A 115,092-nucleotide genomic window follows, 5' to 3' on the forward strand; every position below is an offset into this window, starting at 1 on the left:
CTCTCGCTTTTTCAAGGTTGATGCTGCCGTCGGGCTCGTTTTCGATGGGTTGCGGTTGAACGCTGCCAAGCACGGCAGCGCCACCGCCTTCATAACGATAGTTGTGCGCAGACTGACCGCAAAGGTATTCATCGCCCCGGCCACAATGGCTCATGATCGCGATCAGATTGGCCTGGGTGCCGGTGGCGGTAAACAGCGCTGATTCGAAGCCCAACCGGTCGGCAGCGAAGGTCTGCAAGCTGTTAACGGTGGGGTCGTCACCGTAAACGTCGTCGCCCACCTCGGCGCTCGCCATGGCTTCGCGCATTTCAGCGGTAGGGCGGGTAACGGTATCGCTACGGAAATCGATCATGAGGGCGTCTTTGTTACGGTTTGGGTGACGATGGGAAAGCGCGGATTGTTTCGCCATCCGGGGTGCTCAGCAGCAATTCGCCGTGATCGCCAAAGCGCGCCTGGTTCACATTCATGAGCAGCTTCAAAAAAGATTCTTCCTGATTCATCAGCGCCGGCGGGCAGGCCATTCGGGTAGATGCCATGTTATCGCCAACAGTTAATGTGGATCCATTGAGTTGGTATTCGCCGCTGTAACGATTGCAGGATGAACTACCGCCCACCCGATTGTCTTCCATGAATACAATGCTGACACGGGAGCTGTCGATAATGCCGTTGCCGCCAATGTCCTCAACAATCCACTCGCCGCCATTTATAAGGTTTTCAGTAGTCACATTGTTATCTGTGGCCTCTGGTGTATTTGCGCAGGCGCTTAGAAAAATCGCGGTGCTGACTGCACTAGCGGCTAGAAGTTTATTTAATTTCATTAGATTGCCCTGTCTCTGGATGAGCTTGATGGCTTCATAATATCGCGTTGGCCAAGCTTATGGTGGTTTCTTGCCAAACCGTCATAAGCCGTCTTGTTTCAGACCCCTCGTGTGAATACGTTCAGGCGCTCAGTATATCGCTAGACGCTTTGTTTTTTTGACACCCCATAACCACTGCGCTAGTTTCAAGATTCTATAGAACAGGCAGCATTTTCATGGGCGATTCACCTAAATCACAACTGGATGCTGAAAGAGAAAAGAACCGGTTGCTGTCTGACATCGTTAACGCAATACCGGAGCCTATCCTGGCAAAAGACTGGGATGGCAACTTTGTTTTCGTCAATGATTTCGTCGCCAAACTCTATGGCACCACCCCAGAAGAAATGATCGGTAAAGAAGACTCCTTTTTTACAGGTAATAAGGAGCAGGGCAGGTTTTTCAAAGAGAATGTCCAGAGCGTAATGCGACGCTTCAAGCCTGAAACAGTTTACGAAGACTCTACCGATAACAATACGGGCAAAATTCGCCACTTCCAGTCTTTAAAAATCCCTTTCAAAAACAGTCTCGGCGAGTTGAATATTGCTGTTATCGCCCGCGACATCACCGAAATAACCGAATTAAAGAACCTGGCAGAGTTTAACGCCAAGCGTCTGGAGCATGTCCTGGCCGTTTCCCGGGAAGGCATGTGGGACTGGAACACACGAACCAATAATGTGTTGTTCAATAAAGGTTGGGAGGAAATCACAGGCGTTTACCGGTCCGCAGCGTCGTTTTCGGATTTTATGGACCGCGTTATGGAGGAAGACCAGCAACGTGTTGCCGATGCGCTTCAGGCGTTGTTGGAAAACAATACCCCCTATGACATTGAGTTCCGGTTTAAGCGGCCTGATGGAAAAGTGATATGGCTTTGGGATCGGGGCGACATTGTACAATGCGATGAAGACGGTAAACCGGAGCTGCTGGCAGGCATTATCCAGGACGTTACTCAGCAGAAAATTGATCAATCCAAAATTGAGTCACTGGCTTTTTACGACCCCCTGACCAAGCTTCCGAATCGCGCCCTATTGAGCGACAGGCTAGGTCTCGCGCTTGATCGCTGCAAACGCTCCGGAAAATGCGGCGCAGTGTTTTTTGTGGATCTGGATAACTTCAAGAGTCTCAATGACACCTATGGTCACCAAGCCGGTGACGATTTGCTGGTGGTCTTGGGGGCTCGGCTTAATTCTCTGGTGCGTGGCGACGATACCGTTGCCAGATTTGGCGGCGATGAGTTTGTTGTTGTTCTCAGTGATCTGGATGCTGATCCGCAAAAAGCGGCGGTTAAAGCAAAGTTGATTGCTCAGGATGTCCGCACAGCCATAGGTAAAAAAGTCAGTATAAAACTGAACAATAATCGCCCTCCCATTGAATACGCTGTGACGGCAAGCATCGGGATCACCATTTTTGAGCCTGGCTTGAAAATGGCCACTGAGTTGCTCCAGCTTGCTGACTTGGCGTTGTACCAGGCAAAGAGCAAGGGGCGTGATGATTTTGCCGTATTTGATCCGGTCATTCAGGATGAAATTGATAGAACGGCACGCCTGGAAAAGGAGTTGCGGCACTCGTTGGTTCAAGGTGATTTTGTTTTGCACTACCAGCCTCAGTACGATCCAGGCCAGAATCTGGTATCAGCGGAGGCGCTGATTCGTTGGGACCATCCTGAGCGTGGTCTGCTCCGTCCGAGCGAGTTTATCGCTGTAGTGGAAGGCTCGAACCTGATTTCTCCGATGGGTGAATGGGTGTTGGCTGAAGCCTGCAAACAGCTGAAGGAGTGGGAATCCGATTCGCGATATCAACATTTGCGAGTGTCCATTAACACCAGCGCCAAGCAGATTTGGTCTGGGGACTTCGTAGCGAATGTGAAAAGGATTGTTTCAGAGTTTGGTGTTGATCGCTCCAAGCTTACGCTGGAAATTACCGAGACGGTTTTGCTGGGTGACACCAACGAAATTATAGAAAAGCTCAATGAGTTGGTCGCGTTCGGGTTGTCGTTTTCTTTGGACGATTTTGGAACGGGCTATTCATCGCTGAGTTATTTAAAACATCTCCCGATCAATGAAATCAAGGTTGACCACTCTTTTACGGGTGACTTGCTTAACAATGAAATGGATTTGGTTATGGTGAAATCCATCATTGATTTAGGCAAGAATTTTGGCATTAGTGTTGTGGCTGAAGGGGTGGAAAAAGAGTCCCATCTGGATGTTCTCCAAGGGCTCGGGTGTGATCTCTATCAAGGGTACTATTTCAGTCATCCTGTCCCAGTTTCAGAGTTTATAGCCCTTGTTGATGGTGAAGTGCCAAGCCCTGACGCCAGTTCCGCAAACTAGTCGCTGAAGTCAGCGCCGCTGCTGGTTATAATGGCGTACTTTTGACCAACGCAGAGAACCCTATGCCCATCGAAAAGAACCAAGTGGTCCTGTTCCACTACAACGTTAATGATGAACAAGGCAATGCTGTTGAAAGCTCGCGCGGCGGCGAGCCAAATGCCTACCTGCATGGCCACGGTGGTGTTATCCGAGGTTTGGAAGAAGCTATGGAGGGGCGCGAGGCTGGCGATACCTTCAGCGTTACCCTCGCTCCGGAAAAAGCTTACGGGCCGCGTAAAGCTGATGCCATTCAACGCGTACCCGTCAAGCATTTGATGGGAGCCAAACGCTGGAAGAAGGGCATGGTCGCCCAGGTGCAAACAGAGCACGGCCGCCGTCATGTGGTTGTCGCCAAGGTCGGACTCAAATTTGCCGATGTGGACACGAACCATCCGATGGCGGGCAAAACCCTCACTTTTGATATCGAAATCATTGAAGTTCGCGCTGCTGATCCGGAAGAGTTAGCACATGGCCATGCACATGGGCCCGGCGGTCATCATTGACGGTTCGGGCAGCCGTGCATCCAGTCCTCGTGTTTTTGCTCTTTGCGGTGTTTGCGAGCCCCGGCTACGCACAGATCTATAAGTGGGTGGACGAAGACGGGAAGGTTCACTTCAGTGATCGAAAAGACCACCGCATTGAGCAGGAAGAGATCAGGGTTAAGCCTGGCGCGTCGAAATGGGCGCGCTATGAGATCGACATTAAAACTGTAGATGTTGAACTGACAGGTGAGGAACATCAGCAGATTGCTGATGGCGTGAATAATGTTTACGAGTTTTTTGATCGTGTTATGTCCTTTGATATGTACAGGACGGTGCCAGTCAATATTCTGATTTTCAGGGGTAAGGCTGAATATCAGAACTATCTGATTGGAAATAATAGAGGCAGCTCTATTGCTTCGTACGGACTGTATATACCCTCCGAACACCAGATTGTTGTCTATATTCGGGAACACCGGAGCCTTACCTTTAAAACGATCAAGCACGAGGTAAGCCACGCGGTTGTCGATTCGATCATTCCCTATGCGCCCGCCTGGTTAAACGAAGGGCTCGCTGAGCAGATGGAAATGTTGGAACGAGATGAATCGGGTTTGTATTTTGAGCGACACCCGGATAACCAGTGGGTTGTCGCTCGAGCCCGTGAGCAGGGCCGTTTGGCGGAGATCGATCAGTTTTTGAAATTACCAAGTGACAAATGGCGGCATTCAGATTCGTCTGGAAGTGGCAGTCTGAGGGCTCAGTCGGGCCAGTTTGTCTGTTTCTTGCTCTCGACACCAACCAGACGCAACTTTGTGGTGCGGCTGATGCACAACTTCAACAGGGGGGATCGCACACTCTCGTATTACCTTGTGGATGATAACTACCTTGGTGGTGTAACCATGCTGGGTTCGGACTGGAACCGCTGGTTGTTCGATCAAGGTGACGGAGTTATCCGACTTTAATGAATGCACCTTTCAAACTGCGGCCTTACCAGCAGGAAGCCGTTGATGCCACCTTGAGGCACTTTCGAAAATTCGATGAATCCGCCGTTATTGTGCTGCCAACCGGTGCGGGTAAGAGCCTGGTTATCGCTGAATTGGCCCGCCTTGCCCGACGCAAAATTCTGGTTCTGACCCACGTAAAAGAACTGGTGGAGCAGAATCACGCCAAATACCAGAGTTACGGGTTAACGGGCGGTATCTTCTCAGCCGGGCTCAAGCGCAAGGAAAACCTGCATCAGGTCACCTTCGCCAGTGTGCAGTCTGTGTCTGCCAATCTGGAGCAGTTCAAGGATGAGTACTCACTGATCATCATCGATGAGTGCCATCGGGTTAGCGATGATGACAGCAGTCAGTACCAAACAATTATCGACCTGCTACGGCAGCAGAACACCTCCCTTAAAGTACTCGGCCTGACCGCCACACCCTATCGTTTGGCCATGGGCTGGATCTATCGCTATCACTACCGGGGCTTTGTTCGCAGTGAGCAGGATAAGCCCTTTGTGCACTGCATCTACGAACTGCCGCTGAGCTATATGATTAACCGGGGGTATCTCACTAAACCCGAGTTGGTTGATGCAGCGGTAACACAATACGATTTCTCCACCTTGTCTCAGAACCGCTTTGGCGAGTACACCGAAAAAGACGTTAACCAACTGTTGAGCAAACACCAGCGTGTAACCCGGGCCATTATCGAGCAGGTGGTGGAGCTGGCGGTTGAGCGCAAGGCGGTGATGATCTTTGCGGCAACCGTGGATCATGCGAAGGAGATCACCGGCTATCTGCCAGTTCACCAAACGGCCTTGATTACCGGCGCTACTGACCAGAATGAGCGGGATTCCCTGATTCAGGGCTTCAAGCAGCAGCAATTAAAGTATCTGGTGAATGTATCTGTTCTCACCACCGGCTTTGATGCCCCCCACGTGGACTTTATCGCCATTCTCCGCCCTACCCAGTCGGTGAGTTTGTATCAGCAGATCGTGGGTCGTGGTCTTCGTCTGGATGAAGGCAAACAGGATTGCATGGTGATCGATTACGCCGGCAATAATGTGAATCTCCATCACCCGGAAGTGGGGGAGAAGAAACCGAACCCAGATAGCGAGCCGGTGCAGGTATTTTGCCCGGGCTGCGGGTTTGCTAATGTCTTCTGGGGTAAAACAGATAATGAAGGCCATGTGATTGAGCACTATGGCCGCCGTTGTCAGGGGCTGCTGGAGCCAGCAGAGGAGGGTGAGCCTGGAGTGCCGAGCGAGCGCCCCGAGCAGTGCGACTACCGTTTCCGTTTCAAGGAATGCCCACACTGCAACGCCGAAAATGATATCGCTGCCCGTAACTGCCACCAGTGTAAAAAGGCCATTATTGACCCGGACGATCAGCTAAAAGATGCTCTGAAACTGAAAGATGCCATGGTGATCCGTTGCGCCGGCATCACCCTGAGTGGAACGGGCAGCAAACTGAAAATCACCTATCACAGCGAAGACGGTGAAGAACTCAGCGAGTCGTTTGATTTCAGCAAACCGGCGCAACGTAACGTCTTCAACAAACTATTTGGCCGGCGTTTAGCGAATAGCCAAGCTCCGCGCGCGTTTGGCGGGATTGATGAGGTGCTTGAGATGCAGGATTTGATGCCTGCGCCGGATTTTGTGATTGCCCGCAAACAAAAGCACTACTGGCAGGTGCAGGAGCGGATCTTTGATTATCAGGGTAATTATCGTAAGGCCTATGAAACGTAAAGCCTGCGGGTTTGCATACCTGTCGCAGTTCCAGGCTCTATGATGTTAAGTTGAATAACTCATCTTCTGGAATTTAGCTATGAACGGATTGCGTACCTTCCTGCTGGCATTGCTCTTCTGCTCGGGTGCTGCTTTCGCTGAAAATACGCTGAAAGTGCGAGTGACGGATTTCCCACCCAATTACCACCTGGATTCCCAAGGTCGTTGGACAGGGTACAGTGTGGAGATTGCATCGAGAATCATCGAGCGAGCCGGCTACCGCCCGGTTTTTTTAGATCAGCCCTGGGAACGTGGTTTGAGATCGATGCAAATTGGTACGTTGCACTACATGACGAATATGTCCAAAACTCCGGAGCGCTCTGAATATATAGAATGGATTGGTCCGGTGTATCTGGATGAGATGGTTCTTGTTGTCAGCAAGGATAATAAAAACCTGCCTATTACGTCACTGGATGACCTGGTCAAGGAAAGCCGGGCGCGGGGCATGAAGTATGGGTATCAATCGGGTGTCTTCTATTCACACGAGTTCGAGACTCGGATGAAAAACGATCCAGAGTTTGCTGATAGCTTTGAGGCGGTCAGTAAGGGGGAGCTCAATTATCTTAAAGTAGCCAATGGGCGGATACTGGGCTTTTTCGAATCAAGAATCGCAACGGCATACCAGATTCGGCACCTCCCGGCATACCGGCGTCTCGCCATACACCCTTTTGCCCTCAGCGGCTCGGAACTTTATCACGGCATCAGCCGGGCGGGTGTTGATGACAGTACGCTGGCGCAGCTTAGAGAGGCGCACAGACAACTCGAAAGTGAGGGTGAAATTCAGAAAATCATTGAACAATACTATTAGATACGCCCGCAGGGGTTGGAAAGGTGATAAGTGATGATTAGTACCAAGATATATAAATCCGTTTACAGCCTAGCGGAAAAGCTTATGGAGGCTGACCAAAACGATGATGCTGCGACTTTTGATTCGCTCTATGCAGAGCTGAAATCTGTATGCATCGATAACGAAAATACCGACAAAGACCACCCGGAACAATGGGAAACGCTTGCCGATTTCACAGAAAATCTGGAAGAGGCCTTGGCAGGCTACGACAAGGCTATGGAAAAAGCCGTGGCAATCAATGCAAAAGATCATATGTCGTCGATCGCATTTTCCATGGCCACCTTGCAAATTGAACTGGGCCAAACGGATGCCGCCATCAAAAACCTTCAGGCGGCAAAAGTTAACGCGAATAAAATTGATGATAAGGAACTTAAAGCAGACATAGATGAGCTGCTTGAAACGCTCCAGGTTGACGAATAGCTAAAGTAGGCCGGATTTGATCATGTCGAAGGTATCCAGAATCCGCGCCACAAACTGATCTTTCGGGCGAAAGCTGCTTTGGGTGCTGAGGGTGACGTCCCGCTGCAGGTGATCCAGTAACTTATGCAGGCGCCGACGATGCAAGCCGACCGCCGCTTGTACTGGATCGAAGATGACACCGGATAGGGCCGCAAACGCCGCCAGTGCGGCCATAACAGCGATCATAACGCTGGCCGTTGTCGCCAGCGTAGGCTCCGGCGGAAACCAGCTGTAATACCACCCACCGATTGTCTCGCCCAAAATGAAGTCTCTGGCGGCCAGGGTTTTTGCCAGCATGGAAGCGAGCACCACCCCGAGCCCAATGCCACCTGGCGTAAACTTCTGGAATGCGAACGCGCCCAGCACCGTGCAGGAAATGCTGTTGGTGATATCGGCAGACGCTGTTCGGGTTATCCGGTACTGGCTGAGAGCGTCCGCGACCAGCGGTTCAGCCAGTTTGCCAAACCGCTGATGATCGACTGGTTCAGAAGCATGGCGCTCATAGACTGTCTCCAGCGCCTCAACCAAATGGCTCTCCAGCAAGGGAGCGTCCTGACCATCATTCAGTAGATCTACCAGAATAAGATGCGAAATGTGCTGCTGTACCTGGGTGGTAAAACCTGCGGGAACACGGTTTGCCAACCCGTGCAGCCACATCAGGCCTGTGCGGTTGGGGGTCAGGATTTTTATCAGGCATGCCAGGGCGTAGACTGGCGCCCACAGTAGATTTATCGGGGCCCGCAACATGTCCCATCCCAGCGCCATCCGGTTGGTTTCCAGGGCACCGGGGTAGTGGAAGTGGCGGTCAATAAACGCCGGCACCCGTGCCCGGCAGCCGTCGAAGTAACGCTCGATGCCTGAGCGAATGGCCTGTTCTATCTCAGCTTCGGAGATGGTTGGCTCGGTCGATGTGGCGGTGGGCATAGTGATAGGCGTATCTACAGGCAAGTGAGTGTGTGGCGCATTGAATCGAAAATCGCACATTCCCGAATGATAAAGGAAAAGGTACGCTGAGGTTCCATAAAGCGGGCATCCCTTCCAATCTTCAAGGCGGCATTGTTTATGTTAGGCACATTTAGCTTGGTGACCCCAACCGAGATTCTGTTCGGGCGTGGTTTCATCGCTCAGTTGAACGACAGGGCAGCAAAACTGGGTTCGCGAGCATTGATTGTGCACGGCAAAAACCCGGGCAGGCTCTCGGCAGTGTTCGAGTCATTCACGTCTATCGATATCGTACAGACTCTGACCATTGAAAAAGAGCCTGACTTGAACACGCTTACTGCCGCCGTTGAACAGGGTAAATCACTCGGGGTCGATCTGGTACTTGGCATTGGTGGTGGCTCGGTTATGGATTCAGCAAAGGTGCTTGCAGCCATGCTGCCAAGCCACACGGAGCTGTTAAGCCATCTTGAGGTGGTAGGGAGCGGGCTGCCGTTATCTGCCAAGCGCCTGCCGTTGATACTGGTGCCAACCACCTCGGGCACCGGCGCAGAGGTAACTCGAAATGCGGTTATCGACGTGGTTGAGGCCCAGCGTAAGGTGAGCTTGAGGGATAACCAGTTGTTTCCGGATCTGGCGCTGGTCGACCCGGCGCTCACCGATAATTGCCCCAAACAAGTCAGCCTCTACTCAGGTTTGGATGCGGTTACTCAGGTCATCGAGCCCTATCTCTCGTCGCGATCAAACCTGTTCACAGATATGTTGTGTAAAGAAGCTATCCCCAAGGGGCTTCATGCTTTGAAACAGTTGATGGAAGGGGAGTCCAAGGACGCTCGTGATGCTTTGGCGCAGGTAAGCCTCTTTGGTGGGCTCGCTCTTGCGAACTCCGGGTTGGGAGTTGTGCATGGCATTGCCGGCCCGCTAGGCAGTTTGTGCGGTGCGCCCCACGGAGCCATCTGCGGTGCTCTATTGCCTGCAGGTATTGCAGCAAACCGGGATAACGTAGTCGAGGCTGGGCATAAAGCTCGTATCGATGATGTAATTCGTTGGATTGCTGAAGTGTTTGAGGTGCCGGAAAGCCAGGCTCTAAAGCGTTTTCGTGAATGGATTGTTCAGAATGGTTTGCCAGGACTGGCTTCAATTGGTGTAACAGAAGAGCACATAGTTGCAGCGACACAAGCTGCCGTTGGGGCTTCCTCCATGAAGGCCAATCCTGTTGTGCTATCAACGGCAACTATCGAGAATGTGCTGCGCCAGTCGCTTTAAGTAGCGCTAACTAGATTTATTTGTTGATACCTTGAAACCGCTTGTGCAATTCATGAATGGCAGCAGCTTGCTCTGCAAATGGCCCCTCAACCTGTGCGTCGGGCACTACGCTAGTGATGGGTAGAGTTGCCACAGGTGGTAACGGCGCTTGCATGTCTTGCAGCCAGGCGACCAGCTGCTTGGAGGAGCTGGCGTAAACAATACGGCCAAGGCCAACCCAGCCATGTGCAGCGGCACACATTGGGCAGTGTTCGCCTGAGGTATAGACGGTTGATGCTGCGCGCTCACCCGGCGTCATGTTCGCTGCGGCCCAGCGGGCGATTGCAAACTCCGGGTGCTGAGTGCTGTCACCCCCCACTGTCAGATTGTGGCCTTCGTATCTTACTGCGCCGCTCTCATCCACAAGCACTGAACCAAACGGCGGGTTGCCGGTCTCCAGCGCCTTGGTGGCCAATTCAACGCAGCGATCCAGGTGTTTCATAGCATTATCATCAGTCATACTTGCTCCACTACAGTCAGGTGGCCTGTTCCTCTCGCTTGGGTTTTATAGTCTCATCACGGGCTGGGTGTTTACCATTCCATCTGGCACCAGTTATCTGACGTTTTCTTTTTCGGGATATTTTATGGCAAAGCCTACCGAAGCCCGGCAGCGGGCGATACTTGAACGGCTTGATAAGTTCAGCCGTTTTACTGACAGCAGCATTGGCATTCCGTTTACTCGATTCCAGATTGGGGCTGAGGCCATTATTGGTCTGGTGCCGGTGGTGGGAGACGCGGCAGGCTTAGTTTTGTCAGGCTATGTTTTGGTCGAAGCTCAGCGGGCTGGAGCCAGCAAGGATGTGAAGCGATGTATCCTGCGAAATATGGGTATCGATTTCGTTGGTGGGCTTGTCCCGGTGGTGGGGGATGCCTTTGATGCCATTTATAAGGCCAATACTCGCAATACGCGTTTACTGAGAAACTATCTGGAGGAGCAACTCTCTGTGGAGCCGCCCCCGCCGCCCTTTCCATGGAAAACCTTAGTCGGGCTGTCCATCCTGTTTGGAATAATTACCGCTGGCTTGGTGTTCGCTTTTTGAGCCATCTGCGGTGCTGAGTTTTATCGCCGCCTGCAACCTGATTGTGATCTTCTCTAATTGCGAGGCAATTAGCTAGCAGGCGACCAAAGGCCTTGTAGCTGCCCCAGCAATGAAGATCCTACGCCTTGGTCCCCCAGGAAACCCATAATAATTGGAACAAACTGCTGAATCATGGCGCTGTCCATACCCAGAGCTGAGAAGGCCGATTGCACCCCGTCCATGGATGAAATACCAGAGAGCAAACCTTGGCTTATGTCGCCTGCCCCAAGCAAGCTGGATAGCCCCGGCGCTTTGTTTGTGAGAGTGCTTATGGCATCGCTGCCCAGATCGTTTTTCGCCAGTTGCAGTAAGGCACTGGTGCCGCCAACTGCTTGAGTTTCAGTGACGCCGAGCTGACTTTCTAACAGTCCGAGCAGTTGCTGTGCTTCACCACTGACTTCGCTGGTGGAGGACAGAGCCTGAGTGCCAGTGGAAATGGTGTCGTTCAGGCTGAAAGCACCAGCAGTCGGTGCTAGCAGGTAGATGCTGGAAACAAAAAGGAACTTCTTGAGAATATCGTTCATTGTCAGGTCCTGTGCAGTAGGGGCGCCAAGTATCTACCTCTATATTGGGGAGCTTCGGCAAAATAAAAGTGCCGCAGCCAGAGACAGATCAAACTTCACGGCACAGCTGATTTTCCGCTAGATCTGCCGTTTTGCATAATGCAAACTTACAGCCCTTAATCCATGCAGCAGGAGACCGATAATGTCTGAATTATCACTCAAAGAACAACTAAGTACCGCAGTAAAAGACGCAATGCGAAATAAGGATAAAACTCGGCTCGTCACACTGCGTATGGCCCAGGCTGCGATTAAACAGATTGAAATTGATGAGCGCCGCGACCTGAATGACGACGACGTTTTGAAGGTGCTGGATAAGATGCTCAAGCAACGCCGCGACTCCGCCAGTCAGTACGATAACGCTGGCCGTACGGAACTGGGTGATATCGAGCGAGCGGAAATGGTGATCATCGAAGAGTTCATGCCGGTTGCACTGATTGAGGATGAGCTGGATAAGCTGATCCAGGAGGCAATCAGCTCGACCGGCGCCAAAGGCATGCAGGACATGGGCTCAGTGATGGGTGCGCTGCGCCCTCAGGTGGTTGGCCGTGTTGATATGGGCCATCTGGGGAAAAAGGTGAGGACGGCGCTGGCGGCTTAACTTACCCTTAGGCGAAGTCGTATTCACCGCCCTTTTCCAGGGCAGTCTGATAGGCCGGTCTGGCGTGCACGCGTTCGACCCAGGCAGTGATGTGAGGCCGGTTCTTACCTACGATGCCGCGGGCGACCGAAGCTTCCAGAGGGAAACTCATTTGGATATCTGCGGCGCTGAGGTTGTCTCCCAGAAACCAGGCGTTCTCTGCCAAGTGGGCTTCAACAAAATCCAGGTGAGTTTTGATCATGGGGCCGATGAAAACCTCATTGGTTTTATCGGCAATGCCCTTTGCCACTGGCTTGATAAAAAAGGGCATGGGGCTGGTTTTTACCTTCTCAAACACCAGGCGCATAACCAGCGGCGGCATCAATGAGCCTTCGGCGTAGTGCAGCCAGTAAGTGTAATCCAGCCACGCCTGGCCACCACCGTCTGGCAGCATGGTGTCTTTGCCGTAAGTGTGGGCTAGGTACTCGATAATGGCACCGGACTCCGCCACTACCAGATCGCCGTCGGTGATCACCGGTGACTTACCCAACGGGTGTATTTTTTTGAGACTTGCCGGTGCCAGCATGGTTTTGGCATCGCGCTCATAGCGTTGGATCTCGTAGGGCACTCCCAGCTCTTCCAGCATCCAGAGAATGCGTTGTGACCGGGAATTGTTGAGGTGGTGGACTGTAATCATGCAAAAACTCCGTTAGCTTCAAACAATAGGCAGGTTTACAGAGTAGTCTGTATGCGCGTTTTTGGATCACTGCTATTACTGTTTAAATTGCTAGATTCGGTTGCGAAAGGCTAACAAGTGGTTTTTTAGATCTTTAATAATCTCAGGCACCTTCAGAGGGAGCAGTTTTCTGGTTGCTTTGAGAAGGTACATAAAAACATTTGCCCGTTTGTACCAGAGCACCTGTTGAATCTTCTTTTTCATGGGACGGTAGCCTTCCATGTAGAGCTCTTGCACAAGCTTTGCATTGTTTGTGAGGCTGTAACCACTTAAATCCAGCGGCACTACAATATCCGCCTCTTTTAATTGTTTGCGAGTGTTAAAGTCGATCGCAATGTTGATGGCGTTACTGATTACATCGAAGGTGTCCTCCGGCTTTTGGTACTGGCTGACATGGCTCAGATCAATGGCCACGGTAATACCAGCACCCATTTTGGCTAGGGGTGAAATCGGAACATTTTCAACCAGCCCGCCGTCTACCAGAATCCGTCCGTTCACCTCGACCGGAACAAACAGACCAGGCACAGCCATGGAGGCACAAACAGCATCTGCCAGGTTTCCCGTCTTGAATATCAACTGCCTGCCAGTTTCAATATCCGTCGCACAAATAGCGAGGGGGATGTTGGCGTCTTCGATGAGGCAGTCCCCCAGATCTCGCAGAATCATCTCGCGAATAGCTTGCGTGCTGAACAGGCCCCCGCGTTCAAAGGTAAAGTTCAGGATCTTGGATAGATTCAACGCCGAACCAATGGAAAGTATGGATTCCACCGGGCGCCCAAAGGCGTAATAACTGGCAACCAGCGCACCCACACTGGTACCTGAAATACAATGAATCCGGATTCCCTCTTCTTCGAACGCTTTCAGAACGCCAATGTGGGCAATGCCTTTGGCGGCGCCGCCCCCGAGAGCCAGGCCGATGCGGGTGTTAAAGGGATTGAGCTTCATGCAGGGTGGCCTGTTAATGTATCAGGGGGTGGTGTTGGTTAGGGGCGATTCTAACAGATTTCATTGGTTGCCCGGCAGCGCCCAAATTGAACCTATTGAGGCTTTTGGTTGACCCAGACAATTAACAGGATCCGCTATGAACAAGATGAGTATTGATATTGTTTCCGACATCGCTTGTCCTTGGTGTGCCATTGGCTACGCTCGTTTGGAGCGCGCAATGGAACAGCTGGCAGCAGAGTATGAGTTTGAGGTTCAGTGGCATGCTTTTGAGCTGAACCCGGATAGCCGAGGAGACGGTGAGCCAATTTTGCCGGCGCTCGCCCGTAAGTATGGGCGGAGCGAAGATGAGTTGCGCGCCACTCAAAACCAGATGATGGCGGTCGCGACGGATCTTGGACTTAACTTTGAAAAGATTCAGGAGCGCCTGGTTTGCAATACCTTTGATGCCCACCGACTGGTGAAATGGGCCGGCGAACAGGGCCAGCAGACCGCTCTGAAGCAAGCGCTGTTCACTGCCTATTTCGGTAAGGCAGAGAACGTCTCCGACCACGATGTTCTGATCAAGTGCGTGGAGTCTTTGGGGTTGGATTCCGCAAAAGCCAAAGCAGTACTGGAGTCTGACCAGTACGCGGCGGCGGTGCGAGAAGACGAAGCCAAATACCAGCAGGCGGGTGTTACGGGTGTGCCGGCTTACATAGTCAACGGCAAGTACCTTATCTCCGGAGCTCAGGAGCCCGAGACGCTGGTTCAGGCATTTCAGGAAATTGGTGCAGAGTCCGACTGAACAAAATGCCGTTCAGCCGGACTGCTCTTTACGAACGTTAGTTGCGAAACCGGAACAAGGTTGCGTACAGAACTGGCACCACCACGAGTGTAAGGATCGTTGCAAAGCCGAGCCCGAACATGATGGTGACCGCCATGGCGACGAAGAAAGCATCTGTCAACAGAGGCAGCATGCCAAGAATCGTCGTTAATGCAGCCATGGCTACGGGAATCAGTCGACTGGTTCCGGAATCAACAATCGCCTCAATAGGCGCTTTGCCGTCGGCCAGTTCGACGTCAATCTGGTCGACCAGCACGATGGCATTTTTGATCAGCATGCCGGCCAGGCTCATAAAGCCCAGTAGCGCCATAAAGCCAAAGGGCTGGTTGAACAGTAGCAGCCCTGCCGTTACTCCAATAATGGCCAGTGGCACTACAAGCCAGATCACAAACGTTTTGCGAATGGAGTTGAACAGGGCGATTACGATGAACACCATCAGCCCGAAAAACACCGGAATAGACTCGGCAATAGACGTTGAGCCCTTGATAGAGTCTTCATTCTCGCCGCCCCAGGCAAAATAGTAGCCGGTCATGTCTGCCACCGGGATTCGGTCTCGGTATCGCAGAGGGATTGTTTTATTGGTGTGTTCGACGTCTGCATCGTCTGATAATCCGAGATACTCACGTACATCGGCATTCAACGCCTTCTCTACATCGGCTTTGATGTCAGCGAGAAGTTCTGAGGATAACCCCTCGCGCTGATCGAAGTGCAAACGCAGCATTGTGATGCGGTCTTGTCTCCAGATATGCGCGTTCTCAAAACCAACATCGAAATCAGAGACAGCCTGGCCCAGCGGAACCATGCTTTGAGCAGCCGGGCTCCATATAGACGCTTGGTCAAGGTTGTTCAGGCTCATGCGCTCGCCCAACGGCGCCCGCGCAATGATCGGCAGCAATTCATCGCCTTCGCGGTAGGTACCTACGCGCACGCCATCAACAGCAAAGGCCGTTGCCTGGGCAATATCAGCGCGCACCAGGCCGAGCTTCTGGGCCTGAGCGTCTGCAATCTCCGGTTTAATCACCTTTACCAGATCACCCCATTCATCACGCAGCCCCTTTACGTTGGGGTGTGCAGCCAGCACTTGCTTGGCTTTGCCAGCCAACTGACGCAAGGCTTCGGGGTCTGGTCCGGAAATGCGCAGCTGAATCTTGCCACCGGTCGCGGGCCCGAGCACAAACTTTTTGACGTTCACGCCAACGCCAGGGCGGAGCGTTTCAAGCTCTTGCTGGGCTTTTTCAGTCAGTTGGGCGAGAGTTTCATAGTTCTCAACATCTACCAGAATTCGAGCAAAGTTGGGGCTAGGCTGCTCCGGTGAATACGTCAGCAGGAACCGGGGTGAACTGCCACCCACTTGCGTAGTTACCCGAGTGACGCCTTCGTAACCGGCTAAAATATCCTCAAATGCTCTTGAGCCTTCGGATGCGGTACTGATATCGGCATCACCCGGGAACCACAGATCCACGTAAAACTGTGGACGGGTAGAGTCCGGGAAGAAGCTTTGTTTGACCGAGCCAAAGCCCACCACGGCTACTACAAACAGCATCGCAGTGATGCCGATGGTCAGCCAGCGGTGCTGGATGGCTTTGTGAAGCATGCCTTGGTACTTACGATAAAAACCCGATGAGTAGGCTTGCTGGTCATCGCCAGCCACGGTCGTTTTCAAAAACTTATGGCACAGTAAAGGCGTTACGGTTACTGCGGTGAACCAACTCAGCGATAGGGAAATCAGGATGACCGAAAACAGGGAGCGGGTGTACTCGCCGGTGGAGTCGTCAGATGTGCCGATGGCGGCAAAGGCCGTAACGGCAATGGCTGTGGCGCCCAGCAAGGGAATGGCTGTCTGGCTGACAACTTTACTGGCAGCGGAGAGGGCGTCTTCCCCTTGCTGCATGCGCATACGAATACCATCTGTGACCACGATGGCATTGTCCACCAACATACCCAAGGCAATGATAAGCGCGCCCAGTGAAATGCGTTCAAGGTTGATGGCGTAAATGTTCATGAAAATGAACGTGCCCATGATGGTGATCAGCAGGACCGCCCCGATAATCAGTCCACTGCGCAGGCCCATAAACACCAACAAGACCAGTACCACGATGGCCACTGCTTGTAGCAAGCTGACGGTAAAGCCACTGATGGCTTCTGATACAGCATCGGATTGGATCGATATGGGATTGAGGGTCATGCCCAATGGAATTTGGGGCTTCAGCTGTTCCAACCTGGCGTCGAGGCCTTCGCCCATGGTGATAACATTGCTTCCGGAGCGGGCTGAAATGGCCAGGCCGATTGCCTGCTCACCGTTAAAGCGCAGTACGTTTGTGGCTGGCTCCTGTTGCCCACGGTACACGTTGGCAATATCGCCCAGTACGATTTGGCTGCTACTACTGCCCCGGCTTGCAATCATCAGTGATTTGAATTGCTCCGCGGAGTCCAGTTCGCCAGACACCTGAACGGCAAGGCGGGCATCGCCCGCGCGGGCGTACCCGGCGTAAGCGACCGTGTTTTTGTCGCCCAGCACATTGAATATCGCGGTAGGGGGTATGCCCAATGCCGACATTTTTTCCGTGTAGGGCTCCACGTAAACGGTTTCCTGAGGTTCGCCATATAGCGCAATGCTTTTGACGCCATCAACCAGTAACAACTCGCGCTTCAGAAACTTGGCGAACTCGTAGAGCTCGTTCTGGCTGTATCCGTCACCGGTGATGGCCAGATATACGCCATAAACGTCCCCAAAATCATCTATGACCTGAGACGGCCCGGCTCCCGGGGGAAGTTGAGATTGCACGTCACTGATTTTGTGTCGAAGCTCATCCCAGACTTGCGGCAATCGGGACTTGTCGTATTGATCGAGTATTTTTACCGAAACAATGGATTTGTCGCGATAAGAGTGGGATTCCACATAGAACAACTGACCCATCTTTTGGGCAGTCTGTTCTATGAGGTTGCTGACTTCCTCTTCAACCTCGCTGGCAGTTGCCCCGGGATACGGCGTGACGACTTTGGCTTCCTTGATGGTGAATTCCGGGTCCTCAAGGCGGCTGAGATTGTTGAAAGAGTGGTAACCCATCGCCACCATGACAAGGACAACGATCCAGGTGATGGTGCTGTTTTTAATGCTCCATGCAGCAATGTTCATAGTGGATCAGAACTCCACTTTATCGATGGGTTTTACCTGCATGCCTTCCGTAAGCGACGATGCGCCGGCAATGGCAAGGGTGTCGCCTGTTTCCAGTCCGTGGGTGACCAGAATATTGCTGGAGCCCACCAAGTCACCGGTTTCCACAGGGCGCTTGCTGACTTTGCCGTCGTCATTGACGATCCAGACGATTTTCTGTTGTTTGCTGTCGGCAACCACGGCCGACAGCGGCACTGCTATGAGTGTCTCACTGTTGCTGTTGTCTGGTTTTTGTTGTGCGCGAACAATGGCGGTCATTCCAGGCAACAGGTTTTGGCCTGCGGTGTCTTCTATGGAAAGCACATACTGGAAAGTCTGTGTATCAGAGTTGGCCTCAGTGGCGTGTTCTTTAATGGCGAGCGGGAAGGTGCGGTTTGGTATGCCGTCGAACCGGGCGCTCAGGTCGATCGCCGTACCCTGGTTGCTGTAACGCACAATCAGGTTTTCCGGTATATCAACAACGACTTCCAGTGCGAGATTGTTGTGTAGATTCAAGATTGGCTCTTTGGCTTGCACTTCCTGAAAATTGTCGACAAATGTGCGGGCAATAACCCCTTCGAAGGGCGCAATAAGGCTGGTTTCGTTCACCGCTTTTTGGGCTTTTTCAAGTTCAGTTTGGGCAACGTTGTAACTGGATTCGATCTTGTCGTACTCAGCTTGGGAGACGTACTTCTTCTTGATCAGATCTTTGGCGCGATTGAAGTTTGCCTCTACCGCTTGCAACTGTGTGCGCGCGGCGACCAAATTACTGTTGTAATCTGATGGGTCCAGTTTACCAAGCAGCGTGCCTTTTTTGACGATCAGGCCTTCTTGAACTGGGAACTCGACTAACCGACCGGGTACTTGAAAGGCCATAGTAACCCGTTGGCTTGCTCTGACGGTGGCAGGGAACTCACGGGCCAGGGTCGCGTCTTCACTGCCGATGGTCATCACTTTGACGGGCTGAACCACAGGGTGGGAAGCGGTTTCCTTTGACTCACTGCAGCCAAAAAGGGAGATTATTGCGATAGCGTAAAGCGCTATCCGTAGTGTGCAGTTCATAAGCCAGTTGCCCTGTTAAAAGAAAAGAGAGTAGTCCGTTACTGGTATTTTAGATTTAAGTAGCGCCATGGGAAAGTTGATTGCGCAAATATATATCTGATGGTGAACAGAAAAATGTTTATTTGAGAGAGGTGCTTCACACCTGTTTCAATTCGGTTTTAATGTTTTCATGAGGAAGTCTTCAAACGCTGTAGCTGACAATGGGCGAGAGAAGAGGTATCCCTGCCCGTAGTCACAACCGATTTCCAGCAACAGTTGGCGTTGTGCTTCGGTTTCGACACCTTCGGCGATAACCTTCAGGCCGAGCCTATGGGCCATGATAGCAATGGCTTCTGACAGCACCAGGTCGTTTTGATCCGTTTCAATATTATGAATAAACGACTGGTCAATCTTGAGGTAATCAATGTCGAAGCGCTTCAGGTAGGACAGAGCGGAGTAGCCAACACCAAAGTCGTCAATGGCCACTTGGATACCTGCATCCCGGAATCGCAATAGTTTGTCTTTAACGCCGTCACTGGCATTCAGTAACAGCCCTTCGGTAATCTCAATGCTCAGGTAGCTAGGATCCAGTCCAAGGGTTTTGAGGTGGTCCAGCCAGTCTGCAATGTTCAGCGCGCTGCTCTGAAACTGTACAGGAGACATATTTACCGACACCTGCATTCCGGTATTGAGCAGGTCGCTCCAGCGCTTTGTCTGGCGTGCCGCTTCCCGAAATACCCAGTCGCCGATTCCGACGATCAATCCTGTTTCCTCCGCCAGAGGAATAAATTCAGCCGGACTGATCATTCCATGTTCCGGGTGATTCCAGCGAATCAATGCCTCGGCGTTGCAGACTTTGCCCGTTGTCAGATTTACGATGGGCTGGAAGTGAAGCTCAAACTGCCCGTTCTTGACGGCCGAGCGCATGTCGTTTATCAACATCAGGCGTTTTCGGGCTTCATCGTGAAGGGACTGAGTGAAATAACTCAGGCGGTTTCGCCCGGATGTTTTGGATGCATACATAGCTTGGTCGGCGTTGCTGATGAGTTGATCAACATCTGAAGCATCGTTTGGACAGAAGGTAATGCCGATACTGGCCTGAACATAGATGGACTCGCCGTCAATAGAATAAGGCTCTGCCAGCGCACTGATAATTTGCTCAGCCACCTTCTCGCCCTCATGAGTATTTGTGAGCCGGGGCAGGATAACTGTGAATTCGTCGCCGCCCATGCGGGCCACGGTATCTGAGTCGCTGACACAGCCGTTGATCCGGCTTGCCGCTTTTACCAGCAGGCGGTCCCCAATCGAGTGCCCGAGAGAATCGTTAACATACTTGAAGTGATCAAGGTCAATGATCAAGAGCGCCAGCATCGATCCGTGGCTTAAAGATGCGCGAATCTCCTGATCCAGTCGATCCTGGAACATGTGGCGGTTGGGTAAGCCGGTCAGGAAGTCGTAGTTTGCCTGACGCCAAACCAGTTCGTCTGTACGAACCTTATCGGTGATGTCAGAGCCCATAATGACATGACGTTGGATGTCGCCTTTGTCATTGTGAATCACGCTGACGGTAAGCCACGAAGGGAAAGCTTCGCCGTTTTTTCGTCGGTTCCAGACCTCCCCTTGCCAAAATCCCTTCAGGGCAACTGTTTCCCATATGGCCTGATAGAAATCAGCGCCGTGGCGACCGGAGTGAAGAACCGAGGTGTCTCTGCCCCGAATGTCGTTAAGTGTGTAGCCGGTTATTTGGGTAAAGGCAGGGTTAAGCGCAGTGATCTTGTTGCAGGCATCAGTAACCAATAAGGCTTCGGCTGTATTCTTGTAGATAGATGAGGCAAGGTGAAGCTCTTCTTCGGCGCGGGCTCTTTCGATGGCAATGCTTGCAAGGTTGGCAGCCTTCTTGATCAGCATGATTTCTTGTTCATCAGGGGCGCTTGGCGCGCCCCGGTAAATGGCAAAGGTGCCCAGGATTTTGTCCGATGAGGAGTGAATGGGCTCCGACCAACAAGACCCCAGCCCAGCTGAGGCTGCAAGGTCTCTAAAGTTTTCCCAGTAGGGGTGAGATGCGATGTTTTCGACAACAACGCGCTCCCCTGTGTACGCTGCGGTTCCGCAGGAACCAACGCCCATCCCGATTCTAATGCCACTGATAACCTTGGTGAAAAAGTCTGGCAAGCTAGGCGCTGCACCACTTATTAAATGTTTTCCTTCGTCGTCCATGAGAAGAACAGAGCACATGGAACTGGAGAGGATTGATTCGGCCGAGGTGATAATTTGCGATAGGATTTCACTTAAAGATCCGCCTTTGGCGACTTTCTCCAGGGTATCTTGCCGCATCTGTTCGCGGCGTTCTGCCATCTTCCGGGGAGTAATGTCTTCAATTAGCGACACAACGTATGCAAAGCTTTTGTCGGCATTTCGAACGGCACGTAAAGCAAGATGAGTATCGATGGGGTGGCCGGATTTGTGGATAAACCGTCTTTCAACGGAGCGTTCATCCACTGTGCCGTCAATCAGTTGCTGATAGTGGGCTTGGCCAGCCTCGAGATCATCAGGGTGAATCAGATCGGTCCACCTTGTCGCGAGGAGTTCTTTCTCTGTGTAACCGAGCATGTCGCAGAGTGCCTGGTTTACCTCTATCCAGCCTCTATCCGGGCTGGTGGTCGCCATGCCAAACATGGAGCGCTCGAAATAGGCCCGAAAATGCTGCTCACTGACACGGAGAGCTTCAACGGCTTCGCGGCGCTGCTTTTCCCGGTCAAGGTTGTCGAGTGCGAATGTGAGGTCGCGGGCCAGCTCGTTGAATAGGTTGGTGACTTCATCGCCGAAAAACTTCCTTTCACCGTGATACGCGGAAAACACAGCAAAAGGTTTCCCATTCCGCTGGATGGGGAAGCTGCCACTGCTGCCCCAGTGAAGGTCGTTTTCGTGCTCGGCTTGGGGTGCTGAGCCAGCCTTGTTTGCTCGGTCATTGTTAATTACAGCGTCATTGCAGCAATAAGCTGCCGCGGAAGGGTCCAGGTTGCCCGACCTTCCTGGCCGTATCGAGGTGTTTAAATGCTTCGGGTAATCCGTTTCCGCTCCATAGCATACTACCGGAACAATGCACTCTGATTCGGGATCGCAAATACCAATCCAGGCCATGCTCATTCCAGCTAAATCAACGGCCGATCTACACACGAGCGGAAACAACTCTTCCTCGCCACTCATTCGGTTAATGGCCTGGTTCATTGCGCTTAGAGCCCGGTATATTCCTGTTAGCCTGTAAATATGCGAATTTTCCGGAGCGCTTTCGGCCACACCGCTTGTGTCAGGGCGCGTGATTGCTGAATTGGCCTCTTTATCTGATGGTGTCGTCAAAGGGCAGCTCGCTGTGGCCAGGAATTGATTATTGTTCGCTTTCAGAGTGTTCAGCCTTTTCGTGCAAAGTTCAAGAAAATTGCCGGGTAAATACTGATTAGGTGGCTGGCGTTACAGGAGCTTGCTGCAGATTCTGGCTCAGTGGTGCAATAATCAAGGTACCAGGCAAAAAAAGGCGCCTCCTCCATGACGGAAATAAAACAGATCGCTGGCCTCGCATCGGATCGGCTTCTCAATATTGAGCGTCATCTTGAATGCCGTTATATCCAGCCCGGACACTTGCCCGGCGCGCTGACTCTGGTGGCCCGAAGAGGGGAGGTTGCCTATGTAAAAGCGCAAGGGTTTATGAATCGCACCAACGTCGATGCCGCTTATCGCGAATTAGGGCTTGATGGCAGTCGGGACCTGACGATGGAGGCCTTGGTCAATCAGCTGGCGGAACTGCCTCTTGAGTTCTCGCCGGGCACCGCCTGGAACTATTCCGTCAGCACCGATGTGCTGGGGTATCTGGTGCAGTTGCTGGCGGATCAGCCTTTTGATGAGTACCTGCGCGAGAATATCTTCGATCCGTTGGAGATGCCTGGCACAGGTTATGGGCTCGGCTTTTCGGTAAAAACCGACGTTGCCAAATCCCAGACAAACGGGTCTGTAGGCGAATATGGCTGGGGCGGGTTGGCAAGCACCAGTTTTTTTGTCGATCCGGTTGAGGAGCTGGTGATGATCTTCATGACGCAACTGATCCCTTCATCGACCTACCCCATCCGTCAGGAGTTGCGGGCGATTGTTAATGGAGCGTTGGAGTAGTCCTGGCTTTAGAAAACTCAGCGCAATGTTCTCGCAAAAAAACGACATTTAATTGTCGGTGCCGTGTTTGCGCCTTTCGTGTGCAGATACTAAGTTTATGGAGGCAGATATAATAATTTTCTGAACCTGAAGTAGCGGTAACAGTAACTGTCTAATCGTATGATTATTGCTGGTTAATGTATTCAAGGTCGATGATCGTACCTACTGGGGAGATCGTGGAACATGGAACCGACTCAGGGTTTTAGTAGAAGGGAGCTGCTTTCGTGGATTGGTAAGACGGCCGGAGCCGTTGCAATGTACCAGGCCATGACAACGCTTGGTTTTGCAGCCGAATCCAATTTTGACAGCAAGAATTATGAATTGAGCGGCGCGCCAGCGGGGGCGTCCGTACTCGTGCTCGGAGGTGGTCTTGCCGGTATGACTGCGGCTTACGAGCTTCGCAAAGCCGGGTACAAGGTGAAGATTCTTGAGTACAACCAGAAAGCGGGAGGTCGTTGCTGGACGTTACGCGGCGGCGACAAATACACTGAGCTGGGGGGCGCTACCCAGGAATGTAAGTTCGACAAAGGTCTTTATCTTAACCCTGGCCCATGGCGTATTCCCTATCACCACCACGCGGTTTTGCACTACTGCAAGCAGTTTGATGTAAAGCTGGAAGTGTTTACCCAGATCAACCACAACGCCTACTTCCACAGCACCAAAGCGTTTGGTGGTAAGCCCAAGCGCTACCGCGAAGTAAAGGCGGATTTCCAGGGGCACGTTGCAGAATTGCTTGCCAAGTGTGTCAATCAGAAAGGGCTCGATCAGGCCATGACGAAGGAAGACACGGAGCGTCTGCTACTGGTTATGCGTGAATGGGGTGCACTCAACGATGACGACAAATACGTCAAAAGCGTAGAGTCGAGCCTCATGCGGGGCTTCGACATTGACCCCGCCGGTGGCTTAATGCCTGAACAGCAATTCTCCCAGCCAATGGGCCGTTCAGAGCTGCTTAACTCAACGCTTTGGAAGCATCTGAACGAGGGCCACTCATACGATTATCAAGCCACCTTGTTCCAGCCTATCGGCGGTATGGATATGATTGCCAAAGCCTTTGAGAAGGAAGTTGGCAGCCTGATTCGCTACAGCAGCAAAGTGACGAAGATTGATCAGGACGACAACGGGGTGACTGTTAACTATGTTGATAGTCTGAATCCGGGCGAAACCATGACGGAAACCGCCGATTGGTGCGTCTGCACCATTCCGCTCTCGATCCTTGGCCAAATACCCTCCACATTCAGCAGCAAACTGACGAGCGCCATTCGCGCAGTACCCTATGACAGCAGTGTTAAAGTCGGATTGCAGTTCAAGCGTCGATTCTGGGAAGAGGATGATCACATATACGGTGGTGTGACCTTTACCGACATGCCCATCGAGCTAATCAGCTACCCAAGTACCGATTACCATTCTTCCGGCAAAGGGGTGTTGCTGGGCGCTTACTTGTGGGATGAGAACTCCTATGAGTTTACGTCGATGTCTCCGGAAATGCGGGTGAAGAAAGCCCTCGAATACGGGGCGAAAATACACCCGCAATACATGGACGAATACGATAATGGTATTTCCGTCGCGTGGCACCGGGTGCCTTGGGTTAATGGATGTTATGGCTTATGGACACCGGAAACCCGCAAAGCTCATTACAAGAACCTCTGTGAGATTGATGGGCGCATTGTGCTGGCCGGTGAGCATGCATCCTATATACCGGCATGGATGGAAGGCGCGATCCTGTCGTCGTTGGACGCGATCAAACGCTTGCACCAACACGCGCTTCAATCCAAGAAGCAAACAGCCTGATAGGAGTCCACCATGAAAAAGTTAACCATGCTTGCTCTTATGCTTGGCATTTATGCGTTCGCATCGCTTTCGGCTGTCGCCGGCACGCCGACAGTTTCTGAAAGTAGTAGTTTCGAACAGAAAACCGGTGAGGACCTCTACAACAGCATCTGCCAAGGTTGCCACATGGAGGGCGGTAAAGGTGCTTCTGAAGGTGCCGGGTTTTATCCCGCACTGGCCGAAAACGCCAAGGTGGCAGCGCCGGGCTACCCTATTTATGTTTTGGTCAATGGGTTGGGGGGTATGCCGAGTTTTAAACACTATTTGACGGATGAGCAGATTGTGGAAGTGGTGAACTATGTGCGAACTCATTTTGGAAATGACTACCAAAAGAAGGCGACACTGGACGATGTGAAAGCGATGACTAACCGCTAACCAATAGTGTGTGTTACTGAGAGTGCTCAGCTGCGCACGTGAGGAGTGATGAATGCGTAAATCTATTTTTACATTAGCAATTGCCGGCCTATTTGCGGGTGCCGCAAGTGCTTATGCAGACAGCCATTCTGGCGACCACGATGTAATTCGCCATAAATTACCAAACTCGGATTTTCCGATATCACTAGCGGTTGAAATACCTGCCAGTAAGGCGCTGGTGCACCTGAGTGGCCAGGTTCCGGCTGTTATCAATGACAAAGCTGACGCGGGAACCACGGCGGCATATGGTTCGATGGAGGAGCAGGCAACCTCTGTCCTGCAAGCTATTGAGAAAGCCCTAAAGTCACTTGATCTGACCATGGGTGATATCTATCGCATGCAGGTGTTCCTTGTGGCGCAAGATGGGAAGGTGGACTTCTCAGGGTTTATGGACGGCTACACCAAATTCTTTGGCACGGAGGCGCAACCTAATTTGCCGGTTCGCTCAGCGGTTGAAGTAGCGGCATTGGCCAATCCTGGTTGGTTGATTGAAATCGAGGTCTCTGCGGTTCGCCAATAAAGCGTTGATAGATGTGGGCCACATCCCCGCAGTGACCTGAGGGTGTACATATAGGGAGGCTCGGCCATGCTCGGCACAGGCGTTATTGCTCCGGAATTAACGGTAGCCAGTTGGCTGAATACAAATGAGCCATTGCAGTTGGAAAAGCTGCGGGGGCAGGTGGTTGTACTGCATGCATTCCAGATGCTGTGCCCGGGCTGTGTGACCCATGGATTGCCGCAAGCCGCGGCAATCCATGAGATGTATCGAAGTGATGAAGTGCAGGTGATTGGCCTGCATTCCGTGTTTGAGCACCACCATGTGATGACACCCGATGCGCTCAAGGTTTTCATCCATGAGTATCGGCTGCAGTTTCCCATAGCAATTGACTTGCCCTCCGAGACAGGCCCCGTACCCGTGATGATGCAGAAGCTTAATCTTCAGGGTACGCCTTCATTGGTACTGATTGATAAGGACGGCACTATTCGTTTTACACAGTTGGGACGGGTAAGCGATATGCAGGTGGGGTATATGATTGGGCGTTTGTTGGCGTGAGCTAGGCCGCCGTGGAGTGAAATTACTGTGTTGAGTTTGGCTTTGCTCAGGTGCAAGTTAAATTGAAGCCCCGATTGGTCATGGATAATACCGACGCGGTCTTTCACCCCGTCTGCTATATTGATGTAACTGGCCCTCGTTAATTAAGTTACTGAAAATTAGGGGATTAAGATGGATCGTTTGAAAGGTAAGGTTGCGATTGTGACCGGTGCAGCCCAAGGAATGGGGGCGTCCCACGCCCGCGTTTTTATCAGAGAGGGCGCCAAGGTTGTTTTGACCGATTTGAATGAAGAGAAGGGTCAGGCCTTGGCAGCGGAACTGGGCGAAAACGCTCTGTTTGTGAAGCAGAATGTGACCAGCGAATCAGACTGGGCTCGCGTTGTCAGTACAACTGAGGAGCAGTTTGGACCAGTGGACGTGCTGGTAAATAATGCTGGCATAACGATGGCGAAATCACTTTTGGATACATCTCTGGAAGATTACCGCCGCGTACTGGATATTAACCAGGTGTCTGTATTTTTGGGGATGAAAGCTGTTGTTCCCTCAATGAAAAAAGCCGGCGGCGGCTCGATCGTGAACGTGTCGTCCATCAATGGTTTGGTGGGTGGAGCCATTGGCTATACCGATTCCAAGTTTGCCGTACGCGGTATGACAAAAGCAGCGGCTCTGGAGGTTGCGTCGTCCGGTATCAGAGTGAACTCTGTGCACCCGGGTGTGATAGAAACCCCCATGATTATGCAAGGCGACACCAAAGCCGCTGTTGAAGAGTTCGCGAAACATATCCCCTTAAAGCGCTTGGCTAAATCTGAAGAGGTCTCAAGCCTGATACTGTTTCTGGCATCAGATGAATCAAGCTACTCCACAGGCTCTGAATTTGTAGTGGATGGCGGTATAACCGCCCAGTAAAGATCCGAATGGATTGTTCGAACTGGTACGGGCGATCCCGCCCGGCCAAAGTTTTGAACTTGCAGGAGGTTTTTCTATGTACTACGTAGACATGCCAAGCGCCAAGGAAATTGGCGACCTCAACCTGGTTCGCACTGATGCGGCCATCTCGATATACCTGCCGACTACACCGCTTAGTCGCGAAGTTGAAGCGAGCCGAATCAATCTCGGCAATCTGGTCAAAAAAGCTGTGAGTCAACTGGAGGCCAAAGGCCTGGACAAGCGGCGCATTGCGTTGCTGCAGGAACAGTTTGATGATCTGACGGCCGATCTGGATTTCTGGAGTCATCAGGCAAACAGTCTCGCAATTCTGGCTACGCCGGAGACATTACATACCTACCGGATGGCCAACAAACTAAAAGATATCGTTGAGGTATCTGACCGTTTCCATCTCAAGCCGCTGCTGCGTGCGGTAACTTTCCCGCATACGGCACATATTTTGGCTCTTTCAGAGAACGCAGTGAGATTGATAGAAGTGTCCGCAGACTTGCCAGCGCGAGAGGTCTCAGTGGCGGATATGCCGGAGGATCTTACCTCCGTAGTGGGTGACGCGACCATCAAGAACTACACGGGTACTGGCCACAGGCATGGCGCCCAAGAGCATGGCTCTTATCTGGCACGTTATGTGCGCAGGATCAACAGTGTGTTGCGCCCCGTGCTAATGCGCTCGGACCGCCCGCTCATCCTTGCTTCGGCGAAGCCGTTGGAGGCACTATTTCGGTCCTTGAGCGCAATTCCTGCGCTTCCTGACGCTATTGCCGGCAACCCGGAGCACCTAAGCAATGCGGAGTTGGCAAGCGCGGCAAGGCCGGTGCTGGATGCCCACTACGCGGGCCAGATCAAGGATTTTCACCGGCTGTTCGACGAGCGGGCTGGGCAGAATCGATCAACTACAGACATCTCCGATGCAGCCCGGTTGGCAACGTTTGGTGGAATCGACCGTTTGCTCATTGATATCGACAGCGTGGTCGATGGCTTTGTTGATGATGAAACCGGAGAGGTTGATTTTGGCTCTCACGAAGACGCCACCAGTTATGGGATAATTGATGAAATTGCTGGCCGGGCACTTCGCTCAGGTGCCAAAGTGATGGCAGTGCGTAAAGATGATATTCCGGGCCGCCACGACTTGGCGGTAATCTCACGTTATCCGATTTGATGCTTTTATGAATGATGTTTTGACAACCCGAGTTGCAGCGTTGCAGGTGGATACCTGCATAGGTGACACGCAGTACAACCTGGCCCGCTGCAAGGCTCTGGTTGAAGATGCCTGCCAGGCAGGTGCTCAATGGATTGCGTTGCCGGAGTTCTTTAATACCGGGGTGTCCTGGCAGCCCTCTCTTGTTAACGCCATTGAAGATGAAAATGGCCCTTCTGCACAATTGCTACAAAGCCTTTCCTCCCAGCACAAGGTTGTGCTGGGAGGTTCTTTTTTGTGCCGGCTAGCAGACGGCAGCGTGCGTAACCGGTACCAGTGTTATAACCGCGGCGAGCTTGTTGGGCATCACGATAAGGATCTCCCGACCATGTGGGAGAGCGCCTTTTACGAAGGTGGTGATGCCGGAGATACGGGTGAGCTTGGTGTAATTGATGGTGTTCGCGTAGGCACAGCTGTTTGCTGGGAGTTTTTGCGTACAGCAACGTCCAGGCGTTTGCGGGGCAAGGTGGATGTCATCATTGGCGGCTCCCATTGGTGGAGCATTCCTGAAAATTGGCCGGTGCTTTATTCATGGCTGGAACCCGCCAACCGGGAGAATAGCCTGAAGACCGTGCAAGACACCGCGCGGCTAGTAGGCGCTCCAATTATTCATGCGTCACACTGTAACGATTTTAGCTGCCCCATGCCGGGGTTGCCCTTAACTTATCGTGGGCACCTCGAAGGCCAGGCCGCCGTTATTGATGGCCAAGGTAAGCTGATTGCTCATCGAACATACGAGCAAGGCCCGGGAGTTGTGCTAGCTGAAATCTGCATGCAGGAAATTGAGCCAGCAGCGCCAGTGCCTGATCGATTCTGGCTGCGCCGCCGTGGACTGATTCCAGCATTTTCATGGCATTTACACGGGGTGTTGGGGCGCCGTTGGTACAAGCAAAATGTTAAGGGTAGGCAGCCTTCTGTTGCGACAGTGGAAGCTCCCGCTCAATGAATGCAGGCTCCTCTGTTACTCAGGCTATTCCACCCTACGCAGCCTATCAACAAGCATTAGATTCCGGTTTTAAAAGAGATCCTGCCCAAGATCAGGCTGCCAGAAGTTTGCAGCGCTGCTATGAGGAATTGCAGGCAGGCGCTGGCGATATTCGGGGCGTGTATTTGTGGGGGCCTGTTGGTCGGGGCAAAACCTGGTTAATGGACCGCTTTTACCAAGCGCTAACCGTGCCGGCTCGGCGCCAGCATTTTCATCATTTCATACGCTGGGTACATCAACGCCTGTTTCAATTGACCGGGCAAGAGGATCCTCTCAACCTGCTCGCGCAGGAGTTGGCAGCTGAAGTTCGAGTGCTGTGCCTCGATGAACTGTTTGTCAGCGATATTGGCGATGCTGTGTTGCTTGGAGGTTTGTTTCAGCAACTTTTGGCTCAAGGATTGGTTTTGGTGGCGACGTCCAACCAGCCGCCCGATGATTTGTATAAAGACGGCTTTAACCGTGAGCGCCTGTTGCCGGCCATTGCCGCGCTCAAGGGGCATATGCAGGTATTGAGCGTTGATGGTGGCGAGGATCATCGGCTTCATCCAGGGGAGCTTCGGCAGCGTTATTGGGTTAACCAGCCCCAATCTCTGGAGGCTGCATTTGCTGAATTGCTTGGTGAGAACGAGCAACCGATTAGAGAGCCTGTTGCTCTTGGGCATCGAGAGATCAACGTAGTGCTGCGCAGCGAGCATCTGTTGTGGTGTCGTTATCACGAATTGTGCGAACAGAAGCTGGCGTCCCAGGACTTTATCGATCTGTGTGATCGTTTCTCCCATGTTTTTTTAGGTGATGTGCCACAATTAAGCGGCGGGTCTATGCAAGCCGCAATTGCCCGTGGCACCGAGGATGGAGTAACCCAGGTAGAGGCAGGGGATCGTCAGCTGGCTGCACTTACTCATCAAGATGACGGCGTGCGAAGATTTATCGCTTTGGTCGACGAATGTTACGACCGGGGGATTCCTCTGTATCTGGATGCCGCGGTGCCTCTGAAAGAACTCTATAGCACCGGGGCGCTCGCCTTTCCGTTTCGTCGCACTTTGAGCCGTCTGCAAGAAATGCAGTTACAGCGCTTTGGGCAATGAAGAAAATCAGCCAGACTGTGTTAAATTTACCGGCACAGCAGAGTGCATAACGGTCAATCCCTTTTCTGGAATGCAAGCATATATGTCTAGTGGTAGCCCATGAGAAAGAAAAACATCAAAGGGCAGAGTGCAAATCCCGCCACTATCGCGGGCGAGCAATATCTAAAAACTATTGTGGATAGCACACCCAATATGATGGGTTATTGGGGCACAGATTTACGTTGCAGGTATGCCAATAATGCATTCAGTGCATGGTATGGAATACCACCTGAGGATGTAATCGGCATCCGCTTTCAGGATTTGGTCAGCGAGCAGCTGTTTGCGCTGAATGAGCCTCATATTCGGGCAGTATTGGCTGGCGAGACTCAGCGTTTTGAGCGTACCCTGAAAAAGGCCGATGGTAGCCTTGGTCATATCATTGGCCACTATATTCCTGATTTTGATTCCGATGGCGTGGTCAAAGGGTTTGCCATTCAGGCCAGTGAAGTAACGGTGCTCAAGGAAGTTGAAGCGAAGCTAAAACTGGCTGCTTGTGTGTTCGAGAGCATGCCGGACGGTGTTCTGATTACGGATATTCACGGAACTATCTTGTCTGTAAATCCGGGTTTTATTGAAATTACAGGCTATGCAGAAGAAGACGCTGTTGGCCAAACTCCTCGAATTCTGCAATCAAAACAGCATGACCAAGCCTTTTACGCCGCCATGTGGGAGACGATTAAAGCAGATGGACGCTGGCATGGGGAAATATGGAACCGCCGTAAAGATGGCGAGCTATACCTGCAGCGCATGACGATCAGCATGGTGCCCGATGAGTCCGGTGAGCCTGTGCGCTACGTTTCCGTGTTCAGTGACATTACAACTCTTTGGCGCAAGGACGAACATATAAAGCATCTGGCCTTTCACGATGCCTTAACCGACCTGCCGAATCGCACTCTGTTGATGGATCGGATCGACCAAAAACTACTCAGTGCCGAGAGGGACAAGACCCATTTTGCGCTCATGTTCCTGGATCTTGATGGTTTTAAGCTCGTTAACGATCAGCTTGGGCATCACGTAGGCGATGATCTATTGAAAGATGTGGCGGGCAAGCTGCTTACACTGGTTCGAAGATCCGATACCGTGGCCCGTGTTGGTGGCGACGAGTTCATATTTATCCTCAACTGCCCACAGCAAGAAGGCGAAATTTGCGACGTTGCCAACCGTATCGTCAGCTCAATCAATGAGCCAATAATGGTTCATGGAAAGGCATTCCAAATCGGTGTGTCCATAGGAATTTCGATGTACCCTGCGGATGGCGACACCGCTGTTGAACTCATCAGAAATGCGGACACCGCAATGTATGCCGCGAAAAGCATGGGCAGAAACAATATTCGTTTCTTCTCTGCGCACCGCCATATTTAATAAACAGACCTCCAGGTAGTGCCCGAATGGTTTCCTGAAAGCTAAGGATGTTGTAACGCATGAAGAGAAGTATAAAAAGAGTCGTTGATAATCTTTCCTTTAAGTATGAGTTCTTTTACCTCGTCAAAACTAATAAAAAGAAGGCGATATTTTTCTCTCTCGCGTATCTGGCATTTGTTTTTTACGTTATTTACGAAATATATGATCGCGGCGCGTTCTATGGCTTGGCTTCGAACATATTTACGTTCTTTGTCGATATAGGGATAGTTTTCCTGATAACAGTGTTTTTCCTGGTTGTCAGGTCTCTGCATAATGATGAGAAAGGGCGAATAATTGAAAAAGACAACCTTCAAATAGGCACGGTTGTTCCAATAAATATGAACTTCTCCGAGGTTAAGGTTCAGTTCAACAGACATGACTTTTACAACCAGCCAAGAGAGATTGAAACTCTGTTGAAATGGGTCGATTTTAATAAGGATGATTATTTTAGAACGCACTACGGTTCACTCGATGTTCCGAAATTTTCAATTGACGGTTTGTCGCTTGAATCCGGAATTCTGAAGGTGAACTGCTCAAGTACCTCGTTTTTTGATATTACATTCACTCATTATTTCCCGGATTATCCGCTTTCGAGTAGTGATACAACAACAAAAGTGAACGAGAAAACCCTGAGAAGTCTGCTCTCGGCTGATATTGAAAGACACTATGCATCCAGTGAATTTTCGAAAGTCGGGAGCATGGAGTTTTTCGACTTATTGCCTAACCCCATCGGGATAACGGGCATCGTCGAGATTGCCATCGAAGGGGAAGATCCGTTGTATATTCTTCAGGCCCGACTAAGTGCAGACGCAGCGGCCAAAGATAAAATTCAACATTCTTTTGCCGGCACAATAGACCTGTTCCCGAATTTGTACAGAGAGGATGTGACCTTAAAGGACATGGTTGATACAGAGCTTTTTGATGAGGTTGTGGATCAAACCATAGGTAATAGTGTCAGCCTGAAGGAGTTGGAATCGGATGGGGGAGTACTGCGAGAGAACAAGCTGCTCGGCTTGGTGATAAACCCTCTCTACCTCTATCAGCCAGAGTTCTTTGTGAGGGTTAAATATACGGTTCCTGGCACCTACAGGCATTTGCCTTTGGTGTTGCAGTTAAAGCAAGAGGCTAAGGTTTTCAAAACCTGCTTGAGCAAGGGAAAGTCGTTGCCCAAGAGAAAGGGAAATCTTTACGTGTGCACTCGCGATTGCATGGATTCCCTTGTCGATAATGACAAGATATCGACAAGGAACCTGTTTCCTGTTGGCTTGAACTTGCTGAAACATAGCGAGACATCGACGGAACATGCGCCCCCCGGAATAAATCCGCTACCAACGACGTGAGGCACATATGAAATTCCCCACTGTTACCGTCATTCTGGTTTTGGCTGCTCTGGCATTTGTGCTTTGGGATCAAACCCGCGAGCAGCCACAAGCGGTTGATGCAAGCCGGTTTACCAACCTCCAGGCGAACCCCGTAAAACTCAGCACAACGGTGGATTGGCTGAATACCCAGCTGCCGTCGCTGTGTGAGCAGGCAACAGGCAAGGCAAAGGGGGCTGACGCCAATGCTGCCTGCATTAAGCAGGCAAAAACACGGACCTCAACATGCCGGCGCAGCGTTTATGGCGGCTTTCCGAGCGTTGTAGCGTCAGATGCTGTTTTTCGGGATGTGTCCATTACGCTGATTAACTGCCTTGTGCAGGATGCGTCACCTTAGCACCACCGGCACTCGGTGGTACCCACCCACTGGTGCCACTTCCCGTTCTGGTGGCTCGCCGGGTATCAAATCAATTGCCTGTACTGAAGTGATTATGGTTTGCAGCGCGATGCGCAATTCCCAAGTGGCTAGCAGTCTGCCTGGGCACACGTGCTTGCCGGCTCCATAGAGCAGGTTATTCGCTGCGTTGCCTTCAGGATCAAACCGGCTGTTGTCGAAGACAGATTCATCGCGATTGGCGGATGTCCAGTTCAACTTGATTTTTGCTCCGCTCGGAATATCACGGCCACCGATATGAACGGGGCAGGTAGTTACCCGCCGGTTGGATACGAACGGGTTGTCGAGACGAAGGATTTCATCAATGATCGCTTCTACTTCTGTATTTGAAGCGCCTCGTATCCGCTCAGCAAGCTCAGGATGTTGAACCAGATGGGCGATGAGTACGCCAACACAGAGAGCGATGGAACCCAAATCTCCGCCTGTCCAGTTGCGCAGAATGGAAACCAGCTCCGCCTCTGTCAGTGGGCGCCCATTCACCGTCTCGCGGCACAGTCTTGTAGTCAGATCGTCGGGAGCACTTGCGCCAGCAGCACGCCGAGGCTGGATAACTGAACGAATAATCTCATCAAACTGCTCGGCAACATCTGCCATCAGAACATTGTCGCCAGAGCGGGTGGCGGCATGGTTTGCTTTCATCCATGCCAGCAGTTTTGGCTCTAACTCTGCCGGCCATCCCAGCCAGGCGCACTGGGCGCGAACGGCGAACACGGCACCTATGTCGCTTACAGCATCCAGCACTTCACCCCTCGGTAGCTCCGCCACCAACTGGCGAGCGATGCGTATGAAAACCGGAACGAATGGCTCCACTGCTTCCCGGGTGAGATACCGCTCAATCACATTTCGGTAGAGTGTGTGTTCGTTTCCATCAAGCCCGTTCGGAACTTGCAGATAGCGAGAAACCTGGCTGGAGAAACGCTCGTGGTCCAAGGCAGCAGCCAAAACGTCGGCATGCCGGAGCAGCACCCATTCGCCTTTGATGTTTCTAACAACAGGATGCTTGGGGCGCAGTTCATCGGTGTAGGCCCTCAAATCGCGGCCAACTGCGGACAAATCATCCGGCATGTGGTCTGTCATGTTGACTCCTTTGCCATCAAAATAACTTGCCCTTTCAGCATAAACCCAACGGCTTGAATCAAAAATGCGAAAGGACAAGACCTGACAAAAGTTACACGGATTGCTTCAGGCCTAAGTGAGTTGGCGTCCGAAACCATCACTGCTTTTGCAGGAGCGACTTCAGTGCCAGTACCGCGGCTTTGATCTCGCGCTCGTTGGCGCTGGCAAAGCCCATTACTAATCCGGTTCGGGCTTCCTCCCCAATAAAATGAACGCTCAAGGGTGTGCTGCCAAAGCCCTTGGCCCTGAGCCTTTGGCTGATGTCGGCGTCGTCAAAATCGCCCTCCAGAACCAGATGCATGCCGGCACTCTCCGCCACGGGTGTGACCAGCTCGCCCAGCTCTTCGGACACAAGCTTTTGGAAGTACGTCCACTTCTCCTTATAGAGCTGTCTCATGCGGCGCAGGTGGCGGGTGAACTGCCCGCTTGTGATGAATTCCGCTATGGTCGCTTGAACAAGCAGTGGTGTTTCACCGCCGGTAACTCGCTTGGCCCACAGGAACGCCTCCACCATGGATTCGGGCACAACCAGATACCCAACTCGGAGGCCGGGAAGCAGGGTTTTGCTGAAACTGCCTACGTACAAAACGGGGGTGTTATCGAATAACCCCTGAATAGCGGCGAAGGGTTTGTTGTGAAAGTGGAATTCGCTGTCGTAGTCGTCTTCAACGATCCAGGTCTGATTGCGTTGTGCCCATTGAACCAGTGCCATACGCTGCGCAATATCCAGAATTCCGCCCATGGGATATTGGTGGGTAGGGGTGCAGAACAACAGTTTGGCAGTGCCCATATCCGCGAGTGCATCCACATCCAACACCTGACCCTTCAATGGCACGGGCAATATTGGATTGCCAAAACGCCCCAGCGCGTAACGGGCGCCGCGATAACCCGGGTTCTCACAGAACACCCGATCACCCGCTTGAAGCAGCACATCTGCAATCAAAGACAATGCCTGCTGCGCACCGTTGGTAATGATGATTTGATGCTCGTGGCAGCGCACCCCGCGGGACTCCCGTGCATATTCTGCAACGGCTTTTCTCAGGGGTTGGTAGCCTTGAATGCAGTCGTACCCTCTGAGTAGCCTGCGGCTTTCCTGATGATGCAGGATTCGGTTCCAACTGCGGATCGGGAAGGCATCCAGATCTGGCAGACCCGGCTGAAAGGGCAGGTTGGCGTCTTCCCCTAGCCGCATACTGTGTCTTGGCACGACGGGCAATGGTGGCAGTGGCTCAGCATTACTGGGCGCGTGCGAGGGCGCCTGATCAGGCGTGTTCAGGCTGGCGCGGATGTCCTCATTAACGAATACCCCTTTGCCTGGACGGCTTAGCAGAAAGCCTTCCGATTTAAGCTGGTCATAAACCGCGTTCACGGTGTTTCTGCTCACCCCAAGATCGGTTGCCAGTTGCCTGCTGGATGGCAGTTGGCTGCCGGGAAGGTAACGCTGGTTGATAATCCGCTGGGACAGCTGCCGGTACAGTTGTTGTTGAAGCGGAGTTGCGGAGTCCAAACGAATATCTTTAATCACTTTGGCTGGCCCTACTAAAAATCATAATCTGGATCTTTTGATGGTATCAGATGTTTTCTTTAATAGCGGGGTACTTAACGAAAGGAACCTATAATGTCTTTGAAGGAAACCGACCCCTCTGCCATGTCTTCCCTTTCATGTTGCCCGCGCAGCCAGGTGAAGCGGGCCGCCAAACGTGCAAGCTATGAGCGTGCGGAGGCATACGCGCTGATAGACCGTTTAAAGACGGCCCACGTTGGGTTCGTGGAAGATGGGGAGCCCAGAATTATTCCACTGACTGCGTGGCGGCTGGGGGATGATTTGTATTTGCATAGCTTGAGCGGTGGCCGCGTGTGCAAGCGGCTGGAATCCGGTGCGCAGCTGTGTATTTCTTTTGCAGTAACGGAGGAGTGGGTGATGAGTAAATCGGCCTATCACCACAGCGCAAATTACTCATCACTGGTGCTGTTCGGAAAGGCCCAGCGCGTGCTGGATGACGTTGCATTCGATGAGGCGTTCAAGGCTGTTATCAACCAGCTTTCGCCGGGTCGATGGGATCAGGTGCGCGCGCCCAGTGTCAAGGAGCGTAAAGCAACGGCCCTGTTTCGCGTACCCATTGAAGAAGGTGCGTTTAAAAGCCGGACTGGCGGCCCTAACGAGGAGCCGGAGGATATGGCGCTGCCTGTGTGGCATGGTACGCAAGCGGTGTAGGTTTCAGTATTTCTCTAATCCGCTATATAACCTATCTTGCAAGCATGCTAAAAGATGGCCGTCTCGGTGGCGGCCTTGCTCAATAGCAAATAGCCCCTCTATTAATTCATCAGGGTTTCAGCATGTCTGATAAGTTTTTTTTCAAAGGCCGGCAGGACGCACGGCAGCATCACACGGCCTACGGCGGTTTCAAAACTAACGCCAGTCAAAAAAGCGGTAGCAAGAAGTTTCCACTGCAACTGGTTGTAACCAGTGAGGAGCGCAAGCAAGAGGTTGAGGCGCTGGTGGCTGAAGCCCAGTTGCACGCCGACATTACCGTTGATGCCCGTGAGGATGCCGTTGAATCCATAACGGAGCTTACCGCCATCTTGAATAAGGGCGGCACTGTCACCCAGGCCAAAACGCCTTCCCGAAACGACCCCTGCAGTTGTGGCAGTGGGAAAAAATTCAAAAAGTGCTGTGCCTGATACACAGAAATCCTTATTCACCGAAAAAGGAGTGCCCATGCTTATTTGTGGTGTTGAGCTCAGTGGAAGCGACGCCGTTGTGTGTTTGCTGAGTCTGGATGGTGGGCAGTTCACCCTGCCTGAGAGCAATGTTCGCAGGATCACCCTGAAGAAGAACCACACTCGCAGGGATCTGCAGGAATTTCAGGCGTCTTTTGCGAAATTTCTGGCAGAACACGATGTGAAAAAAGTGGCGATCAAAGAGCGCATGCCCAAAGGCAAGTTTGCCGGTGGTGCCATCAGTTTCAAAATGGAAGCGGCTCTTCAGTTGATGTCGGAGGCGGATGTTGAGGTGGAGTTGCTTTCATCTGCAACCATCAAAGCGACACTGTCTGCCAAGCCGATGCCCATTCCTTTTGCAGCAACAGGGTTGAAGGTGTTTCAGGAGGCAGCGTTTGTTGCTGCCTATGTAGGGCATCTGGCGAAGTAGTCATTGGCTTGACTCTTCGCCAGATGTTTTGAGCTCTTACTGTGCGGTTGTAACGTACTTCAGAATCTCGACCACCTGCTCAGGAGTTTGCGCCCACGCCATGGCGGATGCGTCTACTTCCTTCAGCGGGTGGATAATGTCGTCGTTATGCAGGGTTACATAGGGCGTGCCCATAGCCGCGCAGAAGCCGGCATCAAAGGCTGCGTTCCACTGCTTGTACTTGTCACCAAAACGAATCACTGCCAAATCGCACTGCTCCAGCAGCGTTTTGGTGCGAATGCCGTTTACTTTGGATGACTGGTGATCACGCCAGAATGCCACTTCCGGTTTACCCAGCATGTCGCCCGCTGCATCGCTGGCTTCGTGATTGGTAACAGGCGCAGTAAATTCCACCGGCAAGCCAGCGGCTTCTGCCCCGGCCTGAATCTGCTCACGCCAATCAGTGTGAATTTCGCCAGAGAGATACACTGTCCAGATCATGGAGTTCTCCTAAGTAAAACAGGTAGGGTGGTTTGAATATGCGAGACCCTATCATAGCCCAGCACTCTACAGAATCTCAGCCCGGTTAATCCCTATCGTCATCGGTCACTTTTGCCAGCTCGGCTCGGGTCTTCAGGCGCCCCTCGCGGCGAATCTCGGCGTTCTCAAAACGCTGTCTCTGTTTGGCGTTTTCGGGAATAACGGCAGGCACATCTACAGGTTTGTCGTTCTCGTCCAGCGCCACAAAAGTGAAGAAGGCCGAAAGGATATGTCGTGTTTCGCCAGTGTAACTGTTCTCCGCCACAACCTTGGCGCCGATTTCCATAGATGAGCCCCAACTGCGATTCAGAGCTAAACTGAACAGCAAGGTGTCGTTGCCTTTCGCGGGGGCGCGAAAATGGATGGAATCCACTGCAGCGGTCACACAAACACAGGTGGAATGGCGCTCGGCCACCACCAGTGCCAGGCGGTCGCATTTTGCCATGATCATGCCACCGAACACAGTTTCGTGAGAGTTCATGTCATTGGGGAAAACCTTGTACACGTGCTTCTCAATGGCAGAAGCGGATACGGGCTTGGGTGGCTTGTCAGGCATAAGATCCTTTCTCGATAATGGTATTAAGCTAAGGTTTATAGTGAGGCTACTCATAAGGGTACTACACCCTTTACGAAAGCGCGGGGCTGAGCTTGTATTTCCAGTGTTTGCGCCAATCATATATAACCAGAGAGCAATTTTTAATCAGATGCGAGGAGTTCAATGGACTTCAAAGACTATTACGCCGTGCTTGGTGTGAGCGAGTCTGCCTCCCCCGAGGAAATCAAAAAATCCTACCGAAAGCTGGCACGAAAGTATCATCCGGATGTCAGTAAAGAGGACAACGCCGATGAGAAGTTCAAAGACCTTGGCGAAGCCTACGAAGTACTGAAAGACCCGGAAAAACGCGCGGAATACGATCAGCTTCGAAAATACGGTGCGCAGCCTGATGGATCTTTCCAGCCGCCTCCCGGATGGCAGAGTGCCTCAGGGTTTGGTGGTGGTGGATACACCGATGCAGATTCACGGCAATTCAGCGATTTTTTTGAGCAGATGTTTGGCGGTGGGTCTGGCCCTGGTGCTGGCGGTTTCCGGCAGAGCATGCGGATGCGTGGTGAGGACGTTCATGCACGGTTAGCGCTGTTCCTTGAGGAAGTGTTTAATGGAACCGAAAAGCAGGTTTCCTTTGCGGTGCATGAAGCCGACGAGCATGGCCGTGTTATAGCGCGACAGAAAACACTGAAGGTGAAAATCCCCGCTGGAATGCGCGAAGGCCAGCATTTGCGCCTGAAAGGCCAAGGGTCTCCGGGCTCTGGTGGTGCTGCGCCAGGTGACTTGCTGATAGAGATTGAATTGGCGCCGCACCCATTATTCAGTGTGGAGGGGCGGGATGTGGTTGTGACCGTGCCGGTGGCACCATGGGAGGCAGCACTGGGTGCGACCATCACCGTACCGACTGTGGGCTCAAAGGTGAATGTGAAGGTACCCAAGGGAACCTCATCCGGGCGCAAGCTCCGCCTCAAAGGCAAGGGGCTACCGGGCAAACATCCAGGTGATCAGATCGTTGTGCTGCAAATCGCAATACCGGAGCAGCACTCTGCAGAAGCAGAAAAGCTATACGAGCAACTTGCAGAGGCCGAGAAGGCATTCAACCCACGCAGCAAACTCCATCTGTGAAGGGGAGAGTAAAGGATGAGTGATAGAAACAGTATTCTGACCGTTCAAGTAATGGATGAAAATGGCAGCACCTTTACCCTTCACGAAGTGTGCGAACGAGGTGAGTGTCACGCTGAGTTTGTCATCAAACTGGTGAACTACGGCATTATTGCACCGCTAGAACCGGCTGCAGAGGCGCGCCAATGGTTGTTTGATGTGGCAGCACTCGCCCGGCTGCATAAAGCCAGACGCTTGCAGCGGGACTTGAAGATGAACCTGCCGGGCCTTGCGATGTCACTGGAGCTTCTTGATGAGGTTCAGGACATGCGCCGCGAGGTGGCGCGTCTTAGCCATCAGTTGCAGCAACTGACAGACGAGTAATGTGGTGCGTTGCTAACCCCCGGGTTATCGGTTTTCGTCGAGCGCCTTGATCTCGGCGTAAATCTTTTCTGCCTCCTCCGTTAGGGTGCCGTGGCTCCTCAGATCCCCATTACGCTGCGCCTGCAGCGCTTTCTCCAGCTTTGCTTCGTACGCCTTCTGTAGTTTTTTCTTCGGATCGCCCTTTAGAAATCCCAACATCATCTCTCCTCACTTTTTGGTCAGTGGTCATAACGTTACGCAGGTTCTGTCTGAAAGTTCATAAGTTTTTTGAGTCTTTTTCTGGACAAGTTGTTCGGTTGGGATTAAATTCCCAATTATATTCTTGGGAATTTAATCCCAATTCGTCGCGATGTATTACAGAGCAGCATTGGCCGTTGTCGGTCCGGGAGAAAAGCAATGAAGCGGAACACACTCTATTCAGCAATTAAAATGACCATCGCAGGCGCGGTTCTGGGATCTTTGGCAGCGTGCGGTGGCGGTTCTGATTCGGGCACAACGACTGCCGGTTCTAATGGCAGCAGCATGGGCCCGGTTTCCGGATTTGGTAGCGTGTACGTTAACGGCACACATTTTCAGATTAACAATGCGCAGTACCGAGGCGACGACGGCATAGAGCGGGAGACGCAGCTGGAAAAAGGCATGATTCTGAAGGTAACCGGCACTTGGGGGCGCGATGGCGAGGGCGAGGCGCAGTATATTTATTACGACGACACCCTGCGTGGCCCGGTTGACTCAATCACCTGGGATGAATTAACGAAAACCGGCGTTATTGTCGTCGCCAAACAAAATATAGCGATCAACAACCGCACAGTGTTTAAAGGCGCAACGCCAGTGGAGCTAAAAGCCGGCGTGGAGAGCACCACGGATGACTATCATGTTCGCATTAGTGGTTATCGCTTGGCCAATGGCGAGTTTCAGGCAAGTTTTGTGGGTGTGATGGACGCTAGTGCGCCTTGGCCATATGGGCGTTATGAAGTGGAGGTAGAGGGCGCTGTTTCAAACCTTGGCGTAGATACTTTTGAAATAAATGGTCTGGTTGTCAACTACCAGTCAGCAACGTTTGATGGCGGTACTGCGGGAGATCTTGCAGACGGTGTGATCGTTGAAGTTGAAGGCAAGCTGGAGAATGGCAAGCTGACCGCCTTCGAGATTGAATTCGAAGACGATATGTTCGAGGAGGATGAAGACGTCGAAATCTCCGGGGCGATTACCTCGGCTTACGATTCAGAAACCGGGCAGTTCTACCTCAACGGAACACTTATTCAGCTCACCGACGATACTGACTTTGATGATGATATTACCGTTGAGCAGCTTACTGAGGGCGCGGAAATCAAAGTAGAGGGTGAATACCGCAACGGGATCATCGTTGCCGAAGAAATTGAAACCCGTGATGGCGATGCCCAACTGTCAGGCTTTATCGAAAGCAAAGAGCAGGGTGGGGAAGTCTTGATGGTCAGCGGCGTGCGGGTCACATTGACTGATAGCACACTGATTGAAGACGAAGACACCGAAGACGCTCAAGAATCTGTCGTTATGCGCAACCAGGATCTTGAAGGCCTGAACCTTGGCGATTATCTCGAAATTGAAGGTAGGGAAACGGCGGAAAACGGCGGCGGTTTGATTGCTTTTTATATTGAGCGTGATGACGGAGGTGAGTTGGAATTGGAAGGCAAAATCAGCAGCCTCACCGATACAACGGTCACCGTTATGGGGCTGGAACTTCAGACTGATCTTGACCTGGCTGGCTTCCAGGTAGGCGACGACGTTGAAATTGATTTTGAAGAAGTGAACGGTCAGTACCGCATCGTAAAGATTGAAGCCGACGATTAAGCGCGGGTATCACCAATAGTAAACCGGGCCAGACTAGCTGATAAAACAGAAGGTCTGGCCTGCGACTAAAAATGGGAATATAATCCCAATCATGAAAGAAGCCCTCTCCAACTCATTGCACCAGGCCCTGTTCCGCATTCTGCGACCTCTTGCGAGGTTGTTGCTGCGCAACGGCATTCCCTATGGTGAGTTTGCCGAACTGGTCAAGCGAGCTTATGTGGAAGCAGCGCTGGAGGACTTCCCGGGTGAACGGCGCAAGCCTACCGATTCGGGTGCGGCGGTTATGACGGGGTTAACGCGCAAAGAAGTTAAACGTCAGCGGGAGATTCTTGCGGGCCAGCACATAGGGAAATCTGAAGTGCTGCATGCCAACCGGGCATCTCGCGTAGTGTCTGGTTGGGTGCATGATGCCAAGTTTCAGAGCGCTGCAGGAGAGCCCGCTATATTGCCTTTTGATGGGGCATTGAGTTTTAGCGAACTGGCAAAAAAGTACAGTGGAGATATGCCCCCGCGTTCTGTGCTGGATGAGCTGTTAAGGGTTGGGGTGGTGTCTGTAGATAGTGACACCGGCAATTTGACTCTTACGCAAAGAGCTTATGTGCCGGTCGGAGACAGTCAGGAAATGCTCCAGATCTTTGGTGAGGATGTATCAGACCTTATAGCGACGGTGGATCATAACCTGGTCTGCAACGCTGGCAGTCAACGGCCTTTGTTCCAGCGCACGCTGACGTATAACAACATTCCACCGGAAGTGATGGAGGCATGGCGCGCGCACGCGGCAGAGCAATCCCAGAAAATGCTGGAGCAGTTGGACTCCTGGCTGGGTCCAAAAGACCGCGATGTCTCGGGCAACCAGACAGCGGGCTCACCTCAGGACTCCTATAGAACAGGCGTCAGTGTTTTCTTTTTTGAAGAAGTTACTGTTGCAGAAACATCTCCACTCGGCTCTAAAAGTGAGAGGGCTTTATGAATTCCAGCAGCCAGCCTAAGTTTGTGTGTCGCTGGGAGCCTACCGAGCTTGCCAGCACTATATTGTCTTCTCCAAGTCGTGAAGTCGTCAGGCATTGGATCAGTGCGCTTGGATTTCTTGATGAAAATCTGCACCCGGTGCTGCTGTCGATGAATCATCTGAAAGAACCTTCGTTCAGCCAGCTGGTGCAGGCGGTTAATCCCGGGCTTTCCTCTTCTGTGGTTCTAAACGAGCTGCTACGTAAAGGCGTGGTTGAGCAGCTGGATAGCGGGCAAATACTTCTCAGGCGCAGTACCTACATACAGGATGTGCCCAGCTTTGAGGTTTCGCCTGGAATCAGACGCCAAAAGCATAGACCCGGCGAGAACGCGGGGCGGCGGTACAGCGATGATACTTGATAAGGCGTCCGAAATTGTGATGCAACAGGCCTTTCCAAAATGGTGAGCACAATGAAACCGATATCCCGCAAACGTTTATTGACTGCACTGGCGGCTCTCTTGACTCTCGGGCTGTTCTCCGCCTGTGGTAGTGAGTTTAAAGTAGCGGATGGTGGCATTCGCGGCACCGGGTCCAGCGTGGGGCCGGTATCGGGGTTTGGTAGCGTGTTTGTGAATGGCGTTGAGTTTTTTACTGATTCTATTCTCAACGCGAAAGTAGAAAGCAATGATGGGATTGATACGGAAGGCGATCTTAATGAAGGCATGATTCTGCGAATTGAAGGGCAGTGGCGTCTTGATGGCACCGGAGCTGCAGAGTCCATGGAATATGACGACACCTTACGCGGTGATGTATCCAATCTGGTACGGGGGGCGACGGGCGATTCAATTACATTTGAAATATATGGGCAGCAGGTTGTCGCCGACAGACAAACTGTTTTGAAAGGCAGGACGCTTGCAACTCTGGCTAACAACGACTTTGTTCGAATCAGTGCTTGGCGGCAGTCAAACGGCGTATACCGAGCCAGCTATATTGGCTTCAATAACGGCTTCAATCCAGAGCTTCACGGTGCTGACCCCGTAGAGCTGGAAGGCCGGGTTGATGCGGACTCTGTCGAAACTGACCGGTTCACCATGAATGGTGTTGTAATCATGTTTGATGACCGCAGCTTTGCCCAAGGGCTATCCGCTGAAGATTTGAAGCCTGGAGTCTATTTTGAGGTGGAAGGTGATAAGGCGTCAGTTGGAGGCGCGATTGTTGCGACAAGGATTCAGTTCGATGATTTTCGACGCTATCGTCCGGTCGGCGAAGATATAGAGATAGCAGGGCCGATATCATCAACCTATAACGAGGTAGACAGAACCTTCGGGCTGAACGGATTGATGATACAGGTGACAGGTAGCACGGAGCTGGATGATGTAACGCTCGGAGAACTCAAAGAAGGCTTGCTTGTGCAGGTTGAGGGCGACTTTGTTTCTGGCAATCTGGTTCGAGCTACCGAAATTGAAGCTCGGGATGGTAATGCTGAAATCAAAGGAGTGGTTGGTGCGGTAGAGCTAAGCTCGAACAGCTTGACGCTAGGAGGGGTGCGAATTGTCATAACATCCAGAACGATCATTACAGATGATGATGCTGACGAGCCGCTGACGATTAACGACTTGGTGCCTGGCGATCAAAATGTCTATGTAGAAGTGACCGGACTGCAGAAAGATGACAGCAACGGTAGCGTATATATGGAAGCCACTCAGATTGAACGGGAGTCTTCAGGAGATCCCGGGGAGTTTGAGATCAAGGGTGCTTTAACCAGGGAGAACCTGACTCCCACGACGATCAGGATTCTTGGTTTGCGAATAGATGCCAGCGATGACGTGTTTGACGGAACTGACAGAGCAGAGTTGGACGCCTTGTTTGATGAAGGGAGACAAGTGGTGCTTGAGGTTGAATATAGGCGAAAAGCCAGTACTACTGACCAATACGAAGCACTCAGTGTCGAGCTGGATTGAATTCCTTTAGGTCGTAGTATTGGCCTGTTATTCGCCCCGGAAAACCGCCGGGGCGCCCCTCTTGAACCCCACCTGTTTTACCCTCTGCAACAAATCCCTGCATAAAGAAGTCCCCCTTTGTCGTCTGCTTTGCTACAACTGTTATAAAGAAGCATCTAAATGACAAAAATAAAGATACCCCGCTCGCCGGAGTAGCATGTTGAGGGATTGGTGTATGGCCTCTCGTTTCTTGAAAAATTTGTTCACCAGCAGGCTGTTTCGGCCAGTGTTTATTGTTCTGGTGGTGGCTGGACTGGCACAGGTTTTTATCAGTCAGTGGTTGGTCACAAATCAGGTTGAGCGCTTGATAGACACCGCCGGCTCCGCACTTGAAACCAGCAGCGATCAGCTCAGTGAATCCTTTGAAACTACCCGCGACGATGTTCGCCTGCGCTTGCAAGCCATGCGCGAAGAAAGCGTAAGGGAGCTGACTGAAGAACTAACCCTCCAGCAGAGCCAGCAGCAGGAACGCGTGGCGGAGAATGTCCGCAATGCTGTTATGGCAGAGGCGCAAGGGCTGGCAGATGTACTGGCGGCGGTTGCTGCACCACTGATCTGGGACAGGGATATTCCACGGTTGACCGAGCTCGTGGAACTGGCAGACGCCCGGGAGTCTGTGCTCTTCGCTATCTATTTTGACCAGTACGGTAAACGCATGACCCGCTACGTTGATCGTACCGATGAACGGGTGCTCGCTCTGATGGAACAAGGTGACGGGGGCGGTGCGGCCAATCGGGTGTTGGACGCTGCAAGCCGTGATCCGAATGTTGTCATTATAACGGCAGACATCAAACCAAAAGGTTCGGCGATTGGGCAGCTGAAAATCGGGTTGGCATTGGATGGTATTAATCGCGACCTTGCGTCTTTAAAAGCAGAGTTCAGTGCTGCCCTTGCCAGCAGCATTGATGCCTCAAGGAAAACCCTTGAGGCTGAAACCGATCAGGTTAACCAGAGGCTTCAGCAGCAACTGACAGATATTGGAGCCGGCGCGCAATCCCATATCAGCAAGACAGTTGATGCCCTTCGCCGCGAAGCAGCAGGCTTGTCGTCGAGCCTGACACTGGTTGCGGTTAGCTCCATGGTTGTTCTTCTGATTCTGGTGGCAGCGGTGCTTGGAGGGAGCGTGTTGCCGAGGGTTCTGCGCCTGAATTCCGCCATCCGCGGCATTGCCGATGGGGAGGCAGACCTGACTCGCCGGGTGAACCTGAAAGGCAATGATGAGCTGACGGAGATGGCTCGAGGTGTTAACCAGTTTATTGCCCGCATTCAGGAGTTGGTTACCGATGTTAAAAATTCGGCGGAGGTCGCTGTCGGAAAGGCTCGGGCACAGGGTGAGGTCAGCCGGGATGCGGTTGCAGCAGTCAGTACACAGCAGCAGGAAGTTGTGGACGTATCTGAAACCATGGCGGCCATGTCCCACAGCATTGAGGGAGTTGCACAGAATATTCAGGAAGTAGCCGGAGCAGTACGAAGTGTTAGCGCTGAGAGTGATGCAACAGCGGCTATCTCCCGGGATGTCCTTAAGCGCCTCGACGATGTCGTGCTCAATGTACAGCGGGCCGTGGAAGCCGTCAGTGCACTGGATAAGCAAAGCACACAAATTACGTCGGTTTTGTCGGTAATAGGCGCCATTGCGGAGCAGACCAACTTACTGGCACTTAACGCGGCGATAGAAGCAGCCAGAGCGGGTGAGTCGGGCCGTGGGTTTGCTGTTGTTGCCGATGAGGTGAGAACTCTGGCAAGCCGAACTCAAGCATCCACTACCGAAATTGAAGCCATCATTGCGCAACTGCAGCAGGGCAGCAAACAGGCTGTATCGGTGATTGGCAAAGTATCAGAGCAGGTTGTGGAATCGTCTGCGGAGTTTCGCCGTGCCGATGAGCATTTTGACCAGATCAATCAGCTACTCAGTAGCTTGCAGGAACAGGCGCTGAACATCGCATCTGTGGCAGGGCAAGAGGGCCAGCAAGCACAAAGGGTGAGTGTAAGTGTGGAAGGTATTGCGCATACAGCTGAGGTAACTGTGGAAGCCATCCAGCGTTCCGATACGGCCAGTCTTGAAATCAGCGAACTACTGGTGGCCCTTCAGAGCAATGCATCCCAGTTCCGTGTTTAACGGAACCGGGGGCATTTTCAATGATGCATCAGGTGCAAAGCCGCGCACGCGCGCTTTGATATTCTTGCTTCAACCTTGATACCAGAGCCTCTACGCTGACCACATCGGTAATCTGGCTCACACCCTGGCCGGCGGACCAAACGGTCTTCCAGGCTTTGGCTTCATCATCCATTGGTTTCAGTTTTTCACCGTAATTGATTTCACCCGGCTGGTTTAGTTTGGCCATATCGAATCCGGCGGCTTCCAGGCTTTGCCTCATGAAACTGGCCGGCACACCGGAAACCGCCGGGGTATGAATAATATCGCTGGATTCCGACTCGATAATCATGTCGCGGTAGGCATCGTCGGCGTTTGATTCAGTGGTGTTGATAAAGCGCGTACCCATGTAGGCTAAATCTGCGCCCAAGGCTTGAGCCGCCAATATATCTTCACCGTGGGAAAGCCCACCGGCGAGCAAAACCGTGCCATCAAACACCTCCCGGATTTCGTGAACCAGAACAAACGGGTTGGTGGTGCCCGCATGACCACCGGCACCGGCAGATACCGCAATAACACCATCCACTCCAGCCTCGGCAGCTTTACGAGCATGCTTCTGATTGGTTACATCGTGGAACACCACGCCGCCATAGCTATGCACGGCCTCTACCACCTGGCTGGCAGCCCCTAGCGAGGTAATGATGATGGGCACCTGGTGCTTTACACAAAGTTCCAGATCGGCCTGCCAGCGAGGGTTGGAGCGATGTACAATCAGGTTGACTGCATAAGGAGCAATATTGGCATCCGGCTGTGCGTCTTTCAGTTTGCCGAGGCCTTCGTTCATCTGAACCAGCCACTCTTCAAAGCCTTCGCTTGTGCGTTGGTTCAGAGCGGGGAAACTCCCAACAATGCCCTCGCGACAGCACGCAAGTGCCAGTTCAGGGCCGGATATCAGAAACATGGGGGCGGCAATGAGTGGCAGGCTTAAAGAATCCGCACGGAAGGCTGGAAGTGGCATGAGATCTCCTTAATTTATATTGGAACTTATGTAGGATATAGAGGATCTTAGCCTGCCTGAGTGATTGTGGGAATGTTCGCCTGCTAACAATTATCAGGTTACCTCTGCAAAATAAAAGGAGTTAAACATGGGTGAAGCAAAACGTCGTAAAGAAACCGGTGCACCGCCACCCCGGCAAACCCAGTCGAAAAAGCCGCTGGTTATTGTGGTGAGTGTGTTGGCTCTGGCTGCGATTGTTACTGGTGCCTTTTTCCTGACAGCCGCCCCGACGCCAAACTCAGATGAGTTGCCTGTTGCTGCGCCTAACGCGGAAGCCTTCCCGGCGGAGTTGGATCAGTATGGTGTTTCTGTCGGTGCTGACGACGCTCCGGTGGTTGTGCGTGAGTTTGCCGATTATCAGTGCCCGGCCTGCGGCCTGTTTGCCCCAGCCAGCAAGCGTTTGAAGCAGGAATATGTGGAGGCAGGGAAAGTCCGTTTTGTGTATTTCGACCTTCCCTTGCAACAGCACCAGAATGCGTTTCCAGCAGCCCAGGCTGCCCGCTGCGCCGGCGATCAGGGTGCATACTGGGAGATGCATGAGCGCCTCTACGATTCACAAAGCGAATGGAGTGGCTCCAACGACCCAGTGGCCACCTTTACGCGTTATGGTAAGGATCTTGGGCTTGAAGAGCGCCGTTTACGCCGTTGCATGACAACCGAATTGCATCGGGAAATGATCGAAGCGAGCCGTCGCGCAGCGATGCAACTGCAAGTGACCAGTACGCCCACCGTGCTGGTGGATAACATTCGCCTGACTCGCCCGGGTTGGGGCCAGCTTTCTGCGATTGTTGAGCGGGAGCTCGCCAACGCTGAAAAGTAACTGCCTGATGCTGGCTTCGGCCAGCCCTGACTTGAACAAAAGCCTGAGTGGGTTAGAATCTTCGCCCTCTCTGGCTTGAACCTTCCAGATAAACACACTGATGCTCCGGATTTACGATCCGGCCTGCAGGAGACTCCCCATGAGCAACAACGTTGTTGTGTGCGCGCTCTATAAGTTCGCCGTTCTGAATGATTACAAAACCCTTCGCCACCCACTGCTGGATATCATGCAAGCTAACGGTGTGCACGGCACTTTGTTGCTGGCCCGTGAAGGTATTAATGGCACCATCGCCGGAAGCCGGAGCGGGATTGATGCTGTGCAAGCCTGGCTGAACGCAGATGATCGCTTTGACGGTATTGATTACAAAGAGTCCTACGTAGATATTCAGCCCTTCAAACGTACCAAAGTGAAACTCAAAAAAGAGATTGTCACCATGGGCGTTGATGGCATCGACCCGAAGCGCATTGTGGGCACCTACGTGGAGCCGGCTGAATGGAACGCGTTGATTTCAGACCCCGATGTGCTTCTTGTAGACACCCGCAACCAGTATGAAGTGGAAATTGGTACTTTCGAGCACGCCATTAACCCCGCCACGGACACCTTTCGCGAGTTTCCGGAATACGTGAAGCAGAACCTCGACCCGGCGAAGCATAAAAAAGTGGCCATGTTCTGCACCGGTGGCATTCGTTGTGAAAAGTCCACGGCTTACCTGAGAGAGCAGGGTTTTGAAGAGGTTTATCACCTTAAAGGCGGCATTTTAAAGTATCTGGAAGATGTGCCGGAAGAGCAGAGCCTCTGGAAAGGTGAATGTTTTGTATTTGACGACCGGGTGACGGTCAATCATCGTTTGGAGCGCGGCGGTTATGACCAGTGTCATGCCTGCCGTCGGCCGATTACCGAGGCTGATAAAGAGCACCCGAACTATGCACAAGGCGTGAGCTGCCACAGGTGTATTGATTCCCTGAGTGACGAGCAGAAGGCACGCTTCGCGGAGCGAGAGCTTCAGATGCGACTGGCCGAGGCTCGGGGAGAGGCACATGTGGGTGGCGACGCCGCTCGGGTAATTGCCGAACGCAAAGCGCGCAAGAAGTCAGAACGGGAGCGCCAGGCCAAAAAAAGCTTGAAAGGTGAGCGTTCAAACGCCCCCGCTCCTTAATATTTGTTCATGCGCCTGAACTGACTATTCAAGGAGATTTCATGAGTTTTAAGAAAACCGTTGCCGTTATTGCCATCACAGCTGCGCCACTGGCCTACGGCCAGGATGCCAAAAACTGGGAAGGCGAGGCAGAGCTCGGTGTGCTTATGACTTCTGGTAATACCGAAGAAACCAACATCAACGGGCGCCTTGGGTTGGTGCATGAGGTAATAGACTGGCGCAATATTGCTGATTTCAGCTCTAACTACTCTGAATCCCAAAACGAAACCACAGGTGCCGATCAAACCACAGCCGAGAAGTATAAGGCAGCCTTGGAAACCAATTACAAGTTTGATGAAAGCCAGTATTGGTTTTTGCGCGGCACTTATGAGAAAGATCGCTTTTCCGGCTATGATTTCGAATCCACGGCTACTACCGGTTATGGAAACCGGGTTTGGCAGCGGGGTGAGCGTTCGTTCCTCGATCTCTCGGCCGGTGCTGGTTACCGATATAACAAGCTGGAAGTATTGAACGCCGACGGCGAAGACGTCGAGAAAGAGGCCATTGCGAGGCTGGCGGCTCAATTCAACTACGCGCTCTCAGAGAATGCGCTGTTTCACCAAAAGCTGAGCACGGAAATCGGACTCGATGAGAACAACGTGATCAGCCAGTCAGAAACGGCTATCAAGGCCAACCTGGTCGGCAACTTGTCAATGAAAGCAGCCTATCGGTTGAAGCACGTTTCCGATGCGCCTGCGGGTGTAGAGTCCACAGATACCGAAACGGCGATCACCTTGCTTTACGGCTTCTGAGGCAGGCTCAGCCTGATTACACCTTGTTTCTGAGCCCCAGCTCATCCGGGTAGGGGCTCAGGTACTGTTGCAGTTTCAGATAATCTGCCGGTTCCCTGCGTTGTGCCATTCGCAGCAGTGTCATGGGCACAATCAGCGGCACTTCGCCGCGACCGTACGCATTAATTTGTTCTATCAGAACCTTGCGATCTTCACCCTCCATGGCATCTCTCAGATAGCCCATCAGATGCTGCATCACGTTTATATGTGAGCCGCGACTTACCTTACCGGTCATGGCTTCCATAAAACCCTGGATATAGCGGGTGGCAATGGTTTCCAGAGCTTCTGATTTTAGATCGCTTAGCATTGGCCCCAGTTGCCGATAGATCTTTTCCGAGTGTGCCAGGAGCTGGAATTTGTGGCGGGTATGGAACTCGATCAGTGCTTTAGCCGTGAGGTTTTCGCCGGCAACATTTTGCATCCAGTCGTCGTAGGCAAACACACGTTCTACAAAGTTTTCCCGCAGTGCGTCATCGTTCAGCCGGCCTTCTTCCTCAACCGGCATTAGCGGGTAGGCGCGCATAAGAGCTTCAGCAAACATGCCTTGCCCGTCGCGTCGCACTACCTGGCCTTCCGGGTTGTGAACTTTGATGCGCGCCATACCGCAGCTAGGGGATTTGGCCATCAGAATGTAACCGCGCAAACTGGCCAAGTCTGGCATGATCCCGCTGGTGAAGTCCTGCATGGCACCGGTGTGGTCAGCAGTGCCTTTGGTTTCTGTCAGGCGCATGCCTTCCGGGTATTCGCGCAGATGAATGGCGGGGCGGGGGACACCCAGGCCAGCCTCCAGTTCAGGACAAATTGGACGGAATTCAAAATGCCGTGACAGCACCTCAGTGCAATAGCGAGAATGTTTGTGGCCACCATCATGACGGACTTCTTTGCCCAACAGACACGTGCTGATACCTACAGGAATGCCGCTCATGCATTTCTCCGTTTTAGTTGACGCTTCTCGCTGACTGCCAAAGTTGTAGCGTAGATCTCGCGAACATTCGAGGCAAATTGTTCAACGGAAAAGTCTTTCGAAAATGCCAGAGCTTGTTCTGAAAGTGTGTTTCTCAATTCCTCATCCTCCAGCAATTTTTTTACCTGAGCACACCATAGATCTTGTCTCTCGGGCGTTTTGAAGCCATTTATACCGTGTCGCACAACGTCGTCGATACCACTGGAACGCACCGCAACCACAGGCAAACCGGCAGCCATAGCCTCCAGAATGACCATGCCTTGAGTTTCAGATTTGGAGGCAAACAAAAAGGCGTCACCCAAACGATACCACGTTGCCATTTTCTCCGGCGGCACAGCACCAACCAATGTGATCTGATCTTCCAGTCCCAGTTCTTGAATTTTGTTTTGCAGACGCTCTTTTTGGTGGCCTTCGCCGATCATCAGAAAGTGAAAGGGTTTAGTCGACTCCTGATGTAGCCTGCCGATGGCCTCGATCATGAAATCGATGTTTTTCTCGTTCGATAATCGCGACACGCTGACGAAAACCGTTTCATTCTTAAGGTTCAAAGCCTGTCGGAGTTCTGCGATCTCCTCATCCGTTACCGCTTGAAATCGCGTGTACTCAATGCCCGTAGGCTGCACAAAGGTGGGTGTTTTCACGCCAATCATCCGAAGATATTCCTCAGTGGAATAGGTGGGTACGATAACGCCATCGCATTTATTGGCGAAGCGTTTGATAAGAGCGTGGGATATCAAGTTGCGGAAAATAAGCCCTGGCAAGGGTACGAAATGTGCGTAGTGCTCAAGCCGGGTGTGGTAGGTATAAATTGCCGGCACCTTTAGGCGGCGCGCCATGAACAACCCGAGCGAGCCCAGCCAGAAAGGGTGGTGCAGGTGGATTATATCTGGATGAAAGGCGCGCACACGTTTGCGGATACGACCAAGAAATATGTTGGCCAGGCGGAACTCTCGCTTCTCCCCCATGGCAAGCAATGAAGGTACCCGCAGCGCATGTTCTTCTACTACGGGTTGATCTTTGTAACGCGGTGCGACTACTAAAAGCTTGTCGCCAAGCTGCTCCAGCCCCTTTTTTAGTCGCGCAATGGAAATAGGCACGCCGCCGATGAAGGGTAGATAATTATTGGTGAACATGGCCACCCTTAAAGGTTTGTTCAGCCAGGGCGTAGGGTCCAGGTTGTAGTCGGGGTAGTAGTCCTTGCCAATGAAAATCATGGCGTAGAGTTTGATAGTGATGGCGGCAAACACTGCCACTATAAGAATGAAATTAAGGTAGCCAACATAGAACAGTGAATACACGAAGAACCAGAGGCTTTCGAGCTGTTTGAGTATAGGGTGCTGGCCAACTTCCAGTTTTCGGAGCGTATGGCTGACCTCGCCCTCAGGGCTGACGCTGACACGCACGTAGTGGTAAAAACTGGTGTCGTTGTTCAGTATTAAGCCGCCGGCACCCCCCGTGGTGACGAACAGCGTGTTGCCCAGCTGTTTTTCAGAATACAGCGAGAGGTTGGAGGAGAACACGAATTTAATGTTGTGTTTTTCTACCATCTTCAGGAGTGCATCCCGAAACTCCGGCGGCTCAAGATAATCTTCGGGCTGATCAAGCAAGGCATCTTCTACTGGCTTTAATAGCGGGTGGCCAATAAACAGGATTCGTGCCTTTGACGTGTCTTGGCTCAGGAGATCTTCCAGCCAACGCACCTGCCACTCCCAGGGCGTTTTTCCAGTACTGTCGAGAAAGATAAGCCGGCTGTTGCCCGCTTGAATGCTATAGAAGTGCGGGCCAAAGTGGTCATAAAAGCGGAAGCTGCCAAAGTTGTCGAATTCATGGGCGCCGAATGTGAGAAGGTAAGGAATATCCAGGTGGCGGAGACTTCCATAGAGCGCGCGATACTTGTCCTCGCCGCCGCTGCTCACTGCGTTGCCGGCAGAAACCAGAAAGTCCGTTCCCGAGGTGTTTAGTTCCGGAATAATGCGATCTTCGAAAACCCCAACCGAGTTGTTGATATTTCCCAGCACAGCAAAGCTGAAGGCCTGATCGTTTGGGACGTTGCGCTGAATCTGCTCCACCTGGGCAGTATGCACGCCCGCAAAATCTTCCAGAAATACGTTCAGGTAGGTTTTGTAACCCAGGAGAAGAATGACGGTCAGCAGGCAGAGATAGAACAGTAACTTAAGTGGATTTCGAAACATTATCCGGATTTCCTGCGGCGTTTAATGAGTTCTTTCTGCAGCACGCCCAGGCCGATGAACATGCCGAGATAGATAGTTATCAGGCGCCAACTCACAATAACCAGAATCAGATGGTTTCCTGAGAGAATGCCGCTGAAGAAACTTCCGAATACACCTTCTGAAATACCCGATGCGCCCGGGGTTGGTGAGAAATACATTATAAATGTTGTCACAACCAGAAGCCCCAGCGACATCAGGTAGTCGATATCGTACCCCAGGCTATGAATCAGCAGAGCAGGGAAGCTGAACAGGCTCAGCAGGAATACCGCTGTAAATAGAACGGAAAGCACTACAAAGAGCGGCTTGCCCTGCAGGTAGTCCCCAAAACTGTGGGAAAAGCGCAGCATCTCTCGCTTAGCCTTGAACTGCCAATGCATATGGCGAGTATCGGTTATGAGTTTCCAGCGATTGAGAATCCTGAGTAGCCCACTGAAGGGCCCGATAAGCCAGCGTGTTCGGAACAGAAGAATGACGAAAAAGCCCAGATATATAAGGATGAATATTGCTAATGCCATGCCCAGATCACCTGTGATGCTCTGGCCATTAAACGCATCCAGAGTCAGCAGAAAGACGGGCGTTAGGGAGAAAATGAAAAGCACCGCCAGCACGGTCCTGATGGTGGTTGCAGCCGTGGCTCTGCCCACCGGAACCCCATGGCGGTGCAGATACCATATCTGAGCGAAGCCACCACCGGTGGCCATAGGCGTGACGTTGGAAAAGAACAAGTTGATAAAAACCAGACGGAAAATAACGGGAAAGGATAAGTGGTGGCCGAGCGCACGCAGCGTGAAATGCAAACGTAAGCCATCAGAAACGAAATACACCAGCAACAGCCCAGTGAGAGCGGTGAGGGTTTGTGGTGCAATCAACCGGATATCGAAACTGATGCTCTGCCCTGCGAACTGGTCGTACACGGCGTAAAGCCCTGCCACCGTGAGCGCGATAAAGAGCAGGCTGAACAGTGCGAGGCGTTTTGCAGAAGCTGGATGCTGACCGTTGGTATTAATGTGTTCGTTCATGGGCTGCCCGTCAAAGATGGACGGGCAGTTTACAAGACTCTAGTGACCGTAAACCATCATGGTGGTATCTGTAATGGCGAAATCGGTGAAACTAACGCTGCCAATACTGGCCTGGCCCACTTTGAATATGGGCATGTCGATATCAGCCCGGAATTCGACGTCGTGAATCGAAAGGCCGTCTTTTCCAGTAGCGGCGCTGGTGCCTCGGGAGATTTTTGCCGTTGCGCTCGCCATTCCGAAGTGGCCCAGCGTGTCGTTGCCGCGCCGGTTATGAATTTGCAGGTCTTCAATTCTCACGGCTGCAAAGTTAAACACAAAGATTAAATCTGCAGCATCCCAATTCAGGCTTCCGTTCGTGACTTCAAAATGGGTATCGAGCTGCAATTCGGCTCCGGATACCTGGTTGCCATTGGCCAGAGTGCGCGTGGTAGCACTATCGTTTCGGATAACCAGATCTGTAGGGCCTACGTAGCCTTGCAGCAATACATCAGAAAACAGAGTGGCAGTGCCTTCTGTGCCAGTGGTCGTAACGCTTCCTACGGCGAGCTCAAAATCTATTGCTTGAAGATAGTCGGTCAAACTGGTTTGGGCGCCATAGTTGGTTGCACCCAAGTGAATAACCAGATCGCCGCTATTGAACTGCTTGCCGAACTCACCATTAACGGAATATTTCGCCAAAGCATCGGCTACATCGGGATCGGTGGTACTAAGGAGCCCGGCATTTGCCCGGCGCGCAATTTCTGAGAAACCGTGCTCAAGAACTTCACCGGTGCCAGCAATATCCACCGTAAGCTTCAGGTTATCCAATGTGGTGTCGTTGTGCCCGGAAAGCCGCATGTTGTTCACACTTAGTGTGCCCTCATCCGTCCACGACAGGCGATCAATGTTGATTTTGGTTTCCAGTTCGATGGTAATGCCGGCCTGGCCTGATACGCCCGACAGTGTGCTGTCATCCAATGGCAGAAATTCGGCCATGGCAGTAGCAGGCAGGGATAGAGCAAGCACCCATAATGAAAGCGCTGTTGATCGCGTGGTGCGGCGACAGGTGTGCGGATGAATCATGACGGCCCCGGCTTCATGGTTTGTTTTGTTGTTGTTAGCAGGGAGTCTTTGCCAGACTCCCGGGCCGCAGGGGACAGCGTAACCAATGCAGCGGGAATAAGGTTTTGTTACATGTTGTTACGATAAGTAGGAAGCAGCGATATGTCTGTGCGCTTGGTCACAGTTGGAGGGTCGGCTTGGAGTATGGTCTGCCTGCTGGGCTGCCGCCTCTAGCTGGAGCTCAGGGCCCTTTGAATCATTTCTTTTTGGTGCTCAGCAAACTCTCGAATCAGAGCTTGAGCCTGCTTCACATCCCGCGCTAGAACAGCCTGCGGAAGGCGGGTAAAAAACTGACTTGTCTGGGTCAGGCCATGTCGATAACGCTCGGCACTCAGATAATATGCGCGACTAACCGCTGGCTTGAAGTTTGAAAGAGCCTCTGTGAGATAAGTGTTACCTACTAAATCACAGCAAGCCTCCATCACCTCAAAGCTGGCTTCCACTACTGCCGTAATATCTGCCGATGGTGCTCGCATTTGCTCCACTGCCTGAGAAACAACGGCCATCACTCGATCCCGGTCGCTTTCCTGCCAACGTTCGCATAGTTTAGCTGCCAGCATCATCAGCAGGTGCATGTAAACGTCGTACAGCTCAGACGCATGTTCAGCATCCAGTTTTGAGGCAGATGCGCCTTTTCTTGGGGTGATTTCCACAAGATGCCACCGCTCAAGGGTGTAAAGCGCTTCTTTTACCGAGGCGCGGCTCACCTTGAGCTCGGTGGCGAGAGTGGCTTCCTGGATGCGTTTACCAGGCTGGATTTGCCCGGTCATGATGCGCTCTGCCAGATAGTTGGCGATCTGCTCTGCCAGGGTGTTAGGCACCTTGAAATCCATACAGGTTCTCTGAAAGCGTTTTGAAAACTGGCAGGCCGGGAACAGGCACGGAACCAGCGGGACAGGTTGTGGGCGCAAGTTTATCATAGCTTGTGCGCCGCTTTTGATCTGCGTTGCGGAATGACCACCCCTTGAAATTGTGCAGACGAGGACGCAGGTATACAGCCTGAATTCTCGATAGCAAATAAGGGAAGCCCCATGCCCAAGCATTTTGAACAAGCCCCCGGACTATACGAAGAGCCGGTTCCAGAAACGGAAGGCTATGTATTTAACCAAACCATGCTGCGCATTAAAGACCCTGAGCGCTCAATGGACTTCTATACCCGTGTGCTGGGAATGCGGTTGGTGCGCAAACTTGATTTCCCCGAAATGAAGTTTACGCTCTATTTTCTTGCCTACCTTGATGACCGCCAAGCTAACTATGTGCCTTCAGACGATGGGCATCGAACCACCTACACGTTCGGGCGCGAGGCAATGCTGGAGTTGACCCACAACTGGGGAACTGAAAACGACGCTGACTTCGCCTACCACAATGGCAACGATCAGCCACAGGGTTTTGGCCACATTGGTATTGCAGTACCAGATGTTTACACGGCTGCCGAGCGGTTTGACAAGTTGGGGGTTGAGTTCGTCAAGAAGCCCGACGATGGCAAGATGAAAGGCCTGGCTTTTATCAAGGATCCGGATGGCTACTGGATTGAGATTCTGCAGCCTAATATGCTGGAAAAGCAGCGCAAGGATAGCTGATCAGTTTGACGTTGCGGTGCCGCTTGCAGGAGCGGCACCGGGCTTTCCTCCATAACGCGAGGCCACAATAACCGCCGCAGTGAGTATGAATGCGCCCGCAATTCCCACCGGCCCCAGAATCTCTCCCAAAATTATCCAGGCGAGCAAGGCAACGAACAGTGGCTCCAGCGTAACAATAATGCTGGAGAGCGTTGCTGGTGTGGTTTTCATGCCTGCAAAGAAGCTCACATAGCCAATGCAGGTGGGCACAATGCCTATCACGGCTACCATCAACCAGTGCCTAATCTTAAGCTCTTCAAGCCCCTCAAGCCCGCCACTGAGCACTACCACGGGAAGTAGGATGAGTGCGGCCGTAAAAAAACAAATGAATGCTGTGGTAAAGACGGATGTGCCGGTGGAGCTGTAGCGACTGGTCAGGGTGAAACCCGTGTAAACCAGCGCGGCCAGCAGCGCCATGAGAATACCGGCCAGACGCAGTGTACCGCTGGTATCCATATCACTGAACACCAACATTGCGGTGCCCATAACGGCAGTCATCAGCGCCAGAACAGTTATCAGGCTTGGCTTTTCCCCCAGTAACGGCGCCGAAAGCAATGCGACCAACACCGGCGGCAAGCACAGGGCGATCAATGTGGCGATACCCGCGCCGGTTAGGTCCACGGCCAACAGATAACTGCCTTGATAGATGGCTTGGAAAAGACCAAGCGCTGCAAGCGGCGCGAGAGATCGTAAACTTAGCTGCCGCAATGAGCTGCCTGGCGCATTGGTGGCAGCTTTTTGAAGTTGTCGTTGTTCCCTGCGCATCAGTACCCAGAAAAACGGTAGGGCAACGGCCAGCCTGAGAAAGGCCAGGGTGGTAGCTTGCAGGTCAGTCTCGGTAAACAGAAACTTTGCAACTATTCCCGTTGTCGCCCAGAGCAAGGCGGCCAGGGCGATCAGTAGAGCACCTCGAATCATTCTATAACCAGTACGATGAGTTCTTTCGGGCCGTGGACACCGTAAGCGAGAGTTTGCTCAATGTCCGCGGTTTTGGATGGCCCGGAGACTAACAAAGCGTTTGTCGGCATGCCAGAAGCCCAACTCTGTGCTTGCATGGCCTCGTGAAAGGTTGCGTAGAGCTCGGAGGCTTCCAGTACCGCAATATGGATGGGCGGAACAAGGCTCATCAGGCGAGGCTCGTCTGGAGTGGGCCACAGGATCAAAGACCCTGTCTCGGCTATGCCGCCCCGGGTGGAGGTGATGCTGGCATCAACGTTGTTGAACAGGTGAGGCTGCCAGCTTTCAATGGGTTCGTCATAGATCAGCAGTTCCGGCAAGCCATCTTGTTCGAATTCACGTAACCTGCGGCCAATTTCGTGTGCTCCGGGAACCAGCAGACAGCGTGCATCGCGCGCGGAAAGGATGTCGGCAAGCTGAGCAACCCAGGAATCCCGCGTGCAACTATGTACTTCCCCGTGCACGGACTCAATGGTCTTCTGGAATTGCTCAATCCTTTCCGCCACAGAGGACACCGGCCGCTGCAATACTGAAAAGTCGCACTCTGGCACGCTTAACTCGCCACCGCTTCGGTTTCGCAGGCGCTGTAAAATGCTGTCCCGTGCGCTCATTGGTCGCGCTCCTTCATTTTTTGATGGAGTGTTTTGTTAGCTAGCTTTGGTGCCGTTCGATATTTTGTCCAGCCCCCAAGCTGCCCGGGTTGTAGCATACGCAGGCGGGCGGCCACTGCAGTACCAAACCGGTAAATGCCCGGACGCGCATGCATCCAGCTCCAGCCGTTCCAGATCAGTGCTTCCAGGGTTCCACGTTTCGCTCCATGGCCTCGCACTTTAGCGGGGTTAAGTTTGTCGCCATCCACGGACTCCTGGCGCAGGCGTACCAGTAAATCCGGAATCGGAATTTTAACCGGGCACACTTCACCACAAGCACCACACAGGCTTGAGGCTGTTGGCAGGTGCCGGCCTTCATCCAGCCCGATCAGGTGGGGCATCAGGATTTTGCCGATTGGGCCGGGGTAGGTGGTGCCATAAGTGTGGCCACCCACGCGGGTATAAACCGGGCAGTGGTTCATACAGGCGCCGCAGCGAATGCAGCGCAGGGTGTCCAGCAGCTCGTCATCCTGGTAGATGGACGAGCGGCCGTTGTCGACCAGCACCAGGTGAACCTCTTCGGGGCCGTCGAGTTCTTCAGGCTTGCGCGGGCCAGAGATCATATTGAAGTAGGTAGTGATGTGCTGCCCGGTGGCGGATCGGGTAAGCAGGGCCAGAAGTGGCACCACATCCTCCAGAGTGCCCACCACCTTTTCTATACCGGTAACCGCAATATGGCAGGGCGGCACCGTGGTGGTCATGCGGCCGTTGCCTTCATTTTCCACCAGGCAAAGCGTCCCGGTTTCAGCCACTGCAAAGTTTACACCTGTAACACCCACATCGGCATTCATGAACCTTTCACGTAACTGCTGGCGGGCGCTGGCGGTGAGGTACTCCACATCGCTGGACAGATCAGTACCGGTTTTCTCGTGCATGAGCTCAGAAATTTCACCGGTATTCTTGTGAATCGCGGGCATGATGATGTGAGACGGTGTCTCGCCGGCAAGCTGGACGATGTATTCGCCCAGATCGGATTCCAGTGCTTCAATACCGTGTTCTTCGAGGTAATGGTTCAGCTCCATTTCCTCAGACACCATGGATTTACCTTTGATGACTGTTTTGGCATTCCTGGCTACACAAATATTCCGCACGATCCGGCAAGCCTCGTCGCCATCAATTGCCCAGTGCACCTTGATACCGTTTGCGGTGAGCTTTGTCTCAAGCTGCTCCAGTAAATCGGGCAGGTTTGCCAGTGCCCGCAGGCGGATGTTGGCGCCCAGTTCTCTTAAGGCTTCCAGGTCCATGCCTTCAAAGGCGTCTTTGCGCTTGCTGATAAGCCCGTCCATAGCCCTGCGGAAATTCTGGCGTAGTTTGGGATCTGCAATGGCAGCCTGGGCACGGGGGTGAAATTCTTTTACATCAATGTGGTGTGGGTTTGCTGATGATTCAGAGTTCATGACTCGCCCCCTTTTCCGGGGTTAGTGCGATTCCAGAGAAAGCTCAGGATGTGCTGGCCAGCCAGGGGTTTGCGATTCTTCTCTGCATAGCCGGCAATGTTCATAAGACAGCCGCAATCCGTTGTCACAAACTCACCGGCGCCAGTATCGGTCAGAGTGTCTACTTTTTCGCTGACCATGGCCCCTGAAATCTCCGGGTGGCGCACGGCAAACGTGCCACCAAAGCCACAACACTCTTCCGCCCGGGTTTGCTCAACCAGGCTGACATTGTTGAGTTGACCAATGAGCCGGGGGCCAACTTCCGCAACGCCCATCTCCCTGCGAGCTGAGCAAGAAGTGTGCATTGCAACCGTGGTGGGCTCACCCACGTCTTCCAGTTTTATATGGCAAACGTTCAGAAGAAAATCCGTCAGCTCCCAGGTTCGCGCGGCAATGTCGATGGCTTTGGCTTCCTGGCGGGTGTGCTTGAACAAGCTGGGGTAATGCTTTCGCATCATTCCGCCACAGGAACCGGATGGCACAACGATGGGCCAGTCCTCCGGGAACAGGTCGAGCTGGGCCTTAGCAACCGCCCGGGCTTCATCATGATAGCCAGAGGTGTAGGCCGGCTGGCCGCAACACGTTTGGTCTTCGGGAAAGCAAACCTTGATACCTTCGCGCTCGAGCAGTTGTATCCCGGCCATACCCGCATCGGGGTAAAACATGTCTATCAGGCAGGTCGCGTAAAAATAAACGTGGGAAGGTTTTGGCGGGTAAATCTTGATGGGATCTGCCATAGCGTGCCACTCGAGCTGGTTATCATTGTTGTCCAGCAATCATAGAGTGGCGGCCGGGGTGTTGCCAGACGACTTTTGTTTGAGCAGGAGTGGAGAAGAGAGCAGTGGTTGAAAAATGGCGGCTGGAGGCCGCCGTCTGACACGATCTAGGGCAATGTTTATTTTACCGTTAACCGCTCAGCATTTTTTTCTACAGTGCGTGCGCCTATACCTTTAACGTTGGATAGCTCCTCAGGTGTTTTGAAAGGACCGTTGGCATCGCGGTAAGCGACAATAGCTTCTGCTTTGCTGGCGCCAATGCCGTCGAGGTTTGCCAGAGTGGCTACGTCTGCGCTGTTGATATTAATGATTGGCTGTTCTGCATAGGCAAACCCCGTTGTCAGGCTGAGCAGTAGAACGAGTGTGGCGAAAAAAGATGTGTGCTTCATGCAAGTGACTCCTGAGACTAATTGTGTGGTTATGGTTTTGAGTCAGGGTGCAATGCAGCAAAAGCAGGGGTTTTGGCGTTTTGGGTGGAGATCAAATACGAAAAAGGTGTGAAGGAATGTCTGGGAAAAGCAGTGCACGGACAAGGATTACATTCCATGTATCCCTTGCTCCGTGGCTGACCCCCGCCTGTTCCTTCAGGCTGCACTCTTCCTGAGCGCTTCATCCCTGGTCATCCTTGAAAACCCATATCCTTCGGGCAGTTCCAATTCCTTTTGACCGTTCAACATCCCTTTGATCGCCCCAAATCCTTATGGGCGCTCCGGTTCCATGGAGCATTCATCCCTGTGCCAACGTTCCTTGCTGGCTTGTCATCCCTGACACTGCTTATTCTAGCGACAGGGTGTTTGGGGGGTACGGGAGATTGGCCCATTGGCTTGTGAGACATTTCCTACAGGCCTCGTAGGTATAAGCCATATTCGCGAAAGCGATATGCTATAGCGAGTGTCCCAGCAGTCCCAGAACGCCAAGGGTAATCAGGTAGCCTGCAACGATGTAGTTGAGCAAGCGGGGGAATACCAGAACGCCAATGCCTGCACCCAAGCTGATTAGCGGGGCAAGTTCCAGGTGAATCGTCATAACTGTCCTCAGTGATTATTTTTTGAAAAATGAAAGAAATCCGCCGGCGGCGATCAGGGCGGCACCACCAATCAGATACCACATAGTATCGTCAGTGAAACGCCCAGTAAGTGTTTCGCTTATCTGATCGCCAACTGACTGGGTTGATTGATAACCAAAAAAGAGCAGGGCGATGCCTACTACGAGTAACACAATACCTACGAGTTTCGAGCTTCCCATGTCGTGTTCCCTATTTGTGTGCGAGTTTGTCTCGTGCCGAAAGCTTGGCACCGAATGTTTTCATCGGCAACCTTGTGTTTTCCGCGCGTCGTGAAAGTGAGTTGGCTCGAGTGAAGACAAGGGAGATCATGTCTCTACAATGGTTCCCAATTTTAGAACAGGCCCAGTTGGGGCTGCTTTTCATTGAACCTCAGGGCATCCAGCCCATCCACGCGAGCGCTTAAAAGTTCAGCCCAGATTTCCGTGAGCGCAAGGGCGTCGCCAATATCCGGCATGTGCAGGAAAAAATAGGGGCGCCGGTTTTCCTCAATCCATGTAGCTACGCGTTCAACCCAGGGTGCCAGGTAGTACCGGTTGGCTTCCAGATTCGGGTGACCGATGTAGCGGATTACAGGCTCTGCATCGCCGGGAAGTAAGTGCACCGGCACTCGGGGTTTCTTGCGTTGGGCCTCTATGGTGACTTCGTTGTCTGGGGTGGCCGCAAACAGGGCCCGGGTGTCCATGCATACGCGCGCGATATTGCGCTCTCGAAGGCCACGATTCAGGATTCTTTCAGCCTCGCCCTTGCTGAAGAAGGCGCTGTGACGAACCTCTACAGTGCATGTCAGTGGTGCTGGCAGGGCATCAATAAATTGCCATAGATTATTCAGATGCATGGGCCCAAATGCGGCAGGTAGCTGCAGCAAAAACGGACCGAGTACATCCTCCAGTGGTGCGACAATAGTCAGGAAATCCCGCATGTCCGCGTCTACGCCGGATAGCAGCCGGTCGTGGGTGATGTTGCGGGGAAATTTAAGCAGAAAGCGAAAGCTGTCTGGCACCTGGGAACGCCATTGAAGGCACTGCTCGCGGCTGGGTGTCGCGTAAAAGGTTGTGTTGCCCTCCACACAGTTAAAAATCCGGCTATACCGGCGCAGCGGGCTCGTATCTGACGGTAGCCGACTGTTCCAAGCGGAGTGTTGCCACTGAGGGCAGCCAAGAAAGTAGGGGAGTGCCATTGTCAGTGGTTCCGGGGGATAAGGCTTTAAGTTTGCCCTATAGCTTACCGTATCCCGATTGGCTATGCCGCCTGCCACTTAGCTTGGCCACCAGAAGGCTCAAGGCCCGGAACAGCGCCATCAACACCGGGGCCAACAACCATAACAGCCAGCTGCCGATGTATAGGGCAGGGATCAGTAGTAGCAACCAGCCCACAAACTGAACCGCCAGCACCGGGTACCCGAGTACATCCGCCACACCAGCCAGCAAGTCGTTTATCAGGCTGGGGTGGGTAATAACGAGGTAGCCTGCCCCGACAATCAAGGGCCACTTGGCGTATCGAGCGCTGCTTAGCACCATTTTCCCGCTGCGGGTAACCCGTGCGGCCAAAGCGGCGGAGCGAGTGCCCCGGCTTGCACTCTTTGTGGTGACGGCTGCAACACGGCCAGCCTGGAGCACTTTCACTGCACTGGCAAAGATCAGCATGTCCACCGAAGCCCAGCCAACGTCGCTGGCTGTGATCTCAGTTCCAGAGCGGTAGTTTCGCTCCAGGTCACGAATGCCGCTGGCAAAAAACTGATTCAGCCCTTCAAGCACCCTTTCGGTGCCTATCCATTGAGTCTTGCCTTGGTTATCGACAATAAACTGGCCAAGAAAATCGTGGCCTTCACTTTCAATAAAATTGATGGCGTACCAGCCTCGCTCTTCCGGCGTGAGATCTTCGTTCTGGTTGGCGGGCGGGGCGCCTGGCTCCAATGGCTCTGTTGGTTCTGGACCACCGGCAAAGTACCGCTTTGCGGCCTGGTACTGACGAGATGCTTTGTTTATCCATTCAATGGTGCTGATGGGCTGGCTTACAAAGTGCTGAATCGGGGGGAGAACATCTTCACCATACCGGCGCAGAATATTCCTGAACCCCGGCTCTTCCGCATAAATCGGAAACAGGTTACGGGCCATCTCAGGGTAGCTCATGAAGGCAGCCTGAGCCTTTAAAAGCAAGAGAGGGTCGTCGGACATATCCAACAATATGGCCTGTATCTCGACGGGCTCTTGATCAATGCCGGGAAAATCACCGAGTACGTCAGCGGCATGAAGATTAATCAGCTTGTGTTCAATGGGCACCGGCTTGGCGGAAGTGGTAAAAATCGCCGCCATAAGCAGGGCCATTGCAAAAATCAGGAGGAGCTTTTTCAAAGAATCTCTCGCGGGTTCCGGATGTTTATACCTACCAGTCTAGCGTGAACTCACAGAGTTGGATTTGCTACTTATCTGCTATCGTAATCAGAATGCTACCGCGTTGATGCCAACTTCCGGATTTAGTGCAAATGACTAGAATGAAATCGTTTGTATTGCCGACACTTGCGCTGGTGATATTGTCGACCAGTTTTTGGTATAGCTCTGGCTGGCTGCAGCTCTGTGCTGGCCTGGCGCTGTTTCTGTTTGGCATGCAATGCCTTGAAGAAGGCTTGAAGGAGCTTGCGGGCGGCCGGTTGGAACAGCTTTTGGAGCGCAGTACGGCTACGCCGTTCAAAGGGTTGATGTTCGGTGTGGGCGGCACGATGATTCTGCAATCCACCACCTTGATGTCTCTCTTGACCATTGCGTTCATAAGTACCGGGATGATCCATCTGGCGGGCGGTATCTCCATTCTTCTGGGTATTAATCTGGGAACCAGCGGAGGCATCTGGCTACTTGCCGCGGCGGGGCAGAATTTCAGTCTGAGCCCTCTGGCATTGCCGTTGTTGGTATTTGGTGTACTAGCCGGCTTCAGCTCCCCAAAAGGCAAAGCATTTGGCCGCATTGTGTTGGGCATTGCCTTTATCTTTCTGGGAATCGACCAGATTAAGAACGGGTTCAGCGAATTTGGCGGCGCCATTGATTTTGCCGGCTCTGTGGACAGCAGCTTTCTCGTTCAGCTCAGTTTTGTTGCGATCGGCCTCCTGTTAACGGCCGTTTTGCAGTCCAGTCACGCTACCTTGATGTTGGTTCTGGCTGCTTTGGCAGGCGGGCAGATAGAGCTTTGGCAGGGTATTGCAATCGCAATCGGTGGCAACATTGGCAGCAGCGTAACCACGGCCATTGTGGGCTGGCTGGGGGGCAATCGCAGTGGCCAGCGGCTTGCGTTGGTACACGCTTTGTTCAATATCCTTACAGGTGTGGTTACCTTCCTGCTTTTGTCACCACTCACCTGGCTATCCCAAATACTGATGGCCGTGTTTGGCGCTGGAGAAAACACGCTCTTGCAACTGGCCATGTTCCAGACGCTGTTCAACGTGATTGGTGTGTTGCTGTTCTGGCCTTGGCAAAAACAGCTGGAGCGCGGGTTGCGTAGGGTATTGCCAGATAGGGCAGAGCCAGCAGTTTTGATTACCGATGCCGCCACCGGCCCTCGCAATCCTGTGGAACAGCGGGAACTGCCTGAAAGCCACGCACGTTACCTGAACGAAGCTGCGCTGGCCTCTGTTGATACGGCCTCCCGGGCGGTGGTTCAGGAATTGCAGCACCTCGGGCGACTTAGCCTTGAGGTGATCTGCCATGCGCTGTACCAGCCTGTTGAGCAATTGATCTCCCGTGAAGTGGATGAAGCGCGCTTGAATTCCAGGCCGGATGATTCCGAGGGGCTGGATACTGAGGACCTGTATCGGCGCCATATCAAAGTGGTCTATTCCGATCTGCTGGGGTTCATGAGCCGGCTGGACACCACGAAAGATGAGGAGCACCAGCAATTCTGGATGACCTGTCAAATGACAGCGCTACAGCTGGTAGATGCAGTGAAAGATGCAAAAGCCCTGCAGAAGAACCTTGGCCGATATTTGCGCGACGAACGCTCGCTTGCTCACGAACACTACATGGAGCTGCGCCGGCACCTGTTGTGGGTGTTAAGGCAGGTGCGTGAAGTCAGCAGGCTGGAGGTTCCTGATGAAGTTTGGCGCAACCGGTTGGACTGGGTGGATAGCGAAGCTGCAAAGTTTGATGCTGGTTTTCGGCACAGAATTTTCACGGATGTGCGCAAAGGCCAGCTCAATAACCTGCAAGCCAGTTCGCTCATGCACGACCTTGGCTATTCCGTTCGCATAACGCAAAGCTTCCGTAACGTGCTGCAGTTGGGGCTTGCGGATGGGGATGAGCTGCTGCGGGAAGTGCGCAGGCTGGGTAGTGATGACGACTTGCCGCTTATCAGAATGTGAGCGGCCATCGTGGAGGATTTTGCAGTAATTTGAGGATATAATTCGGCGCGCAGTTTGAGCGCCCGAAGGTAAGAGCGCTGTAGCTAAATCTCAACGCTTGAAAAGGAAGATATCGTTGAAGACTCTGAATATTATCAAATACGTTTTTGCCATTGTTGGTGCCGCCATGCTGGTCGGTGCCTTTGCTTTGTACACCAACACCTCATCATTTTTGGAACGTTCCGAAACCGCACAGGGTACCGTCGTTGAGCTAATACGCTCGCGCTCCAGTGACTCCACCAGTTACTTCCCTGTTGTTCAATTCAGGGCCGCCGGCGGTCGCGAAGTTGAGTTCCAGTCTAACTCGGGTTCTAACCCGCCTTCATACAACCGGGGCGAACAGGTAACCGTGTTTTATGAGCCTGCTAACCCTGAAGACGCCATGATCGACGGTTTCTTCTCTCTGTGGGGTGCCGCTTTAATCATTGGTGGCATAGGCTCAGTGTTCGGGCTGATTGGCGTTGGAATAATCGCTTTTGGCGTGATGAAAAGCCGCTCAAAAGCCTACCTGCAGAAAAACGGTGTCGAAATACATGCAGCGTTTCAGCGGGTAGAGCAGAACACCAGCCTGACCGTAAATGGCCGCAATCCGTTCAGGATTGTATGCCAGTGGCAACACCCGCAAACCCGTGAGCTTCATGTTTTCCGTAGCGATAATTTGTGGTTCGACCCGACTGATCACGTTAGCCAGGAGAAAGTTCCGGTGTTGGTGGATGAGGGGAATTTGAAGAGGTATTGGGTGGATACTTCGTTTTTGCCTAAGTTGGCGGGGTGATTAAGTAGGGATTTATTTTTCGGGCGCCCTGCGAGTGATCGCGGGGCAAGTCATTGCAAGGAGCATCCATGCGGTACGTTTTACTTTTTGTCGCAATAGTTCTGACTTCAGGCTGTACATCGGTGACCAGCGAGACATTGAGCGAATCCGAGATAAATGCGATTCAGGCCCGTGTTGAGGAGCGCCATCCGGATTTGTCGCGGTCACAGCAAAAGGCTGTCATAGACTTAGTGGTTCGCGCCTTGGATAACATGGTTTTTGTTGAGGGTGGAAGTTTTATGATGGGCGAGTTTGGCTGGCCTTGTGAACCTGCCTCTGAACAGTTATGCAATATTGATATCTGGCCCCACAATGACTATCTCCACAAAGTGACCCTCGACGACTATTACCTTTCAAAATACGAAACAAGCTTGGGTGACTTCGACTTGTACCGGGGAGTCATGGGCCGTGAGCCTTATGCGCCCGAGCTGCGTGCTCGCGAGGATCGGCAACATTTGTTTCAATCCAATTTGCCTGCCTGGACCAAGACTTGGCAAGAAGCCAAAGACTATTGCTTGTGGATAGGGAAGTTGGCTGAACGATCTGTTTCTTTGCCGACTGAAGCTCAGTGGGAATTCGCTGCCCGAAATAGGGGCGAGAAGGTTCGCTTTGCTACAAATAATGGCGAGTGGCTCCCTGGAGAGAATGCTCCCCCTAACGATGGGATGCGGCGTCTGTATCCTGTGGATAGTTTTCCGCCAAACCCGTTGGGTATACACCACATGACATCTAATAGCGCCGAGTGGGTTGGTGATTGGTATTCGGAAACCTATTATGAAAGTAGTCCAGAGCTAAATCCATCAGGCCCAAAAATAGGGGAGAAAAAGGTTATTCGCTCAGGAGGTTATCGCACTGGAGCCTCTAGCAAGACGACTATCCTCAGAGATAGCCGTCCTCCAATTGGATCAAACTATTACGAAGCCCAAGGTTTTAGGTGTGGGCTTCGTTAGGCTAGATACTGATCCTGACTTTTCTGGAGCATCGCGATGCGCGTAACTAGACGCTCCGATTTCTGATGGATGGGTATTGGCGTCCATGCCAGTTTCAATGAATTTTTTGTAGGCTTGACTGCTAAGTCAGTCATTATCCATTTGTGGAACTGAGAAAGTTGGTTGTCCGAGAGCCCGTCGTCCAATATTGACGAGAGCTTTCTCAAGCTATTCATCGGATTTACTTTTTTTCCGTCCTCTGACATGTGTTCGAGCGTTTCGAAAAATTTGCGCCAAGTAGCGATTTGTGAAACTAGGATCAGGAGAGCCTTTTCTTGATCCTCTTCCCAACTGTCGATAAAAGTATCGCAGAGTGTCGACATCATCATCCCTAAGGTTTCCGGTGGAAGTTGATGATATGGCAAACCGTTAAACGTCATATCTTCTAAATAATCCTTTTTTTTTGCTTCTTTTAAAATCTGAGAAGCGAGCTTTTCAGCAGCAGATTTTTTATTCGCACGTGCTGCCCAAATTCGCGAGAAATCTTCTACAGGACTAACCAATAAATCGGTTATAGTTTTTGTTTGATCGGAAAGAGCCAAGAATAGCGATTGCGCCCACTGTGTGAAGAGTTCAGCTTGAATATTGGATAAAAAGTGATAATCCGCTTCCGCTAATACTTCGAAAACAGTTTTCGCAAGAGTCCAAACCTTGTCAGCTCCTATTTCTGATCCAAAAGAGCCGCTGGCACCGGGGCCGAATACCAAGCGCCCTTTGCAGATAAGAATTATTTTGTTTTGCTCTGCTCTGAGTTGAAAATCAAAGCCTGCCCCAGCGCCAAGCGCCAGAGTTCCACCCGCTGATATCTTGAATAAGTCCTTCCAGTCAGCATCGTTTTTATACCGTTCACTGGGGTGCACCCAGCTAAACATCCCGCCCACTGAGCCCCCAGCTTCCGCGCCGGCAAAGGCGTTGCCTGTTACGGCAAGGCCCGCGGTCGGGCTAGCTTCTATTTTTTTCTTGTCAGACAGCAGGAACGAGGCGGCGCCCGTAGAAAGCCTGGCGCTTGCTTCGCCGCTCACTCTTCCGCCAGCGAAACAATTCAGGGTAATCTCACCAGAGAATCGAAAGGCCCCAAAGGCCATGTCCGTCAGCTCACCGTTTCGGTTTTTATAGGTGAATCGGCAGTCCCAACCATTCTCATGTGGGACAAATACCTCGACAAGTTTCACCTCGGCTTCCAGCAGCGCCATAGACGCGCTCGCTTTGGTGCCTATATCGATCTCCCCGGTGCTGAGATCGAAGGCATTTACACCGGCGCTTGCCTGCATTGCAAAGCGCATGAGATGTGCTTCAGCGCTGACTTGGAAATTATTTTCGACAGGGCTTTCGTCATCGTCGCCGGATGACCACGTCAGTTTCGAGTGTTCTTCGCCGAGTAAATAGTGCTGGTCGCTGGTTTCTGCAAATGTTATCTCGATGTTACCCACAAGACTTTTCGCTGCATCTGCAGAAATGCCTTCTAAAATTTGGCCGGCTAGAATAGAGCCTGTCCCAGATTTGTTTTTCAGTGCATTAGCTATAGCGCGGGTTTTCTTAACGTACCGAACCGACGCGTAAGTTGTCACCAGCCTTTGATACGCTTCTCGCCGAATGTAATGCCATCGTCCGGGGCGGCTGACGATCATCACTTCAATTACACCGGTTTCGTTGCGCGTACTTCGGCTTGCTTCAAAACCATAGTCATTGGTGTTTCCATGGGAGGCTAGAAAATCCGATGACTTTACTCCGTTACCCTTCACTCCACTGGAGGCGCTACCTTCCTCAAGTTGACTTACTAAAATGCGCCGCTCTTCTCGCAGCATGGCCAAGCGCTTCTCTTTGGCCGCAGTTTCAACGTCTTCCCGCTTCTGTGCATCTTTGCTGACATAGGACATCAAATAGTCAGAATCGTAATCGTTGTACCACTTGATTTGTTCATCGATCGCAGCAATTTGTGAGCTGATTTGTGAAGCTTTGTTTGCACTATCGTCTTCGTGTTCATCGGGAGATGGCGCTATTACGCCCATTTTCTCGGCTTTTTGCATCCACCGACGTTTGGGGCTTGGCTCACTAGACTGCGGGTCATGGTGAGCGTTTTGAGCTTCTTTAAACTCTGCCATTAGCCCATCAACGAGTTCGACTTCTTGTAAAAGTTCTTTAGCCGCACTCTCTGGCAAGGCTACGCACCATTCGTCATCACTTGCTCCTGTGACGTGAATGATTTCGGTGTACTCTTCTGAGCACTCCGTGCAACTGGCTTGGCCTTTGGATTTATTATTGGTGGAACGAGGTGAGCGCAAGGCTTTAGAGCCATTTACCTTAGCTGAATCCCCATTCGCAGGGATTTTTAGCTCCCAGCCAATCTGAATGTGATCCTTGTTGGTGATCTGCGGATTGATAGCCTGCAGTTCTGCAATAGAGGTTTGATGCTGCACAGCAATGGCAGAGAGAGTGTCTCCGCTTTGGACTCTATAGGTTGTTTGCATAAACGCTCTCCATAACACTCTCCATCAAGCTTTCCATAGCAACCAGGCGATCCGTAGTGAGGAGCTCTTCATTGGAAAATACAGTGTGAACGGGCTCGGTAAGATAGAAGTCTTTCCCGTATTGAATGGCCATTCTCAGCCAGCGTTCCAGTAGCTCCGCATTAGCAAAGCCAGCGTTCTGTGCAGTATGCAGGGTATCGAAAACCCAACGTTCAGGTGCTTTGGGCTCAGGCAGAGAGTCAGCGTAGTAGTTGGCATACCCGCATGCCTCGCCAGCGAGCCAGTAAAGCTCTGAGCCCTGCAGTTCGAGTTGCGAAACCAATGCCTCCTCAAGGCCGATTTCCATGCTGCTAGCGCCTTTTTTTGGCCTTGCTTGGCGCCAGTTATGGGCGTCATGCCACCACCAATGAGTGCCAGCGGATAGCAATTTTTGGGACCTTTGATCGGCCAGAACACACAGCAGTGGGCCAAACATTCGGGGTTCATGGAACCGCAGAAGCTGCCCGGACCCGGGGTTGGATTCTGTTAACCAGTGAGATAGGTGTTCACGGAGCTCATCCACAGGGATGTCCGATTTAAACACGATACCTTGCGACGAGGATTCAAGCCGGGAGCTCAGCTGCGCGCGAAAACAAGCGGCGTTTCTGAGATCCACAAGTACCGGGCCATTGTCCCATTCGGCCTGCCAATTGGTGCCTTCGAAGAGGCTCCACCACTGAATCGGCTCATTTGTCATGCCCGCGTAAATCTCCTCAAGAAGCTTGTCTGAGCTTGCGAGATCCAATACAGCGAAATCATAGTCGTTGGGTTTGGCGGCCCGTGGGGCTCTAGTTTCAAGTGTGTTGATGTAGTACGCAGCGTCCATGCTCATCAAACTCGCAAGCAGTTACAGTTAATGCCCCTTCCCGGGCACCTTGTTTCAATAACGGAGCTTTGCCGCTATTCGCAGAAGCCAATGACCACCGGGGCTCTTCAGATGCGTTTGTCCGCTGAGATGTCTCCGCTAAAGGGTTAGTCGCATTGTCTGGTTGCGTATGATCCGCAATTATCGCCGGCTTTTGGGGTTTCTTGGCCCCAACCGAACTCCCGCTCCCCGGCCCACCCCCAGAATTCATTCTCACCAACGGCCCCGAAATCGTCACACCACTCGGATCCACCTTCACAAAGCTCCCACCGGCCTTGAGCGTCACTTCCGCCCCAGCCTCAATAACAATCTTCATACCCGCTTTGTGATGAATTTCATTTCCCGCTTCCACAAGCTGGGATTTGCCGAGTTTGCTGTGGTGGCTGCCGTTAACGGTGAGGCTGTAATCGCCGCCGATCCTTTCCCGGTGTTCTCCGTCTATCGTTGAGTGGTGGTTGGCTTTTACCTGGCTGAAACGGTCGTTCTCCACGGTCAGGTGGCTGTCGTTTTTGATGACTTCAGTACGGTTGTTTTCCGTGAGCAGGTCCAAGTCTTTTTGCGCGTGGACGTAGATCTGCTCTTTGTTTGCTTCATCCTCAAACCGCAGCTCGTTACTGCCTTCACCCTTGTGGGTTTGGGTTTTCAGGGTGGTGCGGGTTTTATGCTCGGGCAGCGAGTAGGGCGGTGTATTGGTGGCGTGGTGTGTTCGTCCTGTGATGATGGGTTGATCCGGGTCGCCATCAAGGAAGGAGACAATCACTTCGTGGCCGATTCTTGGCAAGGCCATGAACCCATATTGCCCGCCGGCCCAGCCTTGGCTTACGCGCAGCCAGGCGCTGCTGTGCTCGTTGTTTTCGGAGTAGCGGTCCCAGGGGAAGCGCGCCTTTACGCGGCCGTATTCGTCGCAGTGGATTTCTTCGCCTTCGGGGCCGGTGACTATGGCGATCTGTGGGCCGTCCATCAGGGGGCGGTGGGCGCATAGAGGCCGCCAGGTTTTGCTGGCGGGAACCGCACTGAACAGGTTGTGGTAGGTGGTCGGGCCGGTGCCGCCTTCTTCTGCCAGTGCCTGGGGCTGTTTGCCGGTGTGTGTGACGGCGGTTAGCAGCCAGTCGCGGTTTAGTCTCGCGCTGTCATGGTTGGTGAGTTCTACTTTCGCACCGCAGGTGAAATCCGGGCGATTGCTTTCGCCGTTGGCGGTGTTGTCGTCGTTTCTGAGGGCGTCCAGCCTGGCTTCGGTAAAAGGCTGGCCGCTGGCGTCGGCTTTGAAGCGGCCTGGGTAGTCGAAGTGCTGGTAATCCTGCCGTTGGTTATCAGCGGAAGCCGCGCTTTCATGCATCAGCCCATAGGCCGGGTTTTTGAAAGTGTAATCTTTGGTGGCTACCGAGGCGGCACGAACCCGCTCTTCGTAGCGGAAGCGGAACACGGCGGGTTGTTTGGTGCTGCCGCCGGCTTTGCCGTTATATTCGGCAGGCTGCAGCCTTGGTGCGTCGCCGTGGTGGTCGGCAAGGATCAGGCCTGGCTGTTCATCTCCGTCGACGCTGCCATGCTGATAGCGGTAGTGCCAGCCCTCCTCGGCGGCCAGGCGTTCTATAAAGGCCAGATCGCTTTCCCGGTGTTGTACGCAGTATTCCCGTTCCTGGGGCGCACGCTTGAGGTCAAATACCGAATCTACAATGCCTCGCTCTTCCAGCAGGGTACGCACGATGGTGTCTGTGGTTTGGGTCTGGAAGATACGGCTGTTGTACATCAGCCCCAGGCGCCATAACGGCGGCTGGATGATCAGTTCGTAGCATGTGCGGCGGTGGCCGGTGTCGCCCCGGGCAAACTCGTTCACCACACCGGTGAAGCGGCGAAGTGGTATGCCATCTTGCCAAACCGCCAAGTCTACAAATTGCTCCAGAATGTCCGAAGCCTGAAGCTCGGGGTCGGTGCTTGCCAATATGAGGCGGCCATGAAAAAGCTCCGATAGCCCTTCGGTAAGCGCAAAGCTGACGACAGAAAAAACATCTGAGGGAAGCTCACCAACACGTGCAGTGAACTGCAATCCGTTTGCCTGGGGCATATCTTCAGTCCTTGAAGGTATGTTTATCTTGGGATAAATCTGAGCGGGAAGGTATCAGGGCTGGGGTGAAAAATCCAGCGACTGGCCGGCGGTGTGTAACCTTTCTATTTCTGTTGCATCTATACAAGTACAAGCCAAATTTGGCGCAACATGCAATGGAGAATACTCATGTACAAGCAACTCACTCTTACCCTTGGCCTTCTGGCCGCATCAGTTGCCTTTGCACACGATCAGGGCGCAGTTGAGGAAATGCCCCCTGCCAGCCCATATGTGCAAGTGAGCGATGTTCTTCCCCTTCCGGCTTTCATTCCCGGGTTGGGCACACTGTTCGTTGACCCGGACACGCTTCCGGCCGGCCCATTTTTGGGTTACGACCGTGACGGCAAGTTATCGGCAACCATATACATGACCCCACTGAAGGAACTGGAAAACGGGGTGTCTTATGACGATTTGGGAATAGGGGCGCATAAGGTGAGCTCCGTCGACATTTACTACAACGCCGGGCACCCGGGCGTTGAGGTTCCCCATGCCCACGTAGTGCTGTTCCATGATGAAGCCGCAAAAGGGAGGTTGGCAAAATGATACTCACACGGCGTGAGCTGCTGATCGGGGCGAGCGGCGCCTTGTTAGCTGTCAACTTGCCGGTGCTCGCATCCGGTCAGCCTTCAGTGCTGATCGAGATGCGAGGAACAGCCCGCGGTGAACGGGTCTGGTTTGACCCGTTTGGCGTGGCTGTTAAGCCGGGAACCCGTGTGAGGTTTGTAAACAGAGATAGTGGCAACGCCCACACCGTGACGGCCTATCATCCGGAGGTGCTTGGCCGAGTGCGCCGCATCCCGGAAAAGGCTATCCCCTTCAATAGTGACTATTTGCTGCCAGAAGATACTTACGAGCTAATATTAACCTCACCGGGTGTCTATGATTTTTACTGTATACCTCACGAACAAGCTGGAATGGTGGGGCGGGTGGTGGTTGGAGATCCCGGTGAGAAAGGCTGGGATGATTCCGCCGTCCGCGCCGGAGGCGTAGCCGAAAGCATAGAGGCTGCATTTCCCTCGGTAGAAAGCATCTTGGCATCAGGCAGCATCAGCGCCTCGGAGTTAAAATGAAACTGATAGCTGAACTACCAGGCACTAAGGGAGTAGGTTTTGATACCTCAGAGCCCGAGCTGGTTGCATTGGCTCGTGAGGGTCATGAGGCTGCCATTCGGGAGATTATCAGGCGCTTGAATCCAAGGCTGTTCAGGATTGCGCGAGGAATTGTTGATAACGATGCGATTGCAGAAGAGGTTGTCCAGGAGGCCTACCTTGTTGCTTTCACACGAATCGATGAATTTCGGGGAGATGCCAAGCTTGCTACCTGGATCACCCGCATAACCTTGAACGCGGCCAAAATGAGGCTGCGTAAGATCAGGCCGGCGCAGGAGTACGACTCTATTAATGAGTCTCAAAATGCGGATGTATCTGTAGTCGCTTTCCCGGGAGTTCAAATACCCAGCCCGGAGGCCGAGCAGGGGCGAGCCCAGTTTCGAGCTTTAATTGAAGCCGCAGTAACAGAGCTGCCAAGTACCTTGCGGGTGCCCTTTATTTTAAGGGAAGCAGAAGGTATGTCCGTGGCCGCGATTGCGCAAGACCTGGACATCAGTGTGATTACCGTTAAAACACGATTGTTCCGGGCGCGCCGGCAACTGCGCAGCGTTATGGAGGAGAAGATTAAAGGCGGCTTTGACTCGATATTCCCGTTCGATGGCCTGCGGTGTGCCGGTATGGCTGATTCGGTTGTCGAAATCCTTGTCGAAACCGCAGGTGCCCAGCGGGACAGGTGATTCGTTTATGGCGCTGGCGGCTTCACACAAACAAAGATCGCATTCCCCGATGTGCTGTCCCACGGCATGATCTTTTCGTAGTCGTGCTCAAGGATATGCACATCAAAGTAGGGTTTCAGAATCTTCGCCAGTTCTTCAAAGCTTACCGCCACCATAGGGTGCTCGTCGTCCCATGATTGAGTGACGCCGGCAGTGGTTTTCGTGATGCTCAGCTTGAGGCCTTGCTTCTCACCTTCGCCAGAGTAATGCCACGCGGAGCTGAAGGAGAACAGGCTGTCCCCCTGAGTAACGGTATGCCGCTCAAATAATCTGTTATCAATCTTGTCTTTATCAACGGAATTGAAGCAAAACACGCCACCGGGTTTTAAAGCTCTGTGTGCACTGGCAATGCACTGCTTCAGCTTTTCGATGTCACCACTGTAGTGGATGGAGTACAAGAAGCAGGTGATCAAATCCAGCGGTTCATCCACCTGAAAGTCGCACATATCTCCTAATGAAAAGTGAGCCTCCGGGCACCGGGCCTTCGCTTGCTCCAGCATGGGCTGGTTTATATCCAGACCACTGCTTTGATACCCGAAATCGATGAAGTGGCGTACATGGGGGCCGGTTCCGCAGGCCAGGTCCAGATGAGTGTTGCCTTCATTCCCAAACAGCTGATGCAACCTGCGCACGCCGTAGCTTTGGGCGTGGTAGTTAATATCCTCGCACATCAGGTCGTAGTAGGCGGACAAATCGGTATACAGGTAATTTGAGGGCATGGCGGCCTGACGGTATTAGACGCTATTAGCGGGAGCATAGTGTGGCGGCGCATCGTAAACCAATCCGCGGTGTTTGCGAAGCGGATAAGTGGGTGGTTTGTAACTAGCTTGCCTCCGAGGCTTCCAGCCTTGGGTTTCGTGGGTAATAACGCTCTGGTAACCGCTCGATATAAGGGAAAAAGCGCGCGTCTTTATAGGGCATTTTCATAAAGCCGGATACGCCCAGTCCGGTGATCTGATCTACAGCAGCCAGAATCTCATCCAGCCGTTGGCGGAACTCGTCTTCTTTCTCCGGATCCAGCAGTCGGTACTGGCTATGGATTTTGAGGTGAAGGGGCAGAGCCTCAAAGATAATCATGCCGGTATGGCGGATGCTATTGAGTGCTTCGAGGGATTTGATGATGGGTTCGGGCAGCACCAAAAACTCCTCCGGGTCTGGCCCATCTTCAAAGTAGGAGTGTATTCGTGAGCGATCTTCCACTTCAGGTGCGGAACTCACCTGATACGGCAGCCGCATCTCCGGTGGCGCTATGAAGGGTTGGTCCTGTTCTTCCCGCTCAATATGCAAAGTGTCCCGGGCGTTGAACAGACAGCTTTTGAAGATACCTTGGCGATAGATAGCCTGGGCCAGGTTCACCATGTTGTTCACGGCGGTGGTAAAGGAGGTTCGTAGCTCAGGGTCGTGCAGGTTCAGGGAAGTATCGACGTAAACGCCGTCGGGCTCCCAGCGAACTGCGAGCCCGCCCTCTACCGGATAACGGCCCAACCGGCTGACAGCGGCCAGGAAAGCTTTTTCAGTGTCCCCCATGCCTTGCATGAAGTTTTTGTAGTAGCGATCCAGTTGCACGTCATTAACGTCGTTCAGGGACTCGTCGGCGCCTTCCTGGCGCAAAAAGGCCTTTCGGGAGCTGTACACCACAGTGTCGATTTCCCGATCCGAGATACGTATCCAGATAGGCACCAGTTGCGTAGGGGGCGGCTCTGGCAAATCGATCATTACCGTGCGTGCCATGCGCGGCATCTCTTTCAGATAATGGTCACCGGCCCGCATACGTTGCGCAGGATCCGGGTCCAGCATGCCATCTAGCATGCGGGCAAACTCCATGGGCAAACCGAGGGAAGTGGCGGGTATGGCTAGGTGGCCAAAACGACAAGATTGCCCGGAGGCCAGTGCATAAAGGGTGGCCGCCGCACCTTGTTCGTCAAATCGTGGTGATGAGAGTCCGCCATAGAGTTGCTCTTCACCAATGAAGTACACATCGCCCAAGCGGGCGTTGGTTTGTTGCAGGTTGTCGGACATCAGCTCCATTACGCTGGGGCTGAGGAATTGCTGGTTAGCATCCAATTGAGCGAATACGGAGGAACCCCAGTCGATCAGGGCGATGTTCTCGGTTTCAGCATCAAACACCAGATTGGACGGCTTGATATCTCCGTGCACAATCGGGCGTCTGCCACTATCGGTTTCACGGCGCAAATTGCGCAGAATGTCGGCCAGCTGATCGGCAATGCGGATAATCAGACGAGGGCTCAAGCGGCCTCGTTGGAGGGAGACTTCTTCCAGGTTAAAGCCGGGGGCTCGCTCCATTACCAGAATCGGTTGGCTACCGGCTCGGTGGTAGGCAATCAGGCCGGGCACCCGGGGGTGCTCCACCTGTTCCAGAATGTAAGCCTCATCTTCAAGCCTGTCATGCAGGTGTTGGGGCAGGGTGATGCGGGTAAACTTGAAAACATGCTCAAGATCCCGCGCACCCTCCAGCGGTAGCCGGCCCGCAAATACAAAGCCAAAGGCGCCCTTGCCAATCATTGCTATGTCCGCATAGCCCATCTGCCGGAGCTGATCAGTACATAGCTCAACCCAGTCTTTCAGCTTCTTTGCATCGTCGTGACTGAGCAGATAAATCGACTGCTCTTCCGGGATGTAGAATTGTTGAAGCTGGGCTTGATGCGGCATCGGCAATGATTGGTTGGGTGGCGCCATACCGGTCAGCCCATGTGGAGAAGCATGGATTGTGGTGACTCCAGGTAGCTCTTCCACAGGTTGTTGAACCGGGCAATGGTACCGCCATCAATGATGCGGTGGTCGCCCGCCCAGCTGATAGTCATGATGGAGCGTTCTACCACTTGCCCGTTTGCATCAAACCTCGGCAGCTTCTGGGTGCGTCCCAAGGCCACAATCGCCACTTCCGGTGCATTGATAATGGGTGAGGCGTAAGTGCCGCCCAGTGCGCCAATGTTGGAAATGGTAATGGTGCCGCCTTTGAGATCCGCCTGGCTTACCCGGCCTTCCCGTGCTGCTTCCGTGAGACGGGTTACCTCGTCGGCAATCTCCAGCAGAGTGAGGTGTTCAACGTTCTTCACGTTGGGCACCAGCAGTCCGATCTTGCTATCCACTGCCATGCCCACGTTACAGCTCGGCTGGTAGTGAATTTCAGTCACATCCTCGTTTATCTGGCTGTTGAGTATTGGATACTCACGAACGGCGAGGGCGATGGCCTTCATAATGAAAGGCATCAGAGTGAGGCGAGAACCGCGGGCTTCTGCTTCCGGCTTGAGTTGCTGGCGCAGGGCGAGCAATTCCGTCACATCAATGTCTTCGCTGAAGTTGAAGTGCGGAATGGTAGAGGCGGATGCCACCATGCGCTTGGCCATCACAGCCTGCATGCCTTTGATAGGTTCTACGCGAACTTCCTGACTGTGCGCTGGCCGTTGGGGCCTGCCTGCAGGTGCGGAGGAGCTTCCGGTTTCAGGATGCTCCAGATGGGACAGCACATCGGCTTTCAGCACGCGCCCATCCTTTCCGGAGCCCTGTACATCCTCCAGCGCCAGATCGTTCTCGCGAATCAGGCGGCGCACGGCGGGGCTGGCGGGAATCTTTTGCCCGTCCTGCCGTGTTGTTGAAACCGGCGCTTTTGCCGGCTCAGGGCTGTCGTCTACTGTTGTGCTGGGTTCGGATTTAGCCGGCTGGGCTTCCGGCTCATCACTTTTGCGTTCTTCACTGGCGGTGGCAGAGCCTGATTCTTCACCGCTTTCATCCACCAGCTCAAACAATGGTGCATGTACCTTGGCTATGTCGCCTTCTTTCCAGTACAGCTTGGTAACCCGGCCTTTATAGGGGGCGGGGATTTCCACTAGCGCCTTGTCGGTCATCACTTCGGCAACCGGCTGATCTTCTTCGATCAGATCGCCTTCACTCACCAGCCATTTGACCAGCTCACATTCCACGATACCTTCGCCGATATCGGGCAGTATAAAATCGCTCATAGTTGTTCTCCTGTCCGGATATCTGCTTAGAATTCGACGCTTTCCCGAATGGCCTCATAGACCTTCAGGTGGTTGGGGAAGTGCTCTTTTTCCAGCACCAGCGGGAAGGGGGTGTCCATCCCGGTCACCCGTGCGATCGGCGATTCCAGATAGAGGAAGCAGCGTTCCTGAATGGTGGCGGCAATCTCGCCCGCAAAACCACCCGTAAGCGGCGCTTCGTGAGTGATCACCAGGCGTCCGGTTTTGAGTACCGATTCGGCTACGGTTTCAACATCCCAGGGCAGGATGGTGCGCAGATCAATCACTTCGCAGGAGAAGCCTTCTTTTTCCGCCATTTCGACGGCTTTATCGATGACTTCCATTTGAGCACCCCAGCCCAGCACCGTTACATCGGTGCCTTCTTTGAGAACTTCGGCTTCGCCCAGCGGTAATTGGTATTCCCCCTCAGGCACCTCGCCAACAGAGGCTCGGTATAAGCGTTTTGGCTCAAAGAAGATCGTCGGGTTGGGATCATTGATGGAGGCCAGCAACAGCCCCTTCGCCTGATGCGGGTTGCGCGGGACTACTATCTTCAAACCCGGCGTGTGGGCGAAATAAGCCTCAGGGGACTGGGAATGATACAAGCCACCGGCTATGCCGCCGCCGTAGGGGGTGCGGATAGTCATGTTGCCGACATTAAACAGGTTTCCGGAGCGATACCGGAACTTGGCCGACTCATTAACAATCTGATCAAAGGCCGGGAATATGTAATCGGCGAACTGAATCTCGGCTACCGGGAAGGAGCCCTGAGCGGCCAGACCATTGGCGAAGCCAATAATGCCTTGCTCCACCAGAGGCGTGTTGAAACAGCGGTCTTTGCCGTACTTTTGTTGCAGGTTGCTGGTGGCTCGGAAAACACCGCCAAAGACACCCACATCCTCACCGAAACACATAACCTTTTCGTTTGCAGCCATCGCGATATCTAGTGCGTCGTTGATGGCTTGCAGCATGTTCATCTTGGCCATGTTATGCCCCTCCCTGAACGTGAGCAGCCGACTTGGGGTACTCATCCGGATATTTACGAATGTGCGCCTTCAGTTTTTCAAACTGCTCGTTCAGCAGCGGTGGCACCTCGTCGTAAACATCCGTTACCAGGGATTCCAAGGGAGGCGGCGGGAGCTTCTGGGCCCGTTTCATGGTTTCCAACACTTCACGGCGCATGCGTTCCTGCAGCTCTTTTTCTTCGCTCTCGCTCCACCATTTTTTCCTGGTGAGCCAGTTTTGCATGCGCAGGATAGGATCTTTTTCACGCCAAACGGCTTCCTCATCTTTGCTGCGATAGCCGGAGGGGTCATCGGATGAGGAATGCGCTGCAAGTCGATAGGTCATGGCTTCGATGAGTACCGGGCGGTTCTCTTCCACGGCCAGTTTGCGGGCGGCTTCGGTGGCCTGATAAACGGCCAGGATGTCGTTGCCGTCGACACGAATGGTGTCCATTTTATAGCCGAACCCGCGAGGCGCTATGCCATCGGCAGCAAACTGTTCATTTGCCGGGGTGGAAATGGCGTAACCATTGTTGCGACAGAAGAAAATAGCGGGTACGCGATGCACAGCGGCCATGTTGAGGCCCGCGTGGAAGTCGCCTTCCGATGCGGCACCCTCTCCGAAGTAAACAATCGTGCAATGTCCGTCGCCGGCCATTTTCTGGCCATAGGCATAGCCGGTGGCCTGGGGGATCTGAGTGGCAAGGGGGGATGAGATGGTCATGTAGTTGAGTTTGCTGGAACCATAATGAACCGGCATCTGACGGCCTTTGCCGTAATCTTTCTCGTTGCCGAACAACTGGTTCATGAACTCATCAATGGTGAAGCCGCGATAGGCCAAGGCACCTTGCTCACGGTATTGGGCCATGATCATGTCAGCGTCGTTCAGGGCGGCGGCGCTACCGATAACGGAGGCTTCTTCACCGGTGCACTGCATGTAGAAACTGAGGCGGCCTTGTCGTTGGGCTCCCAGCATACGCTCATCCAGAATGCGGGTAGTGACCATGGCGCGGTAGATTCTCAGCGCTTTGTCTTTATCGATGTCAGGCGCTTTGCTGCCTTTGTAGAGCGAACCGTCCTGCTTCAGGAGCTTCAGTGTCGGAATGTGATATTCCGAGCCGTCTGTAAAAACAGGGGTATAAACGGATTTGTACTTTGTTGTTGTCATAATCCTCTTCCTGGGGTGGTGGCTTGAGGAACAAAATGCCCCTTGTGAGGGCCTCGTTAAGTTATGGAGCCTTGTTCTATTCGCCGGAGTTTTCCAGAGTATAGAACGCATTGTGCAACCCTGCCGGTGTTGCCGTAAGGCTCCTGTTACCAGTTCGAACAGTTTGGGTAAAACCGGATTAAACTGAGTAAAGTTGACCTTAACGTAAAGTGCGGGCTTTGGGTAGTGTCCTTTGTGGGTGAGCTATTTCCCCGGAGAAGTTAGACTGCACATTGCATCGGCGGCTCGCGCTGTACCTCATGGAATCTTCAGAAGGATAAAGGGATTTGGAAGCCATACTTATTTTGCTTGGCGTAGGCTTGGCGATATTCATACCTGTAGGTTCTGTTCTGGGCTTTATGGCTTTTCAGCAACGGAATGCACACTCTTCTCGCATTGACTCCCTGGGCCGGGAGGTTTTGGAACTGCGCCGGGAAATCGAAGCTCTCCGACGCCCTGGTGCATTGGATAAACAACTTCCAGATGATCCTGCATCGGCTGAAACCCAAAGTTTGGCCTATTCCCAGCCGTCGGCGCCCGCGCGCGAGCCAGAGGCGGTTCCTGTAGCAGCGACGAATGAATGGGTCGAAAAGCCCGAGGTTGAGGCAAGTGACTGGCTGGATTCAGTTTCACCGGCCCGTGATTATTCAGGTATCAAAAAGGCCCTGAAAGAAAACTGGATGGTCTGGCTGGGTGGCCTGAGTGTGGCGCTGGCGGGAATATTTATGGTCAGCCATTCCATCAGCGCGGGGCTGATTGGCCCTGTACCTCAACTGTTACTCGCCCTGGCTACAGGCCTTGCGCTGCACGCAGGCGCGGAATACCTGCGCAGACGCCACATGAGTACAGATCAGGTGTTCGCAGCCTTGGCGGGTGGGGGCAGTATTACGCTATACGCCGCATTGCTTGCCGGTGTTCACCATTACCAGCTAATCAGCCCGGTTGTCGGGTTAATCCTGCTTGCGGCTGTGTCTCTGGCTACCATGGCTTTGGCTCTGGTGCATGGCCCATTGCTGGCCATTATGGGGCTGAGTGGCGCCTATATTGTGCCTCTGCTTATCGGTGGCGAGGACGGCAGCGTCGCCTTTGTGCTCTCGTACAGCTTCCTGATTACGATCAGTTCGCTGCTATTAATGCGTTACGTTTTCCGTGATTGGCTCTGGTACGCCACACTGGCCGGTGCGTTGCTTTGGTGGGCAGCCACCGTGGCTGCAGCCCCTGCTGAGTTGGCAACGGCGATGTATTTGGCCGCCTTGTTTGTTGCTTTTGCATTCTTGCCGGGCGAAGAGCAGGCCGCCCCTTCACGCTTGCGTGAGGCGCTTCTGCCGCTGTTGGCGATTTGGGGTATTTCGATTGCACATCAATCTGTTGATAACCCGTCGTTGTGGAGTTGGCTGCTCATTCTGCCGGTCGCATCCCTGATTCCTCAGAGCCGGGGTACGCTGTGGTTTTTGCCTTGGGGTGCCGTGTTAGCCAGTGCTGCCGGTTGGCTGCTGTATATGGGCCGAATGGAGGGCGATCTGTTTTTCCTGATGCAGATTCCCCTGGCGCAGCAAGCGGGTTTTGTCAGCTACCTGATTGCCGCTGCCATCACCACCACTGGTTTGGGCCTCTGGCTGTGGGGGCGCTATGCCGACCAGCGGCGATGGGCCTCGTTAACCCTGCTTTCGCCGCTGGTATGGCTGGTGCTTGGCTGGCTGTTGCTGCAAGGCTATGGCGAAACATCGGTTGTGTGGGCGGTCGCCACCTTGGTACTTGGCGCAGTTTACGGCGTTCTGGCCTGGCGCATGGAAGGGCTGGCTCGTTACGGGAACGGCGTGGTCTGGGCCTTGATGGCGGCGCACGTCAGTTACTCACTGGCCACAGTGATGGCCTTCCGTGAAGCATCACTCACCCTGGCCTTATCGGTTCAGTTCGTCAGCCTTACCTGGCTGGCTCGGCGCTATCAGATGACGGAGCTGTACCTGTTACTGAAGGGCGTATTGGCGCTGGTGGTTGCGCGGCTCACTTTCAATCCATGGATACAAGGTTACGATGCCAGCGTGCACTGGACGCTATGGACCTATGGTGGTGCTACATTGCTGGCGGCGGTTGCTACCAGGCTTTCAGAGAAAGGCCATTCGATTCGCCCCTGGCTGGAAGGCGCAACCCTGCACTTGCTGGTGCTGTTCCTGGGCGCGGAGTTGCGTTACTGGCTGTACGATGGCGACATTTTTGTTCACGAATACAGCTTGATCGAAGCAACCATGAATACGCTGCTTTGGGGCGCGCTCAGTGTGACTTATGCTTTCCGAGCAAAGTCCAGTCAGTCATTGGCCTGGCTCTACCGGTTGTTCTCATGGGTTCTGCTGGCGCTCTCCGCCCTCAGCTACCTCACGCTGCTCACTTTGCATAACCCCTGGTGGAGTGGCAGTTTCATTGGCAGCACGCCCATCTTCAATATGCTGTTACCTGCTTTTGGTGGCCCGGTACTGCTGGCTCTTGTTATCAGCCGGTTCCCGCAGATTGCACCCAAGCTCTGGTCAATGTGTGTCGCAGGGGCAGGGTTTCTTTTATTCACTGCTCTGGAAATTCGCCAGCTCTGGCAGGGCAGCGATATGGCCTTGTGGCATGGCATGACCGAGGGCGAGCTGTATACCTATTCGGTAGTCGGCATGCTTTACGCCATAGTGGCAATCCTCTACTCCACTGTTTATTCCGCAAAAAGCACCCATATCATCTTGTACAAGGTGGGCATGGCTTTGCTGGGGATTGTGATCGGCAAGATTTTCCTGATCGATATGGCCGGCCTGCAAGGGTTCTGGCGAGTTGCGGCCTTTATGGGTTTGGGGCTCGCTCTCTTGGGCCTTGCATGGATGTACCGAAAAGCTCAGGGAGTTAACCCTGAGCCTGATTCATTAAACAGAGATTCAGATTTATGAATAGCGAAGAGCTAGCCAGCGTACTCGAAATGGATGGTGAAGAGAGATACGACTACTTCCTGAGCGAAGTATTGGAAGAGCGGGAGATCTGGATACTCGTTAATTCGGAAAGCCGCTTCCTGTCCATAGTGTCGGAGGACGACGGTGTCGCACATTTGCCGGTTTGGCCCAGTTCCGAATTTGCTGTTGAATATGCCAAGGGCGCAGATGGTTTGACTCCGAAAAGCATCTCGCTGCCAGATTTTTTCAAGAAATGGGTACCCGGATTGGCGAAAGACGGGCTGCAAGTGGGCGTATTCCCGGGAGCCGATAAAACTCTGTGGATAACAGCAGCAGACGAACTGAAAAAAGACCTGCAGGATGAACTGTCCAACTTCTAGACTTCAGGTAGGACAATCGACGTTGTGTGTTGTGAGGTGAATACATGAGTGACGATCTTAAACATGTGGTTTGTCCACACTGCGATAAGCTGAACCGTGTGCCGGCCGCTCGTCTGGCCTCTGGCGGTAACTGCGGAGCCTGCAAACAGCCCTTGTGGCCAGAGAAGGTGCTTGAGCTCACAGGGCAAAGCTTTGCGCCTCACACCGGCCGCAGCGATGTGCCTGTATTGGTGGATTTCTGGGCCAGCTGGTGTGGCCCCTGCAAAATGATGGCGCCTCAGTTTGAGCAAGCGGCGCAAGGTTGGAAAGGCAAGGTACGCTTTGCGAAGCTCAATACCGAAGAGCACCCGGCACCGGCTGGCCAGTACAACATTCGCAGCATCCCTACCTTGATACTGTTCCGCAATGGCCGCGAGCTTGCACGGCAAAGTGGCGCCATGAACCAGGGCCAGATCGATCAGTGGCTGAAAAGTAACGGTTGCTGAAGGCGGGTGAGCAGCATGAGGGTGATTGATAGTGAAGACGCGCTGGTGGAACTTGTAACCACGAGTTCTGCTGCCCTTGTGCTGTACGGTGGCGCTAGTTGTGGCGTATGCCAGTCAGTGAAACCACAGCTGGAGCGCATGGCCAGGGAAGAGTTTCCTGAGCTGGTGATGGCGTATGTAGATTGCCAGGCGGCTGCGCCATTGTGTGCTTCACGGAGCATTTTTTCACTGCCAGTGATTCACCTGTGGTTTCAGGGGCAACGCTTTGCCGAGTTTTCCCGAGTCTTCTCTATGGGCGATGTTCGCTCTGCATTAAAACGTCCATATTGTTTGACGATTCAACAGGATAATGCTGAGCAGTAATTGATCTGGTCAGTTAACGGTCATGTTTGTCGAACGCCCGTTTTAACTGGGCTGAGCAGGCTTGTCCCGCGCCTTTTCACAAAGTTATCCACAGAATGGTGGGATAAGTTCCTTTGGTTCAGATAGCCCGCTGTTAAATCCAAAAGCTGATACGCGACGAAGGAGGCCCATTGACCGAGCGCGCAGAATCCAGATCCAGGCCTTCCCTGATTGGCGGGGCGAGTATTATTGCCAGTGTTTGTGTTGGTGCCGGTATGCTGGGCTTGCCCAGTTCCGGTGCTGGTGCCTGGACGACCTGGTCCAGCCTGGCACTGGTGCTTACCATGGTGGTGATGACACTGTCTGGCTGGATGCTGCTGGAAGCCTTCAAGCACTTCGGTTTGAGAGCATCGTTCAATACCGTTACCAAATCTCTGCTCGGCTCGCGGGTGAACGCATTCAGTAATCTGACGGTATACTTTGTGGGCGGCATTCTCCTGTATGCCTACATCACGTCGTCTGGCCTGATCCTGCAGAGCATGACCGGGGTCGACAGTCAGCTGGCTTCGGTTGTTTTTGTCCTGTTGTCCTCACTGGTTGTCTGGCACTCAACCCATGCAGTGGACCGACTTTCGGTGGTGCTCATCACTTTCATGTTGGTGAGTTTTGTACTCGGCGTCTCTGGGCTAGCGGTAAGAATTGACCCGGCTATTCTGTTTGATACCGCAAATGCCTACGGCCAATATGCGCCCTATGCGATGGCGATGTTGCCAGTGGCGCTGACGTCTTTCGGCTATCACCATTCGGTGGCATCAATGCGCGCCTATTATGGCGAGGAGAGTAGGGCGCAGAAAGCCATTCTGGGCGGTACACTGTTGGCTTTGATGTTTTACCTGGTGTGGCTGATCAGCATATTCGGCAATCTGCCGAGAGCGAATTTCGGCCCGGTGGTCGCCCAGGGCGGTGACGTGGATGTTCTGCTGGCGGCTCTTGGTTTTGCCATCAATTCCGAGCGGGTGGCGACCACCATCAGTGCTTTCTCAACGGCTGCCATTTTGTCGTCTTTTGTCGGCGTTGGTCTGGGCACCTTTGATTATATGGCCGACCTGCTGGGCTTCGATAATGATCGCAAAGGGCGCTCCAAAACCTGGGCAATTACGTTTATTCCGCCATTGCTGCTGTCGTTGTTTTTTCCGTTTGGCTTCGTTCTTGCCATTGGCTATGCCGGTGCGGCTGCGGCGGTCTGGGCCTGTATTGTTCCGGCGCTGCTGGCCCGGAAGTCCCGAACACTGAAGGATGGGCGCCGTGGCTTTATGGCCCCGGGCGGCCAGTTGGGCATTGCGCTGGTTCTGATTTTTGGCGGGCTGACCATCCTTTTCCATTTCATGGGGCTGGCGGGTTGGTTGCCGGAACCTGTGTTGCTCTGAGACCTGACATCAGGCCATGCTCGTTACTCTTAGTATCAACCGGAGGGACTGGATTTGAATCGTCGCTGCGAATGTACCCTCCTGCTGTTTTTCGTTATTAGTGTTTTGCCAGCCAGCCTGAAGGCAGAAGTCGTGAACCTGTCCTGGGATAACGACCTGCTTACTGGAACCGACCGCGGATATACAAACGGGGTACGCTTATCGTATCTGACGGACACCGCTGACGAGAACGATGGAACGTCGGCAAGATTTGCGCGAACTCTGCGTGATGAGCTGCGCTTTCTGCCCGGTATAGGTGCGTCTGATTCAGAGCATGCGGTTACACTGAGTTTGCGGCAATTCATGGTTACGCCTGAAGATATCACGGTTGAAAATCCGCAATTCGACGACATTCCCTATGCCGGCCACCTGTCGCTCAGCGGCACGCTCTGGAGCTGGGACGCCGATACGATTACCGGTTTTGGCGCTCACATCGGTGTTATTGGGTCCGAAAGCGGTGCCGAGTCGGTTCAGAAATGGGTGCATAAAACCACTGGAAGCGACAAGCCGCAAGGCTGGGGCAATCAGCTTGGAACCGATGTGGTGGGTGGCATTCAGGGTGCGCATGGCCGAAAGCTGCTGCAGCTCGGGCAGGGCGGCAACATTGAACAGCGTGTGTCGGTGATTGGGGCTGGGCTGTTGTCGAGTTTTCGAACTTCTGCAAAAGCCGGGTTGGTCTGGCAGCTTGGTAGGCATCTTCCAGTAAATTTTGTGCCGGATTACGCAGGCACCTCTTCAACAGTCGCCCTGCCGGGCTCTTTCAAGGATTCAGGCAGTAGCTGGTCCGTGTATGTGGGGCTGGGCGTGGAGTATGTAGGCTATTCCTATATTGACGACAATGCCGGGGCATACCGTTTTGACGAAGGGCCGCTGATTGGTCAGCTCGGTCTGGGCGCTACCTGGCAGTGGGATCACCTGCTGGCCTCAGTCACACTGCGTGCCTCGACCAGCGAAGACGAGCGTCATAAAGATAACTTCAGCTTTGGGACGCTGTCAGTTTCTTGGGCATTATAGATAGGTCCGTTTCGACTCGTTGTTCACGGGGCACTTCATCGTGGTCAGCCAGGCCTGACAGGGGTGATGGCTGGATGATTAAACTGAATCACTATGATGGGTGATGTTTATGCCCGCAGCTTGTTTCCGGTGTCTGCTCTTAAACATAAGCGAACATTCGAGTCAGGGCTTTCCTCCAGAGTCTCCAGGCCAATTACAGCCATTTCACCCAGTATGATTGGCTGAGCAAATTTCAGACGCTGAATGATTACATGGCAAAGATAGCCATGCTCGGCTAAGCTATTTTTTATCAATTTGTGTGCAGCGCAATTGATAGTTCAAAGTCAGTAATCATGACGCAGTCAAATTTCTTAAATGGTAAAGCGCACTGCTTAACAGCAGTTAAGTAGATAGAATTATGGATATTGAGCAGATAGAAAAAGGGATTGAGAAAACTGGTTTCAGGCTGGAGTTCGATATATCCAGCATTTTGGAAGATAGCGGCTGGAACGTAATAAATAACAAGTACTATGTAGACGATCAGCAAGAGACAGTTAGAGAAGTCGATATAGTTGCTTATAAGGCATCTCTTGTCCAAGATATTTATGTTTATACCGCTTTGATTATAAGTTGTAAAAAAAGTGAAAAGAATGCTTGGGCTCTGCTGTCAAAAAAATCAAACCATAATGATCCTAATATGGAGTGGGTTCCTATTCACGCATGGTCTAACGATCGTATTTTGTCCTATATGCTTGAGCAACAGGAATGGAAAAATACTTACTTGTCTACACTTCGAAATGGAAATTCCAGAGTTTTTTCTGACAAACCTGAAAGACACATATTTGGATTTCAGGAGATGAATAAAGAAAGCGGGGCTCCACAGAATGATAAAAATATATTCAACTCGATAACCTCGGTGATGAAAGCACAAGCATACGAAATGAATGCATTGCCGATCAGGAAAAAAGTCCCCTGTGCTTTTCAGTTCAATCTAATATCAATCGCACAAGCAGAGCTCGTTCGTTTAGACTTTGAAGGTGGTCCTGTGACGGGAGTTGCTGTCGATGATGAAGTGTACGTTGCTGATTACATAATTGATAAGCAGCAAACATTTGCCAAAGTTCACTTCATTAAGTCTGATAAATTTAGAGATATTCTTGAGCACTATAATCAGTTGCACAAATCTAACTTGGATGCTTTTAAGGCTATTTATGAAAAATTCTGCGATGAAATTACCAAGGATCACAAAAAGCTAAACCTGTTCCAAAAAAATTTGGCAAGTGAGCTTTGGTGGCCGGTGTATAAAGAATTCAGGCACTTGAGTGAATTGAGCAGAATTTTTGAAGATGGTTGGTTAGGCTGGAATGACAAAGAAAATGTGTTGGAGTTTGAGGTAGATTTAGAATCAAGTGATGTAGAGCAGATAAATTTAGTTGAAGCCCTTAGGGAAAAGCTATCGCAAGCTTTAAAGAAGTATTATAAGTATGAGGGAAAGTCAAGATTCGCTGTGAGTGACATCCCATTTTAAATGATCCACACAAATCCACGCAAGCGAAGTTCTTGGCGCCGCGCCCCCGCTGAAACTGTTATGTGTCAAAAGGTGCTCTATGAAGAATGTGATGCCGGGATTTGAGAAGAGGAAGGTGTTCATTGATTTACTCAAGCACTTTTCGACTTAATCTATAGGTGTTTTGGCGCTGAGCGCTGCATTTCTCGAAAACCTTTCAGAGCTCGAAGCTGGTCGGGGTGTTTTGGTATTTGGTATTTGGTATTTGGTATTTGGTATTTGGTATTTGGTATTTGGTATTTGGTGTTTCCTCCTTCTTCTGTGTTGTGGTCAGTAGCAGCATTGCCAAATACATACTGGTGGCGAAAATTGAAGAAGTTCCATAAGGATCACTTTCTCACAAAGTGCTGAGGCTATGTGCAGCCTGCTAACTTTTATGGTTTTTTTCGGCGGTTCCGGTTCTTTCGTGTACTTGGTTGCACAAAACACATGACCAGTCATTCAAGTTCGTTCCCGGCTTGGCAGCCGGCCACCGGACGCCTCTGTCGGGCTGCCGCTTATTTCGGCGTAATGCAGTAGGAGTTGAGAGCTTATGATTTCCCCACCAACAGACAATTTATACAAGTTTATGGCGATATTTGGGCTTGTTATGGTTGTGTCATCTATTGTCTTCTGGTGGGAAGCATCCAATAATTTTGATGATTTTTTTGAGTCAAATGTGGAATATGTGAACACTATATTTGAAAGCGGAGAAGCGTATGAGAAATTCGCCAAAAAGACGAATGAAAGGATAGATATATACAATATAGTGGGCGGCAATATAGAACTTTTGTCAGATGAGCAAAGACAGAAGTTGGATGAAATATTGGTGGAGTCGGAGGAGTTGAAGGTAAAGGCAGGGGCGATAGTCGAATCCAACCCAGCCGCCAGAGTAGCCATGAACACTCGGCTAGAGAAATACAAACTGGCCAAGGCATTGAGCATACTCGGGTTAATCGTAGGTGCACTTGTTTCTATTTTTGGGTTTTATCTTTGGCATTCTCGATTGCAGAGATACATTGACCAGTTGCATAGAAATAAAGGTGCATAACCATTTGCATCAGTATGCGGCAGTCGGCTGCCGCGTCCTTGTTAGGGCGCCGCTGTACTCATCGCTTTCCCACCATCTGAGTGTTCGCTTTGCGACCTAGCCAGCCAGCAGAAAACGATCTTCTGAACCATACTTAAGGGCTCTTACCCTCCACAGAGGGCCACGCCATGACATTTCCTATCAGCAAAGTTCCCTGGAACAAGGGAAAGCTCGTTGGCCAGAGGCTACCGCTCAAACTCGAACAAATATGGGCTATCCGCATTCGGTTAGAGATTGCAGAGAACATCCGCGAGCTGGCGATGTTCAACCTGGCGATTGATTGCAAACTCCGATCCTGCGATATGGTGAAGTTGTTGGTTCGAGATATTTCCAGAAACGGAGAGGTCCTGGATCGGGCGCAAGTCATTCAGCAGAAAACCAGTCAACCTGTTCAGTTTGAGAGAACGAAAAAGACGCGCGAGTCGGTCGAAGCGTGGATCGAATTGCGCGGACTATCAGGTATGGATTATCTATGGCCGAGTCGGATGAGGAAGTTTGATCACATCACTACTCATCAATATGCCCGTATCGTCAAGAAGTGGATCACTAGCATTGGACTCGACCCTTCCGTCTATGCCACCCACTCAATGAGACGCAGCAAGGCAACACTGATCTACAAGAAGACCAAAAATCTTCGAGCAGTCCAGTTGCTAGTGGGGCACACAAATATGTCCAGCACGGTTCGATACCTTGGTGTCGAGGTTGAGGATGCCCTGGAGATAGCAGAGAGTATTGAGATCTAAATGCGTAACTAGGCTCTTTAGTTCCTGGATGCCGCAGGCGCTGCCAGCTCCAGTCGATGATCACCCTCGGGTTTCGATCAAGCTCCTCCAGTCGTAAACAAAAGCGAACATTCGCAGTGCCTCAGATTTTCGGCTCTTTCTGCCCCAGTTGAACGCTTGGTCATTTCTCAAGAACCCGGAAAACGATCAAATGGACTCACAGTTCCAGCTCTTCGATCGCCAATAATGTGGGTGTAGATTTCAGTCGTCCGAATATCGCTGTGGCCGAGGATTTCCTGGACCGTTCGGATATCACTTACCGATCTCAGCAGCTCGGTGGCAAAAGCGTGGCGAAAAGTATGCGCCGGGGTGTCTTCGACATTTTGTAGTGCAGGTTTTCGATCTCCCTTTTCAGCACATTCTTGTAAAGGAAGATTATGGCGCAGAGTGCCTGGTTTTGGGTGGCGGGGCTGACCCCTCGATTTACGGCGAGATGATTAAGGAAACGCTCAATTTCGTGATTGCCCATCACCTCAGGGTGCTTCTTGTCATTGAACAGAATGAACTGGCGGACCCAGTACAGATAGGTTTTCTCGGTTCGATAGCTGTATTGCTTCGTCCTAATTTCCGTGCGAACCGATTGCAGAAACGGTGATTTAGACACGTCACCCCTCCTTGGCCAAAATCTGTATATTTATGGCTCTTCACTTATCTGTGTGGGTCAGGTGCCATTGGCAGTCCGCCGTAGTGAAATAGAATCGCCCGCTTGAACCTCTCCTTGTTCCGGAATCCCCGAGACCGAACCTTTAACGCTCGAACTTGTCCATTGATCGCTTCCGCAAGGGCATTGGACGCCCGGAAACGCATAGCGTTAAGGATGCCAAACAGCTTAGTTTCGATCTGGTCTGCCGTGGTACTCAGGGCCCGAACCTCAGTGAGCCGGGCCATGTGAATCCATTCTTGCCAAGCTGCGCGAGCACCTTTGACCCGGTAGCCTCGCCAGATATCTCGCGCTTTCTCCTTGAGATACCACACCAAACCAGTGTTTTTGAGGGTTTCTGACAAATATTTGATTTGTTGTATCTGCTGTCCTTTAAGGCTCTTGCGATGGCGTAGCCAGGTGTATCGGCTTCGATGGATCTCCTTCCGCATCGAATGATCCGCACGCGCCATGTCAGCTTTGCGAGTGGCATCAAGCGCTCGGGTCAGCATTTGCGCGACGTGGAAATGGTCGAAGGCGATCTTCTGGTGGGCTTTCTCGATATGCTCAAATGTCGCCTTTTGATAGGCCGGACTCATATCCATAGAGATGGACAGGATCGACCGCTTACGCGGCTCATCCAAGGTGGCGTAAAAGCGCCCAAGGCTATCTGAGGACCGGCCGTCCTCCACGGCCAAAACCTGGCCCTGGCCGTTAGAAACGATCGTTACATAGTCGTGCCCTTTACGAAATGCCGTCTCATCGACGGCCAGCCGTGTCGTATCTCGGTCAGGAGCATTAGCCAAGCCCCGCCGCACGGCCCGTTCCATGATGTTGTCGATAGCAGTCCAGCTCAGGCGTAACTGCTTGCTGACCGCAGAGATCGAGGCTGCCCTGAGCCAGCTGATAACGAAGGCATCAAATAGAAGTGTGTACCGGCTGTTCTGTTCAGCCCAAGGAACACTGATCGTCAGACAACCATGCTCGGGACACTGCACACGAGGAACCTGAGCAACCACTTGCGTTCGGAACTGACAAGTATCGAGGTGACGCCAACGGCGTTCCCGCGAGTCGTAGCCCGGGCAGGCATGGCCACAGCGGGGGCAGGCAAGCTTGGCGCTGTGGTGCAAACCGACCTGAACGACGACTTCTCCCTGACTCTTATCCAGTTCGACGCCTGATACAAGCCAAGGAGAGGACAGTCCTAGAATGTGTTCGTAGAGGGTGCATTGATCCAACGTTGATCCCCATCCATTGAGTTAATCGGATGCGACAACAGTGACCAAAAGCGGCAGGAAAATAAAGGGTTGCCCACCATAATAAGTGAAGAGCCATATTTATACAGTTATAATGAAAAGGCCTCGAAAATGCCAAATATTCTGCGGTTTAATTTGCATGGCGCTGCACACTTTCCACAAAGCACTCTAGTAGCCCATTGATTTTGCGCAGGAAGTGTTTTGTCTTTTGGATTTAACTAGCAAAAACGTGCAACAATAACTCGCATGCAAACTTTTCACAGACCCGGGAGAAGAAAAGTGCCCGAGAGCGGGATAGTAAGGGCCTGAAAAGTCGATATTATTCAGGCCGTGACTCAGTTTTGGACGTGGTGATGGCGTTGCGATTTAATAAGAATTCAAACTAATAAGCTGTTAGAATTCATAGTGGAACCCACTATCCATAGTTATAAGGTGTTGCTTAAGGATTTTAAATGAAGATCGAAGTTGCATGTAAAAAAGATAATAGCAATAAGGACAAAGGGGATCTTCTTGAGGAATTAGCAAAGAAGCTCTTGTTAGCACAACATTACGATGTAATAGACGAAGTACGAGTAATCGGTGCGGAATTGGACCTGTTGTGCAAACATAGAGTAAGCGGAAAAGTAATTTATGTTGAATGCAAGGCTCAAAAGGAGCCAATATCTGCTCCTGTCTTGAGGCAATTATGGGGGACGGTAGACTTTGAGGAATACTCTGAAGGTTGGTTGATCTCCACTTCAGACTTTACCAAGGATGCGAAAGGGTTCGTCGAGAGCTGGAAGTCAAAGCCAAAAGAGAAAGCCGAAAAGCTAAGTTTTTATTCCCCAAAAGAGATAGTCGACGCTCTAAAGAGTTCTTCTATTATTACTGACCCACCTTATTTGGCAGCACAAGATTTTATTGGCGACCCTGAAGTTTTGGGGGATTGGACACTCCTTGTATCAAAATATGGTATGTATTGGTGTGTCTATACATTAAAGGGAGGCGCTCCTTACGGTGTTTTGATCTATCGTGCTTCGAGTGGAAGACAAATCTACGATGAGGATACTATAAAAAATATATCCAGCTTGAATACAACAATCGCTGACTATGATCTTCGGGTTGGTATAAGCGAGCGAGCTGGAAGCGCAAGTATCTCACCGAAAAAACTACCTCCGGTAGTCCAAGTTCAAATCGGAGAATCATGGGATGATTACCGCCCAGCTCGACCACAGGATTTTGTAGGACGAGATGATACACAAAAGGATATATTAAATTTCTTAAGTTCCGCCAGAAAAAACTCCGGAACTAGAATATTTGCTATTACCGGAAATTCAGGACTTGGAAAAAGCTCCCTAATTGCAAAACTTAGAGATAGATCTAGAAATCACCATTACAAAAAGAAGTACTTTATTTATGCAGTGGATATGCGAGGCGCTCGTGAACCATCGTATATTTCAGCTTCGCTGATCGCATCCTTAAGAGAAGCTCAAAAAAATGGATTTGGTGCTGATATTGATCTTACTCTTACAGATCCTGGCTCACCCTTAAGTTCAGACAGCATTAAAAACTATTTGCAGTCATTGAGTTCAAGCGACCAAGTTGTTTGTCTTGTTTTTGATCAGTTTGAAGAGCTTTATTCTAAGCCTGAGCTTTTTGGTATATTTAATGCTGCGAAAGACTTAATGTTAGATGTTGCGAGTAGTCAAAGCAATTTTGTTTTAGGCTTCGCTTGGAAAACAGATAGTACTACCCAGCAGGATCACCCCGCGTACCATTTATGGCATGAATTATCTGATCATAGAAGAGAATATCGTTTAGATGTTTTTGATAATGGTGAAATATCAAAGTCAATAACACAGTTTGAAAAAGAAGTTGGACAAAAAGTATCAGCTGAAATTAGGCATCAAATTACCGAGGTTAGCCAAGGATTCCCATGGCTGCTAAAGAAGTTATGTATTAACTTATATGAAGGCATAGTAAAAGGAGAGAAAACAGATACATTGCTTTTAGATTTAGATGTTGGGCGTCTCTTTGAGGCTGACTTAACTATCCTTTCTCCACATGAATTATCTTGCCTGAAGCTAATTGCACAGAAGGCTCCTGCTGATTGGAGCGAGATAATCGAGATATCGGGAACTACAGTTTTAAATAACTTGGTTCATAAACGTTTGGTTATCAAAAGTGGTGATCGACTAAACGTATATTGGGATATATTCAAAGATTACTTGTTAACAGGCAGGGTTCCTGTTGTGCCTTATAACTATATACCAACATCTGACCCATCCTCTTTGCTTAATGTATGTAAGATTTTAGAGCTTGAAGGTTTCAGGAGCGCGAAAAGTATTGGCGTTTTAGCGGGGCTGAACGAAAAAACGATATGGAATATAGGTGCTGATCTCGTGATGCTAGGCTTGGCGGAACGCGATGGAACTTCATTTAAAATCGGGAAAAATCTTAAAACAAATGACGAAGATGTCATGCTTAATGTTCTTCGTGAGAAGCTGGGTAAGCATTCTTTAAAACTTGCACTTTTTAAAAAATATCCAGGGAAAACGATTTCCCCGGAAGCGGTACGTGAGACCTTTAAGGAGTGTATACCAAAAGCAAAATTTGGCGAGAAAACTTGGACTACCTATGCGAATAGATTAACCAACTACCTGATACATTGTGGCTTTATGCTGCGAGCTGGAAACGATCTGGTTGTTCAGGATACAGGGTCGGCTATTTTAGATAGAGAGGGACTGGCAAGGCGTGGAAAACAACGAGGGAAGGTGTTTTCAGTATCCGTATCCCCCTTTGCCGCTCTCACAGCCATCAATAAAATACCCAAATCTGGCTGCAAAACTGAGTCTGTAAAAAGAAATGAATTAGCTGTATTAAAGCGTTTTGAACTGCTTGTGGTGAAAGGCAACACTGTCTTTCTAAATTCAGAATCAATTTTAAAGTCTGGCGGAAATAAAGAAGCGATATGGGCTGCTGCAAAAAATGAAAGTTCGCTTTTGCGATGCATAGAAATAATGCAAGAAGATCCAGAAATAAGTGCAAAGGATCTAGCTGGACTCATTTCTGATGACTACTCATTAAATTGGTCTGACGGATCAAAAGTAAGAAACGGAAATATTTTAAAACAGTGGTCGACTTGGATTAAAGAAGGTATGGACTTAAAGGGCATCCCCTCCCCTCCAGGGCGTCCTAACAAATCCAAGCACTCGGACACATCAAGCTGCGCCGGTGTTTGAAGCATTATGCAGTTCGAATAAGGTGCTGAGAAATTTATGAAAATTGAATCAGTGACGGCGTTACTAAAGTTTTCTGTAGCTATTTTCTTTGGCTTTTTGGCGTCAACTGCATCTGCCGACGGCCATAATTCCCTGATTCAAACTGTGGCGAGAATCACTGGTGAGATAGAGGCTCAAGCGGGCTTTGCTGCTTACGATTTGGAGTCCGGTCAGCGATGGGGATATCAAGCTGACCAACGATTTGCAATGTCCAGTACGTTCAAAACGCTTGCTTGTGCGGCTCTGCTTCATCGGGTCGATGCGGGACAGGAGAGTCTCGAAAGATCGGTGAGTTTTTCGGAGTCAGATCTCGTGACCTACTCCCCCATCACAGAGAAATACGCTGGCGGTCAAGCTATGACCCTTTCAGATCTGTGTGAGGCTGCTCTGACGATGAGCGACAACACGGCTGCAAACTTGGTTTTGCGAGCTCTGGGTGGGCCGGATAAAGTAACATCGTTCGCAAGGGGCTTGGGGGATGATGTAACGCGTCTTGATCGCTGGGAGACGGAACTTAATGAGGCGGTGCCAGGCGATTACAGGGATACAACCACTCCAAATGCGATGGTGAAAAATCTTCAGAGTTTGCTGTTGGGCGACGCGTTATCTGGAAAGTCTAGAGATCAACTAAATGACTGGCTTAAGAGTAACCAAGTCGCAGATGGACTTTTTCGGGCTGCTGTTCCGGAAGGCTGGATTGTTGCAGATCGATCTGGGGCTGGAGGTTTCGGATCGCGATCTATAACAGCCATAATTTGGCCACCGGAACGACAGCCCATCGTTGTGGTCCTATATCTTACGCAAACGGAAGCTTCTTTCTCAGAGAGGAATGAGGCGATTGCTGAGATTGGTGAAGCAATAGTTTTGGCGGTGGATTTAGGCCTGTAAAGCATAACCAGTGGCTGTTGTCGTGGGTAGGACCAGTGGTCACTACTTGGCTATTGTTAAATTTTATTAATGGTGTCAGTCGGCACAGTTACCAGCACAAAATTCTCCGTTAAGAAAATCTGTTATGGTCGAAAAATATTCAGATTTACGGAGGTATCGAAATGGAAGTAGGCAAGTTCTACAACGTAGTCTTTTTAACTGGTCGCTATGAGATCGAGCATGAAAACGGCGTTAAATGCATCAAAGAAACGCCGAAGTCATATCGTGTCGAGAGATCTGACGGCAGTACAAGGCTGGTAAGGCAAGACTTGATTCGGAACTTAGAAGAGGTATCTGGCTACACATAACCAGGCCAGTCACGGCGACGCCTACTACATAAGGCTTCGCCTCCATTCCGTAGCCGCGCATGCTGGCGGACGCTATCCCCAAATCTGAATGTCCGCTTTGCGACCAAGCCGAGCTTCCCAAGTTTTTAAACAAAGGCGGGCATCCGAATCCGTCGCTTTTTCTGAACATTACTAAGGTCGCGGTGAATTAGAAAGTTGGGAGCAGATCAATACGAAGCGGCCCCGATAAACGGGGCCGCTCACGCCTGAATTACTCGCGCAGATTAACGGTTTCCACGACCGCTGCTGCGATGTCCTCCTCTTTAAAAAGAATCGGTCGCCACTCCAGGTCGCTGTATAGCTCCGTCTGGTCTTTGAAGTGTTCGGCCTCAGGATCGTGATCCTGGCTATAGCTGAGGAACATATCAGCCTTAGGGCCTTCAGCTGTGTACTGAAGCGCCATCACAAAGCTGGAACCATAGTTTATCCGGTAAGCCAATTCATCCTGGCCATCACCGTCTTCGTCCAGAGCGAACAGAGGGCTGTCTTCAGTTGGCTGCCCCGTCAGGGTGTTCGCCAGGTCTGACGTGCTTCGGGAACTCGCCTTGGTTTCGGCCATGTTGAACACGCCCTCAAACGAATAACCTCCGGAGACAGGAATAGGCTGCTCACCGTCAGCTTTCAGGACATACTGCAGCGAACCCAAAGAGGCATTCAGCGAAAGACTATTGTCCGTCAACCTTGTCGCCGCTGCCGCAAGGGCCTGGAGCACCGGATCATTAGTTGCGTCAACAGGATCGATCGGCGCCAGACCGGAAGGCGTCATTGCCGGCGCATCGGGATCAAAGCCCGAAGCAAACAGGTCGTCGTCCAATTCCCGATGGCTGGATACACGGAATGCTGCAAGGAACTCCCGCATCAGGTGTGCACCCGCGCTGTTGATATTGTAGCGGCCATCCCAGTTGATCAAGGCCTGACAGGCAGCGCTAAGATCAAATGCTGCGCTCTGATAGGTAACCGTCGGGTAAGTGGTGCAACGCTGGGTCAGAGCGTTTTTCCACTCACTACCGAACAGCGAACCATTGTGCGTCATCACACTCTTGAGTTCCTCCAGAGAGAAACGGCCGTCCGAACCGGCCAGCCCGGAACTGCTGGTGTCAGTGAGCAGCTTTGCATTGAAACGAGTGCGTGTGCTTCGAATGGTTTGTTCTGGCCCGTAAAGAATACTGAAACCTTCAAGTGGTTGCTCCAGGTTTGAGAGCCAGTGGCTGCTGTTGGCATTGAAGACATAGTCGTTGCGGGTCTGTTGCGGCGCCTTGCTGAAAGGGATCAACCCTGGCGACAAAGTTTCACCGGTATCCAGCCACTCAAAATTGGAACTGTTTCCGGGCAGCAGGACACTGCCGGCACCATCCTGCCAGATTGGCGCCAATTGCGGAGACTGCGACGCGGCCCGCCAGTATTGCTCGGCCTGTGGCGTGAGGTTGGGTACCAGCGTTCCATCAATATAATTGGCGGTACCTTCGCGGTCGATCATCAGGGTGTTTACCCAGGGAATGCCCTGATTTTCTTCAAATGCCTGGAAGAAAACCTCACGACTTTCAGCCTTGCCCATCGCAAGCCACTGATCCAGCATCCGGGTATTGCCGTGGTTGGCGTCCCGGAAGGCGACTGCCGAGCCCTCTGTCCAACCTAAAGCTGGCGATAAAGAAGCCAGATTAACGACTGGGCCATGGTGACTGAAATAGACTGTTTGACTGTAGTTAGCAAGGCTACCATCCGGCTGTTTCACCGGTATTTCCACGGTTTTGGTCGCCATATCACGGTAACCACCGTCGTATTCATAACGGGTTGCATCAGCCGGATCGAGTTCCAGTTGATACAGGGTAAATCGTTTGGATTGGGAGACTGTGTGAGTCCATCCCAGATTGTTATTAAAACCAATCACTACTGCCGGCAAACCAATCATCGTAACGCCGGTTACGTCCAGTTCGCCCGGAATGGTCAGGTGGTTTTGGTAAAAACGCAGCTCGCCATCCCAGGGGAAATGCGGGTTGCCCAGAAGCAGACTGTTGGCACCGTCGGTTTTTTCATTCCCCAGAGCCCAGCCATTGCTACCAATACCTTCCGAAGTAAACACTTTGGCAGGATCCAGCCGAACATTAAATGCGGCCGCCTTGGAAGTGGGGGGCCGCGCGACGGCGATCGCTTCGATAAAATTTCGGGCGCTGGCCAGCCCGGCAAGATCCAGCTGGTAGGCGAGCAAATCCTGAGCTGTTATCGGCTCAACCCAGTCCGCACCGCGGCAGGGTGACGGATAATCACCGGGGCCCTGACGTTCCGCCAGAGAGCGATTGAAGCCTGCTGCGTAACCCTTCAAAAGTTCGCTGGACGGAGGGGACAGTTCTTTGAATAATTCAGCAGCCTGGGCTGGATAATCAAGAGCTTTGTAGCCAACGTCCGTCAGCAGGTTTGCGTTCTGCTCGCCAGGCCCGAAGTAACGGGACTTTTGGGATTTCAGTTTGACCAGCTGTTCGGACAGTGTGCAGAGATTGTTTCTGGCATGATCATAACCAACACCGTATCCGAGAGAGCCATAATCATTTGCGGTAATGTGAGGCACACCATACTCGGTGTAACGGATATCAGCTTGATAGGACTGAGCCTGATCCGGTGATGACGAAGAACTTGCGTTATCCGACCCACCGTTGCAGCCTGATAAAATCACCGTGCCAAGTACAAGAAGGGCCGTGCCTGAGCGAATTTCCATAGAGGGGTCCTCGTTGTTTTTGTGTTTTTGCGAGGACTATTTAACGGCATCCGTCGGATCGGGTCGTCCGCATCGATAGATTCGATTACTTTTTTATTTAACGTTAAAAAACAATAGCCTGTGAGTTCGAATCGATCGATTCGTATATGGAGACGAGATGAATTACTGGACGGGTACCGTCGCACTGATATGCCTTTGCATCGGGGTCATCCTGCTTTTCGCCAGTTTGAGCTGGTTTGTAAACAGGCAGCAGGACAGGCTTCCAATGGCATACCTGCTTGCTCTGGTGTGCCTCGTTATCCTTCAGTCTCTGGAATTCATGTACCAGGCCAGCGATTTGATGGAACGGTTTCCGTTTTTTCTCAAGCTTTTCGACCCGCTTATCGTGATGATGCCTTTCTGTATCTTCGGCTATATTCGAGCCATTCAGGGCGATAACGCGTTAAACAAGGCCGGGGATTGGTGGCTACATGCCGCGCCGATGATTCTGGTCGCTGCCCTTGCGATACCTTTCTGGAGCATGCCGGGGGAACTCAAGGTTCACTGGATGTTTAAGGGCAGAATTGCTGAGTCGCTCTGGCAACCGATCACGCTTTATGGCAATTCCTATTTGGCCGTTATTGGTGCTTCCAGTCTATTTTATTGGTGGCTGCAACGAAAAAAGGGCATCAATACTCGCAAGGCAGCCGTGCGTGAATGGGTGGGACATCTCCAGCTCATCCAGTTAATTATTGCTGCCAGTTTGACCATCAGAATCCTTGTCTACTTTGTTTTTGGTGAGAGTTTTTCCGTTGCCTTTGTACTGGCACCGACCACTGCCTATCTTACCTACCTGCTGTTGACCCATGCTCATCCACCCATGCACATACAGCGAACCGCACCTGTCCCGTTGGCATCAAAGGAATCAGCCAAGCAAAACAATCCAACGCTTGTTGATGAGACCGACATAACACTTTTCAAAGAACTTGGTAATGCCATGGAAAGGGGGCTCTTCAGAGAGAGTGCACTAACCCTCAGGGTGCTCGCTGAGACCTGTGGCACCACGACTCATCAGGCATCGGCTGCCATCAATCTTTGTACCGGTTCGAATTTCTATGAGTGGATTAATGGATACCGCATTAAAGCGGCTTGCGAGGCATTGAAGGATACGCGCCATAGCGTTACCGAGATCTGTTACGAAGTGGGGTTCAACTCGAAATCAACATTCAACACTGCTTTTCGCAAACAAGTGGGCTGCACACCGACCCAATATCGCAAAAAACATTCGTCACAGTGAAGGTTGCGATACTACTGACTGCTCCAAAAAGTGCCTAGCAGATAGAACCAAACCTTAATCCTATATTAGTAACGCTCATTGTCAGACAAATCCGGAGAAGGGTTACGAACAATCGCCAGCGCTTTGTTGGTGTTCACGTGCCACATATAGTTAGTAAATCAGTCGACATGCAGTCTCCATCGAACCCTTTATTCAAGGTATCGCATAAGGTTACCCCAAATCCTAACGTTCGCTTTGCGACCAAAGCGCCCAACTCATGGTGCCAAACTGTGGTCAACTTATGATGTAATTGCCTGCACGCCGGTAGCTTCCCGGGCCGGAGTTTACGGAGAAATCCCATGGAAACGTTGTTGATAATTCTCGCTGTTCTGTTTGTGGCGCTTATCGTTATTTTGCCGCTCGTGGAAAAGTATGCACCGAAAGATGATGGCCAAAGCTACGGCAACCTGACGCGGTATATTTTCCCGTTGGTGGCGGTGTTGATTATTGCGCAGATTGTTCGCTACTACTTTTTTTAAGGAAGTTCGTGAAGGCAACACTCGTCAGCCTTTTTTACACATTATTCAGCCGCAGTGCGGCTTGCGGCTCGCAAGTTCTAGCCGCTAACGCATAAACAAGCTTCCGGAACGAATATCGCATGCATCAGTGCAGGATCAGCCTGAAAGGATGCACGACTCATGAGCCAGTTCCACCCCATCATTTACGTTCGTGGCTATGCCATGACCGCCAGCGAAATTGCCGATACTGTCTCCATGCCCTATATGGGCTTTAACCTGGGCGCCACCAAGGTGCGCCAGTCATGGGACGGAAGTGTTTACAAGCAGGTTTTCGAATCCCCGATGATGCGCCTGATGAAAGACTACGGTTATACAGATGCGTTTTCCGATGGCGCTGAGGTCGACCGGGACATCACCCCCAAAACCGTTGTTATCTACCGTTACTACGATCAGGCAGACAGGGACTTTGGCGAAGGCAAACCGCTGTCTATTCCCGCAGCGGCGCTGCAGTTGGGGGATTTGATTCTGAATATTCGTGATCAAATATGTGGTGACGACCAGAAGCTTAGGGCGGCATTCAGGGTAAATCTGGTGGCGCACTCCATGGGCGGCCTGGTGTGTCGGTGCCTATTGCAGAATGGTGGAATCAGTAGCCCCGCCGTTCGGCAGATGGTGGACAAGGTGTTTACCTATGCCACTCCACACAATGGCATTGAAATGGCCGGTATCAACGTGCCGGCGTTTCTCGGGCTTTGGGATATCAACAACTTCAACCGCGCCACCATGGCCGACTATTTGGGCTTTGACGGCAAGCCATCCAGGGTTGACTCCCTGGATGGCAAATTCGATCCGGATCGATTTTTCTGTTTGGTGGGAACAAACCAGCAAGACTATGGCGCCGCCAAAGGCGTATCCAAGTGGCTTGCGGGCAAGATGAGCGATGGACTGGTTGCGATCGAGAATGCGGCCGTTCAAGGTGCACCCAGAGCCTTTGTATATCGCAGCCACAGCGGCCCCTATGGCATTGTTAACTCTGAGGACGGGTATCAGAACCTGGTGCGGTTTCTGTTTGGGGATGTGCGCGTGGATGGGGTGATGGATGTGGAGTCCTTGCCACTGCCACCTTCAGTCGAAAAGGCCAGAAAGGAAGGTCGCCGGGTTCGTGCCTCTTATTATTTTGAAGCGACAGTGTCGCCCCGGGGGGCGCGCAGTTTTCGGCTGACGGAAAGGCGCAAGGAAACCTTCAGTGCGGTGTTGCGCAAGTTCGATGAGATGATGAAGCCACAGCAGGCAGGGTTGAATTCTGCTCGCTCCCCGGTATTGTTTTCTACCTTTCTTGATAGCTCGAAAATCACGGTTGACCGGGGGCGAACTATGGTTATGACCGTTGAGCTTGCCGTTTCCGCTACAGATTACTTTGTTGATGGAGCCCTTTGGACAGAGCACCGGGTGGAAGGAGAGTATCTTTACCGCGATACACTCACGCTTAAAATGACGCCAACCGAAGATGGCTGGAACCTGCGTTATGTCACCACGGATGAGCAGTGGAGCGAGCGCGGTGGCAGTAAGGCCGAGCAGGATGGCGACAGCTATCTGATCCCTTTGTCGTCAAAGAAAGGTTTCAAGGGCCAATTGCGGATGCAGCTCCGGCACAGAGGCTGATGAACCGGGCAATAAATGTGCTCAGAGTGAATAATGATTTGTGGCTGCAGGCATAAGCTGGCAAAGTTCTGCGAAATCAGACTAATCCCCACCAAGAGGAAACGCCGGTGACCGACTTAGTAAGCTACTCACTCAATGATGGTGTTGCGACCGTAGTGCTCAACAACGGCAAGGTAAATGCCCTGAGCCACGACGTGTTTGAACAGCTGCACAAAGCCCTTGATCAGGCAGAAGAGGATAAAGCAGTCGTTATCCTGACCGGACAGCCTGGTATTTTTTCCGGCGGCTACGATCTGAAAGAAATGCAAAAGGGCATGAAAGAAGCGGGTGCCCTGGTGACAGCGGGCTCAAAGTTCACCCGCCGTCTGGCGGCATTTCCATACCCCATTATTGGTGCTTGCAGTGGCCATGCCCTCGCCAAAGCAGCGTTTGTTCTGCTTTCTGTTGATTACCGTGTAGGTGTTGAGGGCAGCTTCAAGCTGGGCCTGAACGAAGTGGCCATCGGCATGACCATGCACCATGCAGGTATTGAGATTGCCCGCCACCGCCTGGCGCCAGCGCACTTTTACCGTTCGGTGATCAATGCCGAAATATACAACCCTGAAGGTGCTGTGGTTGCAGGATACCTGGATGAAGTGGTTGCACCGGACCAGCTGATGAACCGTGCGAACGAACTCGCCCAAGGCTTCCGTAAACTGAATATGAGAGCCCACGCCCAAACAAAAGTGAAAACCAAAGCAGGTTATCTTGAGTTGCTGGACCGCAGCATCGAGAAGGACGCGCAGAGCCTGGGCCTTAACGGTTAAAATTTCGCCGCGCAGGATCAGCTTGGCGCCAACGCTCCAGGATCGATTTTGTAGAAATCCCGTAGTAGGTCATACACTGCCGGCTGTTGTTCTTTCAGATGTTGCGGCTGCTGATAGAAGGTTTCTGTCAGCACCGCAAAGAACTCAGCTGGCTTTGTTGCGCCATAAGGATCAAGCCAGCTTGTGCTCCGATGCATCAGGGAGTGGCGAAGGTTGTCGTAAGCAATGGTCATAGTCTCCTGCCACTCTTTGGCCTGCTCGCCGCCAAGGGGCGGAGCACCATCTGCTGATCCATCCAGGTAATCAAGTTGATGGGCAAATTCGTGCAGAATCACATTGTGTTCGCTGCCAGCACGCATCGCCCCGTTTTCACATTCCGACCAAGCTAATACTACCTGCCCCAATGATGATGCTTCCCCGGCCCTGATCTGATCGCTTACGCCAACCACCATGCCATCGCGCTCTGATGTCTGCGCTCGGTATACATCCGGGTAAACAAGGATGCTGCGAACATCATCAAAGTCCCCATAAGATCGCTTCACCGTGAGAAGGCATGCGTGCCCCGCAATGGCTACGCGAACGCGATCGTCTACCTCAAATCCGTCGCACCCGTAAAAGTTCTTTTCGGCGATGAATAGCTGAACCTGATCCCTTAGGGCTTTCTGCAGTGGTGTTGGCAATTGGCGATACAGCGGTACCGTTGATTGAAGGTGTTTTCGCCAAGCTTTGGGGAAGGGCTGTTGCAGTTCTCGCTCGCGGCGCCAGGTGCGATAGAAGAACAGATAGAACACGGCCAGTGCGATGAAACCCACGGCGAATAGTGCAAATACAGAGGCTGACGACATTGTCTTGAACCTGCTTCGTGCGTATGTGCCGTCTGATTGCTGTAATCTCAAACCTGTAGTGTCGGATCAGAGCAAATTCAGGCTGCGGAAAAACTCTCGGATTGCTAGCATACGCTAGTTGGCGAAATGCTTAAATCGCACCTATCATCAAACACTTAATCGTAAAAATAACGATGGCACAGCGGCAGTAGCAGGGGTGACATGCTTCACGAAATGAGTCTTGGTGGAATGCTGTTCAGCCCCTTTGTGCTGCTGCTGCCCTTGGCGTTCATTATGGCGGCGATCACGCGGGGTGTTTTGCACTATATGGGCCTGCGTACCTACATCTGGAAGAAAGCCTGGTTTGATGTGGCGATGTTCGTCTGCTGGTTGGCTGCTATTGTTTATCTGTTCGCGAATTAAAGGGCACTCATGGGAAAGCTAGGGCGTATTGGACTGACATTGCTTGTGGTGGCTGCCGCGGTTGTTGCCGGAACCTGGGTGTGGGATCACTATCTCTATTCGCCCTGGACGCGGGACGGACGAATTCGTGCGGATATCATCACCATCGCTCCCGATGTGTCCGGCTGGGTAACCGAGTTGAGCGTTAAAAATAACCGGCTTGTGAATAAGGGTGATCCTCTGTTCACAATTGACGACACTCGTTACCGGGCAAAGTTTGCCGAGAGCAATGCGCGGCTTGCTCAGGAGCGAACGGGTTGGGACTTGGCCAGACATCAGCATGAGCGCAGACAGCGCATGGCTGATCTGCAGTCTATCAGTGAGGAAAGTCTGGAGGCTTACCGCATTCGCGCTGAGTCTGCGAAAGCCAGTTATCTGCTTGCCCAAGCGGAGCTCGATACGGCCAGGATCGATTTGGAGCGGACACAGGTGCTGGCGCCGGAGAGCGGCATTGTTAATAACCTTAGCCTGCGCCGGGGAAATTATGTATCCAGGGGGGAGGCGGTTTTATCGCTCATCAACAATGATTCCTTTTATGTGACTGGGTATTTTGAAGAAACCAAGTTGCAGCAGGTGCACGTAGGGCAAAAAGCTCGAATTACCCTGCTTTCGGGCGGAGAAAAACTGAGTGGTGAGGTGGTCAGTATTACCCGGGGAATTGCAGATTCAAACACCACGAGCGATAGCCTGATGTTGCCGAAGGTGCAGGCAGCGTTTAACTGGGTGCGGCTGGCTCAGCGCATACCTGTTGATATTGCACTTGATCCCTTCCCGGAAGATCTCAATATCAGTGCGGGCATGACGGTTTCCATTTATCTGGAAACAGACATGGAAAAAGCGCCGGACAAAGAGTAGTAACGTGGCATCCCTGGCGCTCCCGCAACTTGCGACACAGCTTTTTACCCCGAACAGGCACGCGGTAATATTCGCCCTGAAAGGGGTGATATCCATGGCGCTGGCGTTGTTCGTGTCTATGTATTTGCAGCTCGATCGACCCTACTGGGCAGTGGTGTCTGCTGTCTTCCTGCAGATTCGCCCCGAAAGCGGATTGGTGATTGAGAAAGCCCTTTGCCAGATCTCCGGTTCGGTGGTCGGTGGCGGTGCAGGGATTTTAATTCTGGCGTTGTTTATGCCGTATCCGCTGCTGGCGCTCGCCTGCCTCACCCTCTGGATAGGCCTTAACTCTGCAGCCTCCTCTATGGTGCATAACGCCAACTTTATCTACGCCTTTGCCATGTCCGGAATGACGGCTGGCCTTGTCGTAATTATGGTTGTGGCGGATCCCAATGCGAACGATGGCCGTGCGGTGTTTGATATTGCCCAGTCCCGTATAAGTGAAATCAGTGTGGGTGCCCTCTGTGCCATGTTGGTTAGCCGCCTGCTGTGGCCGGTCACAGTTAAGGAAAGCCTTCGCGACCATGCCCGGAATGTCATTAACAAAACCCTTGAATACCTCTCGCTGGAACTGGACCCGAATAGTACCCATGAACAGCGCCACCAGCATGCGGATCAGATCCTGGAAACGCTGATTGTGCTGAACGATGACTCCAGTGCAGTCGCCTACGAAGGCCCGGAAGGGCCGGGACGCAGCCGGGCTGCACATCTGTTGGTTAACAAGGTGATGTCGTTGCTCGCGGTCACACAGATAATGGGGCGCTTCCCCCGTAACCATCCGGAACTGGTGTCGCCTGCATTTGGTGTGTTGCTCAAAGATATGCGGATGCTCTTCATCGCTATTGCCGAGGCCCCCAGTTACGAAGAATCCTACAACCAGGCTCAGGAACTCAGGCGGGCGCTTTTGGAACACAAGGCAGCCTATGTAAACGAATCTGCCATCGTTATACGCCTCACCCAGACCGCAGTGGAGTTGGTGGCGGATCTGGTTATGGTGTTGCGGGCTTATAATGCGCTGGAGAATCGCGACCAGACCCTGCTCAAGGCGTCCAAGCTGAAAACCCACAGAGACCCCTTGATAGGCGTTGTAAATGGTTTCAGGACCGCCGTTGTGTTCGCAGTTGGGGCCGGGGTATGGATGAGCACAGGTAGCCCAGCGGCCATAATGCTGATGATCATGCCCGTTGTGTTTTCCATTGTGTTTGCCCGGTTTTCGCTGGCGGTGTTGATTAACATGCTGCGGCGCCTGTTGCTCAGTGTGGTGGTGGCTATTCCGGTGGCGTTGATTTACGGGTTGGGATTGCTTGCAAAAAGCAGTGGGGATTTCGAAATACTGGTGCTGGTGCTTGCCGGCCCATTTTTTATTGGTTTGCTGGCCCTTGCAGAGCGGCCGACCTTGCCCTATGGCCTGGGCATTTGTATCCCGCTCACACTGATCGTCCAGCCTGGAAACCACATGGCATTCAATGCTGACACAGCCACCAGTAATGCTCTGGGGTTGTTCGTGGGCATCAGTATTCTCTACTGGGTGTTCAAGCTGATCACCCCTCTGGATGGGCAGTTCATGCAACGGCGGCTGCTGAAGGCAACGGCCCGCGACCTTACCAGCATTGATTATCAGAGACGCCCGGAGAACTGGCTTAATGGGCGCATGGGCGAGCGCCTGTTGCGGCTGGCCAATTACGATCAGGGGTCGGGCAATCCAAACCGTCACATGACAGACTTGGGCTTCACCGGCCTGAACATTGGCCACATGTCCATTCGCCTGAGAAGGCGCATCGAGAACCATCGTAGTGCTGAGGTAGACGCAAAGCTCGCCGAGTGGCAGCAGGTACTTGCAGATACCTATCTGGTGAGTTCCCGAGGTAAAAAGAACCCTCGGTTTAGAGAGGTGAGTGCGGAGTTGTTGACGGCGATTCACGCCGCCAGAGAACCCGATGCACAAACTGCAACCGTTGAGGGCATGTTCGAGCGTATTGCGCTGACGTTTGAACGAACAGCGAAAGGCATTGCTGAAACCAAAAGCCAGAGCATATAACCACCCGATTGAGGAGTGTTGCCGTGTCACGGTCAGAACAGTTTGCCAGCGATAATTACAGTGGTGTTTGTCCGCAGGCCTGGAAAGCCATGGAGGCGGCAAACCGCGTAGACGAGCCAGCATACGGTGAAGACAGTTGGACACAGCGGGCGGCGGATGGCCTGCGGGCTTTGTTTGATACAGATTGTGATGTCTATTTTGTATTTAACGGTACGGCTGCCAACTCGCTGGCATTGGCGTCTATTGGGCAATCTTTCCATAGCGTGATCTGCCATGAGTTGGCGCACATTGAAACCGATGAATGTGGCGGGCCGGAGTACGCCTCCAATGGTGCCAAGCTCTTGCTGGGGCAGGGTGAAAACGGAAAGCTGACCCCTGAAAGCATTGAACACCTGGTGACCAAGCGCACGGATATTCATTACCCCAAACCCAAAGCGCTGAGCCTCACCCAAGCAACGGAAGTTGGCACAATCTATACCCCGGATGAGCTTCGGGAAATCCGCACGCTGGCGGATCAGTACAAGCTGAATATCCACATGGACGGTGCGCGCTTTGCGAATGCAGTGGCAGCGCTGGATGTGCATCCATCCGAAATCACGTGGAAAGCGGGTGTTGATGTGCTGTGTTTCTCCGGAACCAAGAATGGTTTGGCCCTTGGTGAAGCGGTGGTTTTCTTCAACAAGGCACTGGCCGAGGATTTTGAGTGGCGCTGCAAGCAGGCAGGGCAGCTGGCCTCCAAAATGCGGTATATCTCTGCGCCCTGGTGTGGTTTATTGGAGAATAACGTGTGGCTGGACAATGCCCGCCACGCGAATGCCAGTGCAAAAAGATTGGCTGACGGGTTGGCGGGGTTGCCGGGCATCACGCTCCGATACCCACGGCAAATAAACGGTGTTTTTGTGGAAATGCCCGAGCCTCTGCAGGCGGCTTTGCGGGCAAAAGGGTGGCGCTTTTATAACTTTATCGGCGGTTGCGCTCGTCTTATGTGTTCCTGGGCGACAACCTCGGCGGTGGTTGATCAGTTTTTGGCGGATGTTCGGCAGCTACAGAAATAGGCTTGCGGTTTACCTGTCGGATAATTTCCACCACAATCGGCGCCATCCCGGATCAGGACTCATATCATGCTGATGTACTCAACAACTTCACAGGGGGCTATCTGATGAGGGCCCTTTTTAACAAGTATCTGAATTCCTCCCTCATTCTTCGCGTAAGCATAGCGTTGGTGCTGGGCGTAGCGGTGGGTTTGATCGGTGGCCAGCAAGCGGCAGATTGGTTGGCGCCTTTCGGCGAGCTTCTGTTGCGACTGCTCAAGTTTCTTATTGTGCCTATTGTACTGTTTACGCTGATGGTTGGTATCAATCAGGCGAATATTGGAAGCATGGGCCGGGTTGGGCGGAAACTGTTCGGGTTTTACGTGATGACATCAGCCTTGGCCATTGTGGTCGGCTTGTTGGTGGCAACGCTTCTTGAGCCGGGAAGCGGCATTGCTCTGGACGAAAACGCTGAAGTAAACGTGCCGGACAACCCCGGGTTCGTGAGTGTGCTGCTGAGAATTGTGCCCGACAATATTTTCACGGCGTTTACTGAGCTGAACCTGTTGGGAATCATCTTCACTGCCATTGTGTTCGGTATTGCGCTGCTGAAGTTGCGAGAGAGTGAGGCTCATGCAGAGCTTGGCGAGCATCTTTTTAAAGTTGTCGAAGGGCTCAACGAGATCACCTTGAAGGTTATGGCTGGTGTACTTCAGTACGTTCCCATCGGTGTATTCGCGATTGTAGCCAAGACGGCAGGTGAGCAGGGTATGGCCACCATATTGGCGTTGGGCGACATGGTGATGGTGCTCTATATTGCGCTGGCTGTGCATCTGGTTGTTTACTGCATTTTGATGCGGTTTTATGGCGTGGGTATTCGCGAGTTCTTCCGTGCTGCTCGAACCCCTATGGCTACCGCGTTTGCCACTCAGAGCAGTTCCGGCACGCTGCCGCTGACGCTGGATGCTGCAAGAAGCCTGGGCATACCCAAGAGAATTTACGGCTTCAGTCTGCCGCTGGGTGCCACCATAAATATGGATGGGGCAGCAATCCGTATCGCGATTTCTGCGGTGTTTGCGGCCAATGTGGTGGGTATTCCACTGGACCTGGTGACCATGGCGGAGATTGTGCTTATTGGTACGCTTACATCCATAGGTACGGCGGGGGTGCCCGGCGCAGGAATTGTGATGATCGCGACGGTGTTTGCACAAGTTGGGCTGCCTATTGAAACAGTCGCACTCCTGGTATCTATTGACGCCCTGGTTGGCATGGGCGCGACCGGGCTGAACGTGACAGGAGACCTGGTGGGCACTGCAATTGTGGCGCGGAGCGAAAACAAGCACCAGGATGAACCGACTGCATCAGGAGCGGAGCCTGCCGCCTGAGCAAAACCAGGGCTGGTGGTGTGATAGAGTACCTTTCAGGCTTTCTTTATGACTGGAGGGCACTTATGAGTAAGTCGCAAAGTAAACTGATCGTTTTCTATGACGGCTCATGTCCCGTTTGTGTCAGGGATCGGCGCTGGTATGAAAAGCTGGCAGGAAGAACCGGAGACTCGGTTGAGTGGCTGGACATCACGGGCCGTGATGAAGAGCTGCGACAGCAGGGCGTAGATCCCTACAAGGCACTTCGCGAGCTGCACGTAAAAGATGATCAGGGTGAAATTCACCGTGAGATGGATGCCTACATACTGCTTATGTCGCGAGTTTTCTTGCTGAAACCTTTGGCATGGCTAATTTCCTTGCCCTTGATTCGGCCTACGCTGGCGAGGTTATATCATTCCTGGGTTGGGCGCCGTCTTGGTGAGCGCGCCTGAATCCTTTTCAGAGGTTTTTATGGCTCGCTTTGAGTTGCTAGGCACTGCGATTATTCCCGGAAAGGGCTCCGAGCTGCGACTTCTGCAGCGCAACGAAGAATTTTCTATCCGTATTGCCGGCAAGAGCGGCGAGCTTATGAACACCCGCTTGCACGGCTCCGAGGATGCGTTGGCCACACTGGCCTGCGAACGTATTGCAGATCATCCCGCACCAAAAGTGCTTATAGGTGGGCTTGGCATGGGGTTCACTCTTGCAGCCGCTTTAGAGTCTCTGGGCGATACCGCCGAAGTAACCGTTGCCGAGCTGGTGCCGGAGGTGGAGCAGTGGAACCTCGGCCCTTTGGGCAGTGCTTCTGGGTATCCGCTCAAAGACCCTCGTGCCAAGGTGCATATTGGTGATGTGGTGCAGCTTATCAAGGCTTCACCTGCCAGTTACGATGCCATCTTGCTGGATATCGACAATGGCCCTGAGGGATTGACGCGAAAAGAAAATGACTGGTTGTATTCAGCAGCTGGCATTGCCGCAGCACAAGAAGCACTGCGGCCGGAGGGAATTCTGGCTTATTGGTCAGCCGGGCAGGACCCTGCATTTACCGAGCGCCTGAAGCGCGCCGGGCTTTCGGCAGAGGCAGTAACCGTGCGCGCCCACCGCCCTGGCAAAGGCGCAAAACACGTTATCTGGCTTGCCTGGTAAGAGTTTGGGTGACGAGGGTTAATCCTCGTCATCATCCAGCATGCGCTCTATTCGATCCCTTTCTTCTTCTTTAGCGGCGTCAATCACCGCCATAAGCTCTTCCACATCGGCGCTGGCAGTATCGTGCTCAAAGCAGCCTGTCAGTTTGCTTTCGGGATGCAGATCGCCGCTTTCATAAAGTGCCCAGATCTCTTTGCCATAATCGGTAACCAGTAGGTCAGGTGCGAACTTGGCGAAATAACGGCGCATGTTATCCACGTCCCGTTCCAGCATGCGCTCGGCGTTGTTGTTTCCTGCTGCGTTGACCGCCTGGGGAAGGTCAATAATCACCGGCCCATTGCTGTCGACCAGCACGTTGAATTCTGACAAGTCACCGTGGATCAGCCCGGCACTCAGCATCCGCACAATTTCTGCGATAATCCGGCCGTGGTAGTCCCTTGCTTCTTCCGGAGTGAGAGTTACGTCATCCAGCCGCGGGGCCGCTTTGCCGTCGGCATCGGCAATCAGTTCCATCAGCAACACGCCGTCTACGAAACCCTTGGGTTCCGGAACGCGCACGCCGGCTTCCGCAAGCCGGTACAGGGCATCCACTTCGGCGTTGAGCCATGCATCTTCCTGTTCTTTCTGACCGTAGCGTGTCTTTTTACTCATGGCCCGTGCCCGGCGGGTGTTGCGCACCTTTCTGCCTTCCTGATACTCAACGGCCTGCTTGAAGCTTCGCTTTTTTGCTTCCTTGAATACCTTGGCGCAGCGCACCTGGTCGCCACATCGCACCACGTAAACCTGTGCCTCTTTGCCGCTCATAAGCTGGTAAAGCACTTCGTCCACCAGGCCGTCGTCGACCAAGGGTTGTAATCTCTTGGGTACTTTCATAACACCTTTCAGTTTAGCCGTCAGCGTGCCGACCATGCGTGGTGCGTTGGCCTTCAATCAGGCCAATGCAAAGACGATGGTCACAATGGTGCATAGCTTACATCAAATTGCTATTTCTTATGCGAATCTGCTCGTCGCCTCAGGAAGC

Annotated in this window: 108 protein-coding genes (1 of these 108 only partly in view); 64 read left to right on the forward strand and 44 right to left on the reverse strand. The window is 52.3% G+C overall.

The window, feature by feature from the left end:
- Both ltaE and AADB16_RS06485 read right to left on the reverse strand, forming a co-directional pair.
- Positions 1-352: the 5' end (the start) of a low-specificity L-threonine aldolase gene (gene ltaE, locus AADB16_RS06480; protein WP_410803606.1), read on the reverse strand. 659 nt of this gene lie to the left of the window's left edge; only the first 352 of its 1,011 coding nucleotides appear in the window; the start codon lies at positions 350-352; the stop codon falls past the left edge of the window.
- A gap of 13 nt (positions 353-365) precedes the next feature.
- The gene (locus AADB16_RS06485; RefSeq protein ID WP_410802121.1) at positions 366-818 is read right to left on the reverse strand and encodes an META domain-containing protein; all 453 of its coding nucleotides are present in this window, start codon (positions 816-818) and stop codon (positions 366-368) included.
- Between the two features lie 215 nt (positions 819-1,033).
- Here AADB16_RS06485 and AADB16_RS06490 point away from each other — a divergent pair, with 215 nt between their 5' ends.
- The 6 genes from AADB16_RS06490 (at position 1,034) to AADB16_RS06515 (ending at position 7,739) form a co-directional block, all read left to right on the forward strand.
- Positions 1,034-3,184 carry an EAL domain-containing protein gene (locus AADB16_RS06490; protein WP_410802122.1) on the forward strand — a complete coding sequence of 717 codons (2,151 nt, stop codon included), beginning with the start codon at positions 1,034-1,036 and terminating at the stop codon, positions 3,182-3,184.
- Positions 3,185-3,246: 62 nt separating this feature from the next.
- Positions 3,247-3,726 carry an FKBP-type peptidyl-prolyl cis-trans isomerase gene (locus tag AADB16_RS06495; RefSeq protein WP_410802124.1) on the forward strand — a complete coding sequence of 160 codons (480 nt, stop codon included), beginning with the start codon at positions 3,247-3,249 and terminating at the stop codon, positions 3,724-3,726.
- A complete protein-coding gene (locus AADB16_RS06500; RefSeq protein ID WP_410802126.1) occupies positions 3,723-4,664 on the forward strand; it encodes a DUF4124 domain-containing protein in 942 nt (313 codons plus the stop codon). Before AADB16_RS06495 ends, AADB16_RS06500 begins: the two co-directional genes overlap by 4 nt.
- A complete protein-coding gene (locus AADB16_RS06505) occupies positions 4,664-6,433 on the forward strand; it encodes a DEAD/DEAH box helicase family protein (RefSeq protein WP_410802128.1) in 1,770 nt (589 codons plus the stop codon). Before AADB16_RS06500 ends, AADB16_RS06505 begins: the two co-directional genes overlap by 1 nt.
- A 79-nt stretch (positions 6,434-6,512) precedes the next feature.
- Positions 6,513-7,280 carry a substrate-binding periplasmic protein gene (locus AADB16_RS06510; protein WP_298448806.1) on the forward strand — a complete coding sequence of 256 codons (768 nt, stop codon included), beginning with the start codon at positions 6,513-6,515 and terminating at the stop codon, positions 7,278-7,280.
- Between the two features lie 84 nt (positions 7,281-7,364).
- The gene (locus AADB16_RS06515) at positions 7,365-7,739 is read left to right on the forward strand and encodes a tetratricopeptide repeat protein (RefSeq protein ID WP_410802130.1); all 375 of its coding nucleotides are present in this window, start codon (positions 7,365-7,367) and stop codon (positions 7,737-7,739) included.
- Here AADB16_RS06515 and AADB16_RS06520 read toward each other — a convergent pair whose 3' ends face one another.
- Positions 7,740-8,762 (reverse strand): DUF6635 family protein, encoded by a 1,023-nt coding sequence (locus AADB16_RS06520; RefSeq protein ID WP_410802132.1) that lies wholly within the window; start codon positions 8,760-8,762, stop codon positions 7,740-7,742.
- Positions 8,763-8,840: 78 nt separating this feature from the next.
- Here AADB16_RS06520 and AADB16_RS06525 point away from each other — a divergent pair, with 78 nt between their 5' ends.
- Positions 8,841-9,983, forward strand: coding sequence for an iron-containing alcohol dehydrogenase (locus AADB16_RS06525; RefSeq protein ID WP_410802134.1), 1,143 nt, complete (start codon positions 8,841-8,843; stop codon positions 9,981-9,983).
- A 16-nt stretch (positions 9,984-9,999) separates the two neighbouring features.
- Here the strand turns inward: AADB16_RS06525 and AADB16_RS06530 are convergent, their stop codons facing one another.
- Positions 10,000-10,482 (reverse strand): nucleoside deaminase, encoded by a 483-nt coding sequence (locus AADB16_RS06530; protein ID WP_309043570.1) that lies wholly within the window; start codon positions 10,480-10,482, stop codon positions 10,000-10,002.
- A 124-nt stretch (positions 10,483-10,606) separates the two neighbouring features.
- Between AADB16_RS06530 and AADB16_RS06535 the strand changes: the two genes are divergently transcribed.
- Positions 10,607-11,062, forward strand: coding sequence for a DUF4112 domain-containing protein (locus tag AADB16_RS06535; RefSeq protein ID WP_309043569.1), 456 nt, complete (start codon positions 10,607-10,609; stop codon positions 11,060-11,062).
- 68 nt (positions 11,063-11,130) lie between these two features.
- Here AADB16_RS06535 and AADB16_RS06540 read toward each other — a convergent pair whose 3' ends face one another.
- Positions 11,131-11,625 carry a DUF2780 domain-containing protein gene (locus AADB16_RS06540; RefSeq protein ID WP_309043568.1) on the reverse strand — a complete coding sequence of 165 codons (495 nt, stop codon included), beginning with the start codon at positions 11,623-11,625 and terminating at the stop codon, positions 11,131-11,133.
- Between the two features lie 181 nt (positions 11,626-11,806).
- On the opposite strand from AADB16_RS06540, the gene AADB16_RS06545 reads away from it, so the two are divergent.
- Entirely contained in the window at positions 11,807-12,262 is a 456-nt protein-coding gene (locus AADB16_RS06545) for a GatB/YqeY domain-containing protein (protein ID WP_410802136.1), read from the forward strand.
- A 7-nt stretch (positions 12,263-12,269) separates the two neighbouring features.
- Here the strand turns inward: AADB16_RS06545 and AADB16_RS06550 are convergent, their stop codons facing one another.
- Together AADB16_RS06550 and AADB16_RS06555 are read right to left on the reverse strand one after the other, a co-directional pair.
- On the reverse strand, positions 12,270-12,938 hold the full coding sequence (locus AADB16_RS06550; protein WP_410802138.1) for a glutathione S-transferase family protein: 669 nt from the start codon (positions 12,936-12,938) through the stop codon (positions 12,270-12,272).
- Between the two features lie 90 nt (positions 12,939-13,028).
- On the reverse strand, positions 13,029-13,922 hold the full coding sequence (locus tag AADB16_RS06555) for a patatin-like phospholipase family protein (RefSeq protein WP_309043565.1): 894 nt from the start codon (positions 13,920-13,922) through the stop codon (positions 13,029-13,031).
- Between the two features lie 136 nt (positions 13,923-14,058).
- On the opposite strand from AADB16_RS06555, the gene AADB16_RS06560 reads away from it, so the two are divergent.
- A complete protein-coding gene (locus AADB16_RS06560; RefSeq protein ID WP_410802140.1) occupies positions 14,059-14,706 on the forward strand; it encodes a DsbA family oxidoreductase in 648 nt (215 codons plus the stop codon).
- Positions 14,707-14,743: 37 nt separating this feature from the next.
- Here AADB16_RS06560 and AADB16_RS06565 read toward each other — a convergent pair whose 3' ends face one another.
- The 3 genes from AADB16_RS06565 to AADB16_RS06575 form a co-directional block, all read right to left on the reverse strand.
- Positions 14,744-17,881 carry an efflux RND transporter permease subunit gene (locus tag AADB16_RS06565; RefSeq protein WP_410802142.1) on the reverse strand — a complete coding sequence of 1,046 codons (3,138 nt, stop codon included), beginning with the start codon at positions 17,879-17,881 and terminating at the stop codon, positions 14,744-14,746.
- A gap of 6 nt (positions 17,882-17,887) precedes the next feature.
- Complete coding sequence (locus tag AADB16_RS06570) at positions 17,888-18,961, reverse strand: efflux RND transporter periplasmic adaptor subunit (RefSeq protein ID WP_410802144.1); 1,074 nt, start codon at positions 18,959-18,961, stop codon at positions 17,888-17,890.
- A gap of 147 nt (positions 18,962-19,108) precedes the next feature.
- A complete protein-coding gene (locus AADB16_RS06575; protein WP_410802146.1) occupies positions 19,109-22,168 on the reverse strand; it encodes an EAL domain-containing protein in 3,060 nt (1,019 codons plus the stop codon).
- A 315-nt stretch (positions 22,169-22,483) separates the two neighbouring features.
- Between AADB16_RS06575 and AADB16_RS06580 the strand changes: the two genes are divergently transcribed.
- The 12 genes from AADB16_RS06580 (at position 22,484) to AADB16_RS06635 (ending at position 33,804) form a co-directional block, all read left to right on the forward strand.
- The gene (locus tag AADB16_RS06580; protein ID WP_410802148.1) at positions 22,484-23,101 is read left to right on the forward strand and encodes a serine hydrolase domain-containing protein; all 618 of its coding nucleotides are present in this window, start codon (positions 22,484-22,486) and stop codon (positions 23,099-23,101) included.
- A 222-nt stretch (positions 23,102-23,323) separates the two neighbouring features.
- A complete protein-coding gene (locus AADB16_RS06585) occupies positions 23,324-24,931 on the forward strand; it encodes a flavin monoamine oxidase family protein (protein WP_410802150.1) in 1,608 nt (535 codons plus the stop codon).
- Between the two features lie 12 nt (positions 24,932-24,943).
- Positions 24,944-25,345 carry a c-type cytochrome gene (locus AADB16_RS06590; RefSeq protein ID WP_410802152.1) on the forward strand — a complete coding sequence of 134 codons (402 nt, stop codon included), beginning with the start codon at positions 24,944-24,946 and terminating at the stop codon, positions 25,343-25,345.
- Between the two features lie 52 nt (positions 25,346-25,397).
- Positions 25,398-25,904, forward strand: a complete 507-nt coding sequence (locus AADB16_RS06595; RefSeq protein ID WP_309043557.1) for a RidA family protein — start codon at positions 25,398-25,400, stop codon at positions 25,902-25,904.
- Positions 25,905-25,970: 66 nt separating this feature from the next.
- On the forward strand, positions 25,971-26,438 hold the full coding sequence (locus tag AADB16_RS06600; protein WP_309043556.1) for a peroxiredoxin family protein: 468 nt from the start codon (positions 25,971-25,973) through the stop codon (positions 26,436-26,438).
- A gap of 171 nt (positions 26,439-26,609) precedes the next feature.
- On the forward strand, positions 26,610-27,344 hold the full coding sequence (locus AADB16_RS06605; RefSeq protein ID WP_410802155.1) for a glucose 1-dehydrogenase: 735 nt from the start codon (positions 26,610-26,612) through the stop codon (positions 27,342-27,344).
- Between the two features lie 76 nt (positions 27,345-27,420).
- Entirely contained in the window at positions 27,421-28,539 is a 1,119-nt protein-coding gene (locus AADB16_RS06610; RefSeq protein ID WP_410802157.1) for a hypothetical protein, read from the forward strand.
- A gap of 7 nt (positions 28,540-28,546) precedes the next feature.
- Positions 28,547-29,524, forward strand: a complete 978-nt coding sequence (locus AADB16_RS06615; RefSeq protein ID WP_410802159.1) for a carbon-nitrogen hydrolase family protein — start codon at positions 28,547-28,549, stop codon at positions 29,522-29,524.
- Positions 29,521-30,648, forward strand: coding sequence for a cell division protein ZapE (zapE, locus tag AADB16_RS06620; protein ID WP_410802161.1), 1,128 nt, complete (start codon positions 29,521-29,523; stop codon positions 30,646-30,648). Before AADB16_RS06615 ends, zapE begins: the two co-directional genes overlap by 4 nt.
- Before the next feature lie 99 nt (positions 30,649-30,747).
- Positions 30,748-32,049 (forward strand): diguanylate cyclase domain-containing protein, encoded by a 1,302-nt coding sequence (locus AADB16_RS06625; protein WP_410802163.1) that lies wholly within the window; start codon positions 30,748-30,750, stop codon positions 32,047-32,049.
- A 59-nt stretch (positions 32,050-32,108) separates the two neighbouring features.
- On the forward strand, positions 32,109-33,428 hold the full coding sequence (locus AADB16_RS06630) for a hypothetical protein (RefSeq protein ID WP_410802165.1): 1,320 nt from the start codon (positions 32,109-32,111) through the stop codon (positions 33,426-33,428).
- A gap of 7 nt (positions 33,429-33,435) precedes the next feature.
- Complete coding sequence (locus AADB16_RS06635; RefSeq protein ID WP_410802167.1) at positions 33,436-33,804, forward strand: hypothetical protein; 369 nt, start codon at positions 33,436-33,438, stop codon at positions 33,802-33,804.
- Here the strand turns inward: AADB16_RS06635 and AADB16_RS06640 are convergent.
- Together AADB16_RS06640 and AADB16_RS06645 are read right to left on the reverse strand one after the other, a co-directional pair.
- A complete protein-coding gene (locus AADB16_RS06640; protein ID WP_410802169.1) occupies positions 33,796-34,938 on the reverse strand; it encodes a cytochrome P450 in 1,143 nt (380 codons plus the stop codon). The genes AADB16_RS06635 and AADB16_RS06640 overlap by 9 nt on opposite strands.
- Before the next feature lie 136 nt (positions 34,939-35,074).
- Positions 35,075-36,502, reverse strand: coding sequence for a PLP-dependent aminotransferase family protein (locus AADB16_RS06645; protein ID WP_410802170.1), 1,428 nt, complete (start codon positions 36,500-36,502; stop codon positions 35,075-35,077).
- Between the two features lie 93 nt (positions 36,503-36,595).
- Here AADB16_RS06645 and AADB16_RS06650 point away from each other — a divergent pair, with 93 nt between their 5' ends.
- From AADB16_RS06650 to AADB16_RS06660, 3 genes are all read left to right on the forward strand, one after another.
- On the forward strand, positions 36,596-37,192 hold the full coding sequence (locus AADB16_RS06650; protein WP_410802171.1) for a pyridoxamine 5'-phosphate oxidase family protein: 597 nt from the start codon (positions 36,596-36,598) through the stop codon (positions 37,190-37,192).
- A 122-nt stretch (positions 37,193-37,314) separates the two neighbouring features.
- Positions 37,315-37,659: a PBPRA1643 family SWIM/SEC-C metal-binding motif protein gene (locus AADB16_RS06655; protein WP_410802173.1), complete on the forward strand. Its 345-nt coding sequence runs from the start codon at positions 37,315-37,317 to the stop codon at positions 37,657-37,659.
- 37 nt (positions 37,660-37,696) lie between these two features.
- The gene (locus tag AADB16_RS06660) at positions 37,697-38,128 is read left to right on the forward strand and encodes a DUF3010 family protein (protein WP_200202745.1); all 432 of its coding nucleotides are present in this window, start codon (positions 37,697-37,699) and stop codon (positions 38,126-38,128) included.
- Between the two features lie 36 nt (positions 38,129-38,164).
- On the opposite strand, the gene AADB16_RS06665 is transcribed toward AADB16_RS06660, so the two are convergent.
- Positions 38,165-38,608, reverse strand: coding sequence for a YtoQ family protein (locus AADB16_RS06665; RefSeq protein ID WP_144775306.1), 444 nt, complete (start codon positions 38,606-38,608; stop codon positions 38,165-38,167).
- An 85-nt stretch (positions 38,609-38,693) separates the two neighbouring features.
- Positions 38,694-39,203: an acyl-CoA thioesterase gene (locus AADB16_RS06670; protein WP_309043542.1), complete on the reverse strand. Its 510-nt coding sequence runs from the start codon at positions 39,201-39,203 to the stop codon at positions 38,694-38,696.
- Between the two features lie 162 nt (positions 39,204-39,365).
- On the opposite strand from AADB16_RS06670, the gene AADB16_RS06675 reads away from it, so the two are divergent.
- Together AADB16_RS06675 and AADB16_RS06680 are read left to right on the forward strand one after the other, a co-directional pair.
- Positions 39,366-40,319, forward strand: coding sequence for a DnaJ C-terminal domain-containing protein (locus tag AADB16_RS06675; RefSeq protein ID WP_410802176.1), 954 nt, complete (start codon positions 39,366-39,368; stop codon positions 40,317-40,319).
- Between the two features lie 15 nt (positions 40,320-40,334).
- Entirely contained in the window at positions 40,335-40,679 is a 345-nt protein-coding gene (locus AADB16_RS06680) for a chaperone modulator CbpM (RefSeq protein WP_410802177.1), read from the forward strand.
- Between the two features lie 24 nt (positions 40,680-40,703).
- Here AADB16_RS06680 and AADB16_RS06685 read toward each other — a convergent pair whose 3' ends face one another.
- Positions 40,704-40,877, reverse strand: a complete 174-nt coding sequence (locus AADB16_RS06685) for a DUF6435 family protein (RefSeq protein WP_298448746.1) — start codon at positions 40,875-40,877, stop codon at positions 40,704-40,706.
- Between the two features lie 198 nt (positions 40,878-41,075).
- Here AADB16_RS06685 and AADB16_RS06690 point away from each other — a divergent pair, with 198 nt between their 5' ends.
- The 5 genes from AADB16_RS06690 to AADB16_RS06710 all read left to right on the forward strand — a co-directional run bounded on the left by AADB16_RS06690 (position 41,076) and on the right by AADB16_RS06710 (position 47,574).
- Positions 41,076-42,509, forward strand: a complete 1,434-nt coding sequence (locus AADB16_RS06690; RefSeq protein ID WP_410802180.1) for a DUF5666 domain-containing protein — start codon at positions 41,076-41,078, stop codon at positions 42,507-42,509.
- Between the two features lie 91 nt (positions 42,510-42,600).
- Positions 42,601-43,479, forward strand: a complete 879-nt coding sequence (locus AADB16_RS06695) for a DUF6502 family protein (RefSeq protein ID WP_410802182.1) — start codon at positions 42,601-42,603, stop codon at positions 43,477-43,479.
- Entirely contained in the window at positions 43,476-43,877 is a 402-nt protein-coding gene (locus AADB16_RS06700; protein WP_410802183.1) for a DUF6502 family protein, read from the forward strand. The genes AADB16_RS06695 and AADB16_RS06700 overlap by 4 nt, the downstream gene beginning before the upstream one ends.
- A gap of 51 nt (positions 43,878-43,928) precedes the next feature.
- Positions 43,929-45,419 carry a DUF5666 domain-containing protein gene (locus tag AADB16_RS06705; protein WP_410802185.1) on the forward strand — a complete coding sequence of 497 codons (1,491 nt, stop codon included), beginning with the start codon at positions 43,929-43,931 and terminating at the stop codon, positions 45,417-45,419.
- A 214-nt stretch (positions 45,420-45,633) separates the two neighbouring features.
- Positions 45,634-47,574 (forward strand): methyl-accepting chemotaxis protein, encoded by a 1,941-nt coding sequence (locus AADB16_RS06710; protein WP_410802187.1) that lies wholly within the window; start codon positions 45,634-45,636, stop codon positions 47,572-47,574.
- 28 nt (positions 47,575-47,602) lie between these two features.
- Here the strand turns inward: AADB16_RS06710 and AADB16_RS06715 are convergent, their stop codons facing one another.
- Positions 47,603-48,568 (reverse strand): NAD(P)H-dependent flavin oxidoreductase, encoded by a 966-nt coding sequence (locus AADB16_RS06715; protein ID WP_410802188.1) that lies wholly within the window; start codon positions 48,566-48,568, stop codon positions 47,603-47,605.
- A gap of 127 nt (positions 48,569-48,695) precedes the next feature.
- On the opposite strand from AADB16_RS06715, the gene AADB16_RS06720 reads away from it, so the two are divergent.
- From AADB16_RS06720 to AADB16_RS06730, 3 genes are all read left to right on the forward strand, one after another.
- Positions 48,696-49,427 (forward strand): DsbA family protein, encoded by a 732-nt coding sequence (locus AADB16_RS06720; RefSeq protein WP_410802190.1) that lies wholly within the window; start codon positions 48,696-48,698, stop codon positions 49,425-49,427.
- A 139-nt stretch (positions 49,428-49,566) separates the two neighbouring features.
- Positions 49,567-50,583, forward strand: coding sequence for a rhodanese-related sulfurtransferase (locus AADB16_RS06725; RefSeq protein ID WP_410802192.1), 1,017 nt, complete (start codon positions 49,567-49,569; stop codon positions 50,581-50,583).
- A gap of 41 nt (positions 50,584-50,624) precedes the next feature.
- Entirely contained in the window at positions 50,625-51,374 is a 750-nt protein-coding gene (locus AADB16_RS06730) for a YdiY family protein (protein WP_309043531.1), read from the forward strand.
- Between the two features lie 16 nt (positions 51,375-51,390).
- On the opposite strand, the gene AADB16_RS06735 is transcribed toward AADB16_RS06730, so the two are convergent.
- The 5 genes from AADB16_RS06735 to AADB16_RS06755 all read right to left on the reverse strand — a co-directional run bounded on the left by AADB16_RS06735 (position 51,391) and on the right by AADB16_RS06755 (position 57,561).
- Positions 51,391-52,338, reverse strand: coding sequence for a YbgA family protein (locus AADB16_RS06735; protein ID WP_309043530.1), 948 nt, complete (start codon positions 52,336-52,338; stop codon positions 51,391-51,393).
- Positions 52,335-54,572 carry a glycosyltransferase gene (locus AADB16_RS06740; protein ID WP_410803607.1) on the reverse strand — a complete coding sequence of 746 codons (2,238 nt, stop codon included), beginning with the start codon at positions 54,570-54,572 and terminating at the stop codon, positions 52,335-52,337. The genes AADB16_RS06735 and AADB16_RS06740 overlap by 4 nt, the downstream gene beginning before the upstream one ends.
- Complete coding sequence (locus AADB16_RS06745; RefSeq protein ID WP_410802195.1) at positions 54,569-55,627, reverse strand: lysylphosphatidylglycerol synthase transmembrane domain-containing protein; 1,059 nt, start codon at positions 55,625-55,627, stop codon at positions 54,569-54,571. Before AADB16_RS06745 ends, AADB16_RS06740 begins: the two co-directional genes overlap by 4 nt.
- A 39-nt stretch (positions 55,628-55,666) precedes the next feature.
- Complete coding sequence (locus AADB16_RS06750) at positions 55,667-56,689, reverse strand: DUF6160 family protein (RefSeq protein WP_410802197.1); 1,023 nt, start codon at positions 56,687-56,689, stop codon at positions 55,667-55,669.
- Positions 56,690-56,898: 209 nt separating this feature from the next.
- Positions 56,899-57,561: a GntR family transcriptional regulator gene (locus tag AADB16_RS06755; RefSeq protein ID WP_309043527.1), complete on the reverse strand. Its 663-nt coding sequence runs from the start codon at positions 57,559-57,561 to the stop codon at positions 56,899-56,901.
- A 198-nt stretch (positions 57,562-57,759) separates the two neighbouring features.
- Between AADB16_RS06755 and gloA the strand changes: the two genes are divergently transcribed.
- A complete protein-coding gene (gloA, locus tag AADB16_RS06760; protein ID WP_309043526.1) occupies positions 57,760-58,308 on the forward strand; it encodes a lactoylglutathione lyase in 549 nt (182 codons plus the stop codon).
- On the opposite strand, the gene AADB16_RS06765 is transcribed toward gloA, so the two are convergent.
- The 9 genes from AADB16_RS06765 to AADB16_RS06805 all read right to left on the reverse strand — a co-directional run bounded on the left by AADB16_RS06765 (position 58,309) and on the right by AADB16_RS06805 (position 65,583).
- Positions 58,309-59,265: a DMT family transporter gene (locus AADB16_RS06765; protein ID WP_410802199.1), complete on the reverse strand. Its 957-nt coding sequence runs from the start codon at positions 59,263-59,265 to the stop codon at positions 58,309-58,311.
- The gene (locus tag AADB16_RS06770) at positions 59,262-59,915 is read right to left on the reverse strand and encodes a LutC/YkgG family protein (protein ID WP_410802201.1); all 654 of its coding nucleotides are present in this window, start codon (positions 59,913-59,915) and stop codon (positions 59,262-59,264) included. Before AADB16_RS06770 ends, AADB16_RS06765 begins: the two co-directional genes overlap by 4 nt.
- On the reverse strand, positions 59,912-61,351 hold the full coding sequence (locus tag AADB16_RS06775; RefSeq protein ID WP_410802203.1) for a LutB/LldF family L-lactate oxidation iron-sulfur protein: 1,440 nt from the start codon (positions 61,349-61,351) through the stop codon (positions 59,912-59,914). Before AADB16_RS06775 ends, AADB16_RS06770 begins: the two co-directional genes overlap by 4 nt.
- Complete coding sequence (locus AADB16_RS06780; protein ID WP_309043522.1) at positions 61,348-62,127, reverse strand: (Fe-S)-binding protein; 780 nt, start codon at positions 62,125-62,127, stop codon at positions 61,348-61,350. The genes AADB16_RS06775 and AADB16_RS06780 overlap by 4 nt, the downstream gene beginning before the upstream one ends.
- Before the next feature lie 158 nt (positions 62,128-62,285).
- Positions 62,286-62,555, reverse strand: a complete 270-nt coding sequence (locus AADB16_RS06785) for a ComEA family DNA-binding protein (protein ID WP_410802205.1) — start codon at positions 62,553-62,555, stop codon at positions 62,286-62,288.
- 493 nt (positions 62,556-63,048) lie between these two features.
- A complete protein-coding gene (locus tag AADB16_RS06790) occupies positions 63,049-63,192 on the reverse strand; it encodes a DUF3096 domain-containing protein (protein WP_100638438.1) in 144 nt (47 codons plus the stop codon).
- Between the two features lie 15 nt (positions 63,193-63,207).
- Positions 63,208-63,411 carry a DUF3185 family protein gene (locus tag AADB16_RS06795; protein ID WP_200202722.1) on the reverse strand — a complete coding sequence of 68 codons (204 nt, stop codon included), beginning with the start codon at positions 63,409-63,411 and terminating at the stop codon, positions 63,208-63,210.
- A 152-nt stretch (positions 63,412-63,563) separates the two neighbouring features.
- Entirely contained in the window at positions 63,564-64,409 is an 846-nt protein-coding gene (locus tag AADB16_RS06800; RefSeq protein WP_410802207.1) for a DUF72 domain-containing protein, read from the reverse strand.
- A gap of 37 nt (positions 64,410-64,446) precedes the next feature.
- A complete protein-coding gene (locus tag AADB16_RS06805) occupies positions 64,447-65,583 on the reverse strand; it encodes a hypothetical protein (protein WP_309043521.1) in 1,137 nt (378 codons plus the stop codon).
- 140 nt (positions 65,584-65,723) lie between these two features.
- Here AADB16_RS06805 and AADB16_RS06810 point away from each other — a divergent pair, with 140 nt between their 5' ends.
- The 3 genes from AADB16_RS06810 (at position 65,724) to AADB16_RS06820 (ending at position 69,380) form a co-directional block, all read left to right on the forward strand.
- Positions 65,724-67,577, forward strand: coding sequence for a Na/Pi cotransporter family protein (locus AADB16_RS06810; RefSeq protein WP_410803608.1), 1,854 nt, complete (start codon positions 65,724-65,726; stop codon positions 67,575-67,577).
- A gap of 115 nt (positions 67,578-67,692) precedes the next feature.
- Positions 67,693-68,391, forward strand: coding sequence for a DUF3592 domain-containing protein (locus AADB16_RS06815; RefSeq protein WP_410802209.1), 699 nt, complete (start codon positions 67,693-67,695; stop codon positions 68,389-68,391).
- A gap of 68 nt (positions 68,392-68,459) precedes the next feature.
- Positions 68,460-69,380 carry a formylglycine-generating enzyme family protein gene (locus tag AADB16_RS06820; RefSeq protein ID WP_410802211.1) on the forward strand — a complete coding sequence of 307 codons (921 nt, stop codon included), beginning with the start codon at positions 68,460-68,462 and terminating at the stop codon, positions 69,378-69,380.
- On the opposite strand, the gene AADB16_RS06825 is transcribed toward AADB16_RS06820, so the two are convergent.
- From AADB16_RS06825 to AADB16_RS06835, 3 genes are read right to left on the reverse strand one after another with little or no spacing between them, the layout of a single operon-like run.
- Positions 69,377-71,887: a LysM peptidoglycan-binding domain-containing protein gene (locus AADB16_RS06825; protein WP_410802213.1), complete on the reverse strand. Its 2,511-nt coding sequence runs from the start codon at positions 71,885-71,887 to the stop codon at positions 69,377-69,379. The genes AADB16_RS06820 and AADB16_RS06825 overlap by 4 nt on opposite strands.
- Positions 71,871-72,758 (reverse strand): DUF4123 domain-containing protein, encoded by an 888-nt coding sequence (locus tag AADB16_RS06830; RefSeq protein ID WP_410802215.1) that lies wholly within the window; start codon positions 72,756-72,758, stop codon positions 71,871-71,873. Before AADB16_RS06830 ends, AADB16_RS06825 begins: the two co-directional genes overlap by 17 nt.
- Positions 72,721-74,853 carry a type VI secretion system Vgr family protein gene (locus tag AADB16_RS06835; protein ID WP_410802217.1) on the reverse strand — a complete coding sequence of 711 codons (2,133 nt, stop codon included), beginning with the start codon at positions 74,851-74,853 and terminating at the stop codon, positions 72,721-72,723. The genes AADB16_RS06830 and AADB16_RS06835 overlap by 38 nt, the downstream gene beginning before the upstream one ends.
- Positions 74,854-75,021: 168 nt before the next feature.
- Here AADB16_RS06835 and AADB16_RS06840 point away from each other — a divergent pair, with 168 nt between their 5' ends.
- The 3 genes from AADB16_RS06840 to AADB16_RS06850 are packed head-to-tail and all read left to right on the forward strand — an operon-like array spanning position 75,022 to position 76,678.
- Positions 75,022-75,435, forward strand: a complete 414-nt coding sequence (locus AADB16_RS06840) for a hypothetical protein (protein ID WP_410802219.1) — start codon at positions 75,022-75,024, stop codon at positions 75,433-75,435.
- Complete coding sequence (locus AADB16_RS06845; RefSeq protein WP_410802221.1) at positions 75,432-75,962, forward strand: plastocyanin/azurin family copper-binding protein; 531 nt, start codon at positions 75,432-75,434, stop codon at positions 75,960-75,962. Before AADB16_RS06840 ends, AADB16_RS06845 begins: the two co-directional genes overlap by 4 nt.
- Entirely contained in the window at positions 75,959-76,678 is a 720-nt protein-coding gene (locus AADB16_RS06850; RefSeq protein WP_309043502.1) for an RNA polymerase sigma factor, read from the forward strand. Before AADB16_RS06845 ends, AADB16_RS06850 begins: the two co-directional genes overlap by 4 nt.
- 5 nt (positions 76,679-76,683) lie before the next feature.
- Here AADB16_RS06850 and AADB16_RS06855 read toward each other — a convergent pair whose 3' ends face one another.
- The 5 genes from AADB16_RS06855 to AADB16_RS06875 all read right to left on the reverse strand — a co-directional run bounded on the left by AADB16_RS06855 (position 76,684) and on the right by AADB16_RS06875 (position 82,887).
- The gene (locus AADB16_RS06855; RefSeq protein ID WP_410802223.1) at positions 76,684-77,436 is read right to left on the reverse strand and encodes a class I SAM-dependent DNA methyltransferase; all 753 of its coding nucleotides are present in this window, start codon (positions 77,434-77,436) and stop codon (positions 76,684-76,686) included.
- Positions 77,437-77,539: 103 nt separating this feature from the next.
- Positions 77,540-79,387, reverse strand: a complete 1,848-nt coding sequence (locus tag AADB16_RS06860; RefSeq protein WP_309043892.1) for a protein kinase domain-containing protein — start codon at positions 79,385-79,387, stop codon at positions 77,540-77,542.
- A gap of 32 nt (positions 79,388-79,419) precedes the next feature.
- Positions 79,420-80,697 (reverse strand): 2-oxo acid dehydrogenase subunit E2, encoded by a 1,278-nt coding sequence (locus tag AADB16_RS06865; protein WP_410802224.1) that lies wholly within the window; start codon positions 80,695-80,697, stop codon positions 79,420-79,422.
- Positions 80,698-80,723: 26 nt separating this feature from the next.
- Positions 80,724-81,701, reverse strand: a complete 978-nt coding sequence (locus AADB16_RS06870; RefSeq protein WP_410802226.1) for an alpha-ketoacid dehydrogenase subunit beta — start codon at positions 81,699-81,701, stop codon at positions 80,724-80,726.
- A 1-nt stretch (position 81,702) separates the two neighbouring features.
- Positions 81,703-82,887: a thiamine pyrophosphate-dependent dehydrogenase E1 component subunit alpha gene (locus AADB16_RS06875; RefSeq protein WP_410802228.1), complete on the reverse strand. Its 1,185-nt coding sequence runs from the start codon at positions 82,885-82,887 to the stop codon at positions 81,703-81,705.
- 326 nt (positions 82,888-83,213) lie between these two features.
- Between AADB16_RS06875 and AADB16_RS06880 the strand changes: the two genes are divergently transcribed.
- The 9 genes from AADB16_RS06880 to AADB16_RS06920 all read left to right on the forward strand — a co-directional run bounded on the left by AADB16_RS06880 (position 83,214) and on the right by AADB16_RS06920 (position 92,892).
- On the forward strand, positions 83,214-85,847 hold the full coding sequence (locus AADB16_RS06880; RefSeq protein ID WP_410802230.1) for a DUF2339 domain-containing protein: 2,634 nt from the start codon (positions 83,214-83,216) through the stop codon (positions 85,845-85,847).
- Positions 85,844-86,227 (forward strand): DUF2750 domain-containing protein, encoded by a 384-nt coding sequence (locus tag AADB16_RS06885; RefSeq protein WP_309043495.1) that lies wholly within the window; start codon positions 85,844-85,846, stop codon positions 86,225-86,227. The genes AADB16_RS06880 and AADB16_RS06885 overlap by 4 nt, the downstream gene beginning before the upstream one ends.
- A 44-nt stretch (positions 86,228-86,271) precedes the next feature.
- Positions 86,272-86,712 (forward strand): thioredoxin TrxC, encoded by a 441-nt coding sequence (trxC, locus tag AADB16_RS06890; RefSeq protein WP_410802232.1) that lies wholly within the window; start codon positions 86,272-86,274, stop codon positions 86,710-86,712.
- 15 nt (positions 86,713-86,727) lie between these two features.
- The gene (locus AADB16_RS06895) at positions 86,728-87,075 is read left to right on the forward strand and encodes a thioredoxin family protein (protein WP_309043493.1); all 348 of its coding nucleotides are present in this window, start codon (positions 86,728-86,730) and stop codon (positions 87,073-87,075) included.
- A gap of 170 nt (positions 87,076-87,245) precedes the next feature.
- Positions 87,246-88,481, forward strand: a complete 1,236-nt coding sequence (locus tag AADB16_RS06900) for an aromatic amino acid transporter (RefSeq protein WP_410802234.1) — start codon at positions 87,246-87,248, stop codon at positions 88,479-88,481.
- A 54-nt stretch (positions 88,482-88,535) separates the two neighbouring features.
- Positions 88,536-89,534, forward strand: a complete 999-nt coding sequence (locus AADB16_RS06905; protein WP_410802236.1) for a lipid A deacylase LpxR family protein — start codon at positions 88,536-88,538, stop codon at positions 89,532-89,534.
- 397 nt (positions 89,535-89,931) lie between these two features.
- Entirely contained in the window at positions 89,932-91,041 is a 1,110-nt protein-coding gene (locus AADB16_RS06910) for a hypothetical protein (protein WP_410802238.1), read from the forward strand.
- A 571-nt stretch (positions 91,042-91,612) separates the two neighbouring features.
- Entirely contained in the window at positions 91,613-92,110 is a 498-nt protein-coding gene (locus tag AADB16_RS06915; protein WP_410802240.1) for a hypothetical protein, read from the forward strand.
- A gap of 167 nt (positions 92,111-92,277) precedes the next feature.
- A complete protein-coding gene (locus AADB16_RS06920; protein WP_410802242.1) occupies positions 92,278-92,892 on the forward strand; it encodes a tyrosine-type recombinase/integrase in 615 nt (204 codons plus the stop codon).
- Positions 92,893-93,059: 167 nt separating this feature from the next.
- Here the strand turns inward: AADB16_RS06920 and AADB16_RS06925 are convergent, their stop codons facing one another.
- From AADB16_RS06925 to AADB16_RS06935, 3 genes are read right to left on the reverse strand one after another with little or no spacing between them, the layout of a single operon-like run.
- Positions 93,060-93,203: a tyrosine-type recombinase/integrase gene (locus AADB16_RS06925; protein ID WP_410803610.1), complete on the reverse strand. Its 144-nt coding sequence runs from the start codon at positions 93,201-93,203 to the stop codon at positions 93,060-93,062.
- A complete protein-coding gene (locus tag AADB16_RS06930) occupies positions 93,197-93,535 on the reverse strand; it encodes a site-specific integrase (protein WP_410802244.1) in 339 nt (112 codons plus the stop codon). Before AADB16_RS06930 ends, AADB16_RS06925 begins: the two co-directional genes overlap by 7 nt.
- Positions 93,536-93,579: 44 nt before the next feature.
- Entirely contained in the window at positions 93,580-94,809 is a 1,230-nt protein-coding gene (locus AADB16_RS06935) for an ISL3 family transposase (RefSeq protein ID WP_410802246.1), read from the reverse strand.
- A gap of 470 nt (positions 94,810-95,279) precedes the next feature.
- On the opposite strand from AADB16_RS06935, the gene AADB16_RS06940 reads away from it, so the two are divergent.
- Together AADB16_RS06940 and bla are read left to right on the forward strand one after the other, a co-directional pair.
- Complete coding sequence (locus AADB16_RS06940; RefSeq protein WP_410802247.1) at positions 95,280-98,048, forward strand: restriction endonuclease; 2,769 nt, start codon at positions 95,280-95,282, stop codon at positions 98,046-98,048.
- Positions 98,049-98,084: 36 nt separating this feature from the next.
- On the forward strand, positions 98,085-98,975 hold the full coding sequence (gene bla / locus AADB16_RS06945) for a class A beta-lactamase (protein ID WP_410802249.1): 891 nt from the start codon (positions 98,085-98,087) through the stop codon (positions 98,973-98,975).
- Positions 98,976-99,572: 597 nt separating this feature from the next.
- Here bla and AADB16_RS06950 read toward each other — a convergent pair.
- Positions 99,573-102,071: a penicillin acylase family protein gene (locus AADB16_RS06950; RefSeq protein WP_410802251.1), complete on the reverse strand. Its 2,499-nt coding sequence runs from the start codon at positions 102,069-102,071 to the stop codon at positions 99,573-99,575.
- Positions 102,072-102,336: 265 nt separating this feature from the next.
- Here AADB16_RS06950 and AADB16_RS06955 point away from each other — a divergent pair, with 265 nt between their 5' ends.
- From AADB16_RS06955 to AADB16_RS06970, 4 genes are all read left to right on the forward strand, one after another.
- Positions 102,337-103,347, forward strand: a complete 1,011-nt coding sequence (locus AADB16_RS06955) for a helix-turn-helix domain-containing protein (RefSeq protein ID WP_410802253.1) — start codon at positions 102,337-102,339, stop codon at positions 103,345-103,347.
- A gap of 338 nt (positions 103,348-103,685) precedes the next feature.
- Entirely contained in the window at positions 103,686-103,865 is a 180-nt protein-coding gene (locus AADB16_RS06960; RefSeq protein WP_298448659.1) for a hypothetical protein, read from the forward strand.
- Positions 103,866-104,024: 159 nt separating this feature from the next.
- Positions 104,025-105,506, forward strand: a complete 1,482-nt coding sequence (locus AADB16_RS06965) for an esterase/lipase family protein (RefSeq protein ID WP_410802255.1) — start codon at positions 104,025-104,027, stop codon at positions 105,504-105,506.
- Between the two features lie 107 nt (positions 105,507-105,613).
- Positions 105,614-106,312 (forward strand): crotonase/enoyl-CoA hydratase family protein, encoded by a 699-nt coding sequence (locus AADB16_RS06970; protein ID WP_298448656.1) that lies wholly within the window; start codon positions 105,614-105,616, stop codon positions 106,310-106,312.
- A gap of 17 nt (positions 106,313-106,329) precedes the next feature.
- Here AADB16_RS06970 and AADB16_RS06975 read toward each other — a convergent pair whose 3' ends face one another.
- Positions 106,330-107,157: a zinc-dependent peptidase gene (locus AADB16_RS06975; protein WP_298448654.1), complete on the reverse strand. Its 828-nt coding sequence runs from the start codon at positions 107,155-107,157 to the stop codon at positions 106,330-106,332.
- A gap of 201 nt (positions 107,158-107,358) precedes the next feature.
- On the opposite strand from AADB16_RS06975, the gene AADB16_RS06980 reads away from it, so the two are divergent.
- The 7 genes from AADB16_RS06980 (at position 107,359) to AADB16_RS07010 (ending at position 114,071) form a co-directional block, all read left to right on the forward strand.
- A complete protein-coding gene (locus tag AADB16_RS06980; protein ID WP_298448652.1) occupies positions 107,359-107,559 on the forward strand; it encodes a DUF1656 domain-containing protein in 201 nt (66 codons plus the stop codon).
- Positions 107,560-107,568: 9 nt separating this feature from the next.
- Entirely contained in the window at positions 107,569-108,453 is an 885-nt protein-coding gene (locus AADB16_RS06985) for an efflux RND transporter periplasmic adaptor subunit (protein ID WP_410802258.1), read from the forward strand.
- 4 nt (positions 108,454-108,457) lie between these two features.
- A complete protein-coding gene (locus AADB16_RS06990; RefSeq protein ID WP_298448648.1) occupies positions 108,458-110,530 on the forward strand; it encodes an FUSC family protein in 2,073 nt (690 codons plus the stop codon).
- A gap of 23 nt (positions 110,531-110,553) precedes the next feature.
- On the forward strand, positions 110,554-111,585 hold the full coding sequence (locus AADB16_RS06995) for a threonine aldolase family protein (RefSeq protein ID WP_410802260.1): 1,032 nt from the start codon (positions 110,554-110,556) through the stop codon (positions 111,583-111,585).
- A gap of 104 nt (positions 111,586-111,689) precedes the next feature.
- Positions 111,690-112,946, forward strand: coding sequence for a dicarboxylate/amino acid:cation symporter (locus AADB16_RS07000; RefSeq protein ID WP_410802262.1), 1,257 nt, complete (start codon positions 111,690-111,692; stop codon positions 112,944-112,946).
- 65 nt (positions 112,947-113,011) lie between these two features.
- Positions 113,012-113,377, forward strand: a complete 366-nt coding sequence (locus AADB16_RS07005; protein ID WP_200202692.1) for a thiol-disulfide oxidoreductase DCC family protein — start codon at positions 113,012-113,014, stop codon at positions 113,375-113,377.
- A 19-nt stretch (positions 113,378-113,396) separates the two neighbouring features.
- Positions 113,397-114,071, forward strand: a complete 675-nt coding sequence (locus AADB16_RS07010; protein ID WP_298448641.1) for a hypothetical protein — start codon at positions 113,397-113,399, stop codon at positions 114,069-114,071.
- 18 nt (positions 114,072-114,089) lie between these two features.
- Here the strand turns inward: AADB16_RS07010 and AADB16_RS07015 are convergent, their stop codons facing one another.
- The gene (locus tag AADB16_RS07015; protein ID WP_410802264.1) at positions 114,090-114,944 is read right to left on the reverse strand and encodes a PA4780 family RIO1-like protein kinase; all 855 of its coding nucleotides are present in this window, start codon (positions 114,942-114,944) and stop codon (positions 114,090-114,092) included.
- Positions 114,945-115,092 lie beyond the last annotated feature (148 nt).

The organism is Marinobacter sp. KMM 10035 (assembly GCF_046537445.1).
GTDB lineage: Bacteria > Pseudomonadota > Gammaproteobacteria > Pseudomonadales > Oleiphilaceae > Marinobacter > Marinobacter sediminicola.

Bases quoted from the DNA above. Each gene is read 5' to 3' on its own strand.
- AADB16_RS06700 (WP_410802183.1), top strand. From the start codon at position 43,476: ATGAATTCCAGCAGCCAGCCTAAGTTTGTGTGTCGCTGGGAGCCTACC.
- AADB16_RS06680 (WP_410802177.1), top strand. From the start codon at position 40,335: ATGAGTGATAGAAACAGTATTCTGACCGTTCAAGTAATGGATGAAAAT.
- AADB16_RS06750 (WP_410802197.1), bottom strand. From the start codon at position 56,689: ATGATTCATCCGCACACCTGTCGCCGCACCACGCGATCAACAGCGCTT.
- bla (WP_410802249.1), top strand. From the start codon at position 98,085: ATGAAAATTGAATCAGTGACGGCGTTACTAAAGTTTTCTGTAGCTATT.
- AADB16_RS06780 (WP_309043522.1), bottom strand. From the start codon at position 62,127: ATGGCAGATCCCATCAAGATTTACCCGCCAAAACCTTCCCACGTTTAT.
- AADB16_RS06660 (WP_200202745.1), top strand. From the start codon at position 37,697: ATGCTTATTTGTGGTGTTGAGCTCAGTGGAAGCGACGCCGTTGTGTGT.
- AADB16_RS06705 (WP_410802185.1), top strand. From the start codon at position 43,929: ATGAAACCGATATCCCGCAAACGTTTATTGACTGCACTGGCGGCTCTC.
- AADB16_RS06710 (WP_410802187.1), top strand. From the start codon at position 45,634: ATGGCCTCTCGTTTCTTGAAAAATTTGTTCACCAGCAGGCTGTTTCGG.
- AADB16_RS06985 (WP_410802258.1), top strand. From the start codon at position 107,569: ATGGGAAAGCTAGGGCGTATTGGACTGACATTGCTTGTGGTGGCTGCC.
- AADB16_RS06690 (WP_410802180.1), top strand. From the start codon at position 41,076: ATGAAGCGGAACACACTCTATTCAGCAATTAAAATGACCATCGCAGGC.
- AADB16_RS06715 (WP_410802188.1), bottom strand. From the start codon at position 48,568: ATGCCACTTCCAGCCTTCCGTGCGGATTCTTTAAGCCTGCCACTCATT.
- AADB16_RS06735 (WP_309043530.1), bottom strand. From the start codon at position 52,338: ATGAGCGGCATTCCTGTAGGTATCAGCACGTGTCTGTTGGGCAAAGAA.
- AADB16_RS06785 (WP_410802205.1), bottom strand. From the start codon at position 62,555: ATGAAGCACACATCTTTTTTCGCCACACTCGTTCTACTGCTCAGCCTG.
- AADB16_RS06870 (WP_410802226.1), bottom strand. From the start codon at position 81,701: ATGGCCAAGATGAACATGCTGCAAGCCATCAACGACGCACTAGATATC.
- AADB16_RS06600 (WP_309043556.1), top strand. From the start codon at position 25,971: ATGCTCGGCACAGGCGTTATTGCTCCGGAATTAACGGTAGCCAGTTGG.
- AADB16_RS06975 (WP_298448654.1), bottom strand. From the start codon at position 107,157: ATGTCGTCAGCCTCTGTATTTGCACTATTCGCCGTGGGTTTCATCGCA.
- AADB16_RS06810 (WP_410803608.1), top strand. From the start codon at position 65,724: ATGAAATCGTTTGTATTGCCGACACTTGCGCTGGTGATATTGTCGACC.
- AADB16_RS06800 (WP_410802207.1), bottom strand. From the start codon at position 64,409: ATGGCACTCCCCTACTTTCTTGGCTGCCCTCAGTGGCAACACTCCGCT.
- AADB16_RS06765 (WP_410802199.1), bottom strand. From the start codon at position 59,265: ATGATTCGAGGTGCTCTACTGATCGCCCTGGCCGCCTTGCTCTGGGCG.
- AADB16_RS06745 (WP_410802195.1), bottom strand. From the start codon at position 55,627: ATGAACGAACACATTAATACCAACGGTCAGCATCCAGCTTCTGCAAAA.
- AADB16_RS06580 (WP_410802148.1), top strand. From the start codon at position 22,484: ATGACGGAAATAAAACAGATCGCTGGCCTCGCATCGGATCGGCTTCTC.
- AADB16_RS06575 (WP_410802146.1), bottom strand. From the start codon at position 22,168: ATGAACCAGGCCATTAACCGAATGAGTGGCGAGGAAGAGTTGTTTCCG.
- trxC (WP_410802232.1), top strand. From the start codon at position 86,272: ATGAGTGACGATCTTAAACATGTGGTTTGTCCACACTGCGATAAGCTG.
- AADB16_RS06635 (WP_410802167.1), top strand. From the start codon at position 33,436: ATGAAATTCCCCACTGTTACCGTCATTCTGGTTTTGGCTGCTCTGGCA.
- AADB16_RS06495 (WP_410802124.1), top strand. From the start codon at position 3,247: ATGCCCATCGAAAAGAACCAAGTGGTCCTGTTCCACTACAACGTTAAT.
- AADB16_RS06545 (WP_410802136.1), top strand. From the start codon at position 11,807: ATGTCTGAATTATCACTCAAAGAACAACTAAGTACCGCAGTAAAAGAC.
- AADB16_RS06610 (WP_410802157.1), top strand. From the start codon at position 27,421: ATGTACTACGTAGACATGCCAAGCGCCAAGGAAATTGGCGACCTCAAC.
- AADB16_RS06835 (WP_410802217.1), bottom strand. From the start codon at position 74,853: ATGCCCCAGGCAAACGGATTGCAGTTCACTGCACGTGTTGGTGAGCTT.
- AADB16_RS06855 (WP_410802223.1), bottom strand. From the start codon at position 77,436: ATGCCCTCAAATTACCTGTATACCGATTTGTCCGCCTACTACGACCTG.
- AADB16_RS06725 (WP_410802192.1), top strand. From the start codon at position 49,567: ATGAGCAACAACGTTGTTGTGTGCGCGCTCTATAAGTTCGCCGTTCTG.
- AADB16_RS06550 (WP_410802138.1), bottom strand. From the start codon at position 12,938: ATGATTACAGTCCACCACCTCAACAATTCCCGGTCACAACGCATTCTC.
- AADB16_RS07000 (WP_410802262.1), top strand. From the start codon at position 111,690: ATGAGGGCCCTTTTTAACAAGTATCTGAATTCCTCCCTCATTCTTCGC.
- AADB16_RS06515 (WP_410802130.1), top strand. From the start codon at position 7,365: ATGGAGGCTGACCAAAACGATGATGCTGCGACTTTTGATTCGCTCTAT.
- gloA (WP_309043526.1), top strand. From the start codon at position 57,760: ATGCCCAAGCATTTTGAACAAGCCCCCGGACTATACGAAGAGCCGGTT.
- AADB16_RS07005 (WP_200202692.1), top strand. From the start codon at position 113,012: ATGAGTAAGTCGCAAAGTAAACTGATCGTTTTCTATGACGGCTCATGT.
- AADB16_RS06605 (WP_410802155.1), top strand. From the start codon at position 26,610: ATGGATCGTTTGAAAGGTAAGGTTGCGATTGTGACCGGTGCAGCCCAA.
- AADB16_RS06530 (WP_309043570.1), bottom strand. From the start codon at position 10,482: ATGACTGATGATAATGCTATGAAACACCTGGATCGCTGCGTTGAATTG.
- AADB16_RS06775 (WP_410802203.1), bottom strand. From the start codon at position 61,351: ATGAACTCTGAATCATCAGCAAACCCACACCACATTGATGTAAAAGAA.
- AADB16_RS06650 (WP_410802171.1), top strand. From the start codon at position 36,596: ATGTCTTTGAAGGAAACCGACCCCTCTGCCATGTCTTCCCTTTCATGT.
- AADB16_RS06695 (WP_410802182.1), top strand. From the start codon at position 42,601: ATGAAAGAAGCCCTCTCCAACTCATTGCACCAGGCCCTGTTCCGCATT.
- AADB16_RS06640 (WP_410802169.1), bottom strand. From the start codon at position 34,938: ATGACAGACCACATGCCGGATGATTTGTCCGCAGTTGGCCGCGATTTG.
- AADB16_RS06920 (WP_410802242.1), top strand. From the start codon at position 92,278: ATGACATTTCCTATCAGCAAAGTTCCCTGGAACAAGGGAAAGCTCGTT.
- AADB16_RS06865 (WP_410802224.1), bottom strand. From the start codon at position 80,697: ATGAGCGATTTTATACTGCCCGATATCGGCGAAGGTATCGTGGAATGT.
- AADB16_RS06910 (WP_410802238.1), top strand. From the start codon at position 89,932: ATGGATATTGAGCAGATAGAAAAAGGGATTGAGAAAACTGGTTTCAGG.
- AADB16_RS06560 (WP_410802140.1), top strand. From the start codon at position 14,059: ATGAACAAGATGAGTATTGATATTGTTTCCGACATCGCTTGTCCTTGG.
- AADB16_RS06630 (WP_410802165.1), top strand. From the start codon at position 32,109: ATGAAGAGAAGTATAAAAAGAGTCGTTGATAATCTTTCCTTTAAGTAT.
- AADB16_RS06755 (WP_309043527.1), bottom strand. From the start codon at position 57,561: ATGGATTTCAAGGTGCCTAACACCCTGGCAGAGCAGATCGCCAACTAT.
- AADB16_RS06570 (WP_410802144.1), bottom strand. From the start codon at position 18,961: ATGAACTGCACACTACGGATAGCGCTTTACGCTATCGCAATAATCTCC.
- AADB16_RS06595 (WP_309043557.1), top strand. From the start codon at position 25,398: ATGCGTAAATCTATTTTTACATTAGCAATTGCCGGCCTATTTGCGGGT.
- AADB16_RS06625 (WP_410802163.1), top strand. From the start codon at position 30,748: ATGAGAAAGAAAAACATCAAAGGGCAGAGTGCAAATCCCGCCACTATC.
- AADB16_RS06720 (WP_410802190.1), top strand. From the start codon at position 48,696: ATGGGTGAAGCAAAACGTCGTAAAGAAACCGGTGCACCGCCACCCCGG.
- AADB16_RS06850 (WP_309043502.1), top strand. From the start codon at position 75,959: ATGAAACTGATAGCTGAACTACCAGGCACTAAGGGAGTAGGTTTTGAT.
- AADB16_RS06490 (WP_410802122.1), top strand. From the start codon at position 1,034: ATGGGCGATTCACCTAAATCACAACTGGATGCTGAAAGAGAAAAGAAC.
- AADB16_RS06830 (WP_410802215.1), bottom strand. From the start codon at position 72,758: ATGAGCATGGACGCTGCGTACTACATCAACACACTTGAAACTAGAGCC.
- AADB16_RS06590 (WP_410802152.1), top strand. From the start codon at position 24,944: ATGAAAAAGTTAACCATGCTTGCTCTTATGCTTGGCATTTATGCGTTC.
- AADB16_RS06510 (WP_298448806.1), top strand. From the start codon at position 6,513: ATGAACGGATTGCGTACCTTCCTGCTGGCATTGCTCTTCTGCTCGGGT.
- AADB16_RS06525 (WP_410802134.1), top strand. From the start codon at position 8,841: ATGTTAGGCACATTTAGCTTGGTGACCCCAACCGAGATTCTGTTCGGG.
- AADB16_RS06885 (WP_309043495.1), top strand. From the start codon at position 85,844: ATGAATAGCGAAGAGCTAGCCAGCGTACTCGAAATGGATGGTGAAGAG.
- AADB16_RS06915 (WP_410802240.1), top strand. From the start codon at position 91,613: ATGATTTCCCCACCAACAGACAATTTATACAAGTTTATGGCGATATTT.
- AADB16_RS06790 (WP_100638438.1), bottom strand. From the start codon at position 63,192: ATGACGATTCACCTGGAACTTGCCCCGCTAATCAGCTTGGGTGCAGGC.
- AADB16_RS06540 (WP_309043568.1), bottom strand. From the start codon at position 11,625: ATGAACGATATTCTCAAGAAGTTCCTTTTTGTTTCCAGCATCTACCTG.
- AADB16_RS06565 (WP_410802142.1), bottom strand. From the start codon at position 17,881: ATGAACATTGCTGCATGGAGCATTAAAAACAGCACCATCACCTGGATC.
- AADB16_RS06860 (WP_309043892.1), bottom strand. From the start codon at position 79,387: ATGCCGCATCAAGCCCAGCTTCAACAATTCTACATCCCGGAAGAGCAG.
- AADB16_RS06685 (WP_298448746.1), bottom strand. From the start codon at position 40,877: ATGTTGGGATTTCTAAAGGGCGATCCGAAGAAAAAACTACAGAAGGCG.
- AADB16_RS07015 (WP_410802264.1), bottom strand. From the start codon at position 114,944: ATGAAAGTACCCAAGAGATTACAACCCTTGGTCGACGACGGCCTGGTG.
- AADB16_RS07010 (WP_298448641.1), top strand. From the start codon at position 113,397: ATGGCTCGCTTTGAGTTGCTAGGCACTGCGATTATTCCCGGAAAGGGC.
- AADB16_RS06730 (WP_309043531.1), top strand. From the start codon at position 50,625: ATGAGTTTTAAGAAAACCGTTGCCGTTATTGCCATCACAGCTGCGCCA.
- AADB16_RS06795 (WP_200202722.1), bottom strand. From the start codon at position 63,411: ATGGGAAGCTCGAAACTCGTAGGTATTGTGTTACTCGTAGTAGGCATC.
- AADB16_RS06505 (WP_410802128.1), top strand. From the start codon at position 4,664: ATGAATGCACCTTTCAAACTGCGGCCTTACCAGCAGGAAGCCGTTGAT.
- AADB16_RS06875 (WP_410802228.1), bottom strand. From the start codon at position 82,887: ATGACAACAACAAAGTACAAATCCGTTTATACCCCTGTTTTTACAGAC.
- AADB16_RS06895 (WP_309043493.1), top strand. From the start codon at position 86,728: ATGAGGGTGATTGATAGTGAAGACGCGCTGGTGGAACTTGTAACCACG.
- AADB16_RS06665 (WP_144775306.1), bottom strand. From the start codon at position 38,608: ATGATCTGGACAGTGTATCTCTCTGGCGAAATTCACACTGATTGGCGT.
- AADB16_RS06555 (WP_309043565.1), bottom strand. From the start codon at position 13,922: ATGAAGCTCAATCCCTTTAACACCCGCATCGGCCTGGCTCTCGGGGGC.
- AADB16_RS06615 (WP_410802159.1), top strand. From the start codon at position 28,547: ATGAATGATGTTTTGACAACCCGAGTTGCAGCGTTGCAGGTGGATACC.
- AADB16_RS06770 (WP_410802201.1), bottom strand. From the start codon at position 59,915: ATGAGCGCACGGGACAGCATTTTACAGCGCCTGCGAAACCGAAGCGGT.
- AADB16_RS06820 (WP_410802211.1), top strand. From the start codon at position 68,460: ATGCGGTACGTTTTACTTTTTGTCGCAATAGTTCTGACTTCAGGCTGT.
- AADB16_RS06675 (WP_410802176.1), top strand. From the start codon at position 39,366: ATGGACTTCAAAGACTATTACGCCGTGCTTGGTGTGAGCGAGTCTGCC.
- AADB16_RS06845 (WP_410802221.1), top strand. From the start codon at position 75,432: ATGATACTCACACGGCGTGAGCTGCTGATCGGGGCGAGCGGCGCCTTG.
- AADB16_RS06955 (WP_410802253.1), top strand. From the start codon at position 102,337: ATGGCATACCTGCTTGCTCTGGTGTGCCTCGTTATCCTTCAGTCTCTG.
- AADB16_RS06535 (WP_309043569.1), top strand. From the start codon at position 10,607: ATGGCAAAGCCTACCGAAGCCCGGCAGCGGGCGATACTTGAACGGCTT.
- AADB16_RS06960 (WP_298448659.1), top strand. From the start codon at position 103,686: ATGGAAACGTTGTTGATAATTCTCGCTGTTCTGTTTGTGGCGCTTATC.
- AADB16_RS06485 (WP_410802121.1), bottom strand. From the start codon at position 818: ATGAAATTAAATAAACTTCTAGCCGCTAGTGCAGTCAGCACCGCGATT.
- AADB16_RS06670 (WP_309043542.1), bottom strand. From the start codon at position 39,203: ATGCCTGACAAGCCACCCAAGCCCGTATCCGCTTCTGCCATTGAGAAG.
- AADB16_RS06840 (WP_410802219.1), top strand. From the start codon at position 75,022: ATGTACAAGCAACTCACTCTTACCCTTGGCCTTCTGGCCGCATCAGTT.
- AADB16_RS06655 (WP_410802173.1), top strand. From the start codon at position 37,315: ATGTCTGATAAGTTTTTTTTCAAAGGCCGGCAGGACGCACGGCAGCAT.
- AADB16_RS06980 (WP_298448652.1), top strand. From the start codon at position 107,359: ATGCTTCACGAAATGAGTCTTGGTGGAATGCTGTTCAGCCCCTTTGTG.
- AADB16_RS06950 (WP_410802251.1), bottom strand. From the start codon at position 102,071: ATGGAAATTCGCTCAGGCACGGCCCTTCTTGTACTTGGCACGGTGATT.
- AADB16_RS06520 (WP_410802132.1), bottom strand. From the start codon at position 8,762: ATGTGCGATTTTCGATTCAATGCGCCACACACTCACTTGCCTGTAGAT.
- AADB16_RS06940 (WP_410802247.1), top strand. From the start codon at position 95,280: ATGAAGATCGAAGTTGCATGTAAAAAAGATAATAGCAATAAGGACAAA.
- AADB16_RS06825 (WP_410802213.1), bottom strand. From the start codon at position 71,887: ATGCAAACAACCTATAGAGTCCAAAGCGGAGACACTCTCTCTGCCATT.
- AADB16_RS06585 (WP_410802150.1), top strand. From the start codon at position 23,324: ATGGAACCGACTCAGGGTTTTAGTAGAAGGGAGCTGCTTTCGTGGATT.
- AADB16_RS06965 (WP_410802255.1), top strand. From the start codon at position 104,025: ATGAGCCAGTTCCACCCCATCATTTACGTTCGTGGCTATGCCATGACC.
- zapE (WP_410802161.1), top strand. From the start codon at position 29,521: ATGAATGCAGGCTCCTCTGTTACTCAGGCTATTCCACCCTACGCAGCC.